General features: G+C 54.8%; 112 protein-coding genes, 2 tRNA genes and 1 other RNA gene (1 of these 115 cut by a window edge). 61 read left to right on the top strand and 54 right to left on the bottom strand.

Annotated features, from left to right (window positions below):
- From QOL67_RS05045 to QOL67_RS05010, 8 genes are all read left to right on the top strand, one after another.
- Positions 1-870, top strand: the 3' portion of a protein-coding gene (locus tag QOL67_RS05045) for a sigma-54-dependent transcriptional regulator (RefSeq protein WP_283424881.1). 465 nt of this gene lie to the left of the window's left edge; 870 of the gene's 1,335 nt are visible here — the last part of the coding sequence; its start codon lies beyond the left edge, outside the window; its stop codon occupies positions 868-870.
- A 117-nt stretch (positions 871-987) separates the two neighbouring features.
- Positions 988-1,671, top strand: coding sequence for an HAD family hydrolase (locus tag QOL67_RS05040; protein ID WP_283424880.1), 684 nt, complete (start codon positions 988-990; stop codon positions 1,669-1,671).
- 432 nt (positions 1,672-2,103) lie between these two features.
- Positions 2,104-5,394 (top strand): Rne/Rng family ribonuclease, encoded by a 3,291-nt coding sequence (locus QOL67_RS05035; RefSeq protein ID WP_283424879.1) that lies wholly within the window; start codon positions 2,104-2,106, stop codon positions 5,392-5,394.
- Between the two features lie 306 nt (positions 5,395-5,700).
- A complete protein-coding gene (locus QOL67_RS05030; protein WP_283424878.1) occupies positions 5,701-6,834 on the top strand; it encodes an ABC transporter substrate-binding protein in 1,134 nt (377 codons plus the stop codon).
- Positions 6,835-6,983: 149 nt separating this feature from the next.
- Positions 6,984-7,901 (top strand): branched-chain amino acid ABC transporter permease, encoded by a 918-nt coding sequence (locus tag QOL67_RS05025; protein WP_283424877.1) that lies wholly within the window; start codon positions 6,984-6,986, stop codon positions 7,899-7,901.
- Between the two features lies 1 nt (position 7,902).
- The gene (locus tag QOL67_RS05020; protein WP_283424876.1) at positions 7,903-8,886 is read left to right on the top strand and encodes a branched-chain amino acid ABC transporter permease; all 984 of its coding nucleotides are present in this window, start codon (positions 7,903-7,905) and stop codon (positions 8,884-8,886) included.
- Complete coding sequence (locus tag QOL67_RS05015; protein WP_283424875.1) at positions 8,879-9,634, top strand: ABC transporter ATP-binding protein; 756 nt, start codon at positions 8,879-8,881, stop codon at positions 9,632-9,634. The genes QOL67_RS05020 and QOL67_RS05015 overlap by 8 nt, the downstream gene beginning before the upstream one ends.
- The gene (locus tag QOL67_RS05010; RefSeq protein ID WP_283424874.1) at positions 9,631-10,320 is read left to right on the top strand and encodes an ABC transporter ATP-binding protein; all 690 of its coding nucleotides are present in this window, start codon (positions 9,631-9,633) and stop codon (positions 10,318-10,320) included. The genes QOL67_RS05015 and QOL67_RS05010 overlap by 4 nt, the downstream gene beginning before the upstream one ends.
- Here QOL67_RS05010 and QOL67_RS05005 read toward each other — a convergent pair.
- Together QOL67_RS05005 and QOL67_RS05000 are read right to left on the bottom strand one after the other, a co-directional pair.
- Positions 10,317-11,429: a CaiB/BaiF CoA transferase family protein gene (locus QOL67_RS05005; RefSeq protein ID WP_283424873.1), complete on the bottom strand. Its 1,113-nt coding sequence runs from the start codon at positions 11,427-11,429 to the stop codon at positions 10,317-10,319. The two genes, QOL67_RS05010 and QOL67_RS05005, sit on opposite strands and share 4 nt — an antisense overlap.
- A gap of 9 nt (positions 11,430-11,438) precedes the next feature.
- Positions 11,439-12,008 carry a cupin domain-containing protein gene (locus QOL67_RS05000; RefSeq protein ID WP_283424872.1) on the bottom strand — a complete coding sequence of 190 codons (570 nt, stop codon included), beginning with the start codon at positions 12,006-12,008 and terminating at the stop codon, positions 11,439-11,441.
- A gap of 238 nt (positions 12,009-12,246) precedes the next feature.
- Between QOL67_RS05000 and QOL67_RS04995 the strand changes: the two genes are divergently transcribed.
- A complete protein-coding gene (locus tag QOL67_RS04995) occupies positions 12,247-13,461 on the top strand; it encodes an acyl-CoA dehydrogenase (protein ID WP_283424871.1) in 1,215 nt (404 codons plus the stop codon).
- 37 nt (positions 13,462-13,498) lie between these two features.
- Here QOL67_RS04995 and QOL67_RS04990 read toward each other — a convergent pair whose 3' ends face one another.
- The 3 genes from QOL67_RS04990 to QOL67_RS04980 are packed head-to-tail and all read right to left on the bottom strand — an operon-like array spanning position 13,499 to position 18,156.
- Positions 13,499-15,250, bottom strand: a complete 1,752-nt coding sequence (locus QOL67_RS04990; RefSeq protein ID WP_283424870.1) for a hydantoinase B/oxoprolinase family protein — start codon at positions 15,248-15,250, stop codon at positions 13,499-13,501.
- Positions 15,247-17,310 (bottom strand): hydantoinase/oxoprolinase family protein, encoded by a 2,064-nt coding sequence (locus QOL67_RS04985; protein ID WP_283424869.1) that lies wholly within the window; start codon positions 17,308-17,310, stop codon positions 15,247-15,249. Before QOL67_RS04985 ends, QOL67_RS04990 begins: the two co-directional genes overlap by 4 nt.
- A gap of 60 nt (positions 17,311-17,370) precedes the next feature.
- Positions 17,371-18,156 (bottom strand): copper chaperone PCu(A)C, encoded by a 786-nt coding sequence (locus tag QOL67_RS04980; RefSeq protein WP_283424868.1) that lies wholly within the window; start codon positions 18,154-18,156, stop codon positions 17,371-17,373.
- Between the two features lie 40 nt (positions 18,157-18,196).
- On the opposite strand from QOL67_RS04980, the gene QOL67_RS04975 reads away from it, so the two are divergent.
- The 6 genes from QOL67_RS04975 to QOL67_RS04950 all read left to right on the top strand — a co-directional run bounded on the left by QOL67_RS04975 (position 18,197) and on the right by QOL67_RS04950 (position 24,355).
- Positions 18,197-19,618, top strand: coding sequence for a hypothetical protein (locus tag QOL67_RS04975; RefSeq protein WP_283424867.1), 1,422 nt, complete (start codon positions 18,197-18,199; stop codon positions 19,616-19,618).
- Positions 19,619-19,725: 107 nt separating this feature from the next.
- A complete protein-coding gene (locus tag QOL67_RS04970; RefSeq protein WP_283424866.1) occupies positions 19,726-21,030 on the top strand; it encodes an ABC transporter substrate-binding protein in 1,305 nt (434 codons plus the stop codon).
- Positions 21,031-21,083: 53 nt separating this feature from the next.
- Entirely contained in the window at positions 21,084-22,010 is a 927-nt protein-coding gene (locus QOL67_RS04965) for a branched-chain amino acid ABC transporter permease (protein ID WP_283424865.1), read from the top strand.
- A gap of 8 nt (positions 22,011-22,018) precedes the next feature.
- Positions 22,019-22,954: a branched-chain amino acid ABC transporter permease gene (locus tag QOL67_RS04960; RefSeq protein ID WP_283424864.1), complete on the top strand. Its 936-nt coding sequence runs from the start codon at positions 22,019-22,021 to the stop codon at positions 22,952-22,954.
- Positions 22,951-23,673 (top strand): ABC transporter ATP-binding protein, encoded by a 723-nt coding sequence (locus tag QOL67_RS04955; RefSeq protein WP_283424863.1) that lies wholly within the window; start codon positions 22,951-22,953, stop codon positions 23,671-23,673. Before QOL67_RS04960 ends, QOL67_RS04955 begins: the two co-directional genes overlap by 4 nt.
- Entirely contained in the window at positions 23,660-24,355 is a 696-nt protein-coding gene (locus QOL67_RS04950) for an ABC transporter ATP-binding protein (protein ID WP_283424862.1), read from the top strand. The genes QOL67_RS04955 and QOL67_RS04950 overlap by 14 nt, the downstream gene beginning before the upstream one ends.
- Positions 24,356-24,435: 80 nt before the next feature.
- Here the strand turns inward: QOL67_RS04950 and QOL67_RS04945 are convergent, their stop codons facing one another.
- Positions 24,436-24,888: a MarR family winged helix-turn-helix transcriptional regulator gene (locus tag QOL67_RS04945; RefSeq protein WP_346770598.1), complete on the bottom strand. Its 453-nt coding sequence runs from the start codon at positions 24,886-24,888 to the stop codon at positions 24,436-24,438.
- Positions 24,889-25,007: 119 nt separating this feature from the next.
- Here QOL67_RS04945 and QOL67_RS04940 point away from each other — a divergent pair, with 119 nt between their 5' ends.
- Genes QOL67_RS04940 through QOL67_RS04925 form a run of 4 tightly spaced genes read left to right on the top strand, consistent with a single transcriptional unit; the run spans position 25,008 to position 30,848 of the window.
- Positions 25,008-25,850 (top strand): FAD binding domain-containing protein, encoded by an 843-nt coding sequence (locus tag QOL67_RS04940; protein WP_283424861.1) that lies wholly within the window; start codon positions 25,008-25,010, stop codon positions 25,848-25,850.
- Positions 25,847-28,558 (top strand): molybdopterin-dependent oxidoreductase, encoded by a 2,712-nt coding sequence (locus tag QOL67_RS04935; protein WP_283424860.1) that lies wholly within the window; start codon positions 25,847-25,849, stop codon positions 28,556-28,558. Before QOL67_RS04940 ends, QOL67_RS04935 begins: the two co-directional genes overlap by 4 nt.
- Positions 28,555-30,009: a 6-hydroxynicotinate reductase gene (locus tag QOL67_RS04930; RefSeq protein WP_283424859.1), complete on the top strand. Its 1,455-nt coding sequence runs from the start codon at positions 28,555-28,557 to the stop codon at positions 30,007-30,009. Before QOL67_RS04935 ends, QOL67_RS04930 begins: the two co-directional genes overlap by 4 nt.
- Positions 30,006-30,848, top strand: a complete 843-nt coding sequence (locus tag QOL67_RS04925) for a UPF0280 family protein (RefSeq protein ID WP_283424858.1) — start codon at positions 30,006-30,008, stop codon at positions 30,846-30,848. The genes QOL67_RS04930 and QOL67_RS04925 overlap by 4 nt, the downstream gene beginning before the upstream one ends.
- Positions 30,849-30,853: 5 nt before the next feature.
- Here QOL67_RS04925 and QOL67_RS04920 read toward each other — a convergent pair whose 3' ends face one another.
- The 7 genes from QOL67_RS04920 to lptF form a co-directional block, all read right to left on the bottom strand.
- On the bottom strand, positions 30,854-31,573 hold the full coding sequence (locus tag QOL67_RS04920) for a hypothetical protein (protein WP_283424857.1): 720 nt from the start codon (positions 31,571-31,573) through the stop codon (positions 30,854-30,856).
- Positions 31,574-32,139: 566 nt separating this feature from the next.
- Complete coding sequence (gene rsmA / locus QOL67_RS04915; RefSeq protein WP_283424856.1) at positions 32,140-32,982, bottom strand: 16S rRNA (adenine(1518)-N(6)/adenine(1519)-N(6))-dimethyltransferase RsmA; 843 nt, start codon at positions 32,980-32,982, stop codon at positions 32,140-32,142.
- A gap of 76 nt (positions 32,983-33,058) precedes the next feature.
- Positions 33,059-34,027, bottom strand: coding sequence for a 4-hydroxythreonine-4-phosphate dehydrogenase PdxA (gene pdxA, locus QOL67_RS04910; protein WP_283424855.1), 969 nt, complete (start codon positions 34,025-34,027; stop codon positions 33,059-33,061).
- Positions 34,024-35,271, bottom strand: a complete 1,248-nt coding sequence (locus tag QOL67_RS04905; RefSeq protein WP_283424854.1) for a peptidylprolyl isomerase — start codon at positions 35,269-35,271, stop codon at positions 34,024-34,026. The genes pdxA and QOL67_RS04905 overlap by 4 nt, the downstream gene beginning before the upstream one ends.
- 22 nt (positions 35,272-35,293) lie before the next feature.
- Positions 35,294-37,324, bottom strand: a complete 2,031-nt coding sequence (locus QOL67_RS04900; protein ID WP_283424853.1) for an LPS-assembly protein LptD — start codon at positions 37,322-37,324, stop codon at positions 35,294-35,296.
- A 143-nt stretch (positions 37,325-37,467) separates the two neighbouring features.
- A complete protein-coding gene (gene lptG, locus QOL67_RS04895; RefSeq protein ID WP_283424852.1) occupies positions 37,468-38,565 on the bottom strand; it encodes an LPS export ABC transporter permease LptG in 1,098 nt (365 codons plus the stop codon).
- Complete coding sequence (gene lptF / locus QOL67_RS04890; RefSeq protein ID WP_283424851.1) at positions 38,562-39,680, bottom strand: LPS export ABC transporter permease LptF; 1,119 nt, start codon at positions 39,678-39,680, stop codon at positions 38,562-38,564. The genes lptG and lptF overlap by 4 nt, the downstream gene beginning before the upstream one ends.
- A gap of 144 nt (positions 39,681-39,824) precedes the next feature.
- Between lptF and QOL67_RS04885 the strand changes: the two genes are divergently transcribed.
- Together QOL67_RS04885 and QOL67_RS04880 are read left to right on the top strand one after the other, a co-directional pair.
- Positions 39,825-41,291, top strand: a complete 1,467-nt coding sequence (locus QOL67_RS04885) for a leucyl aminopeptidase (protein ID WP_283424850.1) — start codon at positions 39,825-39,827, stop codon at positions 41,289-41,291.
- 3 nt (positions 41,292-41,294) lie between these two features.
- On the top strand, positions 41,295-41,762 hold the full coding sequence (locus QOL67_RS04880) for a DNA polymerase III subunit chi (protein WP_283424849.1): 468 nt from the start codon (positions 41,295-41,297) through the stop codon (positions 41,760-41,762).
- Positions 41,763-41,771: 9 nt separating this feature from the next.
- Here QOL67_RS04880 and QOL67_RS04875 read toward each other — a convergent pair whose 3' ends face one another.
- Genes QOL67_RS04875 through QOL67_RS04865 form a run of 3 tightly spaced genes read right to left on the bottom strand, consistent with a single transcriptional unit; the run spans position 41,772 to position 44,879 of the window.
- On the bottom strand, positions 41,772-42,353 hold the full coding sequence (locus QOL67_RS04875; RefSeq protein WP_283424848.1) for a retropepsin-like aspartic protease family protein: 582 nt from the start codon (positions 42,351-42,353) through the stop codon (positions 41,772-41,774).
- Between the two features lie 4 nt (positions 42,354-42,357).
- Positions 42,358-42,981: a MarC family protein gene (locus tag QOL67_RS04870; protein WP_283424847.1), complete on the bottom strand. Its 624-nt coding sequence runs from the start codon at positions 42,979-42,981 to the stop codon at positions 42,358-42,360.
- 41 nt (positions 42,982-43,022) lie between these two features.
- Positions 43,023-44,879, bottom strand: coding sequence for an ABC-F family ATP-binding cassette domain-containing protein (locus tag QOL67_RS04865; RefSeq protein ID WP_283424846.1), 1,857 nt, complete (start codon positions 44,877-44,879; stop codon positions 43,023-43,025).
- A gap of 132 nt (positions 44,880-45,011) precedes the next feature.
- Here QOL67_RS04865 and ndk point away from each other — a divergent pair, with 132 nt between their 5' ends.
- Positions 45,012-45,434 (top strand): nucleoside-diphosphate kinase, encoded by a 423-nt coding sequence (gene ndk, locus QOL67_RS04860; protein WP_164642524.1) that lies wholly within the window; start codon positions 45,012-45,014, stop codon positions 45,432-45,434.
- Between the two features lie 72 nt (positions 45,435-45,506).
- Here ndk and QOL67_RS04855 read toward each other — a convergent pair whose 3' ends face one another.
- On the bottom strand, positions 45,507-45,842 hold the full coding sequence (locus tag QOL67_RS04855; protein WP_283424845.1) for a TfoX/Sxy family DNA transformation protein: 336 nt from the start codon (positions 45,840-45,842) through the stop codon (positions 45,507-45,509).
- A gap of 629 nt (positions 45,843-46,471) precedes the next feature.
- On the opposite strand from QOL67_RS04855, the gene QOL67_RS04850 reads away from it, so the two are divergent.
- From QOL67_RS04850 to QOL67_RS04840, 3 genes are read left to right on the top strand one after another with little or no spacing between them, the layout of a single operon-like run.
- Positions 46,472-47,620 carry an AI-2E family transporter gene (locus tag QOL67_RS04850; protein WP_283424844.1) on the top strand — a complete coding sequence of 383 codons (1,149 nt, stop codon included), beginning with the start codon at positions 46,472-46,474 and terminating at the stop codon, positions 47,618-47,620.
- The gene (locus tag QOL67_RS04845; protein ID WP_283424843.1) at positions 47,620-47,886 is read left to right on the top strand and encodes a hypothetical protein; all 267 of its coding nucleotides are present in this window, start codon (positions 47,620-47,622) and stop codon (positions 47,884-47,886) included. The genes QOL67_RS04850 and QOL67_RS04845 overlap by 1 nt, the downstream gene beginning before the upstream one ends.
- Positions 47,887-47,896: 10 nt before the next feature.
- On the top strand, positions 47,897-48,364 hold the full coding sequence (locus QOL67_RS04840) for a phage holin family protein (protein WP_283424842.1): 468 nt from the start codon (positions 47,897-47,899) through the stop codon (positions 48,362-48,364).
- Between the two features lie 10 nt (positions 48,365-48,374).
- Here the strand turns inward: QOL67_RS04840 and QOL67_RS04835 are convergent, their stop codons facing one another.
- The 5 genes from QOL67_RS04835 to QOL67_RS04815 form a co-directional block, all read right to left on the bottom strand.
- Entirely contained in the window at positions 48,375-49,484 is a 1,110-nt protein-coding gene (locus tag QOL67_RS04835; RefSeq protein WP_283424841.1) for a mechanosensitive ion channel family protein, read from the bottom strand.
- A 103-nt stretch (positions 49,485-49,587) separates the two neighbouring features.
- Positions 49,588-50,745 carry a ribonuclease D gene (gene rnd, locus QOL67_RS04830; RefSeq protein WP_283424840.1) on the bottom strand — a complete coding sequence of 386 codons (1,158 nt, stop codon included), beginning with the start codon at positions 50,743-50,745 and terminating at the stop codon, positions 49,588-49,590.
- Positions 50,746-50,830: 85 nt separating this feature from the next.
- The gene (gene purN, locus QOL67_RS04825; RefSeq protein ID WP_283424839.1) at positions 50,831-51,424 is read right to left on the bottom strand and encodes a phosphoribosylglycinamide formyltransferase; all 594 of its coding nucleotides are present in this window, start codon (positions 51,422-51,424) and stop codon (positions 50,831-50,833) included.
- Positions 51,421-52,470 carry a phosphoribosylformylglycinamidine cyclo-ligase gene (gene purM, locus QOL67_RS04820; protein ID WP_283424838.1) on the bottom strand — a complete coding sequence of 350 codons (1,050 nt, stop codon included), beginning with the start codon at positions 52,468-52,470 and terminating at the stop codon, positions 51,421-51,423. Before purM ends, purN begins: the two co-directional genes overlap by 4 nt.
- Before the next feature lie 108 nt (positions 52,471-52,578).
- A complete protein-coding gene (locus tag QOL67_RS04815) occupies positions 52,579-53,544 on the bottom strand; it encodes an MBL fold metallo-hydrolase (RefSeq protein ID WP_283424837.1) in 966 nt (321 codons plus the stop codon).
- Positions 53,545-53,668: 124 nt separating this feature from the next.
- Here QOL67_RS04815 and QOL67_RS04810 point away from each other — a divergent pair, with 124 nt between their 5' ends.
- Positions 53,669-54,601, top strand: a complete 933-nt coding sequence (locus tag QOL67_RS04810; RefSeq protein WP_283424836.1) for a LysR family transcriptional regulator — start codon at positions 53,669-53,671, stop codon at positions 54,599-54,601.
- 35 nt (positions 54,602-54,636) lie between these two features.
- Positions 54,637-54,713, top strand: a tRNA-Ile gene (locus QOL67_RS04805).
- Between the two features lie 44 nt (positions 54,714-54,757).
- Here QOL67_RS04805 and QOL67_RS04800 read toward each other — a convergent pair.
- Positions 54,758-55,264 (bottom strand): hypothetical protein, encoded by a 507-nt coding sequence (locus QOL67_RS04800; protein ID WP_283424835.1) that lies wholly within the window; start codon positions 55,262-55,264, stop codon positions 54,758-54,760.
- 147 nt (positions 55,265-55,411) lie between these two features.
- Between QOL67_RS04800 and QOL67_RS04795 the strand changes: the two genes are divergently transcribed.
- On the top strand, positions 55,412-55,822 hold the full coding sequence (locus QOL67_RS04795; protein ID WP_283424834.1) for a SufE family protein: 411 nt from the start codon (positions 55,412-55,414) through the stop codon (positions 55,820-55,822).
- On the opposite strand, the gene QOL67_RS04790 is transcribed toward QOL67_RS04795, so the two are convergent.
- The 9 genes from QOL67_RS04790 to QOL67_RS04750 form a co-directional block, all read right to left on the bottom strand.
- A complete protein-coding gene (locus QOL67_RS04790; protein ID WP_283424833.1) occupies positions 55,819-56,073 on the bottom strand; it encodes a ribbon-helix-helix domain-containing protein in 255 nt (84 codons plus the stop codon). The two genes, QOL67_RS04795 and QOL67_RS04790, sit on opposite strands and share 4 nt — an antisense overlap.
- A complete protein-coding gene (locus QOL67_RS04785) occupies positions 56,070-56,240 on the bottom strand; it encodes a DUF4169 family protein (protein ID WP_283424832.1) in 171 nt (56 codons plus the stop codon). The genes QOL67_RS04790 and QOL67_RS04785 overlap by 4 nt, the downstream gene beginning before the upstream one ends.
- Positions 56,241-56,538: 298 nt before the next feature.
- A complete protein-coding gene (fumC, locus tag QOL67_RS04780; protein ID WP_283424831.1) occupies positions 56,539-57,933 on the bottom strand; it encodes a class II fumarate hydratase in 1,395 nt (464 codons plus the stop codon).
- Between the two features lie 189 nt (positions 57,934-58,122).
- On the bottom strand, positions 58,123-58,593 hold the full coding sequence (locus QOL67_RS04775; RefSeq protein ID WP_283424830.1) for an SspB family protein: 471 nt from the start codon (positions 58,591-58,593) through the stop codon (positions 58,123-58,125).
- An 80-nt stretch (positions 58,594-58,673) separates the two neighbouring features.
- On the bottom strand, positions 58,674-59,921 hold the full coding sequence (chrA, locus tag QOL67_RS04770; RefSeq protein ID WP_283424829.1) for a chromate efflux transporter: 1,248 nt from the start codon (positions 59,919-59,921) through the stop codon (positions 58,674-58,676).
- 59 nt (positions 59,922-59,980) lie between these two features.
- Complete coding sequence (locus QOL67_RS04765) at positions 59,981-60,412, bottom strand: ester cyclase (RefSeq protein WP_283424828.1); 432 nt, start codon at positions 60,410-60,412, stop codon at positions 59,981-59,983.
- 228 nt (positions 60,413-60,640) lie between these two features.
- Positions 60,641-60,993, bottom strand: a transfer-messenger RNA (tmRNA) gene (gene ssrA, locus QOL67_RS04760).
- A 125-nt stretch (positions 60,994-61,118) separates the two neighbouring features.
- Positions 61,119-61,772 (bottom strand): TenA family protein, encoded by a 654-nt coding sequence (locus tag QOL67_RS04755; RefSeq protein ID WP_283424827.1) that lies wholly within the window; start codon positions 61,770-61,772, stop codon positions 61,119-61,121.
- A gap of 86 nt (positions 61,773-61,858) precedes the next feature.
- Positions 61,859-62,587, bottom strand: coding sequence for a FadR/GntR family transcriptional regulator (locus QOL67_RS04750; protein WP_283424826.1), 729 nt, complete (start codon positions 62,585-62,587; stop codon positions 61,859-61,861).
- 81 nt (positions 62,588-62,668) lie between these two features.
- Between QOL67_RS04750 and QOL67_RS04745 the strand changes: the two genes are divergently transcribed.
- The 13 genes from QOL67_RS04745 to QOL67_RS04685 all read left to right on the top strand — a co-directional run bounded on the left by QOL67_RS04745 (position 62,669) and on the right by QOL67_RS04685 (position 76,062).
- Positions 62,669-63,439, top strand: coding sequence for a DUF2182 domain-containing protein (locus tag QOL67_RS04745; RefSeq protein ID WP_283424825.1), 771 nt, complete (start codon positions 62,669-62,671; stop codon positions 63,437-63,439).
- A 24-nt stretch (positions 63,440-63,463) separates the two neighbouring features.
- Entirely contained in the window at positions 63,464-64,156 is a 693-nt protein-coding gene (locus QOL67_RS04740; RefSeq protein WP_283424824.1) for a DUF1326 domain-containing protein, read from the top strand.
- A 6-nt stretch (positions 64,157-64,162) separates the two neighbouring features.
- A complete protein-coding gene (locus QOL67_RS04735) occupies positions 64,163-64,684 on the top strand; it encodes a DinB family protein (RefSeq protein WP_283424823.1) in 522 nt (173 codons plus the stop codon).
- Positions 64,675-65,778: a dimethylsulfoniopropionate demethylase gene (locus QOL67_RS04730; protein WP_283424822.1), complete on the top strand. Its 1,104-nt coding sequence runs from the start codon at positions 64,675-64,677 to the stop codon at positions 65,776-65,778. Before QOL67_RS04735 ends, QOL67_RS04730 begins: the two co-directional genes overlap by 10 nt.
- A gap of 88 nt (positions 65,779-65,866) precedes the next feature.
- Entirely contained in the window at positions 65,867-66,859 is a 993-nt protein-coding gene (gene acuI / locus QOL67_RS04725; protein WP_283424821.1) for an acryloyl-CoA reductase, read from the top strand.
- A gap of 76 nt (positions 66,860-66,935) precedes the next feature.
- Positions 66,936-67,352 (top strand): HIT family protein, encoded by a 417-nt coding sequence (locus QOL67_RS04720; RefSeq protein WP_283424820.1) that lies wholly within the window; start codon positions 66,936-66,938, stop codon positions 67,350-67,352.
- A gap of 83 nt (positions 67,353-67,435) precedes the next feature.
- On the top strand, positions 67,436-68,656 hold the full coding sequence (locus tag QOL67_RS04715) for an aminotransferase class V-fold PLP-dependent enzyme (protein ID WP_283424819.1): 1,221 nt from the start codon (positions 67,436-67,438) through the stop codon (positions 68,654-68,656).
- 376 nt (positions 68,657-69,032) lie between these two features.
- Positions 69,033-70,244 carry an SAM-dependent methyltransferase gene (locus QOL67_RS04710; RefSeq protein ID WP_283424818.1) on the top strand — a complete coding sequence of 404 codons (1,212 nt, stop codon included), beginning with the start codon at positions 69,033-69,035 and terminating at the stop codon, positions 70,242-70,244.
- Complete coding sequence (locus QOL67_RS04705) at positions 70,241-70,675, top strand: TrgA family protein (protein WP_283424817.1); 435 nt, start codon at positions 70,241-70,243, stop codon at positions 70,673-70,675. Before QOL67_RS04710 ends, QOL67_RS04705 begins: the two co-directional genes overlap by 4 nt.
- 3 nt (positions 70,676-70,678) lie before the next feature.
- Positions 70,679-71,803, top strand: a complete 1,125-nt coding sequence (locus tag QOL67_RS04700) for an NUDIX domain-containing protein (protein ID WP_283424816.1) — start codon at positions 70,679-70,681, stop codon at positions 71,801-71,803.
- Between the two features lie 57 nt (positions 71,804-71,860).
- Positions 71,861-72,898 (top strand): cysteine synthase A, encoded by a 1,038-nt coding sequence (locus QOL67_RS04695; protein ID WP_283424815.1) that lies wholly within the window; start codon positions 71,861-71,863, stop codon positions 72,896-72,898.
- Between the two features lie 12 nt (positions 72,899-72,910).
- Positions 72,911-75,346 carry a DUF3772 domain-containing protein gene (locus QOL67_RS04690; protein WP_283424814.1) on the top strand — a complete coding sequence of 812 codons (2,436 nt, stop codon included), beginning with the start codon at positions 72,911-72,913 and terminating at the stop codon, positions 75,344-75,346.
- A complete protein-coding gene (locus QOL67_RS04685) occupies positions 75,343-76,062 on the top strand; it encodes an alanyl-tRNA editing protein (protein WP_283424813.1) in 720 nt (239 codons plus the stop codon). The genes QOL67_RS04690 and QOL67_RS04685 overlap by 4 nt, the downstream gene beginning before the upstream one ends.
- 146 nt (positions 76,063-76,208) lie before the next feature.
- Here the strand turns inward: QOL67_RS04685 and QOL67_RS04680 are convergent, their stop codons facing one another.
- Complete coding sequence (locus QOL67_RS04680; RefSeq protein WP_283424812.1) at positions 76,209-76,907, bottom strand: PAS domain-containing protein; 699 nt, start codon at positions 76,905-76,907, stop codon at positions 76,209-76,211.
- 241 nt (positions 76,908-77,148) lie between these two features.
- Here QOL67_RS04680 and QOL67_RS04675 point away from each other — a divergent pair, with 241 nt between their 5' ends.
- From QOL67_RS04675 to QOL67_RS04625, 11 genes are all read left to right on the top strand, one after another.
- Positions 77,149-78,039: a YicC/YloC family endoribonuclease gene (locus QOL67_RS04675; RefSeq protein WP_283424811.1), complete on the top strand. Its 891-nt coding sequence runs from the start codon at positions 77,149-77,151 to the stop codon at positions 78,037-78,039.
- A gap of 4 nt (positions 78,040-78,043) precedes the next feature.
- Positions 78,044-78,685 (top strand): guanylate kinase, encoded by a 642-nt coding sequence (gmk, locus tag QOL67_RS04670; RefSeq protein ID WP_283424810.1) that lies wholly within the window; start codon positions 78,044-78,046, stop codon positions 78,683-78,685.
- Positions 78,685-79,206 (top strand): gamma carbonic anhydrase family protein, encoded by a 522-nt coding sequence (locus QOL67_RS04665; protein ID WP_283424809.1) that lies wholly within the window; start codon positions 78,685-78,687, stop codon positions 79,204-79,206. The genes gmk and QOL67_RS04665 overlap by 1 nt, the downstream gene beginning before the upstream one ends.
- 121 nt (positions 79,207-79,327) lie before the next feature.
- A complete protein-coding gene (locus QOL67_RS04660) occupies positions 79,328-80,398 on the top strand; it encodes an ATP-binding protein (protein ID WP_283424808.1) in 1,071 nt (356 codons plus the stop codon).
- 139 nt (positions 80,399-80,537) lie between these two features.
- A complete protein-coding gene (locus tag QOL67_RS04655) occupies positions 80,538-81,590 on the top strand; it encodes a substrate-binding domain-containing protein (RefSeq protein ID WP_283424807.1) in 1,053 nt (350 codons plus the stop codon).
- Positions 81,591-81,659: 69 nt separating this feature from the next.
- Complete coding sequence (gene pstC, locus QOL67_RS04650; RefSeq protein WP_283424806.1) at positions 81,660-83,132, top strand: phosphate ABC transporter permease subunit PstC; 1,473 nt, start codon at positions 81,660-81,662, stop codon at positions 83,130-83,132.
- Positions 83,129-84,478, top strand: a complete 1,350-nt coding sequence (pstA, locus tag QOL67_RS04645; RefSeq protein WP_283424805.1) for a phosphate ABC transporter permease PstA — start codon at positions 83,129-83,131, stop codon at positions 84,476-84,478. The genes pstC and pstA overlap by 4 nt, the downstream gene beginning before the upstream one ends.
- A 16-nt stretch (positions 84,479-84,494) precedes the next feature.
- A complete protein-coding gene (gene pstB, locus QOL67_RS04640; RefSeq protein ID WP_283424804.1) occupies positions 84,495-85,292 on the top strand; it encodes a phosphate ABC transporter ATP-binding protein PstB in 798 nt (265 codons plus the stop codon).
- Between the two features lie 11 nt (positions 85,293-85,303).
- Entirely contained in the window at positions 85,304-85,999 is a 696-nt protein-coding gene (gene phoU / locus QOL67_RS04635; RefSeq protein ID WP_283424803.1) for a phosphate signaling complex protein PhoU, read from the top strand.
- 23 nt (positions 86,000-86,022) lie between these two features.
- Positions 86,023-86,712 (top strand): phosphate regulon transcriptional regulator PhoB, encoded by a 690-nt coding sequence (gene phoB / locus QOL67_RS04630; protein ID WP_283424802.1) that lies wholly within the window; start codon positions 86,023-86,025, stop codon positions 86,710-86,712.
- Between the two features lie 533 nt (positions 86,713-87,245).
- Entirely contained in the window at positions 87,246-88,010 is a 765-nt protein-coding gene (locus tag QOL67_RS04625; RefSeq protein WP_283424801.1) for a LuxR family transcriptional regulator, read from the top strand.
- A gap of 401 nt (positions 88,011-88,411) precedes the next feature.
- Here QOL67_RS04625 and tsf read toward each other — a convergent pair whose 3' ends face one another.
- From tsf to QOL67_RS04600, 5 genes are all read right to left on the bottom strand, one after another.
- Positions 88,412-89,287, bottom strand: a complete 876-nt coding sequence (tsf, locus tag QOL67_RS04620; protein ID WP_283424800.1) for a translation elongation factor Ts — start codon at positions 89,285-89,287, stop codon at positions 88,412-88,414.
- A gap of 72 nt (positions 89,288-89,359) precedes the next feature.
- A complete protein-coding gene (gene rpsB, locus QOL67_RS04615) occupies positions 89,360-90,130 on the bottom strand; it encodes a 30S ribosomal protein S2 (protein WP_283424799.1) in 771 nt (256 codons plus the stop codon).
- A gap of 189 nt (positions 90,131-90,319) precedes the next feature.
- Positions 90,320-91,147 carry a lyso-ornithine lipid O-acyltransferase gene (olsA, locus tag QOL67_RS04610; RefSeq protein ID WP_283424798.1) on the bottom strand — a complete coding sequence of 276 codons (828 nt, stop codon included), beginning with the start codon at positions 91,145-91,147 and terminating at the stop codon, positions 90,320-90,322.
- The gene (gene olsB / locus QOL67_RS04605; protein WP_283424797.1) at positions 91,144-91,923 is read right to left on the bottom strand and encodes an L-ornithine N(alpha)-acyltransferase; all 780 of its coding nucleotides are present in this window, start codon (positions 91,921-91,923) and stop codon (positions 91,144-91,146) included. The genes olsA and olsB overlap by 4 nt, the downstream gene beginning before the upstream one ends.
- Positions 91,924-92,045: 122 nt before the next feature.
- A complete protein-coding gene (locus QOL67_RS04600; RefSeq protein ID WP_283424796.1) occupies positions 92,046-92,240 on the bottom strand; it encodes a DUF3553 domain-containing protein in 195 nt (64 codons plus the stop codon).
- 29 nt (positions 92,241-92,269) lie between these two features.
- Between QOL67_RS04600 and QOL67_RS04595 the strand changes: the two genes are divergently transcribed.
- Positions 92,270-92,866, top strand: a complete 597-nt coding sequence (locus QOL67_RS04595) for a histidine phosphotransferase family protein (protein WP_283424795.1) — start codon at positions 92,270-92,272, stop codon at positions 92,864-92,866.
- Between the two features lie 50 nt (positions 92,867-92,916).
- Here QOL67_RS04595 and QOL67_RS04590 read toward each other — a convergent pair whose 3' ends face one another.
- The 8 genes from QOL67_RS04590 to QOL67_RS04555 form a co-directional block, all read right to left on the bottom strand.
- Positions 92,917-94,182, bottom strand: a complete 1,266-nt coding sequence (locus QOL67_RS04590; protein ID WP_283424794.1) for a glutamate-5-semialdehyde dehydrogenase — start codon at positions 94,180-94,182, stop codon at positions 92,917-92,919.
- A gap of 66 nt (positions 94,183-94,248) precedes the next feature.
- Positions 94,249-95,355, bottom strand: coding sequence for a glutamate 5-kinase (gene proB / locus QOL67_RS04585; RefSeq protein ID WP_283424793.1), 1,107 nt, complete (start codon positions 95,353-95,355; stop codon positions 94,249-94,251).
- Positions 95,343-96,395, bottom strand: a complete 1,053-nt coding sequence (obgE, locus tag QOL67_RS04580; protein ID WP_283424792.1) for a GTPase ObgE — start codon at positions 96,393-96,395, stop codon at positions 95,343-95,345. Before obgE ends, proB begins: the two co-directional genes overlap by 13 nt.
- A 55-nt stretch (positions 96,396-96,450) precedes the next feature.
- Positions 96,451-96,990: a GNAT family N-acetyltransferase gene (locus QOL67_RS04575; protein WP_283424791.1), complete on the bottom strand. Its 540-nt coding sequence runs from the start codon at positions 96,988-96,990 to the stop codon at positions 96,451-96,453.
- A 13-nt stretch (positions 96,991-97,003) separates the two neighbouring features.
- Positions 97,004-97,597, bottom strand: a complete 594-nt coding sequence (locus QOL67_RS04570) for a LysE family translocator (RefSeq protein ID WP_283424790.1) — start codon at positions 97,595-97,597, stop codon at positions 97,004-97,006.
- Positions 97,598-97,678: 81 nt separating this feature from the next.
- Positions 97,679-97,948 carry a 50S ribosomal protein L27 gene (gene rpmA, locus QOL67_RS04565; RefSeq protein WP_283424789.1) on the bottom strand — a complete coding sequence of 90 codons (270 nt, stop codon included), beginning with the start codon at positions 97,946-97,948 and terminating at the stop codon, positions 97,679-97,681.
- A 23-nt stretch (positions 97,949-97,971) separates the two neighbouring features.
- Entirely contained in the window at positions 97,972-98,574 is a 603-nt protein-coding gene (locus tag QOL67_RS04560) for a 50S ribosomal protein L21 (RefSeq protein WP_283424788.1), read from the bottom strand.
- 195 nt (positions 98,575-98,769) lie between these two features.
- Positions 98,770-99,639 (bottom strand): DUF2059 domain-containing protein, encoded by an 870-nt coding sequence (locus QOL67_RS04555; protein WP_283424787.1) that lies wholly within the window; start codon positions 99,637-99,639, stop codon positions 98,770-98,772.
- A gap of 105 nt (positions 99,640-99,744) precedes the next feature.
- Between QOL67_RS04555 and QOL67_RS04550 the strand changes: the two genes are divergently transcribed.
- Positions 99,745-99,834 (top strand) — tRNA-Ser (locus QOL67_RS04550).
- Positions 99,835-100,282: 448 nt separating this feature from the next.
- Positions 100,283-100,525: a hypothetical protein gene (locus tag QOL67_RS04545; protein ID WP_283424786.1), complete on the top strand. Its 243-nt coding sequence runs from the start codon at positions 100,283-100,285 to the stop codon at positions 100,523-100,525.
- Between the two features lie 47 nt (positions 100,526-100,572).
- Here QOL67_RS04545 and QOL67_RS04540 read toward each other — a convergent pair whose 3' ends face one another.
- The 4 genes from QOL67_RS04540 to QOL67_RS04525 all read right to left on the bottom strand — a co-directional run bounded on the left by QOL67_RS04540 (position 100,573) and on the right by QOL67_RS04525 (position 104,717).
- The gene (locus tag QOL67_RS04540) at positions 100,573-101,610 is read right to left on the bottom strand and encodes a hypothetical protein (protein ID WP_283424785.1); all 1,038 of its coding nucleotides are present in this window, start codon (positions 101,608-101,610) and stop codon (positions 100,573-100,575) included.
- Complete coding sequence (locus tag QOL67_RS04535; RefSeq protein WP_283424784.1) at positions 101,600-102,610, bottom strand: HupE/UreJ family protein; 1,011 nt, start codon at positions 102,608-102,610, stop codon at positions 101,600-101,602. Before QOL67_RS04535 ends, QOL67_RS04540 begins: the two co-directional genes overlap by 11 nt.
- On the bottom strand, positions 102,607-103,449 hold the full coding sequence (locus QOL67_RS04530) for a peptidylprolyl isomerase (RefSeq protein WP_283424783.1): 843 nt from the start codon (positions 103,447-103,449) through the stop codon (positions 102,607-102,609). The genes QOL67_RS04535 and QOL67_RS04530 overlap by 4 nt, the downstream gene beginning before the upstream one ends.
- A gap of 878 nt (positions 103,450-104,327) precedes the next feature.
- A complete protein-coding gene (locus tag QOL67_RS04525) occupies positions 104,328-104,717 on the bottom strand; it encodes a tautomerase family protein (protein ID WP_283424782.1) in 390 nt (129 codons plus the stop codon).
- A 110-nt stretch (positions 104,718-104,827) separates the two neighbouring features.
- Here QOL67_RS04525 and QOL67_RS04520 point away from each other — a divergent pair, with 110 nt between their 5' ends.
- Positions 104,828-105,712 (top strand): LysR family transcriptional regulator, encoded by an 885-nt coding sequence (locus QOL67_RS04520; RefSeq protein ID WP_283424781.1) that lies wholly within the window; start codon positions 104,828-104,830, stop codon positions 105,710-105,712.
- A 29-nt stretch (positions 105,713-105,741) separates the two neighbouring features.
- On the opposite strand, the gene QOL67_RS04515 is transcribed toward QOL67_RS04520, so the two are convergent.
- A complete protein-coding gene (locus tag QOL67_RS04515; protein WP_283424780.1) occupies positions 105,742-106,014 on the bottom strand; it encodes a hypothetical protein in 273 nt (90 codons plus the stop codon).
- 2 nt (positions 106,015-106,016) lie between these two features.
- On the opposite strand from QOL67_RS04515, the gene catB reads away from it, so the two are divergent.
- On the top strand, positions 106,017-106,652 hold the full coding sequence (gene catB / locus QOL67_RS04510; RefSeq protein ID WP_283424779.1) for a type B chloramphenicol O-acetyltransferase: 636 nt from the start codon (positions 106,017-106,019) through the stop codon (positions 106,650-106,652).
- Between the two features lie 498 nt (positions 106,653-107,150).
- On the opposite strand, the gene QOL67_RS04505 is transcribed toward catB, so the two are convergent.
- Positions 107,151-107,591, bottom strand: a complete 441-nt coding sequence (locus QOL67_RS04505; RefSeq protein ID WP_283424778.1) for a hypothetical protein — start codon at positions 107,589-107,591, stop codon at positions 107,151-107,153.
- A gap of 424 nt (positions 107,592-108,015) precedes the next feature.
- Positions 108,016-109,008, bottom strand: coding sequence for an AraC family transcriptional regulator (locus QOL67_RS04500; RefSeq protein WP_283424777.1), 993 nt, complete (start codon positions 109,006-109,008; stop codon positions 108,016-108,018).
- A 240-nt stretch (positions 109,009-109,248) separates the two neighbouring features.
- Here QOL67_RS04500 and QOL67_RS04495 point away from each other — a divergent pair, with 240 nt between their 5' ends.
- The 4 genes from QOL67_RS04495 to QOL67_RS04480 all read left to right on the top strand — a co-directional run bounded on the left by QOL67_RS04495 (position 109,249) and on the right by QOL67_RS04480 (position 114,000).
- Positions 109,249-110,490, top strand: a complete 1,242-nt coding sequence (locus tag QOL67_RS04495) for a dipeptidase (protein WP_283424776.1) — start codon at positions 109,249-109,251, stop codon at positions 110,488-110,490.
- Between the two features lie 92 nt (positions 110,491-110,582).
- Positions 110,583-111,764, top strand: a complete 1,182-nt coding sequence (locus tag QOL67_RS04490) for a carbohydrate porin (protein WP_283424775.1) — start codon at positions 110,583-110,585, stop codon at positions 111,762-111,764.
- 653 nt (positions 111,765-112,417) lie between these two features.
- Entirely contained in the window at positions 112,418-113,032 is a 615-nt protein-coding gene (locus QOL67_RS04485) for a LysR family transcriptional regulator (RefSeq protein ID WP_283424774.1), read from the top strand.
- Positions 113,029-114,000, top strand: a complete 972-nt coding sequence (locus QOL67_RS04480; protein WP_346770597.1) for a VOC family protein — start codon at positions 113,029-113,031, stop codon at positions 113,998-114,000. The genes QOL67_RS04485 and QOL67_RS04480 overlap by 4 nt, the downstream gene beginning before the upstream one ends.
- A 47-nt stretch (positions 114,001-114,047) precedes the next feature.
- On the opposite strand, the gene QOL67_RS04475 is transcribed toward QOL67_RS04480, so the two are convergent.
- The gene (locus QOL67_RS04475) at positions 114,048-114,338 is read right to left on the bottom strand and encodes a hypothetical protein (protein ID WP_283424773.1); all 291 of its coding nucleotides are present in this window, start codon (positions 114,336-114,338) and stop codon (positions 114,048-114,050) included.
- Positions 114,339-114,376: the final 38 nt, after the last annotated feature.

Genomic DNA, 114,376 nt, shown 5'->3' with positions numbered 1-114,376 from the left:
CTCAAAGAGGACATTCTCGATCTGGGGCAGGCTGATGGCCATGTTCTGATTGATGGCGAGACCGGCACCGGCAAGACGTTGGTGGCGCATGCGTTACACGCCGTTGGCAGCCGGGCTGGCAAGAAGTTTGTATTGGTGAGCTGTGGCGCATTTGAAGAAGACGCGCTGGCGAAACGCCTGTTTGGGCCAATGAACCCTGAGGATTCCCAACTGCCTGCTGTCGAAGAGGCGCGCGGTGGGACGTTGGTGCTTGAGGACATCGAGAGCTTGAGCGATGCGTTGCAGGCAAAACTGCTGAACGTGATCAACGAGCAAGGCACGCCGGCGGAGACGCGCATTGTGGCGATCTCCAACATGCAGGAACAAGACCGGACCTGCGAAGATGCGCTACGCGCTGATTTGTTTTATCGTTTGGCTGCTTTGCGGATCACAGTTCCGCCACTGCGCCAGCGTGGGGAAGACATACTTACACTGTTTACGCGACTGTCAGAGCAATTCAGCGAAGAATATGGGTGCGATGCCCCCAAAGTCACTGCGCAAGAAGCTGCGCAGTTGCTGCAGGCACCGTGGCCGGGCAACGTACGCCAGCTAATCAACTTGGCAGAGCGTGCTGTTTTGCAAAGCCGTCGCAGTGAGGGCACGATTGCATCGCTATTGATGAGCGACCACGAGGAGATGCAGCCAGTGGTGACCACCGAAGGCAAACCACTAAAAGAATACGTGGAAGCATTTGAGCGCATGTTGATCGACAACACCATGCGGCGGCATCGTGGGTCAATTTCTGGTGTGATGGAAGAGCTGTGCCTGCCACGTCGGACACTCAATGAGAAGATGGCCAAATACAGCTTACAGAGGGCAGACTATCTCTGATTTCTGACCGACAGACAACATAAGCGCCGTAGGCTTTCGATAGGCTTGCGGCGTTTTTTGTTTGATGGCAGGGTGTCGCTTTGTTGGCGCTAACGGAAATTTGTGGAGTACCCTGTTATGGCATTGTTAAAGAAACCGGCCGCGTATTTGTTTGATATGGATGGCTTGCTTCTGGACACGGAGCGGATGTTTTTGGAGGCGTTTTTGACGCTGACGGACGATCTGGGGATTGCAACAGAAGAGGCAAAAGCGTTTTTTGGCGGTTTGGTGGGGACGTCTAGCAAAGTCACCACTGCGCGGTTGCATGATTTTTTGCCTCACCAAACAGATGTAATGGATTTTGATCAGCGTTGGCGTTTGCTGCATCAGGACAATGTTGGACATGGCGTGCCGACAAAGCCGTATGCGCGGGACGTGTTGCAAGCGATCCGTGAAGCGGAGGTGCCTATGGCGGTTGTGACTTCCACGCATGGACCGGACGCGCAGCACCATTTGGAGAAGGCCGGCATTCTGCCTTTTTTTGAAACGGTATGCACGGGCAACGAGGTTACCGCCAATAAACCAGATCCTGAGCCATATTTGGAAGGCGCGCGTCGTTTGGGAGTGGACCCAACACAGTGTGTGGCGTTTGAGGATAGTGATTTTGGGACCACCGCAGCTGTTCGGGCGGGGTGCCTGACAGTGCAAATTCCAGACCTGCGGCCGCCAAACACGCCGTTGCCGGAGCTGGGGCAGATCGTTGCTAAGGATTTGCTCCATGGTGCTGTGCAGATTGGGCTTTTTGAGGATGCGTTAACCTAACCCACGTATCCGTCAGACGATTCCCCATTGTGTTTTCCACAGGAGTGGTTTTATGTGGGGGAACGGATGGCGCAGTGTTTGCGCACCGTATGAGTTTCGCTGAGTATTGCGTTTCAGTTGGCCCACAGGACCCCGAGGGGCAGAGGGCCGGGCGGGATGCTCAGACCGATTGGGTTCATGAAAATGAACCAGTAGAGACGCCCGCACCGCCATGGCGGAGGGCATATAACAGGCGCAGGCTCGGGACCACCGAATGCCGCGTCGGAGAAGAAACGCGATGAAGCGCGCGATTGATTTGAGAGACCGAGCAGGGGCCGCAAGCGGCCCCATCGGCGGCGCGCATCCCCTCGCTCAAACAAGACACCCCCAAAAAGTTCACCGACCCGATCCCCCGGGAGGGGCGCGGCGCTTACGCGGGTGCAAACGGATAACATGGCTAAGAAAATGCTCATCGATGCCACCCACGCGGAAGAGACCCGCGTTGTGGTGGTGGACGGAAACAAAGTTGAGGAGTTCGACTTTGAATCTGAAAACAAACGGCAACTCGCCGGCAATATTTATCTTGCAAAAGTAACACGGGTTGAGCCGTCGCTTCAGGCGGCTTTTGTGGACTATGGCGGAAACCGTCATGGTTTCCTCGCGTTCTCCGAAATCCACCCGGATTACTATCAGATCCCTGTCGCGGATCGTGAGGCGCTTCTGGAAGAGGAGCGCGCGTATGCGGAGTCTTTGAAGGCCCGTGACGAAGAAGAAGAAAAACCCAAATCCCGGTCTCGTCGGTCTCGCTCCCGTAAGAAGAAGCCTGAAGATCAGGTAGCAGCAGATGCCGCTGAAGCTGAGACATCAGAAGTTGTGACGGAAACGTCTGCGGCTGAGATTTCAGGCATGGAAACCATTGACCTGGTGGAAGATGCTGGCAGCGCGGACGAGGGTCTGTCTCCAATGGAACTGGTGGAAGAGACACCAGTTGAGGAACCTGTAGAAGGTGAAACGGCTAACGCTGATGATGCTGTTGAAGGCACGTCTGAAACTGAGGTTGTTGCCGAAGTAGAAGAGGCTGCGTCAGAGGAGGGCGTCGAGGAGACACCTGTCGCCGAAGTCGCTGCTGACGTGACAAGTGAAGAAGTCGTACCAGAAGCCGAAGTCACTCAAGATGACGATGCGGATGTGTCTGCCGACGAAGACAACAAAGACGACGGCCCCAAGACCATCGCAGCCAACACCGAAGGCGAAGATGCCGTGGTCAGCAAAGACCCGGAGACCGGCGCAGAAACCGAAACTGAGGCCAGCGCTGCACCAGAAGAAGAAACTTCTGAGGAGGCACCTGCTGCCGTCGAAGACGCTACGGTTGAGGAAGACGTTGCAGTTGAAGCTCAAGACGCGGCCGCTGAAGAAGGTTCCGTTGAAGCCAAAGACGTGACTTCTAAAGGGCAAGCTGACGCGGACGTTGCGGAAGAGGTACCAACCGAAGAGACCGTGGCAGAGACAGACGTTGCGGCTGACGAGGTTGCTACGAAAGACGATGCCGCCACAGCTGATACAAATGAGACCGAAGTAGCGGAAACTGCTGAGGCAGAATCTGGCGCTGGTGAAGATACCGCGGACAAAGAGGCCTCTGAAGCAGACGCGCAGTCTGACGATGAAGAGAATGGCAAAAAGTCGAACCGCCGCCGCTCCCGCCGTCGCGGCAAACGCTCCGATGCGACAGAAAAAGACGAAAGCATCGAATCCGTTGCAGATGACGACGACATCGAGGACATCCGTCCGCCGCGTAAACCACGGGCCCGTCGCTATAAGATCCAAGAAGTGGTGAAAGTGCGCCAAATTCTCTTGGTGCAGGTTGTTAAAGAAGAGCGCGGCAACAAAGGCGCGGCGCTCACCACGTATCTGTCTTTAGCCGGTCGCTATTGCGTGTTGATGCCAAACACCGCGCGTGGCGGTGGTATTTCCCGCAAAATCACCAATGCGGTCGATCGCAAGAAGCTTAAAGAGATTTCCAGCGAAATCGATGTACCACAGGGCGCGGGTTTGATCGTGCGTACAGCTGGCGCAAAACGCACAAAATCCGAGATCAAGCGGGACTACGAATATCTACAGCGTTTGTGGGAGCAGATCCGCGAGCTGACGCTAAAGTCGATAGCACCTGCGAAGATCTATGAAGAAGGCGATTTGATCAAACGCTCGATCCGCGATTTGTATTCACGTGAGATCGACGAAGTTTTGGTGGAAGGCGAGCGTGGATACCGCATCGCCAAGGACTTCATGAAGATGATCATGCCGTCCCACGCCAAAAACGTGAAACGCTATCAAGACACACTGCCTCTGTTTGCCCGCTACCAGGTGGAAAGCTACCTGTCCGGCATGTTCAATCCGACGGTTCAACTGAAATCCGGTGGCTACATCGTGATTGGCGTGACCGAGGCGCTGGTTGCAATTGACGTCAACTCCGGTCGGGCCACCAAAGAAGGCTCAATTGAAGAAACTGCGCTGAAGACCAACCTAGAGGCGGCTGAAGAAGTGGCGCGTCAACTGCGTCTGCGTGACCTGGCTGGTCTGATCGTGATCGATTTCATCGATATGGATGAGCGCAAGAACAACACAGCCGTTGAAAAACGGATGAAAGACAAGCTGAAGACGGATCGTGCCCGCATTCAGGTGGGTCGGATTTCCGGCTTTGGCCTGATGGAAATGAGCCGCCAGCGTTTGCGTCCGGGCATGATTGAAGCGACGACACAGCCTTGTGCGCATTGTCATGGCACAGGTCTGATCCGGTCGGACGACAACCTTGCGCTGTCAATTCTGCGCGAGATTGAAGAAGAAGGCACACGAGGTCGCTCGCGTGAGGTGCTGGTGAAGGCACCGGTTGCGATTGTGAACTATCTGATGAACCACAAACGTGAGCATGTGGCACAGATTGAAGCGCGCTATGGCCTGTCCGTTCGGATAGAAGCCGATCCACATCTGGTGTCGCCGAACTTCGAGATAGAGAAGTTCAAGACAGCAACCCGTGTGGTGCCTGAAGTTGAGGCGACTGTGGTGTCCGGCGATATCTCGATCATGGATGCAATAGACGACGCCGAAGTGGAAGACGCGGAAGTGATTTCCGAAGAAAGCGTTGTTGAAGACAAACCTGCTGAAGACGAAGGTGAGGACAAGCCTAAGAAGCGTCGTCGTCGTCGTCGCCGTCGTCGTGGTAACGGCGAAGGTGAAGACAGTGCCGACGGGGAAACAAAACCTGACAGCGAAGCTGCATCCGAGCAACCTGAAAGTGGCGACGTGTCCGAGGGGGGCTCTGAGACCTCTGTAGAAGAGACGCCCGAAGGTGAAGAGAAACCAAAGAAGCGCAGCCGTAGCCGTCGTAGCCGGTCCCGTGGCAAGAAAACAGAAGCCGCGAGTGAAGATACCGTTGCGGAGGATGTGACGCCAGAAGATGCCAGTGCCGAAGCTGAAGCTCAACCGTCTGAAGTGGTGGAACCACAGGCAACTGATGACGTGCCGGTCGAAGTGACGGCCACGCCAGAGCCCGCCAATGCCTCCGAAGAGGTGTCCACACCTGAGGCTGCCGTCGAGTCTTCTAAAACTGTTGAGGCTCCTGTCGAAGAAGCGGCCGAAGTCAGCCGCCAGCCTGAGGTGGTGGAAGTACAGCCAGAGCCGGCTATGGAGCCGGAAAAACCGGCGGCTCCGCCAAAGCCGAAGCGACGTGGCTGGTGGTCACGCGGATAGTAAGTTGAGAAACGCCGGGGCTTCCCCGGCGTTTTTTTGGCCGGTGTTCCGACTGGATCAACCTTTTATACGGTTGAGTTAGCTCGATAAATTTCCCGCCTGTGGATAGTGCGAACGCAGAAACCTCACAGATTGAGCCGATTCCACACTTCAACCACGATCAGCAATACGCTGAAAAGGTACGGAAAAATACATTTTAGGCTTGAAGATATTTTAAGCTTAAAAAAAATCGCTTCAGCTTATTGACGGACGGCCCTCAGAACGCCCAAGGTTCATATTGAAAACAGTGAACCAGGGAGCGACAAAATGAAGTTGCGGAGTGCGGCATTGGCTGCGGCGATGGCATTGGCAGGCGCAACAGCGCAGGCAGATGTGAAAGTTGGAATGATCACCACACTGTCCGGCGGCGGTGCAGGATTAGGGATTGATGTGCGGGATGGCTTTATGCTGGCTGTGCAGCAGGCCGGTCGGGATGACCTTGAAGTGGTTATCGAGGATGACCAGCGCAAACCTGACATTGCTGTGCAATTGGCAGACAAAATGATTCAGTCTGAGAAGGTTGATATTTTGACCGGCATCATCTGGTCCAACCTCGCGATGGCTGTGGTGCCTGCAGCAACTGCGCAGGGCAAATTCTACCTGTCACCAAACGCTGGTCCATCTCCATTGGCTGGCAAAGGCTGTCACAAAAACTACTTCAACGTCGCATGGCAGAACGACAATCTGCACGAGGCGGCAGGTGCGTATGCAAACGACACTGGCTTTAAGAACAGTTTCATTTTGGCACCAAACTATCCGGCCGGTAAGGACGCACTGACGGGTTACAAGCGCTTTTTCGAAGGTGAGATGGCTGGTGAGCTTTACACCAAATTGGGCCAGACGGACTACGCAGCCGAGATTGCACAGATCCGGGCGTCCGGAGCCGATAGCGTGTATTTTTTCCTGCCAGGCGGCATGGGGATTTCCTTCCTGAAACAATATGCCGCGAGCGGTGTGGAACTGCCATTGGTCGGCCCGGCGTTCAGCTTTGACCAAGGCATTCTGCAAGCGGTAGGCGACGCGGCAATGGGTGTGAAAAACACCAGCCAGTGGAACAAAGACATCGACAACGCCACCAACGCGGCGTTTGTGGAAACTTTCCAGGCCGAATATGGCCGTCTGCCGTCGCTCTACGCGAGCCAAGGGTTTGACACCGCTAACCTGCTGATTTCTGCGATGGGCAAGGCGGATGTTGCGGATGCGGATGCCTTCCGTGCGGCATTGAAAGATGCGGAGTTTGACTCCGTGCGCGGTAAGTTTGCCTTTGGCGACAACCACCATCCGGTGCAGGACATCTACGTGCGTGAAGTGATCAAAGAAGGTGACGTGTACACCAACAAGATCATTGCGACCGGCCTGTCCGACCACGCGGATGCCTATGCAGCAGATTGCAAGATGTAAGTGATTTTGGGAAGGCTTTATGGCCTTCCCCTTCCATGCATCCTGGTGGGGTAGGTGCATGATGTTCCGTCTTTAATATCCTGAATAACCGAAATTTTCTGCGCTGATCATTTGGCGGAGGGGTGCTTCTTTGGCACCGGACGAGGGCCATGACAATACTACTTTTCATAGAGCAAATGCTGAACGGGTTACAGTTTGGCGTAATGCTATTTTTGATGAGCGCTGGACTGACGCTGGTCTTTGGCGTGATGGGACTGATCAATTTGGCGCATGGGTCGCTTTACATGATTGGCGCCTTTGCAGCGGCAGCAGTGGCAGCGGCAACCGGCTCGTTTGTGCTGGCCTTGATGGCTTCTTTAGCCGCCGCAGCGCTGGCTGGCGCGTTGATTGAGTTGACCATCATCCGGCGGCTCTATGACCGGGACCATTTGGATCAGGTGCTGGCGACTTTCGCGCTGATCCTAATTTTTTCGGAGGGCACGCGCTGGATGTTTGGCTCGTTCCCGCTGTTCCTCGACGTGCCGAAGGTGTTGTCAGGGCCTGTGACCTTGCCAGGTGGCATCCAGTTTCCGGCTTACCGGTTGTCAATTATTGTGATTGGCCTGTTGGTGGCGGGGGGTATGTTTGCCCTGATCAATCGCACACGCGTGGGCATTCGCATCCGTGCGGGGGAGGCTGATCGGGAAATGATCGCTGCCCTCGGCGTGGACATTGCCAAGCTCTATACCTTTGTTTTTGCGCTTGGCGCGGCTTTGGCTGGCTTTGCAGGAGCCTTGGTAGGGGCCATTCAATCGGTTCAGGTTGGCATGGGCGAGCCTGTGCTGATTTTGGCATTTGTGGTGATTGTGATTGGTGGCATTGGCTCGATCAAAGGGGCGTTTGTTGGCGCACTTTTGGTGGGGTTCACGGATACAATGGGCCGGATTTTGTTGCCGCAGATTTTTGCACTGTTTTTGGAGCCATCCTCGGCGGTGACTGTCGGCTCTGCGTTGGCATCGATGCTGATTTATATCCTGATGGCAGGCGTTTTGGTGTTCCGCCCTCGCGGACTATATGGGGTGGCCTAAGATGACACGCGAAACTTGGATCAACGTTGCTTCATTAGCTGTGCTGCTTGGGGTGCCGCTTTGGGCGTTGATGGCGGATGAGCCATTTATCATTACCTTGGCGACACGGGCCGCGATTTTTGCATTGGCCGGCGTTGGGTTGAACCTGGCACTGGGCACAGGCGGGTTGGTGAGCTTGGGGCATGCGGCGTTTTTCGGAATTGGTGGCTACGCGATGGGAATTTTGGCGAGCCATGCACAGTCCTACGCACCAATTATGGAAGCACCGTTTCTGATCGAGGGAACCAAATCGATGCCAGTGATCTGGCTGGTGGCGATGGTGACAAGTGCGCTGGCGGCGCTGGCGATCGGGGTACTGAGCCTTCGAACCTCAGGCGTGTATTTCATTATGATCACTTTGGCCTTTGGGCAGATGGTCTACTACTTCGCGATCAGCTGGCCTGCCTATGGCGGCGAAGATGGCCTATCGATCTATGTGCGCAACGGGTTTCCGGGGTTGAACACACTGGTGCCAATCCAGTTCTTTGGCCTGTGTTTTGTGATCCTGTGTCTGGTGTTGCTGCTGATGAATGCAATTCACAAATCGGCCTTTGGTTTGGCGCTAAGCGCGGCGCGGCAGAATGAGACGCGCGTGTTGTCGGTTGGCCTGAAGCCGTACCACCTTCGGCTGGTGGCTTTTGTGATTTCCGGCGCGGTGACCGGACTGGCTGGGGCGTTGTTTGCGGACCTCAACCGGTTTGTCAGCCCCACCATGCTGAGTTGGCAGATGTCGGGTGAGATCATTATTTTCATCATCATCGGTGGGGTGGGGCGTCTGTTTGGGCCAGTGATTGGCGCGATGATCTTTATTCTTCTGGAGCATACGCTCGGGGGTCTGTCAGAGTTCTGGCATGTCTACTTAGGCGCGCTGCTGCTCGGTATCGTGCTTTTTGCGAAGGGGGGCTTGATTGGTGCCTTTGCAGGTCGGGAGAAAGCCCATGACTGATGTGGTGTTGCGCACAGATCGACTTTTCAAAAGCTTTGGTGCCCTCAAAGCGACCAACGATGTGTCATTGGATTTGCGCAAAGGGGAAATCCACGCCTTGATTGGGCCCAATGGGGCTGGGAAATCGACGTTGATCCAGCAAATCACCGGGCATTTGGCCTCCGATAGTGGTGCAGTCAGCCTGATGGATGAGCATCTGACCGACGTTGGACCAGCAGAGCGTGCACGCAAAGGGTTGGGGAGAACATTTCAGATTTCGTCGCTCGCCATGGAGCACACCGTGTTGCAAAACGCGGTGCTTGGAGCACTGGGGCAACGCGGCAATGTGATGGCGTTCTTTAAGCCGGTCATGAAAGATGTGCGGCTTGTATCTGCCGCTAAGGCGGCACTGGCGCAGGTTGGCCTGGCTGAGTTTGCAACGACACGGACTGCTGATTTGAGTCATGGTCAACGACGGCAGCTTGAGGTGGCAGTTGCCCTGACCCTTAAACCCAAAGCTTTCCTGATGGATGAGCCGATGGCAGGACTGGGCTTGGAAGGGGCGCAACAAATGATTGGGCTTTTGACGGAGTTGCGGAAAGAAGCACCAATTCTGTTGATCGAGCACGATATGGATGCGGTTTTTGCGTTGGCGGATCGGATTAGTGTGTTGGTTTATGGCGAGGTGATCGCAACTGGCACGCCAGAGGAAATCAAAGTGAACCCGGAAATTCGGCGGGCCTATCTGGGCGACGAGGTGCCAGCATGAGTTTGATCGAGCTAAAAAATGTCGCGGCGTTTTATGGTCCAAGTCAGGCGCTGTTTGATGTGTCGTTGAGCGTTGGTGAAGGCGAAGTTTTGGCGCTGATGGGACGCAACGGTATGGGCAAGACCACCACCGTGAAAGTCATGTGCCGGATGCTCAAGAACTCGGATGGCGCGGTGCAATTTGGCGGGCAGGATATCGGGGCGTTGCCGTCCTATAAGGCTGCTCGATTGGGCATTGGTTTGGTGCCGGAGGGGCGCCGATGTTTCGCAAATCTGTCGGTGCACGAGAACTTGATTGCGGCCGCCCGCAAAGGGGCTTGGGACTTTGAGGCGGTGTGTCGCCTGTTTCCGCGCTTGGAAGAGCGGCGTGATCAGTCAGCAGCTTCGCTCTCCGGTGGGGAGCAACAGATGTTGGCGATTGGTCGCGCGCTGATGACCAATCCAAAGTTACTTATTCTGGATGAGGCCACCGAGGGGTTGGCACCGGTGATCCGGCAGGAAATCTGGGAAGCTGTGGCCAAGCTGAAAGCGGAGACTGGTATGGCGATCATTGCGATCGACAAGTCGCTAAAAGAATTGGGGCAGGTGGCTGACTGTGCGGTTATCCTTGAAAAGGGACGCACGGTCTGGGCCGGAGCGTTTGGTGATTTGGGGCCAGAAGAGACCGATAGGTACCTTGGGGTTTAAGTCTCAGGTTTTGGCAGAACAGGCGCGGTGCGGTTTATCGCCAGCTCTGCGTCCGAGAACACCCAAGGACCGCGCAAGCCCCGCACGCCTTCGGCCTCAACCACCATACCGCGGGCTTCGACTTGGGGATCGGTGAGCGCTTGCTCAATGGAGTTGATCGGGCCAGCAGGGACTGTGGCTGCTTCCAAAGCGGACAGCAGATTTTCCGATGTCCACTTACTGGTTTCCAGCTCGATCTGTTTGGTCAGCGCTTCGCGATTGGCGACGCGCAATTGGTTGGTTGCATAGTCCGGTGCATCCCCTAAGTCGCCACGCGAAAGAACGCCACAAAGACGTTGGAATTGACCGTCATTGCCCACCGCAATGATGATGTGGCCGTCCGATGTGGGCACCACTTGATATGGTGCAATGTTGGGATGTGCGTTGCCTTTGCGATTTGGGCTGTCGCCGGTGGCCAGGTAGTTCATTGCCTGATTGGCGAGCATGGCCGTGGCACAATCCAACAAAGACATGTCGATGTGTTGGCCTTTGCCAGTGGCATGGCGTTGCTCCACAGCGGCAAGAATACCGATGGTGCCATAGAGACCCGTGACCACGTCCGTGACCGCGACACCAACCTTTTGTGGTTGGCGTTCTGGCTCGCCGGTGATCGACATCAGGCCAGACATGCCCTGCAACAGGAAATCATAGCCAGCGCGGGAGGCATAAGGGCCAGTTTGGCCAAAGCCGGTGATCGAGCAGTAGATCAGGCGCGGATTGACTTGGGATAGCGTGTCGTAGTCCAAACCGTATTTCTTCAACCCGCCAACTTTGAAGTTCTCGATTAGAATATCGGCGTCTTTGATCAGTTCCAGCACCTGGGCGCGGCCTTTCTCAGTTCGGAAATCCGCGACCACGGAGGTCTTGCCGCGATTTGCTGCGTAGAAATAGGCTGCGGTTTTGTCGCCGTCGCGCTCGATAAAGGGCGGGCCCCAGGTTCGGGTGTCATCACCTTGCGGAGCTTCCACTTTGATAACTTCAGCACCAAGGTCGGCCAGCGATTGGCCAATCCAGGGGCCAGCCAAAATGCGGGCGAGTTCTACAACTTTAAGACCTTTGAGTGGGGTCATGGGGAGCCTTCAGAGGTATGGCGGCGTACAGGCGGAAACCACCTCGGCCGGTTTGTCAGAGATGTTGCGGAAGCGGTGTGGTTGTCGGCTGTCAAACAGATAGCTGTCCCCGGCACGCAGGGTTTGGGTTTGGGGGCCCACGGTCACTTCGAGTTCGCCTGAGAGCACAATGCCGCCTTCGTTTGCGGGGTGGGATAGCATGGTTTCACCGGTGTCAGCTCCTGGGGCGTAGTGTTCACGCAGGATCTGCAAGCCGTGGTCTTTGGCGTTTCCTACCTGTTTGAGGGTCAGTTTCGAAGCCTCGGCGCCCAGTTGTGACGTAAGGTCAGAGAGAGCCTCTGGACCAAAGAAAACTTGCCCTGGAGCATGGGTTTCCGGTTCAAAGAACTCTCCCATAGACATACCCATGCCGCCCAATATCTTGCGCAAGCTGGCAACAGAGGGACTGGAGCGATTGGTTTCGATCATCGAGATCTGACCATGGGGCACGCCAGCGTATTGCGCCAGTTGACGCTGACTCAATCCTGCGGAAAGGCGCAGTTTTTTAAGGCGGTCGCCTACGTCAAACGGATCGCTCATCGGGTCCTCCGTGTTGCGCCTGTTGATGTGATACACTGTGCCAACAGGACGCAACGAAACTTTGATCAATTGGGTCTAGCAATGCTCAATATTCTGCGCAATAGAAGGCAAGAAAGTTTTCGCGACGTAGCGGCGTTTGATACGGGTTGCCTTGACGTAGAGGCAGGGACGGACATTTTGGGCTACAACGGAAATTGATGTTTTGCGCCTCTATGTGAGGCGGACGGAAGGAGAGACCATGGCCAAGGATCTGGCACCACAGTCCAAACCGGAATTGGGTTCGTTCAACTGGGAAGACCCGTTTCTGATTGAAAGCCAGCTTGAAGAAGATGAGCGTATGATCCGGGATGCCGCACGCGCTTATTGTGACGAAAAGCTGGCGCCACGGGTTACCGCTGCGTTTGAGCAGGAAGAGACCGATCCGGCGATTTTTGCCGAGATGGGCGAGATGGGCCTGTTGGGCACCACCATCCCAGAAGAATACGGCGGTATTGGTGCTGGCTACGTTACCTACGGTCTTGTGGCGCGCGAAGTGGAGCGTGTGGACAGCGGCTATCGTTCGATGATGTCGGTGCAGAGCTCACTGGTGATGTATCCGATCTACGCCTATGGCTCTGAAGAGCAGCGCAAGAAGTACCTGCCAAAACTGGCGTCTGGCGAATGGATTGGCTGCTTTGGACTGACCGAGCCGGATGCGGGATCTGATCCGGGCAGCATGAAAACCACTGCCAAAAAGGTGGACGGTGGCTATGTGCTGAATGGTGCAAAAATGTGGATTTCCAACTCGCCAATTGCAGATGTGTTTGTGGTGTGGGCCAAGTCAGACGCACATGGTGGCAAGATCCGCGGCTTTGTTTTGGATAAAGGCACCAAGGGACTTTCAGCTCCAAAGATCATGCACAAGGCCTCGTTGCGCGCGTCGATCACCGGTGAGATTGTGCTCGAGAATGTGGAAGTGTCCGAAGATGCTCTGCTGCCAAATGTCGAAGGCCTGAAAGGTCCATTCGGCTGTCTGAACCGTGCGCGGTATGGCATTGCATGGGGTGCGATGGGGGCAGCGGAGTTCTGCTGGCACGCGGCGCGTCAGTATGGCCTGGACCGCAAACAGTTTGGCAAGCCACTGGCGCAAACGCAGCTGTTCCAGCTGAAGTTGGCAAACATGCAGACCGAGATCTCTCTGGGTCTTCAAGCCGCGCTGAGGGTTGGCCGTCTGATGGATGAGGCAAAAGCCGCGCCGGAAATGGTGTCGATCATCAAGCGCAACAACTGTGGCAAGGCACTAGATATTGCGCGCATGTCACGCGATATGCATGGCGGCAACGGCATTAGCCTTGAGTTTGGCGTGATCCGTCACATGGTGAACCTGGAAACTGTAAACACCTATGAAGGCACGCATGATGTGCATGCATTGATCTTGGGTCGTGCTCAAACAGGACTGCAATCCTTCTTTTAAATCACAGTGTTAATAGGTCACGTTAAAGCGCGCCATATTAGATGGCGCGCTTTTTCGCGCGTAGCAGCTGCGTGGCATTTGTGTCAACAATTGGAGGCGTGCCGGTGAACACAACACCAAAAAAGTCTTTGGCCTGTTGTTCGGAATATCGCCCCAAGCGTACATCTTCGAGCACAAGGCTTGGCTTGCGATCAAGGGGCGATCCATAACCTCCACCGCCGGGCGTTTGGACATGTACGTGATCCCCTGCGCATAGAGGGATGTCTTGTTCTTTGGAAAGATGCTCAGGTGTGTAGGCCATACCGTTTCGATGGACCGTCACTTTGTTAAGACCGCCGTCTGCGCCGCCCAATGCGCCTTGTGGCCCAAATCGCCCGTGGTCCATGACAAAGCTGGCCTTCGCCTGACCTCGGCGCAGCTCTACTTCATAATCTAGACCAAACCCTCCACGGTGTTTGCCTGCGCCACCGGAGCCTTCGTGCAACGCATAGTGGTGGTAGAGTACTGGATAAGCCTGTTCCATGATTTCAATGGGAGGGGCTTTGGAGATGCCGATGGTTGAACAGCCATTGGTGAGACCGTCATGATCGGCATTCCCTCCATAACCGCCACCGGAAATTTGGTACATGACATAGTCGCGATTGCGGTCGGGATCGAAACCGCCAAGCGCGAAGTTGCCGCTGGTTCCAGCTGGGGCGGCGGTGACCTTGTCTGGTAATGCGTCGACCAAAGCTGCAAACACGGCCTCAGCTATGCGTTGGGAGACTTCGGCTGCACATCCGGAGACAGGGCGGGGATATTGGGCGTCCAGAAAAGTGTTTTCAATTCCGGTGATGTCGAATGGCCTAAATGCGCCGGCGTTCATAGGAACATGCGGGAAGATATGGCGCATCGCGAGGTAGACGGCGCTGTAGGTGGTGGCGCGGACGGAATTCATAGGCCCCAGACAAGGCGGGCTGCTGCCGCTGAAGTCAAAAACAAGGTTGTGGCCAGATTTGACCACAGACAATTCAATGGTCAGTGGTTTGTTGACCACGCCGTCGCTATCTACAAAAGCCTTTGCAACATAGGTGCCGACCGGAATGTCATGAAGACAATTCTGCATTTGTTGCGTGGCGCGTTGGTTTAACTCATCGATCGCATCACAAACTGAATGGTCGCCATAGCGGTCCAAGAGGGCAGCCAATCGAGTTTCGCCGACGAGTAGAGCCGCGGCCTGAGCTTGCACATCGCCAATACGTTGCTCTGCGACGCGAATATTGGACCGAATGATGAAAAAAATCTCTTTGTCCAGAAGGCCTTGCTTGAACAGTTTGACGGGAGGTAAGCGCAAACCTTCTTGTTCCACAGCTGTGGCAGAGGCCGAGAAGCCGCCCGGTACAGCACCGCCTGTATCCGGCCAATGGCCAGTGTTGGAAAGCCAACAGAAGATTTTGCCGTCGCGATAAAATGGCTTGGCAAAGCGCACGTCCATAAGGTGGGTACCACCCAGATACGGATCGTTCACAATGTAGATGTCGCCGGGACTTGGCGCCGCGACGTCACCCGAGACAATCATTTCAATGAGCGTGCGTGTCGAATACTGCATTGTCCCGACAAAGACAGGCAGGCCGGCGGATCCCTGGGCGATCAATGCCCCATCAGCCGCAGCATAAATGCCGTCAGAACGGTCATTGGCTTCGGCTATGACCGGAGAGAACGCGGCACGAGAAAAGGCAAGATCCATTTCATCACACACCTGCTGCAGGCCAGCTTGTATCACCGTGAGGGTGATTGGGTCCAAAGTCATAAAGCCCCTCCCACGTGTAGGATCAGATTTCCAACCTTGTCTGACGTCACTCGATCTCCGGGTGGGACAACAATTGTCGTGTCCATTTGCTCGAGAATGGCGGGGCCATAAAACGAAACGTGCGCGGGCATGGCATCGCGCGAAAAGACAGGCGTTTCAATCCAAGTGGTGTCGAAAAAGACGGGTCTGGTGCTGGTTTGTGCCTCCCGTAGATTGACGGCGCGCGCCTTTCGATCAAGCAGCTGTGAGAGGTCGAGTGGTGGGCGGTGGCCGACTATCGAGCAGTTCACATTTACCACGGTTGCCTGAATGTTGGGGAGTTCAACGTGAAAGCGCTCAAAGTAAATCCGTTCAAATAAGCTCTGCAATTCGGCATTTGTTATGGCAGGGTTGTCGATCGGCACCCGCAGAAGGTGGGTTTGGCCAGTGAATTGCATATCAAGAGACAGGATACTCTCAATACGATCCAAAGTGACGGTTTCTTTGGAAACCATGGATTTGCCCTGTTCGATTTGAGCCGAGAATACCGAGGCGATCTGATTGGGGCCAAGAGTGCTCAATGGAATGTTGAGGGTGCGAACAAAGTCATATCGAAGATCAGCGACCACACATCCTAACGCATTGGTGAGGCCTGGACGGGCGGGAATGACGACTCTCGGGATATCAAGTTCTCTTGCCAAATCTGCTGCGTGCAGGGGGCCGGCTCCTCCGAAGGCAAACAGTGCAAAATCACGTGGATCTGCGCCCAAAGACAAAGACACCATTCGGATTGCTCCGGCCATTTTTGCATTTGCGATGCGAACAACAGCTGCGGCGGCCTCCACTGCAGAGCAGTTTAGAGCGGAAGCCAGTTGACCCGTCATAACGCCACGCACATTACGCGAAATTTTGCTTTCGTCGGTCCCGGAGAAATTGGGTGGTCGTAACCTGCCGAGCAGAAAGTTGGCGTCTGAGATTGTTGGTTCTGTGCCGCCGCGTCCATAACATATCGGGCCTGGGGATGCACCGGCGCTTTCTGGTCCCACTTCAAGCAGACCTCCCGAGTTGATCCGCGCAATCGAGCCGCCTCCAGCACCCACTGTGCGCACGTCAACCATAGGGACGTGAATTGGCAAACCGTATTCCACTTCGATCTCATTTGAGACCGAAGGTGTGGCGTCACGGATCAAGGCAACATCTGTTGAGGTGCCGCCCATGTCGTAGGTGATCAGGTTTGGCTCGCTGCACATGCGTCCGGTGAAAGCGGCAGCCATAACGCCGGATGCAGGTCCAGACATCACGGTTTTTGCCGCCTCCTTGGCCACGTGTTGGGCGCGGACCATGCCACCGTTACCGTTCATGATCAGAAGGTCGCGTGTGTATCCCTTGTCGGTTAGGGCCCGAACCAACCGATCCACGTATTTGCTCAGAACAGGCTGGACAGAGGCGTTTACTGCCGCCGTGACACCCCGCTCATACTCGCGGTTTTCCGAAAGCAAGGCGTGCCCTGCGGTTATGTAGTTATTTGGCCAAAGGGATTGAATGACTTCTACAGCCTGTTGTTCGTGGGTTGGATTGGCGTAGGCGTGCAGGAAATGCACCACTACGGCTTCACATCCCCGATCCAGTAGAGATCTGGCTGCGTTCGCTACCGCGTTATTGTCGAGAGGTGTTATTATGTTTCCATCGCAGTCCATCCTTTCAGGCACTTCAAGACGGAGATCCCGGGGAATGAGTGGTTTGAACTCACCAAACATGCCGTAGGCCTGTGGTCGCGTTCGCCGGCCAAGTTCCAAAATGTCACGAAAGCCTTGGGTGGTGATCAGCCCAGTGCGCGCAAGTTTGCGTTCCAAGACGGCATTGGTGGTGGTGGTTGTGCCATGCACGATAAGGTCCAACGCGGCAATGTCACAGTCGGCTGCCTTAAGCGCACTCAAGACACCTTTGGATTGGTTGTCGATTGTGCTGGGTACTTTGGCGAGACGAAGCCCGCTTGGGCTCAGAGCCACCAAATCGGTGAATGTGCCGCCAACATCAACACCCACAATGGTGTTGCCTTGCGCGTCTTCTGAGTCGGCCACCAACGATCCTCCGTGCAAATCTATTTGCACGCAAATGATGGAGGCACGAGTATTTGTCTGTCAATCGCTGTGAATTTGAATCGAAGCGGTGACTGGGCTGTCGCCTACAACGTATGCACGGTGGTCATTGGTCGACAAAGTTACGCGAATCTCGTGCTGACCGACTGGTAAGTGCCCGATCGAGGTGGACGCAGAATAGAGCCGACCAAGTTTCAATCCGTTGACATAAATATGGCCGTGGCCAGTGCCTGGAACATGAGGGCCATCGGCAAGCTCCGGTGTGAACTCGAAGTCATCGGACAGAATGTCGATTGTCCAACCTGTTTCGATTTTGGAGGCTTCGAGTTCAATGTGCGGGGCGGGTTCTCCGTCGCCCACGCGGCAAATATCACCAATGCCAAAAAGACCATAGTTGGCCGCATTGCCTTGATTGCGAAATGCAACAATGCGGGCACGTGTTGTGAGTGTTCCTGCTTTTGCAAAGGTCAGTGAAATTGGGAGGGTACGACCGTGATCCAAGGGACCTCTAACGTCATTTAGTTTGAGAAATACCCCGTCAGCGGCAAGCGCCGATGTACTACCTGACGGGAGCGCTAGAGGGCCGAAGGTTTGACTAAATGCTGCAGATTTCGCGTCTGGCGCGCTTGCGAAGAGAAGCGTGTCCGATGGGCCAGAGTTTTCAATTGACACAAAAACAGCCAGTTGGCTTGCCCCCATTTCGAGGGGGGCAGCCTTGGCATTGGTCAGCAAAATTGGAGGCGGTTGCTTGGGCTTCAAAAGCGTGTATCCACCCGCTGCAACCACACCAACAAGTAGCAAAAATCCCAAAACCTTTCGCGCTTTCATCTCTTTAACCCGTCGTTATAGTCGCCGCATGATCACCACGATGTCTCACTCACACCACACCTTCAAGCACCGGTTCTTTGCCGTCGCCTCTGTGTTTGCTGGTGTTACAATGGTTTCAGGGCAGGCGCAGGCGCACACGTCCGAAGGCGGATTTGTGTTGCTTTTGCCTACAGACATTTACATTGCATCAGGCGTCTTGGCGGTGGCTTTGACTGTTGCGATGTTGGCATTGGTGCCCGACACAGTGGTTGGAGATCTGTTCCGCCCGGTGACGTTATGGCGCCGCCACGGTTGGGTTCTCCCAAAGATAACCAGCCTGCTATCCAGCATGTTCCTATTTTGGCTGATCTACATTGGGCTGGAGGGACCACGCGATCCACTTGCCAATCCCATGCCGCTGGTGATTTGGACTGTTTGGTGGGTTGGGTTGGTGTTTTTGCAAGGGTTACTTGGAGACCTTTGGAGGTGGATCAATCCATGGTCAGGACTGATTTGGCTGTTGCGCGCGATCTTGGGTCAACAGCCTCTGTTTCGGTTTCCACGTCAGTTTGGGCATGTTTTGGGCGTCTTCTCGTTTCTTGCGTTTGTCGCTTTTCTGCTTGCTGACACAGCTCCCTCGGACCCGGCACGATTGGCGCGTGCGGTGGCGATTTACTGGGGCATACACTTCACCGGTATAGTCCTATTTGGACCACGTTGGGAACGTCGCGCAGAGGGCATTGGCATGGTCATGCGCCTCTATGCTCAGTTGGCTCCATTTGGGCGCGTGTCCCAACGTAATGCCGCTGGGCTTTGGGGTTGGCAGATTTTGCACGGGCGTGTCATGCCGTTTGGCATGGCTCTTTTGAGCCTCTTGGTGCTTGCCAGCGGAAGCTTTGATGGGGTGAATGAAACGTTCTGGTGGTTGGCACAACTGGGTCTTAACCCACTGGAGTTCCCTGGTCGTTCTGCTGTTGTGTGGCAAACTCTGGGGGGGGTGGCTGTTAGCAACGTTTTGCTTGTAGCGGTCTTTACAGGAACTCTTTGGCTGGGGCTAAGGATTGGTCGGATCAAGGAAGTTGGGCTGGGCCGTGCGTTTTGCCTGTTTGCGCCAACTGTGCTGCCCATCGCGCTTGGCTATCATTTTGCACATTACTTCTCGAGCTTCCTTGTTGAGGCGCAATATGCGTTAATCGCTGCAACCGATCCCTGGGCAACGGGACAGGACTTTCTTGGTCTTGGGCAGGTCTATGTGACCACCGGATTTTTTAATTCGCAGGACAGCGTGCGTGTGCTGTGGCTGTGCCAGGCGGGTGGCGTAGTGATTGGCCATATTGTAGCGGTTTTACTCGCACACGCGGTGGCCGTGCAGCACTTTGGATCTGGGCGCGCCGCGTTACTGTCTCAAGTGCCTATTGCTATCTTTATGATTTGCTACACCTTTTTTGGGCTTTGGCTGCTTGCATCTCCGCGCGGCTTCTGACACAACACGCGCCCTCTAGACAGAACCGTCATTCATTCGCACTCTAACAAGTGTGAAGAGTAACGGAATTTTCGGTCACAGACCATGTGAACACAGGGGGTAAAGTGATGACCAAATCCAAGACCGTACCAGCAACAGGGGCGCGACCTACGCGCCGTGACGCGCTCAAAACTCTGGCGCTTGGCGGGGCCGCTGCCGCGACAGTGCCGCTTTGGGCCAGATACGCCGGCGCGCAAACATCTGAACCAATTAAAGTGGGTTTTCAGGTGCACCGGACTGGCATCGGCGCGGCCTATGGCCGGTGGTATGATCGCACAACGTCAGCAGCCGCAGCTTTGATCAATGAGCAAGGCGGCATCAATGGGCGACCCTTGGAAATTGTCTCTGAGGATGACGGGACCGATCCAAAGCGTGGCGCCGAAGTTGTCGAAAAATTTGCGACACAGCACAATTGTGACATCGGATTTGGTACACTGTTTTCCCACGTGGTGATTGGATCTGCGCCGCGCGCGGGCGAATTGAAATTGCCATATTTTGTGGTTTCTGAAGGGCACCATGTCGCAAGCGGCATGTTGAACCGCTACACACTGCAGCCTGGCATCACAGATGTGAAAAGTCAGGTGCAGGCCATGGCGCCGTTTGTGGCGGACAACCTTGGCAAGAAAGTCACGATGATCTTCCCAGACTTTGCGTTTGGTCATGATCACCGGGATTATTTCACAGCCGCGATCGAGGCACAGGGCGGCGAAGTTCTGGAGCACATTGCAATCCCGCCAACCGAAACGTCGTTCACCAAATATTTCCCCAAAATTCCTCGGGACACCGAAGTGATTTATCACGTGATGGTTGGGCCGGCTGTGCTGACCTTTGTGAAGGAATTGGGTGAGTTCTTTGGGCCACAACGTCCTGAGATGTTTGGATTTATCGACAGCCTGGAAGCTGTGGACATTGGCAGTCCGGGGCTCGAGTTCCTTGACGGCACCTACTTCTGGGAGGGCAACCCACGATATGCGCAGGACGATCAGTCCGACTATGACGCATTCTTCCGGGAGCGGGTTGGCGTTGACGCAAACGGGGCCTCAATCAGTGATCCCAAAGATGTGTCGACCTATGCCCACATGTTTGGCTGTTGGGAAACCTTACATGTGGTGAAAGCCGGGATGGAAAGTGCTGGATACCAGGGGCCAAAGGATCGCGCGGCGCTAATTGAAGCGGTTGAGGCAATGACTGACCTGCCACACTCCAACGCACATCCGCAGGGGGCGAAGATCTTCAACGGCAAGACGCACCAAGTCTTTGGGCACCAGTACATCACCAAAGTCGTCGATGGAAAATTGCTCTTGGTACACACCACGTCGATTGAAGACACGTTCTATCCCGATGAGGTGGATTACACCACACAAACGCTCTGATGAGAGCTTGGGCGCGGCGGGTATGTCGCGCCCACTTTGAGGTAGGGGGATAGATGGATTTCGGGCCATATTTGATGCTCGCCACCTTGGAAGGTGCGGTCACAGCGGCGGTATTGGCGTTAACCGCCTCCGGCTTGGCGTTGGTGTTTGGCGTCATGCGTGTTGTGAACGTGGCGCACGGCGAATTTTTTATGCTTGGTTCGGTTTTGGCGTGGTGGGTGACACAAATGGTGGGCGACACTGCGGCCGTCGGATTTGCCGTAGCCCTAATTGTTGTGCCCGTTCTGGTTGGCGTGTTGGCCGCGGTCACGGATATGACAGTTCTCAAACGGATTGACTATGATCCAGAGCGAACAATTGTCGCGACCATCGGTATTTTATATATTTTACAGCAGGTTACGCTGATGACGTATGGGCCAGATGCGCGACCGGTTTCACCTCCGTTCAACACACGCATCGCCCTGCCGTGGTTTGAATTTGTTGACGGTAAGATTGGCCTCTATTGGCCCTGGGGATTGTCGATCACCAGTTACAAGCTGGCTGTAATCGGCGCTGCGGGTGTGATCTTGATCGCACTTTGGCTGGTGATGACGCGCAGCAAGCTCGGCCTTTTGATGCGTGCCACAGAACAGGACCGTGACATGGCGCTGGCTTTTGGGATTCCCGTGGAGCGGATCTATGCCATGGTATTTGGGCTTGGGGCAGCCATGGCCGCGCTGGCGGCAGTGTTGATTGTGCCGATCCAGCAAGCCCACTATCTGATGGGTGCAGACCCGTTGTTGCTGAGCTTCATTGTGGTGATCATTGGTGGTTTGGGCAGTTTTCCGGGCACCGTATTGGCGGCGCTTCTCATTGGGTTATCTGATGGAATAATTTCGGTTTTCTTTTCCCCAACCTTGGCCAAAATTCTCGCCACGTTGGTGGTCGCGATGGTGTTGGTGTTCCGTCCGCAAGGTCTATTTGGAGCCAAGCGAACATGAGCGGTGACATGAGAAAATCGCTGCTGCTTCACGGTGGCGTGTTGGTTGCACTGTTCACTTTGCAATTTGTGCTGCCGGCCTATCACCACGGCAATCTGGCACGCATCATGGTTTTGGCAAGCTATGCCGCTGGATACAATTTGTTGTTTGGATACACGGGTCTACTAAGCTTGGGTCATGCTCTGTTTTTTGCGGCTGGCCTATACGGGATGGGCCTTGCTATGTCGCAGTTTGGTGCTGGCACTGGGCTTGCCTTGGGGGGCGGTGTCTTTCTTGGCGCTCTGATTGGCGGTCTGGTTGCGGTCTTGGCGCTGCGTACGGAAGGGGTGGCGTTTATGATCGTCACCCTGATGTTTGCCCAAGCCGGGTATCTGACTATTTTGTATTTTGGCGCCTACACACGTGGAGACGAGGGGTTTGTTATTGCGCAGGCGGATCGCGTGTTTCTTGGCCAAGATCTTTCGGATCCCCGAAATAGATATTTCTTCGCGTTTACAATTTGTTGCGTGTCATTTGTGATGTGTCTTTCCGTGGTTAAGTCCCAGTTTGGGAAAGTGCTTGTCGCCATTCGTGAAAATGAAGAACGGGCGCGGATGCTCGGCTATGACGTGGCGAAGTATAAGCTTGTGGCGGTTGTTTTATCTGCCACGTTGTCCGCTTTGTCAGGCGCCGCCTATGGGCTGCTGTTTGGTTATGTAGGGGCGTCATTTGCATCGGTCCAGTATTCGATATTCCCCCTGCTTTGGGTGCTTTTGGGTGGAGCGGGTACTGTCCTTGGCCCTTTGGTTGGCACAGCATTCATGTTCTACCTTATTGATCTCAGTTCTGGCCTAACCACCGCCTATATGCTGATTGCTGGGGTTGTATTGGTTTGCCTCACGCTTTTTGCGCCTCAGGGGCTTTTGGGCGAGCTGCGACGCCGCTTCTGGAGGTGGCTGCCGTGAGTTTGTTATCTGCTCAGGGACTAACCAAAGAATTCAACGGCTTGATGGCTGTAGAGGACGTGACGCTTGAAATTCCTGAAGGGCAAGTTCGTGCATTGATTGGCCCCAACGGCGCTGGCAAAACCACACTTGTTGGTATGTTAAGTGGGCGTACTGCACCTTCGGCAGGCACTGTAATCTTCGATGATCGCGATGTGACCGCGTGGCCTGCCCATAAACGTATTGCGGCGGGTATGGGCTATACCTTTCAAATCACATCGATTTTTTCGAACTTGAGCGTTTGGGAAAATGTGGCTTTGGCTGCACGCCGGACAGTGTCGGGGAGGTCCGATGTGGAGAACGCAGTAAACTCATCACTGGAGCGCGTGGGCCTTATTGATCACCGCTCCGAAGAGGCTGGAGATTTGAGCTATGGGCATCAGCGGTTGTTGGAAATTGCAATGGGGCTGGCGCAGGCGCCAAAGCTGTTGATTTTGGACGAACCGACGCAAGGATTGGCGGACGGTGAAGTTGCGGCATTCAATCAGCTGATCCTGGAACTGGCTGGAACAACTACAGTTCTGTTGATCGAACACAATATGGATGTGGTCATGCAAGTGTCTGATTTTGTGACTGTTTTGGACGCGGGTAAGATCTTGTTTGAAGGCATTCCAGACGACGTCAAAGCCAATGTTGCTGTACAGGCGGCGTACCTTGGGGGTGGCCATGCTGCGGCTTGAAGGGGTGTCTGCAGGTTATGGGCGCGCACAAGTGTTGCGCGAGGTGTCATTTGTTGCCACGGCAGGTGAAATTCTCTGCCTTACGGGACGCAATGGGGCCGGGAAAACCACCACTGTAAAATCCATCATGGGGCTGTTGCCGTTGATGGCTGGTCAAGTCACATGGCAAGGCGCTGTTTTATCAGATCTTCCACCACACGAGGTGCCGCGTGCGGGGATTGGTTACGTGCCACAAGGGCGCCGTTTGTTTGGAGAGATGACGGTCGCGGAAAACCTAGAAGTCGGACGGTTGACGAACGGTAAGGATGCCCGGGTATTGGAGGAAGTTTTGACGCTTTTTCCGAGGCTTAACGAGCGATACAGACAACGTGCAAAAACGTTGAGCGGTGGTGAGCAACAGATGTTGGCGATGGGCCGCGCCATGTGTTTGCGGCCAAAAGTCTTGCTGCTTGACGAGCCGACAGAGGGGCTTCAACCGTCGATGATAACGTCCATCCGCGATGCCACGGAGCAGATGCGTGATAAGGGCGTGGCCGTGGTATTGGTGGAGCAGAGACTGGACGCCATAACGGAGTTGGGAGATCAAGTGGTGTTGTTGGAAAATGGGCGGATGCGCGGTGTCTTGACCCGTGCCGAGGTGGCGTCAGAGCCGACAAAACTGGCACGGCATCTTGGCGTTTGAAGCCGCAAAAAATCACGTCGGTATTGCGTCTGTATCGCGACTGCATTGCGGAGGTGCAAAATTGGCGACGGAAACGCAGGTTAGGTCAGCTTTTGAAGCAGCAAAAGGAAGATGGTTTGCTCTGCGTCATTCAGGGGGGCAAGCGTGTCTTGGGTGATCTGATGTGCCGTCGGTGCGACCGCTTCAAACAGATCCCAGCCGGCGGCAGTTGGCTTGAGCAAGATGCGACGCTGATCGTCTGGGTCCGGAGTGCTCGCGACCAGGTCTTTGAGGCGCAGCCTATCGACCACGCCTTTGATCGTGGCGCCGTCCATGGACGTCGCACGCCCCAAGGCGTTTTGAGAAACTGCGCCCAATTCACAGAGTTTGGCAAGAGCTGCAAACTGTGTGGGGGTCAGGTCCGAAATACCTTCCGAAAAAATTGCCAGATGCCTTTGGTTCGCACGGCGCATGAGAAAACCAACCTGATCGTCCAATACATATGCATCAGCAGCGGCGGTCGCGGACAAAGGGGGCGTTTTGGAGGTCATCATATGTGGCCTTATTGCGGGCAATCGATGCGGTTTGTTGACAGACACGTAAAAGCTGCCGCAAAATCCATTGGTATACACACAAGTTATTGTGCCGCGCCCTGACGATTTGAGAGGTCACCATGGGGATTTACCATCGCCCCGGCAAGTTGAAAGACGCGCTCGCTGTTTTGGCGAGGTCAGACGTGCAACTTGTGGCGGGATGCACTGATGTGTTTGCGGCCTCTGAAGCGCAAGAGCTGTGCGGAAGTGTTTTGGATATTACGCAGATTGCCGAGCTTCGCGGGATCTCAAAGACTGGCACCGGTTGGCGAATTGGGGCCGCAACAACCTGGCGGGATGTGTGTGACGCACCGCTGCCAGCCGCGTTTGACATGCTCAAACAAGCCGCGCGTGAGGTTGGCGGCATTCAGGTTCAAAATGCCGGGACGGTTGCGGGGAACATCTGCAATGCATCCCCTGCGGCGGATGGGATGCCGCCATTGTTAGCATTAGATGCGCAGGTGGAATTGGTGTCCGAACGTGGGGTTCGTCAGGTGCCATTGGCGCAGTTTGTGACCGGCCCGAGAGAAATTTCACGCGAGAAAGACGAAGTGGTGACGTCTGTTTTGATCCCGGAGGCAAGTGCAGTTGGACGCAGCCGATTCTTAAAATTGGGGGCACGCAAACATTTGGTGATTTCCATTGCAATGACCGCCGTGCTTCTTGAGGTCGAGGCCAAAGTGATCAAAGCCGCGGCTGTGTCTGTCGGCGCTTGTGGACCGGTCGCCTGTCGCGTGTCAGCGTTGGAAAATGTGCTGGTTGGGTGTGAACTTTCGAGTGCTGTCCAATTGGTACAATCAGATAAGTTTGGGGACGTTTTGTCGCCCATCTCGGATGTCCGTGGCGACGCGGATTATCGACGTGACGCGGCCGTAGAATTGGTGCGTCGCGCGGTGCACGATGTGATTGAGGAGATCCCATGATTTCCTTTGAGGTCAACGGTGAACCCCAATCTATAGACGTGCCAATGGGGCGCCGTTTGTCCGATGTCTTGCGGGATAACTTACAATTGCGCGGGACAAAAGTAGGCTGTGACGCCGGGGATTGCGGCGCGTGTACTGTGTTGGTGGATGGCAAGGCAACCTGTGCCTGTTTAACCCCTGTGGCGCAGATCTCCGGGCGCTCGGTTGAGACCATCGAGGGTGTTGGACGCGCTGGCCCAAACGCGTTGCAGCGCGCGTTTTTGCGCCATGGTGCCGCACAATGTGGGATTTGCACGCCCGGCATGGTGATGGCAGCGGAGGCATTGATACGACAGAATGTGTCGCCAGATAGAGCGGCAGTGGAAGCGGCACTGAGCGGGGTGCTGTGTCGCTGCACGGGATATACAAAAATCATTGATGCGGTTCTGGATGCGGCGGGCAGTGGTGCTGGACCAGAACCGGATGCGGGCAAAGCTGTTGGCGCGCGTGTCGAGCGGCTGGACGGAGCTGCAAAAGTTATGGGAACCGAGGCGTTTGGTGCAGATATTGTTCCTGACGGGGCGCTTTGGGTGCGGGCTCTACGCAGTCCGCATGCCGCCGCAGGTTTTGCCTTTGGCGATATTGAGGGCTGGGCCAAGACGCATGACGTGCGTGTATTTACCGCTAAGAACATTCCTGGTGAAAATTGCTTCGGCGTGATTGAACGGTTTTCGGACCAGCCGGTGTTGGCTGAGGCTGAGGTCCGTATGGTCGGCGAGGCGGTGGCTTTGGTCGCCGGAGGCAAAGATGTGGTGTCCAATTTGGATTTGGGCAGCTTTCCTGTGTGTTGGGAACCATCTTATTCTTTTGAGACAGCAACAGAAGCACGTGATGAAAGCGCCCGCCAACTTCATTTGGACCGTGCTGGAAACCAATTGATTGCAGGCGTCGTCCGTCGAGGGGACGCAGAGGCTTCGCTGGGAAATGCTGCGCATGTTGTGCAAGGCACATTGCGAACAGGGCATGTGGAACATGCCTATATTGAACCGGAAGCGGGTCTGGCTTGGATGGACGGCGGTGTGCTCAACATTCGAGCCTGTACGCAGGCGCCGGTTTTGGACCAACAAACGACGGCCAAGGTTTTGGGGCTACCGACGCAAAAAGTGCGCATTCGACCTGCGGCCACGGGCGGTGGTTTTGGCGCCAAACTGGATGTGACGGTGCAGCCTTTGGTCGGTTTGGTGACGTTGCTAACCGGGCGCCCAAGTGCGATGGTTTATTCTCGCGGCGAAAGCATGATGGCGAGTACCAAACGCCATCCGGCAGAGATGCAGGCCAGGATTGGCGCGGACATCGACGGACGGCTGGTCGGGATGACGTTTGACGGGGATTTTGACACCGGCGCTTATGCCAGTTGGGGGCCAACCGTTGCGGTGCGGGTGCCGGTGCATGCCAGCGGACCCTATATTGTGCCAAACTATGAGGCCGAGGCGCGCGCAATCCACACAAATGGGCCTGTTTCCGGCGCGTTTCGGGGTTTTGGCGTGCCACAAGCAGCAGCGCTTCAGGAGCAGCTGTTGGATCAGTTGGCAGATCAAGTGGGCATGGACAGTTTGGCGTTCCGGCGGTTGAACGCACTGTCGGATGGTGTGCCCACGGTTTGCGGCCAAGAGCTATCTGGAGTGGGAATTGGGGCTTGTTTGGACGCATTGCAGTCGCGGTGGGATGCCGCTCTGATTGCGGTGGCGGGCTTTAACGCGGCGACGAAAGAGAAAGCACGCGGAATAGGCGTTGCAAGCTGTTGGTACGGTTGCGGGAATACAGCCTTGCCAAACCCGTCCACCATGCGCATCGGGATCACAGCAGACGGCAAGATTTGTTTGCATCAAGGGGCGATGGATATTGGCCAGGGGGCCAACACGGTGATTGCGCAGTTGGCGGCGGATGCGCTTGGGGTTCCGGTACATCATGTCACGCTGATCGATGCAGATACGGCCGTGACGCCGGATTGCGGCAAAACGTCGGCCAGCCGCCAAACCGTGGTGAGCGGCAAAGCAGCTGTGTTGGCAGCCGAGGCGTTGCGATCTAAGGCTTTGCAACTCGCAAACGTTGGTCCGCACTCTCAGATGTCCCTATCGGGGGCCGTGCTGACCTTGATTGACGGCACGGTGCGGCGAGACGTATCGCTGCAAGAACTGCCAGAGGACGCGCATGGCTATGTGCTTTGGGCTGAGGCGCGCTACGATCCGCCAACCGAAGCGCTGGATAAAGACGGGCAGGGCGCGCCTTATGCAGTTTACGGCTACGGGGCGCAATTGGCTGAGGTGGAAGTGGATTTGGCGCTTGGGACCGTGCAGGTCTTAAAAGTCACAGCGGCACATGATGTGGGCAAAGTGATCAACCCATTGCTTGCGGAAGGTCAGATCGAAGGTGGAATAGCCCAGGGGCTTGGCATGGCGTTGATGGAAGAGTTTCACCCAGGCATCACGGAGAACCTGCATGATTACCTGATCCCCACGATCGGGGATGTGCCGGAGGTGGTGTCGCATTTGATTGAGGTGCCTGATCCGGAAGGACCGATGGGCGCCAAAGGGTTGGGGGAACATGTGCTGATCCCGACAGCACCGGCAATACTCAACGCGATACGCCATGCTACGGGGGCTGTTCTGACACAATTGCCTGCCCGACCGGATCGGGTGTTGGCAGCGTTAAAGGCCGCCAAGCCATGAGCCCGTCACCGAGACAGCGCGAGGAGAAGATCCGATGTGATGCCTGTCCGGTGATGTGTTTTATTGCGGAGGGTCGAATTGGCGCATGTGACCGCTACGCCAATGTGAATGGAGAAATCATACGGTGTGATCCGCTGACGGTTTTGGACCGGGCCATCGAGGCTGGCACGGACGTGCGCCCGTTTTTGGGGCGCGATTGGCACGATGGGTTGTCGACCGATGATCTGTTTGTCACCGCAGTGGGGGCGGGCACCACCTATCCGGATTTTAAGCCAGCACCGTTTTTGGTGAGCCGGGAAATTGACGGTGTCGATTGTGTGACCGTCGTGACCGAGGCTATTTTTTCCTATTGTGGTGTGAAAGTGAAGATCGACACGGATCGGCATTTGGGTGTGGAGGGGGCGGTGGTGCGCCATCAAGGTGAGGCCGTAGGGCTGATGGTGACCAGCGAGTATGGCAGCCAAATGATGAGCCTAGGCGGAGTGGATCACTTGACTGGAGGCAGCAAAGCAGAAGGGCGCGCGACCTGTGACGTATTGCTGGACCTGTTGAACCGCTCCCCCGTGGACTTGACCGTCGAAAATGGTGCAGAGGTGGTGGTGCAAGCCGGGGCGGCGCCGATTGTTGACGGACACAAAGAAGCTCGTATGCGTGTTGGGTGCGGGTCTGCCACGATTGGTATGTTTGCAAGCCAGTGGAAAGGGTTGGTCGACGAAGTTGTTGTTGTGGATGACCACATCACTGGCGTTGTCAGTGAGCACCAAGCAGGCAAGGTCATCGACTGGCCAAGCACCGGCATTCGCATCAAAGGCCGCCGCAGCACACCCGGACGATATTTTCAGGTGGCGGACCCTGGCTTGGGCTGGGGCGGCACAGATATTGTGGATCCACTGGATATTCTTGGACCATGGCGAGCGGAGAAAGGCGCGCGTGACGGGCTGACGCTGTTTATGGTGAGCACAACCGGCGAACACGCTGCCTATTACAAATTGGATGCCAACCTTGTTCCTCAAAAATGTGAAATGCCGGATGCTTTAAAACCGTCTGTCGCGTTGATTGCAGAAAACTGTGAACCGGCAATGTGCACAGTGATGTTCATGGGGGGGGCAGGTGGATCACTGCGCTCTGGCGTGACGCAAAATCCTGTAAAGCTCACTCGCGCGGTGCAAAGCGGGCAGGCCGAAGTCACTGTTGGAGGCACACACGCATATGTCTGGCCAGGGGGCGGGATCACGCTGATGGCCGATGTGACCAAGATGCCCGAAGGTGCGTTTGGAATGGTGCCGACGCCCGCCATTGTGGCACCGTTGGAATTCACCGTGCCACGTGGCGTATATGAAGAACTGGGGGGACATATAACGCACATCCGAGACATCCAGGATATTTTGACCACCGGTGGTGAATATGCGAAGGCGACACATATTGTCCCAACCAAATTGCCCAAGCCATGAAAAATGGCGCTCAGATTTCCTGGTTACCGGATGGTAAGCGCATGCATCTGCACCATGGGCCCATTGATTTGGTTATAGAAATATGGGGGTCTGGCAAGGCGGAAGCCTATCAAAGAGCGGCGACGCGATTTCAGTCCGTGCTTCAGGAATTGGTGGACGAACTACCTGACCTTCGCCAACCGGCCTCAAACAACACATGTTTTCGAGGCGATATTGCAAGGGTAATGAATGAAGCGGTAACGCGGTACTTGCCCAGTTTCGTGACACCGATGGCGGCGGTTGCTGGAGCGGTTGCTGATGAAATTGCACAGGTCATTTCCGAGACTCCCAACGTGACCAAGGCATACGTCAATAACGGTGGCGATATTGCCTTGGTGCTTGAAGGTGAGGCCGTCATGGTGACCGACATCGGTGGGGGGATCGCCCGCGCAACGTTACACGGGCGCGGGAGTGTTCGTGGGGTGGCGACCTCTGGATGGCGGGGGCGCAGCCTGTCCTTTGGCATCGCGGATGCCGTCTCAGTGTTGGCAGGTTCCGCGGCTTTGGCCGATGTGGCGGCAACGGTGATTGCCAATGCGGTTGATCTGCCAAGCCATCATGGCATTGTACGTGCGACGGCAGAGAGCCAGCAATTGGACAGTGATTTGGGCACCAGGTTGGTGACCATTGCTGTGACGAAGTTGCATCAAGACGAGGTGTCTGCCGCCTTGGATCGGGGACTGCGCGTCGCCCAGAGCCTTGGCAAAAAGGAAGGCGTCTTGGGCGGCTTACTTGCGCTTCAAGGGCAAGTAAGGTCCTTCGGAAACCCAAGTTTTTCCAAAAGGCCAATAGACGTATAGGCCAGCTAGCGGCGCACTTCCCTATCGGGAAGCCAGTCAAGCCAACTGTTCACCCAATTCCCAGCAAAGCCAATTTCAGGCGGTGTTTGCGCACCTTTCTCAACAGCCGAATACGTAGTACGGACAAACCAGTGTTTGTCGTTCACAACAAACAGATCAATGGGGTTGCCCGTCAGTCGTTTGAACAAGGGGTGGTATCTGGAATTTACATCAATATCACCCCCTATCACACTGACTTTTTTGGGTAATGAAGGAGTTCGAAATCTCGGAGCTCGTCCTTGAACTTCAAGGGTCGGCCGGAAAAAACTCAGGCTGGAAAAGGAGTTCGCATTTGGCATTCCTCGTGGGTCTGCGGCGGCGCGCAACATAAGAAGAGCGCCAGCTCCGAGAGTGAGTAGGTTGGGCGGGCCAGATATTTTCGCAAGATGTTGCGCACTTTCATGCATCTCTCGCATCATGGGAGCAAATCTAAATTGGCCGTGCTCGGGCCAGAAGCTGTTCCATTGAAGAAGGTAGATTGGCGGCCCAGACTGAGATCGGACGGTCAAGAGCTCTTGGACCAGGTATTTGGCTTGTTCAAAATCCACATGTGTCGGCCCGGGGATCAGCAAGATTGGATTTTGCGCCAATTCTGTGTTGCTGCTCTCCAAAACCAACTTTGCCGACCGTGTGCTGTACACGAGCGTTTCATCAGGCGGTTGAAGTGGGAGCATATCTTTGGCCAATGGGTCCTCGCATTCTGCGTAAAGACCAATCCAGTTATGGCCTTCAAATTTGTTTCAAAGGTGCCCGCGACTTGCAGCGCCGGGCAGGGGGAAAGTTGAGAAAGTCACCACTCAGCCAGACGTTGTATCCACAGAAGGCTTGCGACCTGTGGCGCAACACGCTTGGCCTGATAAGTGGCAAGTCAGGGGTGTTCCAAGTGGCTGGTTGCAGCGTAATTGAAATGAGACCGAACCAGTTTCACCTGAAATCTAGCCTCCCTCAAACGGCCTCAAGCCTTTGTGAATTATAGAAAACTTATCTCAATTGAGATGGGGAAATCCTTGACAAGTTGCCAGGGTTCGACATTTCGGAATACGCCCGCACCCAACTGGAGGAAGAGGGAATTGGGGTGCAGGCGTCAGGGCTCGCACAACTTACAGCGGTGTCACATCAAGGAGGGTTGCTAATGGACAGTCGTAGTTTGTTGCGTGGTACAGATATGGGGAGTCAATGAGCGGCCAGCTTGAGAGAACCCGCCAAGGTTTGGCGATTCTACGACATCTGTCTGTGGCGTGCTTGGTTGGCTTTAGCTGTTCTTCATCAAACGCGCCAAAGCGCAGAATTGTTCCAAGCTGACCACTTCGGCCCGGTCCGTGGGTTTGATGCCAGCAGCAATCAGACGGTCTTCGATATCAGGTGCTTGGCCCTTAAGTGCTGCGCGCAACATTTTACGGCGCTGATTAAACGCAGCAGCTACGATACGAGACAGTGTTGCCGCATCGGCCGGGTAGCGCGGCTCCGACAAAGCCGTAAGGTGCACCACAGAAGAATGCACTTTGGGAGGTGGCGAAAACGCACCGGGCGGCAGAGACATCACGATGTTGGCGTTAGCGCGCCATTGAGACAAGATTGCGAGACGCCCGTAAGCCTTTGAACCGGGTTGAGCGGTGATGCGCTCAGCCACTTCACGCTGGAACATCAAGGTCAAGCTTTGCCAAAATGGCGGCCACTCTTTGGGTGTGAGCCACCGTACCAACAGCTCGGTGCCCACGTTGTAAGGCAGGTTCGCGGCAACACGGATAGGCGGGGTGAGGTGGGCCAACGGGTTCACTTCCAGAGCGTCGCCGTTGATCACTTCGAGCTGTCCCGGATAGGCGGCTGCGATCTCGGCCAAAGCGGGCATGCAACGCTCATCTTTTTCAATCGCAAGAACTTTGCGCGCACCTTCCGCCAGCAAGCCGCGGGTCAGACCACCGGGACCTGGGCCGATTTCCAGAACATCACAATCGGTGAGATCACCTGCGCGGCGGGCAATTTTGGCGGTGAGGTTGAGATCCAGAAGAAAGTTTTGACCCAATGACTTTCGCGCGGACAGGCCGTGCGTGTCGATCACCTGACGAAGAGTGGGAAGATCATCAATGGCGCTCATGGGATTAGCCTTGGGTTTTGGCGGCTGAGCCGCAGATGTGTGCCTTTGGCGGAGATATTTCCGGCCAAATGAAGGGTCAAGCGCTTTGTGCCATCTGTGCCGCCATACGCAGCGCGGCAATGGTGCTGGACGGATTGGCCTGGCCAGTGCCGGCAATGTCAAACGCGGTGCCGTGATCTGGAGAAGTGCGAATAAAAGGCAATCCAAGGGTGACGTTTACGCCGCCGTCAAAATCCAGCGTTTTGATCGGTATCAGCGCCTGATCATGATAGGCGCAGACAGCCACGTCGTAGCGCGCGCGGGCGGCGGCGTGGAACATGGTGTCGGCGGGCAAGGGGCCTGTGATGTCAAAACCTTCACGACGCAGGCTCTCAAGCACCGGCGCAATGACGCTGGCATCCTCGTGACCCATCGCGCCACCTTCGCCGGCGTGAGGATTAAGGCCGGCAACCGCGATGCGGGGGACAGCAATGCCAAACTGGGTTTGCAGACCTTTGGCAGTGATGCGAAGGGTCTCTTCCAGCAACGCCGGTGTGAGCGCGGCAGGCACCTCGGACAACGGGATGTGGATGGTGGTGGGCACCACGCGCAACATATCAGACGCCAACATCATGACAGCATTGTCGACGCCGCCCAATGCAGCGAGATACTCGGTGTGGCCCGGATATGGGAACTCCGCGCCGTCTTTGAGAGCTTTTTTGTGAATTGGCAGCGTACAGATGGCGCTGGCTTCGCCCTCCATGGCCAGGTCAACAGCCTGAGCGATCACGTCCACCACACCATCCGCGTTTTCCGGCAGCGCTGTGCCTGGTGTGCGGGCTGCGGCAAAGGGATGTGGCAACACAGGCAGCGCATCAGCCATGACCTTGGCCGCCTCTTGCGGGCTTTGTAGCAGTTTATGCGGCACTGTGCCGGGCAGGTGGGTCGGGTCTGCAATCAAAAAGAAGGGCAGCTCATCTTTGAGTGCCAACCAAGCCTTTTCGGCAATCTCCAGCCCAACACCAGCCGGTTCCCCACAGGTCAGCGCAATGGGCGCGCCGGTCATTTTTCTGTGATCCGGGCTTGGGCGCGCAGCTGGCTGAGATAGCTGTTGGCGTAGCTTTCCAAACGCAGGTTTCGCAGGGATTGCGCGACGTCCTCGCGAGATAGTTCTTCGGAGCCAATTTCAGCAGTCCGTCCGCAGAGCATCAAAACGATGAGATTTTGACCGTCTGCGGTGGTCAGGTTGGTCGAGATTTCATTGTCGTCCAACTTTGCCAATTCGATGGCCACATCTCGGGGGATTTCGTTGGGTTTTTGGGTCTCTCGGAATAGGCGCTCTGCTGGCAACCCAAAGCCCACGCCGTAAAGGTCATCACATTTATCGACAGATGCGCGCACTTTTGCGGCCTCTGCCAAAGCATCGGCTGTGCGACCGCCTGGAACATAGAACTTTGCGTAATCCACTGCAGAGTAGCGTGGCGCACTGCGGCCGGTTTCGGCAATGCCGCGCAGCTGAAACAATGCCACGGCGTTGGGCAGTTGCAGAGGAGGGGAAACCTCACCCTTGCGCAGGGCAGTGACCACCGGACGCAGCGGCGCTGGCAGGTTGGTGACATTCATCCAATCCACGTGACCGCCCTGATCTTTGGTACCGGAAGCGGAATAAATGCGAGCGGCGGATTCAAATTCGGAAAAGCTCTTGAGCTCCGAAATTTGTGCAGCGAGGCTGTCGACTTGTGCGCGGGTTTGCGGGGTCACAGGAATGATGATTTCAGACAAAAGTACCCGCACACCACCTTGGCCGCTGCTTTGCGCTATGGCCCGGTCGATCTCTTCTTCGCTGACCTCCGCGTTGGCCCCAAATCGGGATTGCACCACGCCGCCCCAAGCGATTTGCGAAATGATGAAATCACGCAGAGCCTCTTCAGAGATGCCTTCGGCGGCAAGCGCCTTGAGCATGTCAGCGGGTTTCATGTTCACCCGTTTGGCGAAGTTTTCCAAACCTGCGTTGACGCCTTCTTCGGACGGCGCGATGCCGGTTTGTCGGGCGGCTTGGAGCTTCAGTCGATCCTCAACCAGTTGTTCTCGGGCCAACTCCAAAGGGTCTCCGGGTGCACTCATAACCACCAACAAGCGCGCACGTTGTTCGATTTCGTAATGCGTGACAACGGAGTCGTTGACGACAAAAGCGGGGCTAAAAGCATTTTGCGCCTGTGTTGGAAGCGCAAACAGGCCCATCATGGTGCAGGCGGCCGTGGTGCTGGCGAGTGCGCGGAGCGCTGAGCGTATCATGGTGCGTGGCGTCATTTTTACGTTGTCTTCCTGTCAGTCAGCCGCATTTGCGGTCATAGCTCTTGTCGTTCGAATTGACCGAAAATCCAAGCAAGGCCACGTTAAAGCCCACCCGGGTGCTCGATTGCACGGTAGAGGATGTTGAGAAGCGGCGCGAGAGAGAAAGTTCCATACGCAGGCACTCGTTTCGATACTCCAAGCCAACACCAGCTTCGGAGGTTTTGCCGCTGACCGCGTCAAACTGCCAATCCATCATCCCGGTCCAGTGGCGGTTGAGGCGGTAGCTGCCGTCAAATTTCATCTCAGAGATATCGTTTGGGCGGGATTCAACGAGATCTTTTTCCAGCCAGATGTAGCTGGCGTCCAGCCATAGCCGGTCGTTGGACCACCCCAGCCGTGCACCAGCCTTGTTTAGGTCACCCTTGGTGTCCAGCAGCGCGCGCCCTGTGAACAACAAACCACTTTGGTTTCTGAGTTGACCCGCGACCAAAAGGTCTGACGACGTTCCGGACAGTCCGGAGCTTTTGGAAAAATCTGGTTGCGCATCTTGGCGAATCACTTGACCAAATGTCAGGCTGCCCTGCCAGCCCTTGCTGCTGATGCGGGACCAATTCATACCAACCGCGGATGAAAGGCCGCGTTCTCGTCGGTCGTATGACGGAAAGCGCGACAGAGACAAAAGGTTGCCTTCGTCAAATTCAACCTGGGTGCTTTCGTCATTGGCCACTTCAAGAGTGTCCCCGCCGGTCCAGGCCACTTGGGCCAAAGGTTCCAAGATGTACGTTGCGCCATCGGTACCGGTTTTGGACATCGGGTAACGCAGATAAGCAGCCACGGAAGGCGCCAGCCCGCTGTCAAAGGTGCTAACGGAACTGTCGTTTTCGGTGCGATACGCGTCAAACGCCAATGCTCCAGTCACACCAGTTCGGAGGCCGTTGCCCAGGGTCCAGTCGCCAAGCCATTGAACATTGGCGTTTGCACGCCCGACGTCGCGACCGGCATCGCCATCTTTGGTGGAGCGTCGCTGATGCCCGTGGGCTTCGACGCTGGTGCGCAACTCGCCCCCCCACATGTTGAGATATCGCCGTTCTGTTTCTGCTTTGAGCACCAGAAACGGGATTTCGTCATTGTCTTCGTCTTCGCGCAAAGTCTGATAGTGGTAAGCCGCAAAGCGCGTGTTCTCGGTTCGGCTTGCGCGCGCGATTGTGATGTCGCTGTTGAGGCGATCGTAGTCCGCATAGTCGTAGTCTGTCAGGTAGGTGTCGTCGGACACAGCCTTCAGATCAAAGGTCAGCTTGTAGTCCTGGCCCAACTGAAACAGACCCTCGGCAAAAAGGAAGCCGCGAATGATATCAGACCGAATTGTATCATCAGAAATGGCTCCTTCCAGTTGGATACCGCCCTTTTCAAATGCCTGACGGTAGCGGAACTCCATTGTTCGGGTTTCAGACGACAAATAGGGCGACAACACCAAGTCGCGCTCTGTTCCCCAAGGTATAAAGTAAGGGACTTTGACACCGTAGTTGAGCAGGGAGGAATGATTGAACTCCGGTATCAAAAAGCCCTGTGCGCGATCCAAAGTTGGATCCGGCATGCGCAGATGTGGGAAGTAAAAGACCGGAACGTCACGGACCAACACGCTGGCGTGGTCAAAGTAGAGTTGTTTTTCTAACTGGTCGTGCACCACACGTTGAGCCCGGATCTGCCAAAGGGGTGGTTCTCCAGTTTCGCAAACATGGCATGAGCTGACTGTGGTTTTGTCCAACACGCTATAGCGACCATCGAGCCTCGTCATCCGAGCGGAAGCCAATTGCACTTGATCTGCCAACACCAGACGGGCGCTATGAATCAGGCCATTTCGCAGGTCAGATTGCAATTCGGCTGCATCCGCGACAATTGTGGCTTCATCTCCTTGGGTGATCCGGATCGGACCTTTAAGGACAATCTCGCCTGTGGTGTCGTTGTAAATAATTTCCCGCGCGGTCAGGCGAACATCATCAGATAGCGCTTCAACGTTGCCGCGGGCAATCAGCAAGCCGTCTGCAGTCACGTTTACTGAATCTGCCACAAGGACTACGTTACGTGGCTCGGATGGCGCGCTCTGCGAAGGCTGTGTGCCAGATGACGCAGATTGGGATAATCCTTCTGAGGGCGATCCCAAGGTGAGAGCGGCGACCGCAACCAGGGGACATAAGAAGCGCGGAGAAGTCGTCATCCGTCCTCCATATGCAACAACAGTCCAAGTGCCAACAGCACACTTGCGGTTGGGGGTGCCCATGCAGCAAGCAACACCGGGATTTGACCATTTTCTCCAAGGATCTGGGCAAAGTTGCGCACGAAATGCAGGCTAAATCCGATGAGCACCGAGGTTAAAACAGCAACGCCGGTGTTGCCAAAGCGGGTGTGGCGCATGGTGAAAGCGGAGGCCACAAGGACCATGGCCATTAGGAACAGAGGCTGCGCCAACTCCATTTGCAACCAAACTTGATGCCGACGTGCGGAAAAGCCGGACTCGTTTAACTCGGCAATAAACGCTGGCAGTTTCCAAATCGAGATTGAAGAGGGCGTGCCAAAACGCTCACGGATACGATCCGCTGTGAGGCTGCTGGGAAACGTAACAGAGGCTTCACTTAAGGGCTTGGCGCCTTCAATCAGGCCAGCATTTAGGTTCCATGTTCGGACGTTGGAGAGTTCCCAACCGCCATCCACCAAACGAGCAGAATTTGCTTCAATCCGCTTTTGCGGGCCACCCTCGTGGGCATACGTTACAATGGTGATCTCGTGGAAAACCGATGCATCGGTGTTGGCGCTGCCAGCATGGATTACCGCGTGTCCCTCTTCGCCGCCTTGTCGAAGCCAAATACCTTCTTTGGACAACGACAGCGCACTGCGGCCACCGGAGCGCAGCATGTCGCTTTGCGTTTCGTATTGGACTGAGGTCGCGGCAACAATGGGGTTGAGGGTGCTGACCGACAGCAAGCCGATGACCAGGGCCATCGTCGCTGGAGACAGAACAGACACGATGCCAGACCGGCCAGCGGCGCGCACAACAACCAGTTCAGAGCTGCGCGACAGGCTGATGAACAGGGCAATGGTCGCAAGAATTATGATCAGCGGCATGAGCTGGTAGAGACTTTCAGGAGTGCGCAGCAAAGTGAGACCAACCACTTTTTCAAACCCAACAGCTTCTACGTCGTAGCGGCGGAGTTGTTCCATCATGTCGACCAAAACAGTCAGCACAAAGAACACCATGGCTATGCCCAGGAAGATCCAAAGAAACTTACGCGCAAAATAGAAATGAACCGTCATGTCGTCACCCTCCGGTGCCACCGGACCGGGTTAGCGGAGAAATAAAGCAGACCGCATGCAATCAGGAAGCCCAACGCGCTTGGCAAATACATGATTGGCCAAAGGTCAGGATTGGAACGCACAGGATCTGCGATCGCATTTTTGAGCGCTTCGAGAACAACCAAAATCATAAACGCAGCGATGATTTGGCGCCAAACGCCAAAGCGGCTGAACCCGCCAGTCAACAGCATGGCAAAACCAATCAGGGCAAAGCTAATGGTGGACAGTGGCATCGCAAAACGGTCGTGAAGATCTTCAGTGATGCTGCCAATACTCTCTCCGGTTTGTTCCGAAATGGCGTCCATGTTGCCGATGATATCCCATGACGGGAAGTGTTTTGCTGAAGCGCGCGGTGCGGTTTCGGGATCAATTAGCGAGCTGATATCATAGGAAAAATCGGCGAAATTTGTGGTCATCAAAGTGTCGGTGTCATGGCGGTGAAGTTGGGCCAATCCATCGACCATCACAAGTTTTGGGCCGGTTTCATCCTGTACCAGATAGGCGTCCGATGCGGTGTAGGAGGTTGAGCGTCCTTCAGAGCGATGATCCGCCAAAAAGACGTCTTTTAACACGCCGTTCGGTGTGATTTCGCGAATATAGAAAGTAATGCCGTCTGCCGGATGCAGAAAGGTGCCTTCGGTCAACAAGCGTGCCGTCACGTTCTCGGTGATCTCTTTTTGTCGCTTGCTGAGTTCTGAGTTGCTGGTCGGAACGAGAAAATGTGTGAGTGCGGACAACATCAGCGCCGTGATCATGCCAAAAATCGCCACAGGTCGGGCGAGACGCCAAGGGCTGAACCCGGTGGCTTGCATCACGGTCAGCTCACTTTCGGAGGAGAGCCGATTGGTCACGTAGACCGTGCCTGCAAACACGGCAATAGGCAGCACCAAACGGATCACGTTGGGCAATGTCAGGACCGACAATTCCAGAAAGACGGAGACATTTTGGCCGCTGGCAATCAGCTGATCAAACAGCGACACCGCGCGATTGACCCAGTAGACGGATACAAGGATCAGCGCAAAAAAACCGAACAGAGTCAGGAATTGCGACAGGATATATCTGTCGAATCTGCTCACCTGCCAAGAATCCCCCGAACCTTATTATTGAGCGGCACTTTAGGGGAAATGTTTGGGTGGCGAAACTGCTATCTGGCGATGCGCTCTGGTCAAGCGAGAAGGCGCGCGTTAGGTGTTTCAAAACGATAATTAGGAGGTTATGTGATGCGCCCTGTGACGATTTCTTTTGAAGAAACTCAGTTGGATGAAATTGGCACAGTGGAAGGGCGCATTGCCGTTTTTGTGCCGGCCGAGGGCAATTTAGATCAAGGCGCACGCCGTCTGAACCGGCTGACCCGAGGAGCGGTGGAACGGGTTCGCGAAAACAAAGTAGAAGATGCAAGCCTTGGGACTGTGTTTAGCTTGTCCTATCCCGCAGGTGTGGCCGCCGAAGCTGTGGATGTGGTGATCCTGCCGCGCCGCTGTTCGGTTGAAGATGCTCGCAAAGCGGGAGCTGGCCTTGGCAAAGCACGTGGCAATGCGGCGTTGACCGTTTTGGCAGGGACCAATCCAAAAGCTGCGCATATCGCCTATGGCATTGCGATGCGCGATTACGGCTTTGACGATCACAAAACGGCCGAGGCCAAAGAAGATGGCCGCGCCGTGACTATGATGGTGAGCAAACCGGACGAAGTGGAAGAGGCCGCAGCCCCTTTGTTGGCCGTGGCGGAGGGCACATTCTTCACCCGCGATCTGATCAATGAACCTGCAAACGTTTTGACCACAACTGAGTTTGCCAACCGTTTGGTGGCGCTCAAAGACCTCGGCCTTGAGGTGGAGGTACTGGAGGAAGACAAACTCAATGAGCTTGGCATGGGTGCGTTGCTGTCCGTGGGCGAAGGTTCTGACAGCCCTTCCAAAGTGGCGGTGATGCAGTGGAACGGCGGCGAAAAAGAGGACGCGCCATTGGCCTTGGTCGGCAAAGGTGTGGTGTTTGACACTGGCGGCATTTCCTTGAAGCCAGCCGCAGGCATGGAAGAAATGACCATGGACATGGGCGGTGCTGGTGTTGTGGCGGGTGCCATGAAAGCACTGGCACTGCGCAAGGCGAAGGCCAATGTGGTAGGTCTTGTTGGTTTGGTGGAAAACATGCCGTCCGGCCGTGCCACACGTCCGGGTGATGTTGTGACCTCTATGAAAGGTGACACCATCGAAGTCATCAACACCGATGCGGAAGGCCGTTTGGTGCTGTGTGACGTGATGCATTATGCTCAGGAGCGCTTCAAACCAGCGGCTATGATTGATCTGGCGACGTTGACGGGAGCGATAATCATTGGCCTTGGCCATGAGAATGCAGGTGTGTTTTCCAACGATGACGCGCTTTGCAACGGGTTTCTCAAAGCCGCGGAAGCTGAAGGCGAGGGCGCTTGGCGGATGCCACTGGGGAAGGGGTATGCCAAGCAATTGAAGTCCCGGATTTCCGATGTGAAAAACGTGGGTGGCCGTCCGGCGGGATCGATCACGGCAGCGGAATTTTTGCAGCGCTTTGTGCAAGAAGGCACACCGTGGATTCACCTTGATATCGCTGGTGTTGCCAGCGTGAAATCCGAGACGGCGCTGGCACCTGCGGGGGCGACCGGTTGGGGCGTCAGCGCTCTCAGCCGCTTGGTTGCGGATAAGTTTGAGGGTTAAGCCTTGGGCGCCGCATATTTCTACCATCTGACCCAGAATTCCATGGAGGTCACCCTGCCGCGTCTATTGGAAAAGGCGCGCGGGGCCGGGTGGAAGATTGTCGTGCGGGGTCGCGAACAAAGTCGCATGGAATGGCTTGATCAAAAACTGTGGATGCTGGGTGACGTAAGTTTCCTGGCCCATGGTCTGGCCGGTGGTCCGCATGATGCGATGCAGCCGGTTCTACTCACCACAACAACCGAATTGCCCAATGAAGCTGCCTGCGTGATGAGCGTGGATGGAGCTGATGTGAGTGCCGAAGAGGTCAACACAGTAGAGCGGGTCTGCATCTTGTTTGATGGGCACGACCAAGAAGCGGTGCAACATGCGCGGGGACAGTGGAAAACCCTGACCGATGCGGGCTGTGCAGCGCAGTATTGGTCTGAAGAATCCGGAAACTGGCAGAAAAAAGCTGACTCCGAAAGTACTTAAGAAGTCGAGTTAACGTGTCAGGATCAGCTTGCTGCCTGCAATTGTGATCTGATCAAAGAGCTGTAGATAGCTCATGCCAAGTAAGGACTGGCTCATTTCACCTTCGTTGACACTGGCGCGCACATTGCGATCAACGTAGCCGCCAAGCGCCACTTCCTTCAGGCGAACCGGCGCGATGCGCACTTCGCCGTTGGCCGTCATCGCGCGTCCAAAGTAGGGCAGGTTGTCCGGATCCAAACCCGCGCGACTGGCATCCGCTTGGCTCAGAACAACGTCAGTAGCCCCCGTATCAACAACAAATAACACGTCGGCGCCGTTCACTGACAAGGTGGCGTAATAATGGCCGTCATTGCTGCGAGGGATTTCAATACGACCTTCATCTGCCAACACCACTTGCGTGGGCTTCACGGTGCTGCGGATGTCTTCCCACATGCCGACAACCGCGATCGCACCGAGAAAGATCAGTGCCCAGATTGCACCGTAGCGCAGGGTTTGGCCCAGATTGATGCGGCCGGAGCCGATGGTCCAGATCAACACCATGACCAACAGCAAGAGGAGGTAGGCAAGGTTGCCAAAGGAGATTTGTTCCATGTGTTTAGCCTGCGAATCCAAAGTCCTTGAGACCATCCAGAATAAACTGAACCGATAGCGCGGCCAGCAACATGCCAAGGAGGCGTGTGATCACCGTAATTCCAGTGCGGCCAAGCAGGCGTTCGAAAAACCCGGAGGTCAAGAACAGGCAGAACACAATTGCGAGCACCAAAGCTGCAACGCCCAACACAGCCAAAGTGGCTTGTACACCGGAATCCTGGCCAGCCAAGAGGATCACCGAGGTGATGGCACCGGGGCCTGCAAGCAAAGGAATGGACAGCGGGAAAATAGAGGGGTCGGGATAGTCTTCTTCGGCCTCTTCCGCCTGATCCTCACGGCGCTTGGTGCGGCGCTCAAACAGCATGTCAAACGCCGTTACGAAAAGCAGTATGCCGCCTGCAATGCGGAAGGCTGGCATAGAGATGCCAATGCCACCGAGAACAGCTTCACCAAGGAACCCAAAGATCGATAGGATCACAAAAGAGGTCACGCACGCGCGGATCGCTATTTTACGCCGTGCGCTGGCAGGAACGCCGTGGGTTAGCGAGATGAAGATCGGAAATAGCCCAATGGGATCGATGATCACAAAGAGCGTTACAAAAGCCGTGATGAAGGCGGCGCTGTCCATGTGCGTGGGTGCTCCCGTCAGTGTTGGATCAAACGCTACGCTTAGCCTTCGGCTTTTTCCAGTTTTTCCAACGCCTTCATCCAAAGTTCTTCGGCGCGGTCCTGTGCATCACGCACTTCGGCATACTTCTTTTGCCAAACGGCCATTTCCCCAAGCTTTTCATCTTCATAGAGAGTTGGGTCTGCGAGCTTCTTGGCCAATTTGTCAGCCATCTCGTTGATCTTCACAACCCGCTGCTCGGATTTTCTCGCCTCAGAGCGCAACGCTTGGATGTCGTCGCGGCTGGCTTTTTTGGCGGCCGGTTTTGGCTTGGACTTCGATTTGGATCCAGCAGGTTTGTCAGAGGTCAACAACAGCTTGCGGTAAGCCTGAAGGTCTTCCTCATATGGCTTGACGGTGCCGTCTTTCACCAGCCACAGACGGTCTGCAACCAGGGTCAACAGATGCATGTCGTGGCTGACCAAGATGACCGCGCCGGTGTAGGCTGTCAGCGCCTCAACCAATGCCTCGCGGCTTTCGATGTCGAGGTGGTTGGTCGGTTCATCGAGGATCAACAGATGTGGCGCATCCAGCGTGGCAAGCAACAACGACAAACGCGCTTTCTGCCCACCAGACAGGCGGCCAACTTCGGTTTCGGCCTGTGCGGCGCCAAGGCCAAAGCCTGCGAGACGGGCACGTAGGCGGGCCTGACCTTCAGCGGGACGCTCGCGCATCAAGTGTTGGATTGGCGTTTCATCAACATAAAGCTCATCAACTTGGTGTTGGGCAAAGAACCCAATACGCAGCTTGGTTGAGGTGGTGAATTTGCCGCCCATCGGCTCAAGCCGACTGGACAACAGTTTGGCCAAAGTAGATTTACCCTGACCGTTTTTGCCCAAAAGCGCGATACGGTCGTCTTGATCGATGCGCAGGTTCAGGTTTTTGAGAACCACAGTGTCGTCATAGCCAGTAGAGCCACCTTCGATGGCAATGATTGGCGGGGAGAGTTCTTCCGGCTTGGGGAAAGTGAACACCACACGTGCCGCATCTTCGGGCGCCGTGATCGGGGTCATCTTCTCCAGCATTTTCACGCGGCTTTGCGCCTGTTTTGCTTTAGAGGCTTTGGCTTTGAAGCGGTCTACAAAGGCTTGCAAGTGCTCTCGGTGGGCCTGTTGTTTCTTGGCTGCTGCGGCCTGAACCGCACGTTGTTCAGCACGTTGTTTGGCAAACTGATCATAGGTGCCTGTGTAGTAGGCGAGTTTGCGTTCATCCAAATGCAGGATCGCGCCCACCGACCGGTTCAGAAGCTCGCGATCGTGGGAAATGATCAGCACTGTGTGCGGATACTTGACCAGATAGTTCTCCAGCCACAGCGCACCTTCGAGGTCCAGGTAGTTGGTAGGTTCATCAAGCAGCAGGTAGTCGGGCTGCGAGAACAACACGGCCGCCAAAGCCACACGCATGCGCCAGCCGCCGGAGTAGGCGGAGCAGGGTTGTAGTTGGTCCTCGTGATCAAAGCCCAGACCTTTGAGGATCGAGGCGGCGCGCGCTTCGGCGCTCCATGCGTCGATGTCAGTCAGCCGGGTTTGAATTTCGGCAATCCGGTTGGAATCCGTGGCTGTCTCGGATTCTGCCAACAAGGAGGCGCGCTCTGTGTCGGCGGCCAGAACCGTGTTGATCAGAGAGACCTCGTTTGAGGGCACCTCCTGCGCGACACCACCAATGCGGGCGCGATTGGGCAGGGTGATGCTGCCCCCTTCAAGCGACAATTCTCCGCGGATCAGGCGGAACAGGGTGGTTTTACCAGCCCCGTTGCGTCCAATCAGACCCACTTTGTGGCCGGTGGGAATGGTGGCGGAGGCCTCTTCAAACAGAGGGCGGCCTTCAACGGAATAGGAGATGTCTGAAATCTTTAGCATGGGGCGGGTTTGGCGCACTATTGCAGCGGCGTCAATCACCGCTTTTCAAGTGCGCCAACGCGTGGTATCGCAGCGCCAATTCGAATTTCGGCCGGACGAGGTGTCTGGCCCTCACTTTATGGAGATACAGACATGGCTCTGGAACGCACTTTCTCGATCATCAAGCCTGATGCCACACGCCGCAACCTGACTGGCGCGATCAACGCCAAGTTTGAAGAAGCTGGCCTGCGCGTTGTTGCACAGAAGCGTATTCACCTGACCAAAGCGCAAGCTGGCGTGTTCTACGCTGTGCACGCTGAGCGTCCGTTCTACGACGAACTGTGCGAATTCATGGCGTCTGAGCCAATTGTTGCGCAGGTTCTGGAAGGTGAAGGCGCCATCGCGAAAAACCGCGAAGTTATGGGCGCAACCAATCCAGCAGACGCAGCAGCCGGCACCATCCGCGCCGAGTTTGCAGAATCTGTTGGCGAAAACTCTGTACACGGTTCCGACGCTCCTGAAACCGCAGCGGTAGAAATCGCATACTTCTTCTCCGGTCTGGAACTGGTGGGTTAAGCCCAACCGTTTCACGGAAGATGACATTGAGACGCGGGAGGGAAACCTCTCGCGTTTTTCTTTGCGCGGGGTTCAGGCTTTGCGCTTTTCGATCACGCCGATCATGTTCAGCGCGGCTTCGAGATCGGAGCGGCCTTTGTCATGTGAGCTGGCTTTAAGCGCGTCAAATCGTTTGCGCAGCGCGTCTTTTTCTTTGCCTTTGCAATCGTTCCACGGTCGGCCCTGAAGGCCCATCACCAGAACATAGTAGCCAATAAAATGAGGTTTGGTGCCGGTCTTGAGCAGACGGGCATAAGTCTCATCGGCGCCCAGCATACGGACTTCTTCCGCAGTATGGATACCGGCGCGACCGCAGGCCTCTTCATAGGCGGGCCCCAAGTTGCGAATGCTGGAAATTGGCTCTGACATGGCGGCACATTAGACCGCACATCAAAGCGGTGGCAAGCGGTGCCCGCAGCATTTTCCCGCAGTCGTCAGCGGAATTAGATCATTGCCCAATCACTGAAGATAGGCGGGTTGGTTGGCGCCGGTTTCGACTGTTTTTCCGGTTGGCGTGGCAGGTCTTTTGTGGACTGTGACATGGTGTGCCTCCTTTTATGTCATGCCAGCACAACTCCCTTTCCCAAATGTGGAGACGGCCAGCGGGTGTAGAGATGATTTTACGTATCACATTGCGGAGGTGATGCCGGAAATGGGGCGATTTTGTGTGGTTCAGTTAAGACTTGAGGCAAAGATGCCTAGGTTTGCAATCGGTCATCGGCATCACTTTTTTTGTGGTGGTTCCGAAAAAACCTTCAAAATTCAGTTGATTGCTCCGATGGACCTGCGACAGTTACAGCGAAGGTACTGGCTTTTCTGACGGTGTTTGAGGGATTGCGCGGTGGAATTGGATGTAGATTGCGTTGTCAAACGAGGTGGCGTTTGACGCTTAATTTTAGTCCAGCGAATTTGAGAATGATTTTGTGGAATGTGCTCAAGAAGATCACGAAAGGTTATTCTGGTTCGGTAAATACACGTTTTAAGTGAGGGTCGTGGGTATGAATAGAAGTGACGAAAAACTGGTTGGTCGCGGCATGACGCTCGTAACGCAAGTGGTTTTGTGTCTATTTTTTGGTGTTGCGGGTTTGAAGTTTGGTGCCTCGGTACTTGTGCCGTTGTCTTTGGCAGTTTTGCTGTTTGTGCTCATATCGGCGATTATCGATCGGTTCAAAGGGGCAACGCTGTTTGGCATGAGAACGCCTGATTGGATCGCGCATGTTTTGGCGTTTGGTTCCGTGGTCATTGGCGTTGCGATCATCTTGTCTATCCTGACCAGCCAAGCTGGCGCTGTAAGTGAAGCCTTCCCGCGATATGAGGCGCGGTTCGCCCATATTGTCAGCCAGTTTGCGTCATTGATTGGGGACGAAGCATTTTCTGCGGCAAAGGCCGGTGTCGCGGAGATGAACCTGTCGAACCTTGCCTCTGGCGCCTTGTCCTCTGCGAGCGGCTTCTTGAGTGCCCTGTTTTTGGTGATCTTGTATGTTGCGTTTTTGATGGGGGAACGCGCCCCAATGCGGCAAAAATTGGCGCTCGCCATTCCGGATGCGCACACACATGAGAAAGTGCTGGCTATCGCGGACAGCATGTCCAACAGCCTGCAGAGGTACGTCAGCATCAAGACATTTGTCAGCATTCTCACCGCTGTCGGGTGCTACATTTTTATGAAGCCTGTTGGTTTGGACTTTGCTGAGACCTGGGCGGTTTTGGCATTTATGCTGAACTTCATCCCCACCATTGGATCTATTCTTGGCGTGGTGTTGCCAACCATCGTTGCACTGGTTCAGTTTGATAGCACATTGCCGATTTTGGTGGTGGTGCTTGGCTGTGGCTCTGTGCAGTTTACGATTGGCAATGTTTTGGAGCCCAAAATGACCGGACGCTCCTTAAACCTATCCCCCTTTCTTGTCATCCTTTCCTTGACCTTCTGGACCGCGGTTTGGGGTATTCCAGGCGCATTGATGAGCGTTCCGTTGACCGTGTGTATCATGATTGTGCTGAGTCATATCCCCGCAACAAGACCGTTGGCCGTGCTGATGTCTGGGGATGGGTATATTGATGGAGATCCCTCTAAGGGGCAGGAGGTTTATGAAGAAACTTCCAAATTGAAGGGAAACGACGATGTGTTCTTGCAAGGAAAGGCAGACTGATGGCAACCAAAGCGGAATTGGAAGCTGAGCTTGCACAGTTGCGTGCAGAGTTGGCGAGGCGCGATGCAGACGTGAAATCGGAAAGTCCCGTGGAGGAGATCACAACCGCGCGCCAGGCACTTGATGCAGAAGGTGAAGACAGTACAAGTTTTGAGAACGATATCAAAGAAATCCTGGCGGATCTTGAAGAGTTACCACACAAGCAACCGCTGTTGTTTGCACTTGGTGCATTGACCGTTGGCTACCTCATTGGCCGGATGAAATAGGACCACGATTATGAGCAACCGAATTTCAAGAAACATTTCAATTATTCTGCGTTCCGAACGTTTGATTGCGCAGCGTCATCTGGCGGTTTTGCGGCGCCAAACTGGCTTAATGGCAATGGCGTTGGTGGTTTCCGCAGTTGGATTGGTGATGCTGAACGTAGCTGCGTTTTTTGCCCTGCAAGAAGTCATGACCGCCGCTGCGGCAGCGCTGATTGTGGGGGTTGTGAACTTTCTTTTGGCGGGCCTGTTTGTGTTACTGGCCTCCTCAAAGTCCAGCATCGAGGAAGACATAAACGCCGTCTCCGAAGTGCGTGATATGGCGATTGAGGATTTGGAAGCAGAAGTGCGTCAAGCAGCGGATGAGGCGAAGTCCGCGGTTGACGCAGTGAAGTCAATGGCGGCCAATCCACTGGGCGGTATTGCGCCAGGTGTGGCGGCCAGTATCGCAAAAGCAATTGTGAAAGCCATGAAGACCTAAACGAGGCCGGTTAGTTGCTCGTCACCGACGTCTTTGACGTGCTGACAATTGTCTGTGTTGGATAGGCCAACTCCGTTCCTGCTGTTTCAACCAATTGCAGTAGGCGTAATGTCAGGCGTTCTTTAGCCTCTAACCAACCACCATAGTCCGGCGCGTTGGTGCGAGCGTAGAATTGAATATCAACAGAGTGATCGGACACACCTTCAACGGCAACATAAACGGGCGCGTCCTCGCTTACATCAAAATCGCCGCTTTCATTCAAATGATCCCGCAACCCATCGCGAACCTGAAGAATTTGGGCTTGGCTTGCAGAGAGAACCAAGTTCACGGACAGAAAAATGAGCCTGTTTTTGACTTGTCCGTAGTTTTTGACCACCGCATTTGAGAGCTCCGAATTCGGCACATATCGTGGAATTTGGTCAAATCCGCGAATGGTGGTTGACCGCAAGTCAATTTGCTCAACTGTTCCTTTTAGAACGCCCTCGATTTCAATGGCATCGCCAACGGAAAAGCGTTTTTCGCTGATGTTGTTCATACCTGCAACAAGATTTCGAACCAAGTCTTGCGCCGCGATGGCGATGGCTGCCCCAAGCACGCCAACTCCGGTCAAGGCACCACTCACATCAACCTCCCAGACCTTCAACAACGCTGCAATCCCGACAAGGATTACCGCAAATTCGGCGACCCGTTCCATCCAGCGTCTATCAGTTTGAACGCCGGCAATGCTCTGTCCCTGTAACAAGGCCACAAACGTCCCGCACAGGCTGTGCCAGGTCGCAAATACAGCAATAATCGCAACCGATGCACAGAGTTGACGTACCAATTGGTCAATCAATTGCGGCAGAGAGGTGGCTTCCAAACCTATGTAGATCGACAAAACGGCCAGAAGAATAATTGTGGCACTTGTGAACTGTTCGCGCACCGCATCCGACAAGGTAACGTCCAGTCTCGCCATAAGGCGGGAAAGACGTTTAAGCAGGAATGTCGCCAAGGGTTTGCGAAACGTGAGCACAATAAGCGCCAGGAGCACAGCCGCGGCAAATTCAATCCGATTGGAGGTGTTGAACCACTGTCCAAGTTCGGAGGCGACTTCTGAAAGGAAAACTGAGTTAATAATCATCACCTGTCATGTAAACCGAAACAGGAGAATGATTTCAGACAAACCTCACTCAAGCAAGCGTCTCGAGACGTCTGCTTTCATTAGGAGAGATTATGCACCGTGGTTAGAGCGAAACAATTTTGATATTGTTGCCTTTGGCCGCAAGCGCAACTTTGCCTTCGCACAGCCGCAGCGCATCTTGACCGAACACTTCGTGACGCCAACCGTGCAGGGCCTGAACATCGCGACCTCCAGAGGCAAGCGTATCCAGATCTGCGGAGGAGGCGATCAACTTGGGCGCCACACTGGAGCTTTCTGTTTTGGCTTTCAACAGTACCCGAAGAAGGTCGGCAAGAGCCGGATTGACTTGCAGTTTATCATCCCGTTTGGGCAGGCGCGGCATGTTATCCTGAGGGCACTCTTTGCCAGCCTTGATCGCAGCCAGAATACCGTCTGCAATCTCGCCTTTGCGAGCTTCACGCAGCAGCAAGCGGGAACGGCTGAGGTCATTCATGTTGGCTGGTTTGGTAGACGCCAGTTCCACCAATGCGTCGTCCTTGAACACGCGGTTGCGTGGGATGTTGCGGCTTTGCGCATGGTTTTCACGGAACCTGGCCAATTCGCGAACGATGGCGAGAAACTTCGGGGATGTGGTGCGGGTTTTCACGCGCTTCCAGGCGTTCTCTGGATCAATGATGTAAGTTTCCGGGCGAGTGAGCATTTGCAGCTCTTCTTCCACCCAGTGGGCCCGTTTGGTCTCGGCCAGTTTGGCAGACAAGAACTCATAGATTTTACGCAGGTGCGTCACGTCGCCGATGGCGTAGGTCTTCTGGGCATCGGTCAACGGGCGACGAGACCAATCTGTGAAACGGGAGCTTTTATCAAGACTTTGCTTGGCTATTTTGCGCACCAAAGTCTCGTAACCCGCCTGTTCGCCAAAGCCACAGACCATGGCGGCAACTTGCGTGTCAAACAACGGATCCGGGAAAACGCCAGCCTCAACAAAGAAGATTTCCAAATCCTGACGCGCAGCATGAAATACTTTGACAACACTCGTGTCGCGGAACAGCTCGTACATTGGCTCCAGCGACAGGCCATCCACCAAAGGGTCCACAAGAACCGCATTATCGTCGCTGTCGCCTGGCATAGCCATCTGAACCAAACAGAGCTTGGAGTAGTAGGTACGCTCGCGCAGGAATTCCGTGTCGATGGTCACATAAGGCTCTTTGCGCGCCATTTCACAAAATTGCGCGAGCTCTTCGGTCGTCGTGAGGGTTTTCATATGCAGCGTGTCTTCTTGGTGAGTTCTATGGAGCTGTGGATAACAGCACTAAGCACAATCTTAGGAGAAAGCAATTCACCAACCCTTAAAGAGTGACGGGTGTTGTATTTCCTACCGCAAATTGGCGCAAAACAGCTGGGTAGAGCTTGTGTTCTTGCACCAAGACGCGTGACGCAAGGCTGTCTGGCGTGTCGCCAGGTTCAACTGCGATACGGGCTTGGCCAAGGATTGGACCATCGTCCAACGCCGGTGTCACGAGGTGAACCGTGCAGCCATGCTCTTTGTCACCGGCTTCGAGTGCGCGCGCGTGAGTGTGCAGGCCCTTGTATTTTGGCAGCAGAGACGGGTGAATGTTGAGCATCCGACCTTCCCACGGGGCCACAAAGCCTTCAGTCAGAACACGCATAAAACCAGCGAGGCAGAGAATATCGGGTTGAACCTGATCCAGTTCTGCCTGCAAGGCAGCCTCAAATGCAGGGCGATCACCTTTGAAAGGGCGGTGATCCACGGAAACGGCTTTGACGCCCATGGCTTCAGCTTTGGCCAAGCCAGCCGCATCAGCACTGTTGGCCAGCACCAATACCGGTTCGGCCGCATGTCCGGGCAGTGCCATGTCTTCGAGCAGGCGGACCATGTTGGACCCGCCGCCCGAAATGAAGATCGCAACCCGTTTTTTCACAGGAGAGAGCCTGTGTAGGAGACACCCTCACCATTAGCAACAGAGCCCAGTTGGTACACAGTTTCACCTTGCTCTTGCAGTAAAGCAGTAAGGGCCTCAGCTTGGTTCGCTTCAACAGACAGGATCATACCGACGCCGCAGTTGAAGGTTTTGAGCAGTTCTGCTTCATCCATGTGGCCGGTTTTGGCCAGCCATTGGAACACTGGAGGCAGATCCCAGCTGTTCAGATCAATGGCGCCAGACAGGCCCTCAGGCAATACGCGCGGCAGGTTTTCGGTGAGACCGCCGCCAGTGATATGGGCGAGCGCGTGCACGCCTTCGGCACGTACGGCAGCGAGACATTGCTTCACATAGAGACGTGTTGGAGCGAGCAGGGCGGCGCCTAGAGTTTGGCTGTCATCCCATGGGCAGGTGTCGTCCCAGTTGAGGCCGGAGACTTCGACCAGCTTGCGCACAAGGCTGTAGCCGTTGGAGTGCACACCGTTGGAGGCAAGACCAAGCAGCACGTCGCCAGCTTTTACGCCTGCGGGCAGGTCGGCTCCGCGCTCCATAGCGCCAACTGAGAAGCCTGCGAGGTCAAAATCACCCGCTTCATACATGCCGGGCATTTCAGCGGTCTCGCCACCGATCAGAGCACAGCCAGACTGAACACAGCCTTCCGCGATGCCTTCGATGATGCGTGCGGCGGTTTCTGTTTCCAGTTTGCCGGTGGCAAAGTAGTCGAGGAAAAACAGCGGCTCTGCACCTTGGCAGACCAGGTCGTTCACGCACATGGCAACAAGATCGATGCCGACGCCGTCAACATTGCCGGTATCGATGGCAATGCGCAGCTTGGTCCCCACGCCGTCGGTCGCGCCGACGAGGATTGGATCGGTGTAGCCCGCATCCTTGAGGTCAAACAGAGCGCCAAAGCCGCCCAGACCTGCCATCACGCCGGAGCGTTTTGTGCGTTTGGCGGCGGGCTTGATGCGCTCCACCAGTGCGTTGCCTGCGTCAATGTCCACACCTGCATCTGCGTAGGTGATGCCGTTTTTGCCGTCGCTCATGGGGTATGTCCTTACAATCCGATGCTTGGCGAGGTCCTTACTGCATCAATTGCCCAAAGGGAACCGGGGAATGCACCGCCTGCGTCATCAGGCGGTGCATCTGTGATTTTAGGCGCCGTATTGCCAGGGTGCCGGCTGGTAGGCGTAACCGTCAGCTGCTTTGCGCACTTTACCAAGCCCCGGGAAATCAAGGTGCGCGCCGGTGACAAGCAGGTTGTCGGCAACTGCCCGATCAAACATGCCAAGACGTGTTGCAACTGTTTGTTTGGCATCGGTGTCAAAGGCGATGGTCAAGTTTGGATTGTCGAACTGCAACGCGGTCATGTGCACAAGGTCGCCCCAGAACAGGAGCTGCTCTTGTGCAGATTGCAAAAGATATCCAGCATGACCCGGTGTGTGGCCGGGCAGAGGGAGGCTGGTCAGACCGGGAAGAACATCCTGCTCACCGCTGTGCATAATCATGCGATCCGCATAAGGCGCGACAGTGTTGCGGGCGATTTGGAAGAAGCCGCGGGAGCTCTCTGGAACACTCGCCATGATCCCGTCGTCATGCCAAAAACTATATTCGGTTTGACCTACAGCAATCTGAGCATTTGCAAATACAGCTTGTCCGTTTGCGTCAATCAAGCCGCCGGAATGGTCCGGGTGAATATGTGTGAGGGCAATCACATCAATCGTGTCAGCTGATACGTTGATGGCGGCGAGTGCCTTGTTCAAGTCACCCAGTGTATCCCCCAAGAATGACGAAGTGCCTGCATCGATCAAAATGCGTTGACCGTTGTGCTCCACAAGGAAGGCATTGACGGGGATGCGCACGCCGCCGGGATAAAGCTTTTGTTGGGCTTTCTCCAAAGCTGGGAGAATTGTAGCTTCGTCAAAGCCCGGGATCATTTGCGGTGCCGCATCAAGGTAACCATCCAAAAGCGCGGTCACTGTCGCGTCACCCACTGTAAACCGGTACGTGCCCTGAAAGGAATTTTTGGCCGGGGATGAGGCCAATACCGGCTTCGGGGCAGTGGCCAAAGCGGGGGTGGCGGCGGCGGCAAAAAGGAAGTTTCTGCGGTTCATCGACATAAGGGTCTCCAATATCCCTGAAGCATTTTGTTTCCAGCACTTGCTGGTAATGGCTATCTAGGCTTGATATTTTTCGGATTGTACCGATGTGGTGATGATACGGGGCATAAGGAGAGCTTATATCATGGACAGGCTTGGGTTGATGGAGACCTTTGTAAGCGCCCTCAATGAGGGAAGCCTCTCGGGCGCAGGGCAGCAGCGCGGCATTTCTCAATCGGCCGTCAGTCAACAAATCAGGCAGCTGGAGACACACATTGGCCGGCAGCTTTTACATCGCTCACCACAAGGCGTGTCCGCCACCCGGGCAGGGGTACTAGTACAGGAACATGCCCAGAAGATTCTGGAACGTTATGAGTTGATGCTTGCAGAACTTGAGGTGCTGGACACGGACATGTCTGGCACGGTTCGCATCAACACAGGTAATTTTCTTGGCCGTGTGGTGTTTGGCCCGGTACTTATTGAGATGGGCAAGGCGCATCCAGACCTTGATATTGTTCTGCGAATGGAGGATCGACTGGTGGATGTTGTGCGGGAAGGGTTTGATTTGGCCATTCGCGCAGGCCGCCTCGGGGACACCTCGGGATACGGTCGCAAGATTGCCTCATTAGAGACCGTGTTTTTTGCGACCCCCGAGTATCTGGACAAGCAGGGACGCCCGCAAACTCCGGACGACATGAAGCGGTTGAAATTTATTCAGCACCACGAAGACAAGACCGCAGGGTTCTTTGACGTGCAAAAAGACGGGCTGTCCTATCAGGCACCTATTCGGGTGGGTTTTACAGCGGATGACCCAGAAATCATCCTCAAAGCCGTGAGTACCGGCATGGGGTACACCCGTGCGGCGCGCATGTTGATCCAGAAAGAATTGGATGAAGGGATCTATGAAGTGGTGTTGCCAGGTTATGAAGCGCCCAGCAAAGATGTCTTTGCGGTCTCGCCAACAAAAACCGTAGCCGGGTCAAAAATTGACTTGGTGATCAACGCTTTCGTCGACAAATTGGTGGATCTGCGCCGGCAAGCTGAATTCAAAGTGGTGGCAGGTAAACTGACCGCTTGACGGCGCTGGCGGCATTTCATAACCAAGCACATGGCGGGCCTGTAGCTCAATTGGTTAGAGCAGAGCGCTCATAACGCTTTGGTTGCGGGTTCAAGTCCTGCCGGGCCTACCAAATCCGCCTTTAACCTCATCAATGCCGATCATTGCTTAGGCCGCTCAGCGGGCGCGACGGTCAATGCTGTTGGTTAACGCTTTTACGCGGATCGTGCGCACACCAGCCATTTCCTGTTCGGTCAAGACCACGGCTGTGGTGACTTCCCGGGATTGGTCAGAGCCGCCGATGACAGGTTCAATAGGAGGGCGTCCCATCAAATCCAACGTCAAGACGCCACCCTCAAAAGCGTTTTCCTTTGGCACAATCAATCGGATATCCGATGTCCCGTGCACGGAAGACACGCCCACAGCCATTATCAAGCGGCCTTCGGTCACTTTGTGCACTTCCACCGACGTCACTTTGTCGATCGGGAGCCCTCTGTATTCAGCGGTTTCCTGGCTTTGAAAGAACGACCGGCCATCTTCCGTTTTCTCCGGAATCAATGCGTTTGTTTCGGTTTGCACCTGACTTTCACGATCCTTGCCCCACCAGTTTGATGGATTCCATCGCGATTGGCAGGCCGACAAAGCGAGTGTCGTTGTCAACAATAGTAAGACAGGGGTGCGCATCGATAGGCCTCATTCTTTGGTCCATGAGTTAACCTATTCGTATCCCCTTGAAAAGCACCAGATGCGGATGTGGTGCGAGGGGTGGACCTTTGTGATCGCGCACCATAAGTGAGATACCGCAGTTTCAAGTCACAGGAGTGCTCCCCCATGGCCGCCCAAGCCTTTGAAGACATCGTTGAAGACTTTGAGTTCATCGAAGATTGGGAAGATCGGTATCGCTATGTGATTGAACAAGGCAAGGACATGCCGGCACTTGATGAGGCATTGTGCGTTCCGGCCACCAAAGTGGACGGCTGCGCCAGCCAAGTGTGGTTGCACCCCACAATCGAAGGCGGAGTGTTCCGCTTTGATGGCGCGAGTGACGCAATGATTGTGAGCGGGTTGATCGCGGTTTTGCGAAAACTTTACAATGGGTTGAGCCTTGCTGAAGTTATGTCAGTGGATGCCCGTGCAGAGCTGGAACGGCTTGGATTAAATGAACATCTGTCATCGCAACGATCCAATGGGTTGCGTGCGATGATTGAGCGGATTCGTCTTGTGGTCAGCGAAGCAGCTTAAAGGCGTTGACCAGAGCGGTCATCCGCCACCCCACAAGCTTGGTCACGGTAGTGGGCTAAAACATAAAGGCGGATAGCTGTAGCAAGGCCCGCCTCCAGGTCTCTTTCCGCATCAATTTCGGCTGCAAGTGCATTGATTGGCAACGATTTTTCGTTAGCAATATCTCGAAAAGCCCGCCAGAAATCATCTTCCAAGGACACGCTTGTTCGATGTCCCCGCAAGGTCAGAGAGCGTTTGATTGGGCGACTCATTCGCGCTCTTTTCCGTCGAGCTCTTGACGCGCCTTGTCCGCTTGAGCAGCTTCGAGCTTCTTCTGGGCTTTGGTACGACCAAATTTAACGGCGTTATTGTCAGCTTCGACCCGCTTGTCTGCACGGCCTTTGGCTTTGCGGAATTTGTTGAGGTTCACAACTGTCATAGTGCGAGACTACCTCTATTGAAGGTCTTTGCCCAGAAACTGTTGCCTCACAGCTCTTCGACTTTTTCGCAGGCAGTAATCTCTTCAATCACCATGGCGAAAACTGGTGACGACGCGAGAGATAGGCCGCCAAGACAGAGAATAAGAACCAGGTGAAGTGGGTGTATGCGTTGCTTTTTCATTGGATTTACCTAGGGTTGATGCCTTCAAATTTCAAATGTAAAAATGCGGTTTTTCCGTCGAAAAAGAAAAGGCGGCCCGCAATGAACCGCCTTTTCAACCTGTTGAAGTGCCGAGATTACGCCTTTGGACCAATCATCTGCTCTGGACGCACTACGGCGTCAAACGTGTCTTCATCCACAAAACCAAGTGCGACCGCTTCCTCTTTCAAAGTGGTGCCGTTTTTGTGGGCTGTCTTGGCCACTTTGGTCGCGTTATCGTACCCGATAGTGGGTGCCAAAGCTGTGACCAGCATCAGGCTTTCTTTCATCAACTTATCGATGCGCGGCTCATTGGCTTTGATGCCGTTCAACATACGCTCGGTGAAGCTGTCTGCGACGTCGCCCAGTAGCTGCATGGACTGCAGCAGGTTGTAAGACATCATCGGGTTGTAGACGTTCAGCTCAAAGTGGCCTTGGGAACCGGCAAATGTCATGGCGGCGTTGTTGCCCATAACGTGCGCCGCGACCTGGGTCATGGCTTCGGCTTGAGTTGGGTTCACCTTGCCTGGCATAATTGACGAGCCTGGTTCGTTTTCCGGCAAGATAAGCTCGCCAAGGCCGGAGCGCGGACCAGATCCCAAGAAGCGAATGTCGTTGGCCACTTTGTACATGGCGCCAGCTACAGTCGCGAGGGCGCCGGACATGAAGACCATCGCGTCATGTGCCGCAAGTGCTTCGAACTTGTTGGGCGCGGTTACGAAGGGCAGGCCGGTGATGTCTGCCATATGGCCTGCCACTGCTTCGCCCCAACCAGGTTGGGTATTCAGACCGGTGCCGACGGCAGTGCCGCCTTGCGCCAATTCATAAATGCCGGGCAGGGCGGCCTCAACACGGGCGATGCCCTGGCGAATCTGGTGCGCATAGCCGCCAAATTCTTGCCCAAGGGTCAATGGCGTGGCGTCTTGCGTATGGGTCCGACCGATCTTGATGATGTCCTTGAACTCTTCAGACTTCGCTTCCAAACCTTCAGCAAGTTTGGTCAGGCCAGGCAGCAGCACATCCCGCACGGTCATTGCAGCGCCAATGTGCATGGCGGTCGGGAAAGTGTCGTTTGAAGACTGCCCCATGTTGCAGTGGTCGTTCGGATGCACAGGGTCCTTGGAGCCAATCACGCCGCCAAGGATTTCGATCGCGCGGTTCGCAATCACCTCATTGGAGTTCATGTTGGACTGGGTGCCCGATCCGGTCTGCCACACAACCAATGGGAAGTTGTCGTCAAATTTACCGGCGACCACTTCTGAGGCGGCTTCGATCACTGCGTCAGCGATTTTGGCGTCCATGTTGCCGGTGGCTTTGTTCTGAATGGCACAGGCTTGCTTGATCACGCCAAGGGCGCGCACGATGGCCACAGGCTGTTTTTCCCAGCCGATCGGGAAGTTCATGATCGAGCGCTGGGTCTGTGCGCCCCAATACTTGTCGGAAGGGACCTCAAGCGGGCCAAAGCTATCGGTTTCTGTACGGGTATCTGCCATGACGACCTCCGGTAAAATATGTCAGGAGTGTCATAGCGCACGTGGGCCAAAGTGCAATACTGTATACCGTGGGATACCGCTAACAAGGCGCGGCAAATGGCCCTGAAATATCTCAAGTCTTACGAGACAGACACCTCCGGAGCCGACATCAAGCAAGAAGACAAGTGGCGATCGAACGGTAGCGACCAGTTACTTACGAAAGCTGTCCAGAGACACCACTTCGGCATCTTTGCGCGGCTCTTCGACTATCTCTTCGAGATTAATTTCATCCGGCAATTCGTCGAGAACCTCGTCTTCTTCCTCTTCGTCCTGCGTTTCAAAACGAAGGCCAAATTCCACCGAAGGGTCCACGAAGGTTTTGATCGAATTGTAAGGGATATAAAGAGGTTCCGGGGCATCCCCAAAATTCAGAGTAACCGCAAAACCCTCATCCGTGACCGTCAGATTGTCGTACCAATGCTGCATGACAACGGTCATTTCACCGGGGTAACGATCCGCCAGCCATTCCGCGATTTCGACATCTGGGTGTTGTGTATCAAAAGTGATGAAGAAATGATGCTCACCCGGCAAGCCGTCCTTTTGAACATCGGTCAAAACCGTCTGAATCAGGCTGCGCATCGCGCGATGCATGAGATTTCCGTAGTCGATGGTCCCGGACATATAAGTGCTCCGATAGTCTGTTGTTTCAACAATAGACCATTGCGCGGGAAACGAAAGATGATCCAGCGCAAAAAGTTAGGCTAAAGCAGACCAATTGCCATCGAACCCATTGCAGACAGTGCTAACACGCCAAGTAGGGGTGCGCGAAACCTTAGCATCGCGAGGAGTGCCGCCGCCGTGAGAAGGCCTGCGATGGCGTCAAAGGTGTGGAGAATTGGGAGGCTGCCAAATGAACTTGCCGATGTTTCCGAAAACAACAAGTTGATGGTGAACCACAGGCTGAGGTTGGCAATCACGCCCAGGACAGCCGCAGAAATCAAATTGAGCGCGGCGTTAAGGCGTGGGTTTGCAAGGATTCGAGAGACATGAGGGGCGCCTGCGAAAATCCAAAGAAAACAGGGAATAAACGTGCACCATAAGGCAAGCAGCCCGGCAGTGATTGCAAGCGATGCACCGCCTTGAATGTGCCCCGCCAATGTGGCGACAAACTGCGTCACAAGAATCAGCGGGCCGGGCGTGGTTTCAGCAAGCCCCAAGGCGTCCATCATTTGATCGGTGGTGAGCCAGCCAAAGTCATGCACCACGGCCTGCACCATATAGGCAAGCACGGCATAAGCACCGCCAAAGGTGACGACAGCCAATTGCGAAAAGAACAGAGCAACGTCTTTGAGAAAGCCGCCTGCCAAAACTGCAAAAGACACAGGAACCAGCCAAAGAGTCCCCCAGATCAAAGTGGACTTGAACGTTTGCTTCCATGCGTTTGCACTCTGCACACGTTTGACGTCTGGCTTACTTTCATCCGGTGATGGCGAGCACACAAAACCAAATACGCCAGCGATAACGATCACTGCAGGGAACGGCATTAACCCAGTGTACAAAGCGATAAAACTCAGGAGGGAAACAAGAATATTTGACCTTGTTGTCAATACTTTGCGGGAAAGACCTAGCAACGCTTGTACGATTATTGCGACAACGGCCGCTTTTACACCCAGGAAGGCCGAGGCGACCAATGGGAGATCGCCAAAAGCGGCATAACCAGCGACGAGACAGAATATGAGTGCGGCACCGGGCAACACAAAGAGTGCCCCTGCGAGAACCCCGCCAAGTGTACCGCGCAGCTTCCAGCCACAAAACGTAGCAAGTTGCATCGCTTCGGGGCCGGGTAACAGCATACAAAAGGAGAGGGCGCCGAGAAATTCTTTCTCTTTCAGCCAACCCGTGCGGTTGACAAGCTCTTGGTGCATCAATCCAATTTGTGCAGCGGGTCCGCCAAAAGACATGAGACCAATACGCCCGAAGACGCGCAGCAATTCGGATAGGGTGGGCATCTGCGTCATAGCTCAATGGCTAGCGCACGACGCCCCGGATGCAAGGTGTTTTACGCGGTTTAGGCGACCTTTTGCCCAGTCAGACACATGGCCATGGTCTGCTCCGGCAAGAAGCCCATTTTTTCAAAAAATGCAACCAAATCAAAGTTGTTATAGGCTTCAACCATGATTGATCCTTCGAAACGGACAAAAAGCTGACCAAAACCTGTGATGCGTTCACCACTGACCGGATTAAGAATGCTCATGGTCCAGAGTGCAGCGGCCCAATCCCCGTCAACCATCACCTTCTCGACGCAGACAATTGGATCTTCGACCAAGGCCAAGTACATGCTTGCCATTTCACGGAAATCGTCCGGTCCAACATCAAAGCCAGGCAATACACCTTCAGCCTTACTGTCTTGACGGAACATCTCGTCAATCGCATCCATATCGGCTTCTACCCAAACACGCCGGAACCAATCTTCGATTACTTGTTGTTTATCTACAGACATTTTGAGTGCCTTCCAGTTGTATCCCCAAAGCAGACGCTACGGTCCAAAGAGTAAGTGAAAGGTTAAAAAAAAAGGTCAAATCGTGGCGAAATTGGGATTTTTAACAAATAAAGCAATTTTGGACCTGAAGTATTAATGCCGAGTCTCAAATTAACCACTTTTCGCAGAAAAATTAACACCTTCAGCGACATCTGCGCGACTCGGTTAATTTAGGAAATGGGAGTGGAAAGTGCAGGATTCTGTTGCCAGGTTCCTGCGGACCCCGCCTTAGGTCGCTAAACCCAAGGAGTTAGTTTCGGCGACATTTACAGCTTACGCTGCAACTGCCATTGCCGGAGCACGATTGTCATTTGCAATTGTACAGTTTTCGCCGATAACGGTGGCAGACAGCCGAAACAAAGCTAACTTCTTTAGACGTCCGTCGATCCTGTTTCGTCCCCATGATCCCCAAATGAAGGATGTTTGGTGGAGACGCCGGGTACCGCCCCCGGGTCCGATCCGTTTATTGCAAGCGCGTTTATGTCCATAGTCCCCGAAGGAACACACTATAGATAAGCTTGTTGCGGGGGAGGTGCAAGCGGCGTTAATCAAATTTTGGCGCGTCGGTAACACGTCTGTATCACGGCTGTTTTGCAGCGGTGCGGTGTGTGGCGGTCCGAAACAGATTATCAGACCGCGCGTTGCGCCGAAAAACCGTTAATCCTCGTTAGGCATGATCTGCGTATGAAGCGTCCCAGAAATCACGTTCCAACTTCACGGCTCGCAAGAAGAGAGCCTCAACCTCGCCTTGGGCATCTGCCCTTAAAGTTGGCCAAACAGCATCCAGCTGACCGCGCAGATACGCAACCACGCCTTCAAAGCCGTCCCCCGCGTGCAGGGTGATCCATTCGGCAAAATAGAACGGCAGGTCGTCTTTGGGTGGGTTCACGGGGGTGGCCCAGCTCAGATAGACCCATTCCGCGACAACCAGCACTGCCAGCATCAATTCATAGCGACCGGAGGCGGCGGCTTCAGCCATAAGGGCGTTGAACCCTTCGGTGGGCGGGGCAGGTGGCGCGTTTTGCTCTGCCGCACTCATGTCGAGCGCCTCAAAGGAGCGCAGGAAGTAGGTGTTTTCCGGGCCGGTGACCAAAGCGAGGAACTGTGCTGCTGGGACTGAGTCGGCCAATGTCGGCGCGTGCGCGATGGCGCTTGCGAGCAGACGCACGAAGTTGCCGACAAATTGGTAATCTTGCGCCAGATACCAACGCATTTTGCTTAACGGCAGGGTGCCCTCCGCCAGCTCGGTGCAAAACGGATGCGTGGTCGCAGCAATCCAGTCGTCACCCGCAAGGGTGCGCAGATGATCAGTGGGGCGCATGTGAGTCTCCTGTTGCACGGCTCTTAAGGCCGGTTTGCGCGGAGAAAACGCAGATTGCGCAGGAGGTGCAAGGCGATTGTTGGCTTTTATCGCCGTGCGCGGGCCTCCATGGCCTCTTCGCCCAATGTGAGCGTGTAGGCTGTTAGCTCCGCCAAGGCAGTGTCCGCATCGGCGCTGTTTTGCATTTCCAGCGCGTCAGCAATGCGGGTGTGCAGGCCGATGATCACGTCGCGGTTGCGCTGCGTGAAGGTGATCATGTTCATCAGGGGCTGCATGGCCTCCACGGCGCCTGCGAGCTGATAAGACAGCACCGGATTGCCTGCGCCATCAACCAATGCACGGTGGAAGGCCACGTCACTGTCACAGAAGCGCTCGTCCGAGAGACCTGGCTGGGCTTGGCGGTGAATTTCAGCCCGCATGGTGGCGAGATGATCTGGGGTCCGCCGGGCGGACGACAAGGGTGCACAGGCGCGTTCCAAAGCAAAGCGGGCTTCACAGGCAGTTTCAAAGTCCACCGCATTCATCGACAGCAAGAGCGTGCTGGTGGTGATATGTTGCGCGTAGGCCTCGTCATACGACAGGCGCCGCACAAAGGCGCCGCCAGTTGCGCCGCGTTGGGTGCGGATCAAGTTTTGTGCCGCCAAACGCTTGAGCGCCTCGCGTACTGTGGAACGCGACACCTCAAATTGATCTGCCAACTCCGATTCAGATGGCAGGCGTTCGTCGACGTTCATGTCACCGGAAATGATCGCATCGCGGATGGCTTTGGCGATTTGCGCCGAAAGGTCGGCTTTGTTTTTGGGGTCTATTTTCAATTGTCTGACATTTAGTGTTTGCTGCGCGTTTAATTGTCTGACATTTTAGACAGCAAGTTGTGAGTCGTGGCAAGAGGAGGAATGTCGACGATGATCGCCGATCGCATTCGTTCTATGTCGGGGTTCCATTGGCTGGCGCTGTTTTGTGGCATCTTGGCTGCATGGACCATTCTGTTTTTGATGGCCATTCCGGCGGAGATGCGGGAGCTGAATGCGATCTACGGCGCGGACTTTTGGGTTTCGCTGTGCACCATCACACCAGACGCGAGTGGCTTTGCGCGCGTGCTTTTGATGTGGGTTGTGATGAGCGCGGCAATGATGGCGCCCACGGCCTTGCCCGCCTTTGCCACCTATGATGATCTGGCGCGACAGGCGCCGGGCGCGAAGTTTTCCGCGCTGGTCAGCGGCTACCTCGCGGTGTGGATCGGGTTTTCCATACTGGCCGCAGCGCTTCAGATGGTGTTGTTTCAAGTGGGGCTACTGGGCGCCTTGGGTGACAGCCGCTCCGGCTTTTTCTCTGCGTTTCTTTTGGTGGTGGCGGGGCTGTATCAGTTCTCCCCGATGAAAGAGGCCTGCCTGTCCAAGTGCCGCATGCCGATGACGTTTTTTATGCAGCATTGGGACGAAGGGCCGTGGAGAAACGGGTTGCGTCTCGGGCTGACCTGTCTGGGCTGCTGCTGGGCGTTGATGCTTTTGGCTTTTGTGGGCGGCGTGATGAACATCGCCTTTATGGGGCTGGCCACGCTGATCATGATTTTTGAGAAACTGCCCGATATCGGGCGTTGGGTGACAAAACCGCTGGGGCTCGTGCTGTTGTGTAGTGCGGCCTTTATGGCGGCGTATGCCCTGTGACGAACACTTAAGGAGGAACACACCATGGCATCGGACAACATCGCGGCACCGGCCAAGATCGACAATCGCCACCCGGAGGCGGCAAAATCAGGGTTGGGCACCATTCCTTGGACCATCAAAGGCGAGTTGATCCTCAACTGTAACTGTACAGTGTTCTGCCCCTGTGTGGTCAGCCTCGGCCTGCATCCGCCAACCGAAGGCCACTGTCAGACATGGGGAGGCGTGCGCATTGATGAAGGTCAGTATGGCGACGTCGACCTGTCCGGTCTGAACATTGGCCTGCTGATCGAAATTCCGGGCATGATGAGCCGCGGCAACTGGAAAGTGGCGCTGTTCATTGATGATCGCGCCAGCCCTGAGGCCTATAATGCACTGATCGATATCTTCAGCGGCAAGGCAAAAGGCACCACAGGTCTGTTCAAGGTTTTGGTGGGCGAGATCATTGGCGTGGAGCGTCAGCCGGTGGGGTATGAAACCTCCGAGGACGGCAAAACCCGTCACATTACCGTGGGTCGCAAGATTGAAGGTGTGGTTTATCCAGTCGAGGGCAAGGACAAAGACGAAGAGATCGTGATCAAAAACACCAAATACTGGATGGGGCCGGACATCACAGTGGCGACGGCCTCCAAGGGTCGTGTGCGGGCCTTTGGCCGGGTGTGGGATTTTGACGGACGCTCCGCTGAAATTTGTCAGATCGACTGGCACGGGCCACGGTAAGCGGCCATGTCGATGATCACGCCCGAGTATTGTCAGATGATGGCGCGGTATAATGCCTGGCAGAACAGGCAGATGCATGGGGCGTGTGAAACCTTGACCGAGGCGGAGTTGCGGGCCGATCGTGGTGCGTTCTTTGGCTCGGTTATGGCGACGATCAACCACATCCTTTGGGGGGATTTCCTTTGGATGAGTCGTTTGGACGGCGGGGATGGGCCGTCCAAACCAGCGAAGGAGCACAGTGAACTGTGCGCAACCTTTGCGATTTGGTCGCAGGAGCGCCAGCGCATGGATCATCGGATTGTGCAGTGGGCAGAAAGCATTACAGTTGGGAGCTTAAGTGGATATCTGAGCTGGCATGCACAGATGCTGGACAAAGATATGCGGAAACCGATGGCGCAATGTGTCGTGGGTTTGTTCAATCACCAGACCCATCATCGCGGGCAGGTGCATGCCATGCTGACCGGGTTTGGACGTAAAACGGACAATACGGATTTGGTATTGATGCCGGAGGAGACATCATGGCTGTAATTTCTACCTCGCGGCGGGTTCGGCGAACTCCGTTTTCAGCCGGCGTCGAAGCCGCAGGCGTAAAAGGTTACACGGTTTATAACCGAATGCTTTTGCCAACAGTGTTTCGGTCCGTCGAAGAGGACTACCATCACCTAAAAAGGGCAGTGCAGATCTGGGATGTGTCCGTGGAGCGTCAGGTTGAGGTGCGCGGGCCGGATGCCAGCAAGCTGATGCAGATGCTCACGCCTCGAGACCTGCGCGGTATGTTACCAGGACAGTGTTACTACGTGCCCATTGTCGATGAAACGGGCGGTATGTTGAACGATCCGGTTGCGGTGAAATTGGCCGAAGACCGGTGGTGGATTTCGATCGCTGACAGTGATTTGCTGTTGTGGGTCAAGGGCATTGCCTACGGCTATCGACTGGATGTGTTGGTGGATGAACCTGATGTGAGCCCTTTGGCGGTGCAGGGCCCGAAATCTGATGAGTTGATGGTACGCGTGTTTGGCGAGCAAGTACGCGATATCCGGTTTTTCCGATTTGGTTGGTTTGAATTTCAGGGACGTAGTCTTGTTGTGGCGCGGTCTGGATACTCCAAGCAAGGCGGGTTCGAAATCTATGTGGAGGGCGGCGACCTCGGCATGCCGCTTTGGAACGTGCTGATGGAGGCAGGCAAAGATTTGGATGTTCACGCAGGCTGTCCAAACCTGATCGAGCGCATCGAGGGAGGGTTGTTGAGCTATGGCAATGACATGACTGACGACAACACGCCTCACGAGTGCGGACTGGGCCGGTTTTGCAATACGAACACGGCCATAGGCTGCGTTGGTCGGGATGCACTTTTGCGCGTCGCTCAAGAAGGACCTGTACGGCAGATTCGCCCTGTAGAAATTCACGGCGGCACAGTGCCGCCCTGCGACCAGCTGTGGCCGATTATGGATGGCGAAGACCATGTGGGCAACATCAGTAGCGCAGCCTGGTCACCGGATTTCAACACCAATGTGGCGATAGGCATGGTGCGGATGACACATTGGAAATCGGGGTCAGAGCTGGATGTGGTGACGCCTGAAGGCGTGCGGCCTGCCACGGTCTATGAAGCCTTTTGGCAATAGCGAATGCGGTTGAGGGCGGTAGCCTTCGGCGAGGATATTTTGGGAATGCGAATGCTGGGCGGCAGCCTGGCGCGAGAGGAGAGATGAGATGTTCAAAGCACTGGTGATGGACCAAAACAACGACGGTCTGGCAAGCGCGTCAATTAAAGATTTGACGCTGGACGATCTGCCCAACGCTGAGGTCACTGTGGCGGTGGAATACTCTACGGTGAACTACAAAGACGGATTGTGCCTGTCCGCCAAAGGCGGCGGGCTTGTGCGCAAATACCCACATATCCCGGGCATCGATTTTGCCGGCACGGTCGAGGCGTCTGACGATGACCGGTACAAGCCGGGCGACAAGGTTGTGCTGACTGGCTGGCGTGTGGGGGAAGCACATTGGGGCGGATATGGCCAGAAGGCACGGGTAAAGGCCGATTGGCTGGTGCCATTGCCTGAGGGCCTGACACCGCAGCAGGCAATGGCTGTTGGCACTGCTGGATTTACGTCGATGCTGTCAGTGATGGCGTTGGAAGATCATGGATTGAAGCCCGGCAACGGGCCTGTGCTGGTGACCGGTGCTGCTGGTGGTGTGGGTTCGGTGGCGGTCGCAATCCTGGCAAACCTTGGCTACGAAGTGGCCGGTGTAACCGGACGGCCGGAGAGCGGGGACTACCTGAAATCGCTCGGCGCGACGCAGATTGTGGCGCGTGAAGAGCTCAACGAGACGGTCAAACGCCCGCTGGAAAGCGAAAACTGGGCAGGGTGCGTTGATGCGGTTGGCGGCGCGATGCTGGCGCGTGTTCTGGGGCAGATGAAATATGGTGGTTCCGTTGCTGCGGTAGGTCTGGCTGGAGGTGCTGCGTTGCCAGCCACCGTGATCCCGTTCCTGCTGCGTGGTGTGAACCTCTTGGGCATCGATTCCGTGATGCAACCCTATGACAACCGTCTGCGCGCATGGCAGCGGATTGCCAAAGACCTGCCGATGGACAAGCTGGAAGCTATGGTGAAACCAGCCACGCTTTCTGATCTGCCGCAATTGGGAGCAGACATCCTACAAGGCCAAGTCCAGGGGCGCGTTGTGGTTGACGTGAACGCTTAAGAGAGCGAAAACACGGTGAAACAGGCGGGTGAGGCAACTTGCCCGCCTGTTGCATGTCTAAAGGAGCTAATCCGCCGTGGCGTATGACACCGACAATATTTTCGCAAAAATCCTGCGGGGCGAGATCCCGAGCGAGAAGCTCTATGAGGATGAAGACACCTACGTATTTATGGACATCATGCCTCGCGCGGATGGCCATTGTCTGATCATTCCCAAGACGCAATGCCGTAATATGCTGGACGCGACGCCGGAACAGCTGACCGCGTGTCTGAAGACGGTTCAGAAAATGGGACATGCGGTTATGCAGGCATTTGGCGCTGACGGCGTGACAGTACAGCAGTTCAACGAAGCAGCTGGCGGACAGGAAGTTTTTCACCTGCATTACCACGTGTTGCCGCGCCATGATGGCGTGAAGTTGCGCCCGCCGGGCACCATGGCGGACTTTGCTGTGCTCAAGGAACTGGCAGATAAAATCCGCGCTGTGATGGTGTAAACGTCGCGTTTTGGTGTTGTTTCCCGACTTGACCCTGCCCGAAAACGGCGGTTTTGTGCGAGGCAACTAAGGGGAGGTATCCAATGCTTGATGTAGATTTTGTCCGCAGCCAATTTCCAGCGTTCTCAGAACAATCGCTTGAGGGACAAGCGTTCTTTGAAAATGCAGGCGGCAGCTATACCTCCGCGCAGGTGATTGACCGGCTGACCCGATTTTATCGCGAACGCAAAGTGCAACCGTATGCGCCGTATCGGGCCTCGGAGCTGGCTGGGGCGGAGATGGATGAGGCGCGAGCCCGGTTGGCAGGCTTGTTGGGCGTGGGCAGCGATGAGGTGTCTTTCGGCCCCTCAACCACGCAAAACACCTATGTATTGGCGCAAGCGTTTCGTCAGTGGATGGATCCAGGTGATGCCATTATTGTGACCAATCAGGATCACGAGGCCAATTCAGGCCCGTGGCGCCGATTGGCCGACGAAGGCATCGAAGTGCGCGAGTGGACAATTGATCCCGACACTGGACACCTGGACCCCGAGAAGCTTATGGAGCTGCTCGACGATCGCGTGCGGTTGGTATGTTTTCCCCATTGTTCCAACGTGGTGGGTGAAATCAATCCGGTGGCCAAAATCACTGCGCTGGCACATGCCGCAGGAGCCTTTGTCTGTGTGGATGGCGTGAGCTATGCGCCACATGGGTTGCCGGATGTTGGTGGGATGGGAGCGGACATTTACATGTTCTCCGCCTATAAAACATACGGTCCACACCAAGGCATCATGGTTGTCCGACGCAATATTGGGGAAATGCTGCCCAACCAAGGGCATTATTTCAACGGTGACAGTCTGTATAAACGGTTCACGCCAGCCGGACCGGACCACGCACAAGTTGCGGCCAGTGCCGGCATGGTGGACTATATCGAGGCTCTGGCGGCGCATCATGGACTCCTTGGGGAGACACCCGTGGCGACGGGCGCGGCAGTGCATGATTTGATGCGCGACCACGAAGAAAAGCTGCTTCAGCCCTTGTTGGATTATGCGACGTCAAAGAACTCCGTGCGGCTGATTGGACCTACAGAGGCGGCAAAACGAGCGCCAACAGTAGCGTTGGTGACCAACACGCCTGGGGAAACACTGGCTGCGCAATTGGCCCCCCACGGGGTGATGGCCGGTGGGGGTGACTTTTATGCGCTACGGGCGCTGGAGGGCATGAATGTAGACGCCACTCACGGTGTTTTGAGGGTCAGCTTTGTGCATTACACCACCGAGTCTGAAGTGCAAAAATTGATTTCGGCGCTCGACTCGGTTTTGTAATCCAAGAGATCAGCACCTCTGTAAGTGTTTGAAAGGACACTATGGGCGGACGGAGGCCAAAGACATTACAGAGTCAGCACAGTTCATATTGAGACCACACTTAGACGCTTCGCCGGTTAATTCTTCAAGATAGACGTCGGCGACAAAGAGTGACGTCGACTTGCCGCGGTGCGCGCGCATCCCCATATGTGAAACCCTCAGAGCAGCGACAATTCGTGTTGATCGCTGCTACTGGGAGCCTTGTCGCAGGATCGTGAGGTGCAGGGGATGCACCCGATTCTGTGACAAGGTGCCTCTTTGGACCACAATTATTACTTGCCGTAAGACACTGGTCCCGCCTAGCATTTGGATCACACAAGGAAGAGGGGGGACCTGGATGTACCTGACGTCGACCAAAGGTGAAGCAAACCTGCCGCGCTATTTTTCTGCGGTGTTTGACACGGCGCAAAAGATCAACAACGGACAGATTGATTTTGTCCTGCAAGACGGGCGCAGGTTTCGGGCACAAGGCGCAGAGGCAGGGCCGGTCTGTGAGATGCACGTGCACAAAGGAAACACCTTCGCGCGATTGATGCGTGAAGGGGAATTGGGGTTTTGTGAAGCCTACCTCGAAGGGTGGTGGAGCAGTCCAGACTTACAGGCGTTTTGTGATTTCCTGCGCCACGACAATGACGCGCTGTATGACGGGTTTCCGGGCATGTATTTTATCCGCGCGTTTGAACGGCTGCGCCATTGGATGAACACCAATACCAAAACCCAGGCTAAGAAAAACATCAGTTACCATTATGACTTAGGCAATGCGTTTTACAGACTGTGGCTGGATGACACGATGACTTATTCGTCCGCCATTTTTGAAACCGGCCAAGAGAGCATGGAAGACGCTCAAATCGCCAAATACGCCAGTATGGTTGATCAGATGGGCGTGAAATCTGGCGACCATGTGTTGGAGATTGGCTGTGGGTGGGGGGGCTTTGCAGAATATGCTGCCAAAGAGCGTGGTCTAAAGGTTACCGGCCTCACCATCTCAGAAGAACAGTTGAAGTTTGCCAAGGAACGCATTGAGAATGCAGGGCTTTCTCACATGGTGAACTTCAAGTTGCAAGACTATCGCGAAGAAACTGCGATTTATGACGGGATCGCCAGTATCGAGATGTTTGAGGCGGTAGGCGAGAAATATTGGCCCGTGTATTTTGAAGCGGTTCGGGATCGCTTGAAACCTGGTGGCAAGGCCACATTGCAGATTATCACTCTGACGGATGCCCGGTTTGAACAATATCGTAAGGGCGTTGATTTCATACAAAAATACATCTTCCCCGGTGGGATGTTGCCCAGCCCAACCGCCCTGCGCGAAGAGGTCAATAAGGTTGGGTTGACGGTGGCTGGGTCAATTGAATTTGGCGACAGCTACAGCCAGACGTTGCGCCGATGGCACGAAACATTCAACGCCCACTGGGATCGTATCCAGGGCATGGGTTTTGATGAACGGTTTCGCCGTATGTGGAATTTTTATCTGACCTCTTGTGCTGCGGCGTTTCGCAGTGGAAGCTGCGACGTGACTCAAATCACGATCGAAAAGCCCGGTATATGATTTCATCCAATAAGTTAGTTGCCGCCATCTGCCTTGCCATCTCAGGCGGTTTGGTGGCGGAATTTGTGAAACCGCAAATGCCAGAGGGATCCAATCCTGGCCAGATGACAATGATCAGTGCCGGGATCGGGCTGGTTGTTGGCTGGCGCGTGATGGGACGTCGCGCGGGGCGCAGTGGTGCGGTCGAACTGGGGCTTGTTGGTGTGGTCTCGATGGTGTTTTGGGGATTGTTGATGTTTGGCCTCATAGAGATGTTGCGCCTGGCGATGCGGCGACGCTTGGACGAGCCGGTGGAAGCTTTGGAGCGTGCAATCACTGTTTCAATGGAATATGGGCTGTATCTGCTGCACCCTACCGTCCTGGTGACACTTGCGGTGAGCGCCGTGGTGAGCGGCCATTTTACAAATTTTGCAGCGAGACGCTGGGGCTAAATCATGAAAAATGTATTTGTGTATGGCACGTTGCGGCACGTGCCGCTGCTAGAAGCTGTGCTTGGGAAAGCAGCCAGTGAGCTGAACTTGAGACCAGCGGAATTGCCTGACCACGCGGTGTTTGCGGTGCAGGGGCAGGACTTTCCAATCCTAAAGCCGTCTGACAACCAAGCATACGGCTTGTTCATTGGTGGGTTAAGTGAGGATGGCGTTGAGCGCCTTCGGTATTATGAAGGCAGCTACGACTATGATTTGACAGACGTTTCTGTGGAAGTTGATGGTCAGTCACACCCGGCGCAGGTTTTCAAAAGTGACAACTCTGGCTGGGTTCCTGATGGTGCATGGTCACTTGACAGCTGGGCGCAGCGGTTTGGCGAGGTCACTGTCCTCAGAGCTGTGGAAGAAATGACATATTTTGGTCACCGGAGTCGGGCTGTGGTGGACCGCATGTTGCCCATGATTAAGGCACGCGCCACCGCCAAAATGCAGGCACAGCGGCGCAATGATGCGGTGAGTCCAAGTGGAATGACACGTGCAGATGTGAGTGATGTCACTTTGACGCGACCATATGCCGATTTTTTCACTATGGAAGAATATGATCTGACGTTTCGCCGCTATGACGGCGCGCGAAGCGATATGGTCAAACGTGCGGTGTTTGTGGCCACAGATGCCGTGATTGTGCTGCCGTATGATCCGGTGCGGGATCGCGTTTTATTGATCGAACAATTCCGACCCGGACCTTTGGCGCGTGGTGATGAATTGCCTTGGCAACTGGAGCCAATCGCTGGACGCTTAGATGCTGACGAGTCGCCGGAAACCTGTGCTCGTCGCGAGGCTCAGGAGGAGGCAGGGCTTGATTTGGCAACTCTTCATGAGGTGGCAAATTGCTACGCATCGCCGGGATGCAGTACGGAATTTTACAACATTTACCTAGGCTTGGCTGACCTTCCTGATGAGGTGGTTGGCGTGTCTGGATTGGCGCATGAGGCGGAAGACATTTGTTCTTATGTCTACAGCTATGATCAGCTGATGCAGATGGTCGACAACAAGCAAGTGGTGAATGCGCCGCTAGTTTTGGCGGCACTTTGGTTGGCACGACATCGCGACCGCCTGCGCGGGACCGCTTGAGTTTGCTTGACGGCTTGCCTACACAGGATTTCAGACATCTATAAAGGACCGCGCAACATGCATATCGCCCGTGATCTGGCCCAAGCGATTGGCAACACCCCTTTGATCCGCCTGAACAAAGTCAGCGATGAAACGGGGTGTGAGATTTTTGGCAAGGCGGAGTTTATGAACCCCGGACAATCCGTCAAAGATCGGGCCGCGTTGTATATCATCAAAGATGCCATTGCGCGGGGTGAGTTGAAACCTGGTGGCACCATCGTTGAAGGCACCGCAGGCAACACCGGTATTGGTCTGGCGCTTGTGGGTGCCTCCATGGGTTTCAAAACTGTGATTGTGATCCCTGAGACGCAGTCTCAGGAAAAGAAAGACATGCTGCGGCTTGCCGGCGCCGAGTTGGTTCAGGTGCCAGCCGCGCCGTACAAAAACCCAAACAACTATGTGCGCTACTCAGGCCGTCTCGCCGCCGAGCTGGCGAAGACAGAGCCAAACGGTGCGATCTGGGCCAACCAGTTTGACAACGTAGCCAACCGACAGAGCCACGTGGAAACCACAGGTCCTGAAATCTGGGAACAGACCGGTGGCAAAGTGGACGCCTTCACCTGTGCCGTTGGATCGGGCGGTACTTTGGCGGGCGTTGCCGAAGCTTTGCAGCCAAAAGGCGTGAAAATTGGCCTCGCGGATCCGATGGGCGCTGCGCTGCATAGCTTTTACACCAGCGGCGAATTGAAATCCGAGGGTGGCTCCATCACCGAAGGCATCGGGCAGGGGCGTATCACCGCAAACCTCGAAGGCTTCACCCCGGACATGAGCTACCAAATTTCAGACGAAGAGGCGCTGCCGTATGTGTTTGACCTGCTGGAGAACGAAGGCCTTTGCCTTGGTGGGTCGTCCGGCGTAAACGTGGCCGGTGCGGTGCGCATGGCAAAAGAAATGGGGCCTGGAAATACAATTGTCACGATCCTTTGTGACTACGGCACGCGCTATCAATCCAAGCTGTTCAACCCGGAATTCCTAAAGGAAAAAGGCCTGCCAACCCCTGCGTGGCTGGGCAACAAGGGCCCAAGCAGCATTCCAGGTGTCTTCGAAGACGTATAAGGCAGTCCCATAATGCGCCCACTGGCCAAGTTTCTGAGTGTAGCGGTCACGGTCCTGACCGTTTGGGTAACGGCGGCCTGGGCGCAGGGCACATTGCCACCGGACTACGGAGAATGGCGGCGGGTTGCGGACCGCGCCGCCGAAGCCATCGACAATGATCGCGCTTCTGAAGCGGCCATGGACACGCTGCGTGATCAGTTGTCGCTGTGGAGCGAAGATTTTTCCTCAGAAAGTTCTCGGTCGCGGATTTCCGTCATTACGCTGGAAGCTCAGCTGGAGCGGCTGGGACCGGTCCCAGAGGGCGGCGAGGCGGAGGATGTTGCCAATGAGCGACGGCAGTTGGAACTGTCGTTGTCAGAGGCAACTGCGCCGGTACGGCGGGCAGACTTGGCTCTAACCGAAGCAGGGGAGTTGATCCGGTCTATCGACGTGTTGTTACGCGAGCGGCAGACACAGATCTTGTTGGAACCGGGGCCTTTCCCTCTCAAGCCGGAGCTTTGGGGACCAGCACTGCGGGAATTGACTGAGACATTCCGGCTTGTTGCTTTGGAGTTCCAAACCGGTTGGGTGCACGAAAAGCAGCGCAATGAATTGCGGTCCTCGTTGCCGCGGATGCTATTTTTCCTCGCGATTGCACTCATTTTACTAACACGCGGGATGCGGTGGACGGACCGTGTTTTGCAGGGCATGATCCGAGATCGCCACCATTTATCCGCAACACGCTGGATTGCAGTTTTCTTGCTGTCTTACGGGCAGGTCGTGCTGCCAATGTTGGGGGTGCTTGCTTTCTCCAAGGCGGTTTATGCCACCGATTTGCCAGGGCTGCGCGGCGACGTGGTGTTGTCCATTTTACCTTTGATGACGTTTGAGCTTTTGACCGCACGCTGGTTGGGCGAGCGGGTGTTCTCACGCAATGACCGACCTTTGCTGCTGGTGAACCTAACCGAAACGGAAAAACGCAAGGGGCGACGGGCCAGTACCGTGCTGGGCGCAATGCTGGCGTTGAGTTCTCTGTTTGTAGAACTGGCCCGCTATGAAAGCTGGACGCTGGGCACTGAATCGGTGGTGTTCTTTGTTATCACAGTGACTGCCGCCTATTTCCTTGGACTGCTTGGTCGCCTTGTCACGCGCCATGCTGGTTCGATGCGTGCCGAAGAGGAAGGACCTCTAACCGCAGTTGGGCAGTTGGTTTCGCTGCTGGGTCGCTACACGGTTGTTGTCTCGGTGATTGGCAGCGTGCTTGCCACCATCGGCCTAACACGAGGCGCGAGCTATCTAGTCTTTTCCAGCACACGTACCGTTTTCCTTGTGGCTTTCTTGCTGGTGGCGCAGCGGGTTATTCAGAAAATATTCTCGGCCCTAAGTGGGCGGGATGACGAAGATAGCCCTCTGGCGGCTGTTTTGGCAGGAATTGGCATTGTAATCCTGTCGCTGCCGGTCTTCTTGATGAGCTGGGGCGCACAGGTGTCCGACCTGCACCAAATCTGGCGCAACATTGCCGACGGCTTGACGTTTGGCGACCTGGTTCTGTCTCCGGAAACCATTTTGTTGTTGGTGGTCGTTTACGCGTTTGGACATGGGGTGACACGCCTGTCGCAAAGTTTCCTGCGTGACAATATCTTGCCAAAGACAAGCTTGGATTCTGGCGGTCAGACTGCGGTTGTGTCCGGTGCGGGATATATCGGGATTTTTCTGGCAGCCCTCATCGCTTTGAGTGTGGCCGGGATCAATCTTGGCAACATCGCGCTGTTTGCTGGTGCGTTGTCGGTTGGCATTGGTTTTGGCCTACAGAACATTGTGTCAAACTTTGTCAGTGGCATCATTCTTTTGATCGAACGACCGGTGAGCGAAGGTGATTGGATCGATGTGAATGGCCAAATGGGCTATGTACGCGATATTTCAGTTCGCTCCACCCGTATCGAAACGTTTGATCGCACGGATGTGGTCATCCCAAACAGTGATCTTATTGCTGGTACGGTGACCAACTACACGCGTGGCAACACTGTGGGTCGGGTGATTGTGCCTGTGGGGGTGGCCTATGGCACGGATACGCGATGGGTTGAGGGCATCTTGCGCGAAATTGCAGAATCTCATCCGATGGTTTTGGCCAACCCAGCTCCATCGGTGGTGTTTCAGGGGTTCGGCGCAGACTCGCTCGATTTCGAAATCCGCGCCATTTTGCGCGATGTAAACTGGATGTTGACGGTGAAAAGTGACCTGAACCACGAAATCGCGCGGCGGTTTGTGGCAGAAGGCATCGAAATTCCGTTTGCACAGCGCGACCTGTGGTTGCGCAACCCCGAAGCCTTGCGCGGGGAGGCACCCGCAGCCAAAGCCTCTGTACCTCCGGTTTCTCAAGCATTCGCGCCTGCGAGCGGCACACCAACACCACCGGACATCGACGATATGGACGGATCAGATTCAGATGGGGACGGAGACGGACGATGAGCAAGCTGCTGTTTTTGGAAGACGCCTATCAAAAAGAAGCGATCGGCGTGGTGATTGGACACACACCCGAAGGCGGGATCGTGCTGGATGCACCCTTATTTTACGCCACCAGCGGGGGACAACCGGGGGACAGCGGCCATTTGGAGTGGGACGACCATCGGACAGAGATCGCGACAACGGTGAAAACGTTGGACGGTGGGATTGCTTTGGTACCCTCTGCGCCGGAAGAATTGCCGCCGATTGGCACCGACGTGACACAGGTTTTGGATTGGAGCAGGCGGCATCGCCATATGCGCGTACACACAGCGCTGCATCTGTTGTCTGTGGTTATTCCTTTGCCGGTAACCGGCGGATCAATAGGCGCAGAAAAAGGCCGGTTGGATTTTGACATGCCCTCAGCACCTGAGGACAAACAGGCCTTGAGTGATGCTCTGAATGCGTTGATTGACCGCGATTTGGCTGTCACGGAGGACTGGATCACCGATGCGGAATTGGCCGACAATCCGGGGTTGGTGAAAACCATGTCGGTGGCACCACCGAAAGGCGCAGGCAAGGTGCGGCTCGTGCGGATTGGCACTGAGGACGAGCAGGTTGATCTGCAACCGTGCGGCGGTACTCATGTGGCCAGCACACGCGAGATTGGCCACGTACGGATTGGCAAGATAGAGAAAAAAGGAAAGCAAAACCGGCGGGTGTATCTGCACTTAGACGGCTAGAGACTTCTCGTCTTGAAGTTGCAAAACATTTAAAGGCTGACGTCGTTCACCTGCGGCCTTTTTGTATTTGATGTGTGGGCACAAAAAAAGGCGGGGTGCCATGTCCAGTAGACCCCGCCTTCATTGTAAGACCAGAATGAACTCTTCTAGTCGTCCGACACGACCAACCGCAGATGCGAGTGCTTTGTGGGTACAGTGCGCGACGTGGCCGGTGTTTTGGCGCGGTCCTGCACAGGCTGAAACCCAGCCGGTGTGGTGATTTCAACTTTCTGAAGTTGCGGTACAGCCATGGTTTCAGAAAGCGCATTTGTGCTTGGCATATCGATCCGGCGCAAGAAGCTGCCTTCCAGGTCAAATCGCTGTGGCGCACGCCCCAGATCGCCGTCTACGGTGATCGCTCCGAGAATTCGGTTCACTTCGCCACTGTCAGAACGCAGCGGCAGCAACATCATTTCGGCGTTTAGACCACTGCGGCGGAAACCACGGTTTGTGGTCATCTCAAGTCGACCAATGGCTGGTGCCGCAAAAACCTTTTCTAAAGCCTGGCCAAAGCTGTCACGCGACGCTTCGTTGATCAGCGCAGACATCGGCATGCCGCGCATGTCCATACCCATCACGTCGGTGAGTGTGTTGCAGGACACCCGAAGGCGTGCCATTCCCGGCGCGATGCGTTCAAGAATGAACGCGTGCTTGAGCACCTTTTGAATTTGGCGTGGATCCACGTCGCTGCGATAGGGCACCGGGTGACCGTCACGCAGACCGTCCCAGTAAGCTTTTACATCCTGCATCACGGCGATGCTGTGCACCTTAGCCGCGCTGGATTTTCCGTCACCAAAAATTCTCATGCTCTTCCCCCCAAGGAAAAAACTCTATGTCTGAACTTCGTACCCACACCCGCAACTCAGAGCCTTATTTTTTTGTGCGTTGGCTCAAAGTCGTAAATAACTTATGAATCAGTTATCTCACATTTTATCGGATTTGCGATAAAAAATGATTTCAATGGTTAACCGGTTGCGCCGTTAACATTGCTCTTCGCGCAGGAATAGATTTAGCTGTTACGCAATTGGAATTGCAGGAGGACGTCCCGTGCTGGAGTCGATGACCGGATATGCAAGCCTTAAGGGCGAGGGGCAGGGACACAGCTGGACGTGGGATCTGCGCAGTGTGAATGCCAAGGGGCTGGATTTACGCCTGCGGGTGCCGGACTGGATCGAAGGACTGGAACCTGCGGTGCGCGGGGCTTTGGCCAAAGGCATGGCGCGCGGATCGGTGAACCTGTCCTTGCGCGTGAGCCGCGATGATGAAACCGGGGCCTTAGCGGTGAATGTAGCGCAGGTGGAAGCTGTGCTGGCGGCATTGCATGCCGTGGAAGAGCTTGCGATGCACAAAGGCATTTCGCTAGCGCCGTCCAAGGCCAGCGATTTATTGACCCACCGAGGCGTGATGGAACAGGCGGTTGATGAGACCGACAGCAAGGCGCTTTTGGCGGCGATCACGGCGCAACTGCCGGAGCTCCTGGCCAGTTTCAAAGACATGCGCATCACAGAGGGTACGGCGCTGGAAGCCGTGATGAGCGACCAATTGGAACAGGTGTCAGACCTGACGCAACAGGCAGCGGAAGCGGCTGAGGCGCGGCGAGAGGAAGTAGCTGACACCTTGAAATCCAACCTCGCGCGCGTTTTAGAGAACACAGACGGGGTGGATGAAGGACGCGTAGCACAGGAGCTGGCAATGTTGGCGGTAAAAGCTGACGTGATGGAGGAATTGGACCGGCTGCGGGCGCATGTCTCGGCTGCGCGAGAGTTAATTGCCAAAGGAAGCCCTGTTGGACGCAAGCTTGATTTCCTGATGCAGGAGTTCAATCGCGAGGCCAACACGCTGTGCTCCAAGGCACAGTCGGTGGATTTGACTAGGATAGGACTGGACCTCAAGGCTGTGATCGACCAGATGAGAGAGCAAGTTCAAAACGTGGAATAATCACATGACTCAGCGACGTGGCCTGCTCATCATTTTGTCTTCTCCTTCCGGCGCGGGGAAATCGACTCTCGCGCGGCGGTTGATGGAATGGGATCCGGGTTTGAGTTTTTCCGTTTCGGCCACCACACGGTCTCCACGTCTTGGCGAAGAACACGGACGCGAGTATTACTTTCTCTCTGAGGACGCGTTCAAAGGGCAAGTGATCGACGGAGAAATGCTTGAGCACGCGCACGTGTTTGGCAACTTCTACGGCTCCCCAGCCGGGCCAGTGCGCGAAACCATTGAGAACGGCAATGACGTTTTGTTTGATGTGGATTGGCAAGGCGAAGCACAAATCCGCAACTCAGATCTGGGCAAACATGCGCTGTCGATCTTCATTTTGCCGCCGTCGATCAAAGAGCTACACCGCCGCTTGGTGAGCCGCGCGCAGGACAGCGATGATGTGATTGATAAGCGGATGCAGAAAAGCTGGGATGAGATCAGCCACTGGCATTCCTATGATTATGTGCTGGTGAATGATGATCTGGACGCCACTGAAGCGCAGCTTAAGACCATTATTGCCGCCGAACGCATGCGCCGCGAGCAGCAACCGGCCCTGCAGGGGCATGTGAATGGGCTGCAAAGTGAATTTCAGGAGATGTCGTAATGCCGATGTACGAGTTGGACGGTGTTGCGCCAAAGCAGGACGACAGCAGCTGGGTGGCGCCGGATACCAATGTGATTGGCAATGTGGTGCTTGAGGCGGATACCTCGGTATGGTTTGGCTGCACCCTGCGTGGCGACAATGAGACCATCACCGTGGGCGCGGGTTCCAACGTGCAAGAGAACACAGTGATGCACACCGATCCGGGTTACGCACTGACCATCGGGAAAAATTGTACCATTGGTCATAAGGCGATGCTGCATGGCTGCACCATTGGAGACAACAGCCTGATTGGCATGGGCGCGACGGTGCTAAACGGAGCCAAGATTGGCAAAAACTGCCTGATTGGGGCAGGGGCGTTGATCACTGAAGGCAAGGAAATCCCAGATGGCAGTCTGGTGATGGGCGCGCCGGGTAAGGTGGTGCGTCAGTTGGATGAGGCGGCGATCACTGGTTTGACGATGTCAGCGAAGCACTATCAAGAGAACGCCAAACGCTTCAAAGCGGGCCTGCGCGAAGTTTGACACTGGTTTTGCGCGGCTTGGCGTCCTCCGTCATAAAACCGTTACAATAAAGCGGTTTGAGCCGTGGGGTTAAAGTGCGCTCTAACGGGCTGCGCAGAACGGAACGGACAGGAGCAGGGCGATGCCGAAGGGGTTTTACAAAAGCTATCTAGAGGCGGTGCCGCTGCCAGCGGTGCTGGTGGATGCGGAAGCGCGCATTCTGGCAGGCAATGAGGCTGCGGTAAAACTCAACCCGCATGCGGACAATGACCGGCCTTTGATCCTGGTGTTTCGCCAGCCTAGCCTGAACAGCGCGGTGGACGATTGTTTGCGTGACGGCAAAAGCCACAAGGCGATCTATGCACACAGTGACGGGCCACAAGAGCACCGGTTTGATGCCACAGTGTCACCGGTTGACTTGGCATCGGTGTCACGCGGGCAGGCGGCACCAGCGGCCTCTAAAGGGGTGATGATCTGTTTTCAGGACGTTACTGAGGTGCAACAACTGGATCAAATGCGGCGTGAGTTTGTGTCCAACGTGAGCCATGAGTTACGCACGCCCCTAACTGCCATCTTGGGGTTTGTGGAAACGCTTCAAGGCCCCGCTCGAAACGATCCGAAAGCCAGTGAGCGCTTTTTGGGTATCATGTCAGATGAAGCCAATCGCATGAACCGGCTGGTGGGCGATTTGCTTTCTTTAAGCCGGGTAGAAGAAGTCTCTCGAATGCGGCCAACTGATCCTGTGGATTTGGACCAAATCATTCGTGCCGTGATCCGCAATCTCTCTTCAGTAAGTGAAGCAAGTGCGAGCACTGTGTCCTACGCCGAACAACTAAGCACGGCCACAGTTTCAGGGGACGCGGATCAACTTTTGCAGGTTGTCACAAACCTTGTCGAAAACGCTTTGAAGTATGGCGGCGAGAACACGCATGTGGAAATTTCGTTGGAATGTGTAAGTGGACGGGGTGGTCTCAAGGGTGACGGGTATAAAATCGCGGTCAAAGACAACGGCCCTGGCATTGATCACATACATATCGCCCGCCTGACGGAACGGTTTTACAGAATCGATTCTCACAGATCGCGAGAAATGGGGGGCACTGGGCTTGGCCTGGCCATTGTGAAACACATCATCAATCGCCATCGCGGACGGCTCAAAATTGAAAGCGCCTTGGGAAAAGGTAGTGTTTTCAGCGTGATATTGCCCGTAGTCTGAACGCACTTTATAAAACTGCCACAAAAGAGAGGACATGTCACACGGCTGTTACATACGTGTCACAAAAGCTTTGATCAGACGCCTTAGACAGCGGCTCAAGACTGAGACAACACAGTCTGGATCAAATGGAGTTACACTTATGTCCGTCAAACTGACTGCCTCTGCTCTGGCCATCACGGCCGTTGCCGCCACTTCCGCCGCCGCACGTGACCAAGTACAGGTCGCCGGTTCTTCCACCGTTCTGCCCTATGCCTCCATCGTGGCAGAAGCTTTTGGTGAAAACTTTGACTTCCCAACCCCGGTTGTTGAGTCCGGTGGCTCTTCTGCAGGTCTGAAGCGGTTCTGTGAAGGTGTTGGCGAAAACACCATCGATGTGGCCAACGCATCGCGCAAGATCAAAGACAAAGAGATCAAAGCCTGTGCTGAGGCTGGTGTGACCGACATCATCGAAGTGCGCATTGGCTATGATGGCATCGTGTTTGCCTCTGACATCAACGGCAGCGGTTTTGAATACACTCCAACCGATTGGTTCTTGGCGCTGTCCAACGAAATTCTGGTTGATGGCAAAATGGTTGCCAACCCAAACAAAACCTGGGCGGACGTGAACGCAAACTTCCCGGCGCAGGCGCTGCAGGCGTTTATCCCAGGCACCAAGCACGGCACCCGTGAAGTGTTTGAAGACAAGGTGATCCTGGCGGGCTGTGAAGCCACCGGGGCATTTGACGTGCTGCTGGCGGCGGCCGAAGGCGCCACCGACAAAGCCAAGCACAAAGCCGCGGAAAAGGCTTGTATCTCCCTGCGCACCGATGGTGTGTCCGTGGACATTGACGGCGACTACACCGAGACCCTGGCGCGCATTGAAAGCAACAAAGACGGCATCGGCGTCTTTGGTCTGGCGTTCTATGAGAACAACACCGACAAGCTCCAGGTTGCGACCATGTCCGGCATCGTACCGTCCACCGAGAGCATCGCAACCGGTGAGTACCCAGTGTCTCGTCCGCTGTTCTTCTACGTGAAGAAGGCGCACATCGGCGTGATCCCAGGCCTGAAAGAATACGCAGAATTCTTCATCGCGGACGAAATTGCCGGTGAAGATGGTCCTCTGGCGGAATACGGCCTCGTGTCTGACCCAGAGCTGGCCGACACCCAGACCGCAGTGGCAGACGAAGCCGTGCTCGGCTCCAACATGTAATCACTCCCTTGATCGGGCGGCACGATGGTACGTGCCGCCCGGTTGTTTCCTGAACAAAGGCGCCCACAGATGCCACTTTCCTGGCTAGTCCTATTGGTCCTCGCCCTCGCAACAGCGGGGTATTTTGTTGGACGGATACGTGTTTTGAAATTGGCGGGGGGCGATGTACGCGCTCTGCACAGCTTGCCGATCTACTACGGCACCAATGTCGCGCTGAGCACGGCGGTACCTGCACTGGTAGTGGTAATGGTGTGGCTGTTGGTCCAACCAACACTGATTGAGCGGTCTGTGTCCGGCATGATTGCGCCGGAGATGATTCCGGAAGGCTCCAACCTGAACCTGGTGATGTCAGACGTGCGCCGCGTCGCCGACGGCCTGAACACAGCGATTGCCGGTGGCGCGATGAGCTTGGCCGAAGTCGAAGCCATGGACGCCACCGTTGTGGATGTGCGTGCGCGTCTGGGTGAGCTGGGCGTGGCTTTGGGACAAAATGTGCGCCCCGAAGTTCTGGCAGCCGCGAAGTCCTATCGCAGCGCCGCAGTGACCGGCAACACGTTGCGCACTTTGATTGTTCTGGCACTGGCCGTGGTTGGCTTTGGCATTTCCTTCAGCAAAACCAAGCCTGACTATCGTGCCCGGAACGTGGTGGAACGCGCGGTGCTGGCCTTGCTCATGGCGGCGGCCTCGCTGGCGATCCTCACCACCGTGGGCATTGTGCTGTCGATGCTGTTTGAGACCATCAACTTCTTTGGCCTGCACAACTGGCGCGACTTCTTCTTTGGCACCACTTGGGCGCCAAACTTCCGCGGCGACAGTGAGCTTTCGATCCTGCCACTGTTGTGGGGCACGCTTTACATCTCTTTCATCGCGCTTTTGGTGGCGGTACCAATTGGCTTGTTTGCGGCGATTTACCTCTCTGAATACGCTGGGCCAAAGACACGCGCTATCGCCAAGCCGCTTTTGGAAATTCTCGCTGGGATCCCAACCATTGTTTACGGTCTGTTTGCGCTGCTGACAGTGGGGCCTTTGCTGGTGAATATGTTTGGCCAAAGCGGCTCGCTGGGCCTTGGCTGGATGAGCGGGGCCACCTCTGTTTTAACCGCAGGCATTGTGATGGGCATCATGCTCATTCCCTTTGTCAGCTCCCTGTCAGACGACATAATAAACGCGGTGCCACAGACGATGCGCGACGGCTCACTTGGCCTTGGCGCGACCCCCAGCGAAACCATCCGTCAGGTTGTGATCCCGGCGGCTTTGCCTGGCATCGTGGGAGCCATCCTGTTGGCCGCTTCGCGCGCAATTGGCGAGACCATGATTGTGGTGATGGGGGCAGGGGCGATTGCCAAGTTTTCGGCCAACCCGTTTGAAAGCATGACCACAATCACCACCCGGATTGTGAGCCAATTGACCGGAGACGGCGATTTTGCCAGCCCGGAAACGCTGGTGGCCTTTGCCCTTGGCCTCTCCCTCTTTGTTCTGACCCTCGGCCTCAATGTGCTGGCGCTCTACATCGTGCGCAAATATCGGGAGCAATACGAATGACCGACGCGACGCAAAATACAGGCGCCGTTGCGCCCAAAAGCTCGCTGCACACGCTGGATGCGCGCACCAAGCGCCGCAATGCCGCTGAAAGCCGCTTCAAGTTCTATGGCATGGTTGCGATTGGCATTGGCCTACTGATGCTGGTGACGCTTCTCACCACCATCCTGTCCAAAGGCACCGGTGCGTTTACGCAGACCTTTGTGACAATGGAAGTTGAGCTGCTGGAGACCAAGCTGGACAAAACCGGCGCGCGTGATCTGGAGAAGATCAAGAAAGTCACCACCTTCGGTTACGCTCCGCTGATCAAAACGGCGTTTGAAAAAACCGTGGAAGCCCATGGTATAGAGACCGACCTTAAGTCCAAAGCCATGGCAAAGATCCTGTCAAAATCGGCTGCAAGCCAACTGCGCAACTATGTGATCGCCAATCCAGATCAGATTGGTCAGACCATCGAGTTCCGCTTTCTCGCCAATAGCCGTGTGGACGGCTACATGAAGGGGCGCGTGACGCGGGACAGCATTGCCAATGACAAGAACATCACGCCGGCACAGCTCGATTTTGTGGATCAGTTGATCGCGGTTGGCGCGCTCAAGAAGACCTTCAACATTGATTTCATCATTGGCGCCGATGCGTCAGATCAGCGTCCGGAAGCCGCCGGGATTGGCGTCGCTATGATGGGCTCACTGTTCATGATGCTTGTGGTGTTGGCGTTGGCTTTGCCTATTGGTGTCGCGGCCTCGATCTATCTTGAGGAATTTGCACCAAAGAACTGGATCACCGACATTATTGAGGTGAATATCTCCAACCTCGCCGCGGTGCCGTCGATTGTGTTTGGTATTCTGGGCTTGGCGGTTTTCATCAACTACATGCACCTGCCGCAATCTGCGCCGCTGGTTGGTGGTCTGGTGCTAACCCTGATGACCTTACCAACCATCATCATCTCTACCCGGGCTGCGCTCAAAGCGGTGCCGCCAAGCATCCGCGATGCGGCGCTGGGGGTAGGGGCCTCCAAAATGCAGGCGGTGTTCCATCACGTGTTGCCACTGGCCGCACCTGGCATCCTGACCGGCACCATCATTGGCCTCGCGCAAGCGCTTGGGGAAACCGCGCCACTTCTGTTGATCGGGATGATCGGCTTTATTGCCTCCAACATGCCCGAAACCGTTGGCGAGGGGCTGCTGTCGCCAAACTCCGCCATGCCAGCCCAGATCTACGAATGGGCCAAACGGGCCGATCCGGCCTTTTACGAACGCGCTTGGGGCGGGATCATCATTCTCTTGATCTTCCTCATCTCTATGAACACTCTTGCAGTACTCCTGCGCCGCCGGTTTGAACGCCGTTGGTAAGCGAAGGAACTCTCTCATGTATGACACTGAAAAACTGGCGACAGACGTGAACCAGACTGAAACCAAAATTTCCGCCCGCAATGTTCAGGTGTACTATGGTGACACCCACGCGATCAAAGATGTGAACGTGGATATCGATGCCAAAGCCGTCACGGCCTTCATTGGCCCTTCAGGATGCGGCAAATCCACTTTCTTACGCTGTATCAATCGGATGAACGACACAATTGATGTGTGTCGCGTTGAAGGTGACATCAAAATCGACGGCGAAGACATCTATGACAAACGCGTCGATCCCGTGCAGCTCCGCGCCAAAGTGGGTATGGTGTTTCAAAAGCCAAACCCGTTCCCGAAGTCGATCTACGACAATATTGCCTATGGGCCACGTATCCATGGTTTGGCAAAGAACAAAGCCGATTTGGATGAGATCGTAGAGAAATCCCTGCGACGTGGGGCGATCTGGAACGAAGTGAAGGACCGTTTGCACGCGCCTGGCACCGGGCTGTCTGGTGGTCAGCAGCAACGTCTGTGCATCGCCCGCGCTGTGGCAACCGAGCCTGAAGTGCTGCTGATGGACGAGCCGTGCTCCGCGCTGGACCCGATTGCCACAGCACAAGTCGAGGAGCTGATCGACGAGCTGCGCGACCAATATTCCGTGGTGATTGTGACCCACTCGATGCAGCAGGCCGCGCGAGTGAGCCAAAAAACTGCCTTCTTCCACCTCGGCAATTTGGTGGAATACGGCGACACGTCCCAGATTTTTACCACCCCACAAGATGAGCGCACCGAAAGCTACATCACTGGCCGGATCGGCTGAGGAGAGAGACTATGAACGACCAGCATATTGTGTCCGCCTTTGACCGTGACCTGGAAGGCATTCAAGCCCATGTGATGAAAATGGGTGGGCTTGTAGAAGCCGCTATTGGCGAGGCTGCGAATGCGATGGTGGCCCGAGATCAAGAGCTAGCAGAGCAGGTGAGGGCGGCAGACAAAGCCATCGATGCGCTCGAAGAATTGATCAATGAGCGTTGCGCAAATTTGATTGCTCTGCGGGCGCCGGCCGCAGTGGACTTGCGTGTGGTGCTGTCGGTGATGAAGATCGCCGGCAACCTGGAACGTATTGGCGACTATGCAAAAAACATGGCCAAGAGAACTTCGGTACTGGTGCATATGGAGCAAGTTGAAGGCGCACATGCGTCGCTCAAACGTATGGCGCATGAAGTTCAGTTGATGCTGAAAGATGTACTGGATGCATTTATTCAACGCGACGTGGATGTGGCGCGGGACGTGCTGGAGCGCGACGAAGGCGTGGATCAGATGTATAATGCCTTGTTCCGCGAATTCCTAACCTTCATGATGGAAGATCCACGCTACATCACGCCCTGTATGCACCTGCATTTTATGGCCAAAAACACTGAACGGATGGGCGACCATGTCACCGCAATTGCCGAACAGGTGGTCTATGTGGTGACCGGAAACGTGCCCGAAGAAGCCCGCCCCAAAGCAACGCGGCTTGACGTTTAACGGCGCAGATTAAGGAGTAAACAATGGCAAAAGATCACCCCACCGTTCTTGTCGTTGAAGACGAACCGGCGCAGCGCGAGGTTCTCATCTACAACCTGCAGGCCGAAGGCATTGATGTGGAATCTGCAGCAGACGGCGACACTGCATTGATGATGGTACAAGAAGTGCAACCAGACATTATTGTGCTCGACTGGATGCTACCCGGAACGTCCGGCATTGAAATCTGCCGGCGCCTTAAGACCCGCACCGAGACACAAAACATTCCGGTGATTATGTTGTCCGCGCGCTCTGAAGAAGTGGACCGCGTCCGGGGCCTGGAAACCGGGGCGGACGACTATGTTGTGAAACCGTATTCTGTGATGGAAATGATGGCGCGGGTGCGCAACCAGCTGCGACGTGTCCGTCCGTCGTCAGTTGGTCAGACGTTGACCTATGAGGATATCGTGCTGGACGCGGAGACACACCGCGTAGCGCGAGGTGAAAACGCATTAAAGCTTGGGCCTACTGAATTCCGTCTGTTGACTACTTTTATGGAGAAGCCAGGCCGCGTTTGGAGCCGGGAGCAGTTGCTAGACCGTGTATGGGGCAGGGATATTTACGTCGACAGTCGTACGGTAGACGTGCACATCGGGCGTTTGCGGAAAGCGTTGTGCGTGCATGGCGGTGACGATCCATTGAGGACAGTGCGTGGCGCAGGATATGCTCTGGGTTAGTTCTTTCACCACAACGGCTTAGGAGTCATTTCTCAACTCCTTTTCACTCTCGAGATTGGACATGGTCTACAAGGCCTTGTCCAATATCACCCGACGGGAACGTCAAATCCATTTCAAGTGGGTTCACATAGAAGCGTAAAACCTTCCAACAGATTGTCCGTGTTTGTCAAAATTCTTGTGCGTGGGATACGAAATCTCACCAAATACAACGCGCATAATAAGTATTATGTTGTTTTATTGCGGCATATAGAAGCGATTTTGACCCAACCCAGTAAACCACACTGAGGGCATATGACTCAAACCGCAAAAATGCGGAGATTTTCGTGCACACAATCAGGCAAAGCCCCAAATTTTGTGCGTCTTCTACCGGATAGAGACAGTGCCCACACCTATAGACATCTCCCACGTGTTTACGGTAACGTCAGAGGCAGTTCATGGGGATGAGCTGAATGTTAAGATACCCCAAAATGTTCTGTTTCGGATCTGCCACTTCTGGCTGAGCAGGTCAGTGTTATGTTTAAAAGAAGGTCACGATGGACGACACGATCGACTACATCGAAGAAGTCATGAACCAAACAAGCCTTGAGGCGCTTTGGGATTTGCATTGTGCCAAATTGAGCACCCTTGGCTTTGATAAAATTATTTACGGCTATACAAATTATCGCAGCGGCATGTCGCTGGGAGATGTGGCGGATTTCTTTATTCTTTCGACCTATGACCGTGACTACATAGACCAGTTTATTGGCGGCGGCCTGTACTTTAACGGCCCCATGATGAAGTGGACTCTGGAAAACACAGGCGCACAAAGCTGGCGACTTGCACGCGAAGCCTATGAGGCGGACGAGTTGACCGAGAAACAACGTGCGGTGTTTGAGTTTAACCAGGCATATGGCCTTGTGGCCGGTTATACCGTGAGCTTTCCAACTGTGTCTTCGCGCACCAAAGGCGCAATCTCTTTGGGCGCTCGCGAAGGAGTGACGCAAGAAGCCCTTGATGCGCTTTGGGAAAAACGTGGGCGAGAAATCACCATGATCAACAATGTGGCGCACCTAAAAATTCAATCCCTGCCCTACGCCAACCCAGAGCGCGAATTGACCAATCGCCAGCGCGAGGTGTTGGAATGGGTTGGAGACGGGAAGACAATTCAGGATATTGCGCTCCTAATTGGGCGGACGCCAGCCACTGTTGAGAAACATTTGCGCCTTGCGCGGGATGCGATGAACGTGGAGACAACCGCGCAAGCGTTGCTCAAGGCGTCCTTCATGAAGCAAATTTACTTGCTAGAAGGCCCGAACTGACGCATAATAGCGTCACTAGTATGGTATCCCTGACTTGTTGGTTAAGTGTCAGAATGTCAAAATGGCATTGTTCCGTGAGTGGTGGCTTTGGCCTTTGGAACATATCGACTTTGACCTTCGCAATATCGAAGCTCTCGGGGTCGTCCGGTAATCAGCCCGGTGTCGGTGATCGGTTTATTTGGGCCGGGAACTGACATTTTTCGGTGGTCTCCCCATCCCCATGTTTTGGAGACCTGAAAAAAGGACGACGTCATCTTCGGGTGGCGTCGTTTTTTCGTGAAATTGCAACCGCCTTCACGGTGCCCTTATTGTGATGGGCACCGCAATCATTGGCACAGCGGCACAAAAAACGCCGCCCAATCAAATGACTGAGCGGCGTTCCAATTTGTCAGCGATTGGGCTTAGCCCTGAGCGGCTTTGGCCACTTCTGCTGCGAAGTCTTCTTCTTTCTTCTCGATGCCTTCGCCCACTTCCATGCGGACGTATGCAACGATCTCGGCACCGGCTTCTTTTGCTGCAGCTGCAACTGTCAGATCCGGGTTGATCACGAAGTTCTGACCCAGCAGGGTTACTTCGGCCAAGAATTTCTTCATACGACCAACGATCATCTTCTCGATCACCTGCTCCGGCTTGCCGGATTCACGTGCGATTTCGATCTGAACGTTGCGCTCTTTCTCAACAACGGCCGCGTCCAGGTCAGCTTCAGACAGGGACTGTGGGTTGGCTGCTGCGATGTGCATCGCAACCTGCTTGGCAAAGCCTTCGTCGCCGCCTTTCAGCGCCACAAGAACACCGATTTTGCCCATGCCATCGGTCGCCGGGTTGTGCACGTAAGACGTGACAACGTCGCCTTCAACAGAGGCCATGCGACGCACAGACATGTTTTCGCCGATCGTGGCCACGGCTGCAGTCACGGTTTCTTCAACGGTCTTGCCGCCCAGATCCGCGGCTTTCAGCGCGTCGACATCGGACACGGTCAGTGCCGCGCCTGCGATGGAAGACACCATTGCCTGGAAGTCAGCGTTTTTGCCAACAAAGTCGGTTTCGGAGTTCACCTCAACGGCAACACCTTTGCCACCGTCAACCTTTACGGCCACCAGGCCTTCGGCTGCGGTACGGCCAGATTTTTTCGCCGCTTTGGCGAGACCTTTGGTGCGCAGCCAATCGATTGCTGCGTCTGCGTCGCCATTGGTTTCGGTCAACGCTTTTTTTGCGTCCATCATGCCTGCGCCAGTCATTTCGCGCAGTTCTTTAACCATTGCTGCTGTGATCGCCATCTTAGGCTCTCCTCGTCAGAATTGGGAATGTGGGGGCGGGCCTACCCTGCCCCCAAGTCAGTCTTGAAACGCTTACGCGCCTGCAGCGGCTTCTTCGGCAACGGCTTCTTCAACCGGTGCTTCAAATTCGCCCAGATCCACGCCTGCGGCGCCAAGCTGTGCGGTCATGCCGTCCAGAGCGGCGCGGGACGCCAGATCACAGTACAGAGCGATGGCGCGGGATGCGTCGTCGTTGCCTGGGATGATGTAGTCAACGCCGTCTGGGGAGCAGTTGGTGTCAACGATCGCCACAACTGGGATACCCAGTTTGTTGGCTTCGGCGATGGCCAGTGCTTCTTTTTTCACGTCGATGACGAACAGCAGGTCAGGAACGCCGCCCATGTCACGGATACCGCCGAGAGACGCTTGCAGCTTCTCCTGGTCACGCTCGATGCCCAGACGCTCTTTCTTGGTCAGGCCTTCGGCACCAGTTGCCAGCTTCTCGTCGATCTCTTTCAGACGGTTGATGGACTGGGACACAGTTTTCCAGTTGGTCAGCGTGCCGCCGAGCCAGCGGTGGTTCATGTAGTACTGCGCGGATTTCTCTGCGGCGTCTGCGATCGGCGCAGCGGCCTGACGCTTGGTGCCAACGAAGAGAACGCGGCCGCCTTTTGCAACGGTGTCACGCACTGCGTTCAGAGCTGCGTCCAGCATTGGAACAGTCTGGGTCAGGTCCATGATGTGGATGCCGTTGCGGGAACCGTAGATGAACGGGCCCATGCGTGGATTCCAGCGCTGTGTTTGGTGACCAAAGTGAACACCAGCTTCAAGCAGCTGACGCATGGAGAACTCAGGAAGAGCCATGTTGTATTTCCTTTTCCGGTTTACGCCTTGGCGGGGTGAAGTGAGAGCGGATGCTCCAACCGGCGGATTGACAGGGATGTCTCCCCTGCCCGACCCAAACCCCGCCTGCGGGTTTGAATGTCGCGCGTCTACAGTAGGAAATACTGGTGCGCAAGGGGGGAGAGCCTACAAAACGCAGCGCAGAGACATTTAGTCTAACCGGGCTTTCAGGCTGGCGCGGATTTGGTCTTCGGCGGATTTGGCCAAAACCTTGCGATTTGTGAATTCTGCCACCTTCAAAGGCGGATGGTAAACAACTTCTACCCGGCCCTGGCGCGGTGCGGCCAAAGTGGTCAGAAGGTGAGGACCAAACTCCATATCCCCCCACCACCCATAAAAGCGGGCTTCTGCGCCCTTGGGAGCTTGATAATGGACCGTGACGGGCTGAATCAGCATATAGTCCTTCAGTCGAGGATCAAAAAACGCCTCAAAAAGCGTTGTTTTGAACGGCAAAACCCGCAAACTGTCACTGCTTGTGCCTTCTGGAAAGAACAACAACTGGTGGCCCGCGAGAAGCCGATCTTCGAAAATCTTTTTCTGCGCGAGGGCTTCACGACGGTCACGACGGATAAACACCGTGCCGGTAGCCTTGGCCAACCAGCCGATGCCGGGCCATTTGGCCACTTCCGCCTTGGACACGAAGTAGACTTGCTGTGCCGCATTGAGAGAAAAGATGTCCAGCCAGGAAGAGTGGTTCGCAACCACGGCGCCGCGATCACGAATTGGCGTGCCCTGCACAACAAAGCGGACTCCCATCAGACGGAAAGCGGTACGGCAAACAAACTGTGTGATGTAAGGCGTCCACGGGCGACGTAGGCCAAAGATCGGCTTTTCAACGAGACGCAGTATCAGCAAAAGCATCAAGCATCCAAACACCAGTACGGCCAAAGGCAAACCTCGCAGAATGATCCGCACAATGCCACCGACGCCTAGTTTCAGCGGTTGAGGATAGCCATCTTCACTTTCCCAGACACTCACAGGCTGCGCTCCTTTGTGTAGAGGGCGCGGTTTTTCTCATTCATCCGGGCGGTGTCAAGTATCAGACAAACGTCAGTGGTGTTAAACGCATGATCCAAGTACGCCCCCTCGCCCACAAAACCGCCGAGACGCAGGTAAGCTTTGATCAGTGGTGGTACGGCCAACATGGCAGCACGACGGTCAATTTTATCCTTGGAGATCAAGTTCATGGGTTGGAACACATCCGGCTGTGCACAGGTTCGGATGTCTGCGGGGGCAAGGTGGCGGTTGTGCAGCAGCGACAGGGGTTGCGCCAGGGCGTCTACATCAGTGCCGTGGAAGCTGGCGACGCCAAACAGGACCTCAATCTCATGTTCAGCCACATAGTTCGCCAACGCGTTCCAAAGGTGGAACATGGCCGCGCCGCCGCGGTACTCTTTGTGCAGGCACGATCGGCCCAATTCCAACAACTTGCGGCCAGAGGCTTTCAACACTCTGAGGTCATACTCATCTTCCGAGTAAAATCGCCCGATCTTGGCCGCCGCATCGTCCCGCAGCACACGGTAGACCCCGACAACCTGATCCACCGGCATGGCGTCGAGCGCGGAATCAATCAGAATAAGGTGGTCGAAATGTGGATCAAACTGATCTTTCTCCAGCCGCGCATCGTGATCCACCAAGGGGCCCGAGCCGCCCAATTCTTCGACAAACACGCGATACCTTAAGCGTTGAGCCGCCTGCAGCTCTTCTGCACTTGCAGCAAGCTTAACTTTAAATTTTGGGGTATGCGCGCTCATTCGGAGGTCGGTTCCTCTTTGTTTGCTGGCGTTTTAGGCGGCGCATCAGCGAAAATCAACCACTTGCCAAGCAACTGATCTGTTGACGATTTCCAACACTCGTGCACTATTTGTTAATCAAATTACGTCTCAGTGGCGGGCATCAACAGGACACGTGATCCATCAATCACAACTTTGCCGGTCTCTCGGAAGTTCACGGTTATTTTGCCGCGGATGTTGGACTGAACCTGACCAAGCCCCCAATCGGGTTGCGTGGGATGGGTTACCAACATACCAGGTTCGAGGAAGGCGTTGAGGTCAAAATTTGGATCGCTCATCAGGCGCTCATGCAGTAAAGGAAAGTTGCATGTCACATAATACGGATTTCGCAGCATTGGTAGGGTCTCGGATCTGCCACGACTTGATCAGCCCAGTTGGCGCCATTGGCAACGGGTTGGAATTGATTGGGTTGACCGGCGACGCAAAAGGTCCGGAGATGGAAATGATCTCCGACAGTGTGAACAACGCTAATGCGCGTATTCGCCTGTTCCGCGTGGCCTTTGGCCAACCCAGCGACGCACAGATGGTTGGAGAAGCGGAAATTCAATCCATCATTCAAGGTCTAGCCCCAAGCTCGCGGGTATCGACTTATTGGGAAGTCGAAGGTGCTGTGTCTCGCTCAGAGCTGCGCCTCGCATTTTTGGCCATGATGTGCTTTGACACGTCGATGCCATTTGGCGGTACTGTGACCGTGACCAAAGAGGGCGACAAATGGCTTCTTCTGGCGGAAACGGAAAAACTGCGCGCGGATACCGCTCTTTGGGACCCTGTCTCCAAAGGCGACATTCCGGCCGACCTTGCCCCGGCACAGGTGCAGTTCGGCCTGTTGCCGCAGGGCGCAGGGTTGCTGGAGCGTGACTTGTCAGTACAGATCACTGATGTCAGTTTGGAAGTGACTTTCTAAACAAAAAGGCGCCTTAGCAGGCGCCTTTCTTCATTACGGAATGGGTTGCCCTAAGTGCGCGTGACGCCGTTACCTTCAACCAGGTATTTAAAGCTGGTCAGCTGAGCGGCCCCTACTGGTCCGCGTGCGTGCATCTTACCCGTCGCAATGCCAATTTCGGCCCCCATACCAAACTCGCCGCCGTCGGCAAACTGCGTAGAAGCGTTGCGCATTAGAATGGCGCTGTCGAGGCGTTCAAAGAAACGTGCAGCAGTGCCATCATCTTCGGTCAGAATGCAATCAGTGTGGTTGGAGCCGTATTGACGGATGTGAGCAATGGCGGCATCGACGTCTGGCACCACTTTAGCCGCAATATCCATGTCGAGATACTCCTTGCCCCAATCCTCAGCAGTGGCGGCAGTGGTCCCAGCGATTTTGGCCAGCGTTTCATCCGCATGCACACGCACACCTGCGTCGAGCAACATCTGGACCAGCGCTGTTCCCAAGCTCTCGACCAGGCTTTCGTGGATCAGCAAACACTCCGCCGCGCCACAAATCCCGGTCCGTCGGGTTTTGGCATTCATTACCACATCCATGGCTTTCTGGGGATCAGCAGCGGCATCCACATAGACATGCACAATGCCCTCAAGATGGGCAAAAACCGGCACACGGGCTTCGCGCTGAACAAGCCCAACAAGGCCTTTTCCACCGCGTGGCACAATCACATCCACGGTATCAATCATGGTTAGCAGTTCTTGCACGGCTGCACGATCTCGGGTGGGAACCAGTTGGATTGCTGCTTCGGGCAGGCCGACAGATTTCAAACCGTCTACCAAACATGCATGGATCGCAGATGAACTGTGGAAGCTCTCGGAGCCGCCGCGGAGGATCACCGCATTGCCGGACTTTAGACAAAGCGCGCCAGCGTCGGCTGTCACATTTGGTCGGCTTTCGTAAATCACGCCAACCACACCCAAAGGTGTGCGCACCCGGCGGATGTTGAGACCCGAAGGCATGTCCCATTCAGTGAGCACTTCGCCAACGGGATCATCCTGCGCAGCCACAGTGCGCAGACCAGTGACAATGCTCTGGATGCGGTCTTCGTCCAGCATCAGGCGGTCCATCATGGCGTCCGACAGGCTTTTGTTGCGGCCAAAGTCGAGGTCCTTTTTATTGGCCTCGACGATCTCCGTGCGGCGCGCCCAGACCGCGTCTGCAGCGGCCTCTAGCGCGGCGCGTTTGATATCCGGTGGAGCAAAGGCCAGCTCTGCGCTTGCAGCTTTGGCCTGTGTGCCAATCTGCGCCATCAGGGCGGGGATGTCTGCGATGTCTTTCATCGGTTCAGTCCTTTGCTAAGGTTGGAAAATGTCGCCTTCGGCGAGGGTATTTTAGTCAGAAGAAACTTAAAGGGCCAAATCGTCCCGGTGAATGAGCGCGGCGCGGCCCGGATAGCCCAAGATCGGCTCAATCTCGCGGCTGTGGCGCCCTTTGATCTGATCCGCTTCAAGACTGGAGTAGGCGGCAAGCCCCTGCCCCAAACGATGGCCAGAGGCATCACGGATTTCGATCGGATCGCCTCGGCTGAAATCGCCATTCACAATTGTCACACCGGCAGGCAGGAGGCTTTTCCCGGAGGTCAAGGCGTTGGCCGCCCCGGCGTCCACCACCAAGGCGCCTTGCGGTTTCATCGATGTAATCCAACGTTTGCGAGCCAGTTGTGGGGTGCCATGCGCCAGAAACCACGTCGCATTGGCGCCATTTTCCAGAGCTTGAATTGGCCGCAGGGCTGAGCCTTCGGTGATGGCCATCGCACAACCGCCAGCCGTCGCGGTTTTGGCAGCCATGAGTTTGGTGATCATGCCGCCTTTAGAAAGACCAGTCACGCCTTCCCCCGCCATGCCCTCAATCTCTGCAGTTATCTCTTCGACCACCTCAAAGCGTTGGGCAGCCGGGTCAGTCATGGGATTTGACGAATAAAAGCCATCCACGTCTGAAAGCAGAATTAAAGTGTCGGCACCCGTGGTCAGCGAAATTTGAGCCGCCAGTCGGTCATTATCGCCATAGCGGATCTCATCTGTGGCGACCGTGTCATTTTCATTCACAATAGGCACAACACCCAGAGTGAGCAGTTGATCCAACGTCGCGCGGGAATTGAGGTATCTCCGACGGTTAGCGCTGTCTTCCAAGGTAACAAGAACCTGCGCCGTGGTGATCTCATACGGTGCAAGAGCCTCCTCATAAGCCCGTGCAAGACGAATTTGGCCAACGGCAGCCGCCGCTTGAGACTGATCCAAAGACAAGTCTGCATTGGGAAGTTGCAACGCGCGACGGCCCAAAGCGATTGAGCCTGAAGAAACCAAGACAACATCAGTGCCACGTGCCTTCAGCATGGCGACATCTTCAGCCAAAGCTTTGAGCCAGTCCACTTTCAACAGCCCAGAGGCCCGGTCGACAAGCAGCGCCGACCCGATTTTAATCACAACCCGTTTTGCGTCTTTTAGGGTCGCCACGGTGCCTCTTCCTCATCAGACTCGGCCGCCTCTTCGATCTTTTGGCGCAGCCTGTCATCATCAATTTGTGCCCGCAGTGCCCGCAAGACTTCCGTGGTGCCTTCATGGCTTGCGCCCGACATCAGCAGTACTTCGCCGCCCACCACTGCCTCAAGTTCTTCTTTGAGAAACGTGCGTTCTTCGGCGTCCAGACTGTCGATTTTGTTCAGAACGGTCACGCGCGGCTTGTCGGCCAGAATGTCGGCGTAGTTGGTGATTTCTTTCACAATGGTTTTGTAGTCTTCCAGCAACGTACCGGAAGTGCCGTCCACCAGATGCAACAACACAGCACAGCGCTCGACGTGACCCAAGAACAAATCGCCAAGACCCCTGCCCTCGCTGGCACCTTCGATCAGCCCAGGAATATCCGCCACCACAAATTCCACACCGTCAACACCGACAACCCCCAAATTGGGATGCAGGGTGGTGAATGGATAATCTGCAATTTTCGGGCGCGCGTTGGAGGTTGCTGCCAGGAACGTTGACTTCCCCGCGTTCGGCAGGCCCAACAATCCAACATCCGCGATCAGCTTCAATCGCAGCCAGATGGTGCGCTCTACACCAGCTTGCCCAGGGTTGGCGCGACGTGGTGCTTGGTTTGTGGAGGACTTGAAGTGCAAGTTGCCGAAGCCGCCGTTGCCGCCTTTGGCAAGCAACACGCGCTGACCCACTTCGGTCAAATCAGCAACCACTGTTTCCTGGTCTTCGTCCAGAATCTCTGTGCCCACTGGGACACGCAAGATGATGTCATCCCCAGTCTTACCGGTGCGCTGATTGCCCATGCCAGGTTGGCCAGACTTGGCAAAGAAATGTTGCTGGTAGCGGAAATCAATCAGCGTGTTCAGACCGTCAACCGCTTCAGCCCAAACATAGCCGCCGTTGCCGCCGTCGCCGCCATCGGGGCCGCCATATTCGATATATTTTTCGCGCCGGAAAGAGACACAACCGCCCCCACCACCGCCGGAACGGATGTAGACTTTGGCAAGGTCGAGGAATTTCATGTCATTTGTCCTTTTGCGGCGCGTGATGCGCTCTTACCTTGCCAGACGGCAAGGCTCAATCCAGTTTCAAACTATATGTCCATGTGGGCACTGCGGCGTCGCGGGCCACCGAGAAGCTTTCCGCATCCCCAAGATACTGAAACCCACAATTTGTCAGCACACGAGCCGAGGCCGGGTTATCCTGAAACACCGAGGCAAAGATGGTGCTGCTGACAAGCGGGTTGGCTGCGATCAGCGCGCGCACGGCCTCGGAAGCCAGGCCTGTGTTGCGAAAAGCTTTGCCAATCCAGTAGCCGACCTCAACCTGGCCTTCGTCAATACGGGTCAGCCCGATGATACCCATAACTTCCGGCTGGCCCTGTGCGCTGCCGTCAAAAGACCAAACATCTTCAACACGATCGCTCGATTGTGCACGATTGATAAAGGCTTCAATCGAACCCGGTGGCACCGGGTGTGGAATACGCGTGGTCATTCGCGCCAATTCCCGATCTGCAGTGTGCATCTCGATAAGCCCTTGGTCAGACCGACGCAACGGACGCAAAACAAAACGCTCTGCTTCAATCACAGGCTGATTAACGATGGTGTCCAATTTCATCGCGGTCTCCTCCTCAAAGAACCACATAAAGCACCGAGGCCACCGTCAAAGCGGCCAAAGTGCGCATCAAATATTTTTCCGCGGGCTTGCCAGCAACAGTGCGGGCGATCCGGTCTCCGGCGAGGGTCCAGATCGGATGGAAAACAGCCTGTGCGGCCAGTAGGCAGATGGCGATGGTCGCTGTTGCTTGCAAGGCGGCTGTCCCAGGTGTGACAAAATTTGTAAAGCCAGCAACAATCATCGCCCAGGCCTTTGGGTTGAGCGGATGCACCAGCAGTCCGGCGGCAAATCCAGGGGGAGCGTCGCCTTCCTTGCTGTCAGGTGAGAGCCGCAAATTGGCAACTTTCCAGGCCAGCCAGCAAATGTAGGCTGCGCTGATCCATTTCAACGCAACAAACACCGATGGCACCGTCTCCGCCACCCCCATCAAGCCAAACCCAATCGGCCAGATGATCAGCTGTTTGCCCAGGGCCACGCCCGCCACAAAAGGCAGCGCCGCCCGAAATCCAAAGCGAGCTCCAGTGGCCAATAGCGCCATGTTCGCAGGACCAGGTGTGCCCACCTGACTTGCGGCAAAGATGCTAAAACTGATCATGGCGACGCTCATGGCGTGTCTCAACTCTCAAAAATGAAAAAGGGCCGGCTGTGTCAGCCGGCCCCCTAAATGTGTCATTACCTTAAGGTCGGCTTACTCTGCGGCCTCCGCCACTGGCAGGACCGAAATAAAGGTGCGGCCCTTGAGGCCTTTGTGGAACTTCACGTTGCCTTCGACGGTTGCAAAGATTGTGTGATCTTTGCCCATGCCGACGCCTTCACCTGGCCACATCTTTGTGCCGCGCTGACGCAGGATGATGTTGCCAGAAATGACGTTTTCGCCACCGTATTTTTTCACGCCTAGACGACGACCCGCGGAGTCGCGACCGTTACGGGAACTACCACCAGCTTTTTTATGTGCCATATCGTTGCTCTCCTATACTTCGCTTACTTCGCGAGTTCGGCTGCTTGCGCAACCCACTCAGGCTTCACTTTAACCGCATCAAAGCTTTCTACGTCAACTGCTGCCAGCTGAGCGTAAGAAGTGATGCCTGCGTCTGCCAGCTTTTTCGCTGCGGCCGGACCAACACCAGTGATGGCGGTCAGGTCGTCAGCTGCGGCTGCGGCAGGTGCTTCGGCTTTCTTGGCTGCTTTGGCAGGTTTCGCCGGAGCTGCGGCCGCAGGTGCGGATACGGAACCCGAACCAATGGCAGCTTTAACGCCGGATTTGTCTGCGCCAGTGGCCAGAATGTCGGTGATGCGAACCAGAGTCAGTTTCTGACGGTGGCCCACGGTGCGCTTGGAGCTGTGCTTACGACGACGCTTCACAAATTTGATCAGCTTTTCGCCTTTGATCTGGTCGATCACGTCGGCTTGTACAGCGGCACCTTCAACGAAAGGCGCGCCAACAACGGTGGTGTCACCGCCAACCATAAGCACGTCGTTGAATTGAATCTTTTCGCCAGCGTCTGCAGCCAGTTTTTCGACACGCAGGACGTCGCCTGCCTGTACTTTATACTGTTTGCCGCCGGTCTTCAGGACTGCGAACATGTCCTATTCCTTCGATCTTATCGCGTCCTTTGGTCCCGCAGCCCGAGAGCTTTGGCGTTTTTGGCGAATGCCACCTCAAACAGCGCGCCCTGGTATGGGCTGTGTTACAAAAAATCAGGCGCAAAGTGCATACTTCACGCCAGATGGGCGCTTATCCTGTGGAAAACTGTTCAAGTCAAGCCGTTTTTAAAGGGCTTACAGGTCCTGAACCGGCTGGATGTCGCCCATGCGCAGCGCCAGAGCTTCAAAGCGGTTCGACATCACCTCAAAGTGCACCGCATTCATTAGCTCATAGACCGTCATCATATCGGGATGTTCCAGAGCTTCGGTGTATGCCACCAACTCCTCAAGCGAGAAGTCGCGATAAGTATAGGCTGCATTGGCCAGCGAAGACGTCTCAATTGCATCGGCCATTTCTTCAGCGTTCTCATTCAAAAGCGCACGCAGCCCATCCTCGTCGGTACGCAGGTCAATCACCCCTGCGTAAGACGCCGCAAGAATAAAGCGCACCTGTATTTCCGTCATCGCCTGCGGACCAATATCATTTGGATCAATCGCCACACTCATGCGGCGAAACAGGTCAATGCGTGGATCTTCGCTCTCCTGCATGTCCGAAAGCATGGCATTGCCCACGAGATTTTTTTCGTCGTCATCTGCCATGTGGCTGTCGTTTTCAACTTGAACCAACCGCTGTCCCAAGTCTGACGCGTAAAACGAAGCAGCATGGGCCAATAACTCGTCGTCAAGCGTGGCTTCCAAAATATTGAGTGCACGGTTTTGCATCAGTTCGGTGTCAAAAACGTCCTCTGCCACAGCAGTCCACTGTGCACCAAAATCTCCTTGGTTCATCCCAAGCAGATCCGGCGCGGAGGTCGCCGACAGCGCAATGGAATCGATCGCCACATCAAAGCCTGTGATACTTAGAAACGCAGCGACATTGTCCCGGTCTGCAGCCTGTGCCCATGACACAACGGCAACCAAGCCAGTCAATACGGACAGCACCAAGACAAGAAGTTGGTTTTTGATGTGGGCAAACGGGGCCACGCGGGCAGAAGTCTTTTGCATAGGGCTAAGCTAAATCATTTGTTGCACAAAACAATGCAAATCCCACTTGCGCCACATCACAATCCCGATTAAACGACGCCCCACAAAGACCACGGTCTATCGGACGGAGAGGTGCCGGAGTGGTCGAACGGGGCGGTCTCGAAAACCGTTGTCCCTTCACGGGGACCCAGGGTTCGAATCCCTGTCTCTCCGCCATATACCCTTGATCCCGAAATGTTGCTTTGATCCGTCGTCAGGAATGCGCTGCGTCTTTGGATGGTGGTACACCAAGCTCCCAGCCTCTGTGGTACGGATTCTCGTGGACATACTCCGCTCAACTTGTTCAGATAAATTACGTCGTAGCAGCGCAATTTTCTGCCACGAACAAATGGTCGCCTTTCACTTTCGTGAAGCACATTTTGAATGGATTGGACATCATAGCCTGGGTGGTTTTGATCGTGCTTGTGATCACCGCCATAACGGTCTTTCTCATTCTAGAGAAGTAGCCCCGCAAAATTGCGAAACAGCGTCAGCATCCTTATGAAAAAGCCATCACAGAAGACGGAACAAAAGCCAAAGTCGCGGAACCAGAGGTGGCCAACCCGTTGAAATAGCGATCATAACCATGCCGGGTCAAATTTTGACGAGCACTGTAGATTGCTTGATGGACCTCTCGTCACAAGGCCAGGCGGACGTGTCTGGAAACGTGCTTGCAAGCGGACAAACCCGTGCCGATCCATTTCTCATTCGAGTTCGCTTGGACAATCCCGACACGGCCGCAAAACTGCCACCGGGTGCCGCAGGCACTTTTGCCATTTATACCAACAACGTTCAGGCCACACATGTCATTCGCAAGGTCATGATCCGCATGACGTCAATCATGAGCTACATTAACCCGTCACTCTAAGGGGTTCTAAGTAGAGTTAAATTCCACTGCAAGAACAAGCGCTTCACTTAGTCTGTTTGGGCGCCCACCGCCAACAAACGCAACGCCGCCAAAGTGTCATCTTCGCCCGCTTCATCAATTTCATCGTTGGCGCCCACTGGTGCCAAAGCCCCAAATTGCAGTGTCACGATGTAAGCCAAATCAACATCGAACAGCACAAGCGCGGACAGAGTTTGGGAGATCAGTTCCCGTGTTGCGACGTCGCCAGTTTGGAAATGCATGGCAAAGGCCTGCACCAGCGCGCTGCGAGTGTTGTAGGCATAGGCTTGATTTCTCAGATGGACCTCCGCCAACCATTTCACGCCCGCCTGCCCGTCTAGCTCAACCAGGCTCAGCGCATAGGCCCCCAGCATATCACCATCGTTCTTTACGCTTTGAGAGAGTCTGTGACGTAAAAACTTGCTGAGCTCCGGATCTTGCGCACTGAACCCCAAAAGTAGGATACGGATCGCACGTAGATCCATTTGGGTCAGCACATCTAGTTTGGCTCGCAATCGCGGTGAATTTACCTGTAGATTAAGCGCTTGAAGCGTCGCGTAGGATGCCAAATCCAGTTCGCGTAGAGCAAGCTCACGGACACCCGGTGTTGTATGCCCCAGGAAATTGGCAAAAAACTCTGCCCGGGACGAGGGACTGTCTCGCCACTCTGACAAAGACTCCAAAATGTCCCGCAAGATCGGATCAAACTCTGAGTCCACAGTGACCAACCGATGCCAATCTCCAGTCTCGGCGTTACGCGCAAACAAGACTTGATTTCGAGGTGCAAGCTGCATCAACCGCCGGGTGGTACTGTCGACCAGAAAGGGTGGACCGACGACGTTCTGATTGCCCTTCAGGTGCTGGGTGACTTCAAAATGAAACGGATCAGCCGCGCTGGGGCGCACCAAAACAATACTGTCTGCCTCCAAAAGTCGCTCCACCATTGTGGGCTTTGGCTGATACCCGTGAAAGGCGCACGGCACCGCAGGTGTTGCCACAAACAACAGGCACACGCTCGCCCATAACACCCGCCGAAACCCCAAAAATTGCGGCAGCTCAGAACCCATAAATTCGCTCCGCCACCCAAAATGTCGCAACAGTTCCAATGAGGTAACCCGCAACCAGATTAGCATTACTCAACAACCTAACGGACAACATATTCAGCCAGGACAGCCCTCCCTTAAGAACATACCCCGCCGCCAAAACCACGCCGACAAAGGCCAGCTGTCCGGCCTCTACGCCCAGATTAAATGCCAAGAGCGCCATCGCAATGTCAACTTCGGGAAGACCGATGTCCTGCAATGCTCCAGCAAATCCAAGCCCATGCAACAGCCCAAAGGCAAAAGCCACCATCCAGGGTGCGCGTTCAGACAGCCGCAACTTCGCCTCTTCCCGCTTAAGAATTTCGATTGCCAGGAACACAACAGATAGGGCAATGATCGCCTCAACCGGTGGACCGGGGATCGATACGTGCCCCAAAGCCGCAAGCGCCAACGTGATGCTATGGGCCACAGTGAAGGCTGTGATCGCACCGATAAGGCGCCGTTTGCTGCGGATCAAGAGAACCAGAGCAAACACAAAGAGAAGATGATCCCATCCTTCCAAAATATGCTCAAATCCCAGAACTGCATAAGTCCACCCGACTTGCAGTAAGCTTTGCTTTTCCGGTATCAGCAGCGTCGTCTGGGTTGAGGTTAACCGTTTGGTCACGGGCGACGCATCCAACGCCTGTAAGCGTATCAGAACATCCGTTTTCTGATACGCCAACCCATCCACAGACAGGTACCGTCCGGACAACCCATGATCACAAATTGCGACCCAATGTGATTGCCAAGCAGTGCCGTCCGACACTGAATCCGGGCCGGACTGTGGCGTGCAATTCTCCGGTAGACGAACCTCAATTGGCATCGGCCTGCCACGCACATCAGGCTTGCGCCAAAACACTTGATACGTATTGGTTTCGATCTCCCGAATATCTAGATACCCGGGATCAAGCTCATGGGCAGCCGCCGAAAACGCCATAAAAATCGCACAACAGCCTAATAATATCCCCCGCAGCCAACTCATTGGCCAATCCAGCTTTTAAGCGTGTCTTGGGTTGGTTGCGACACCTGATAGGCCTGCAACAACGCCGCTTCTTGCGCTGTCCTTAGGTCATCTGCCAGACTGCTACGCCAATCAGCTAAAACCCGTTCGCGCACCATATCCAAACTTGGCAACTCAGAGGCTTGATATTCCAGGACCCGAACAGCGTGCAGGCCATAGCCAGACGTAACCGGCCCACTCCACTGACCAACAGGTAAGGTTTCCAACTGGGCAAAGGTCCCGCGCCCAAAATTGCCATCCACTTGCACCCAAGTTGCCTTGGACATGGACCTGTGCAGCAACGACGACGACATCTCGTCCTGGGTAGCGTTTCCGGCGTTCAGATCTGACAGCACATGTTCGATCTGCGCCGCATCTGTTCCAGGCGCCAACCCTATCTGTTCAAAGCTGATCAATGCAGGTGTTTTGAAAGTCTCCGGGTTCTCCTGCAAATGCTGGTCCAGCACCGCGTCGTCCGGCATGGCTGACTGCGCGGCGGATGCAATTAGAAAGGCCATTTTCTGCACCAGGCGATTGCGCACAACGCCGTCGCCCTGATCTAATCCAAGCGACTGCGCTTCACGCACAAGAACTTCATCTCTGACAAATTGATCCACCATAACCTGCGCTTCTTCAGGTGTGGGAACCCGCTTCATTTGGGCAAAAAAACGAGCCGATAACCCTTCAAAAACCCGCTCCGACACCACAATTTCATCTACTTCAGGTCGACCACCCGCATCAGGGTTCAGAACAAAAAACCAACCGAATATTGCGGCACCCAACAATGCAAAATGCAAAAATGGTTCTTTCCAGATCGACATAATCAATTCACTTTCATTGTGGTTTTCTGGGAAATACCCAATCGTCTTGATTGGGGACGTACAATTAATTTTCGTTGTGTTCTCTGGCGGTGTTCTGTGCGCATCAATTGAGAGGTTCAGACATCTGCGGCTGAGAATACAGCGCAAATAGTTGGACTGTATAGAGTTTTGTGGAGGTCAAAGGCCCGCACTCCGTTCGCCATGCCCGTGCCAAAAACCACTCACGGCCGGCTCCACAGAGAACATTTTCGACCACGGCAAATGCTGCCTACCTACCTGGTTCTGATCATTCGATTGTGAGGCAATAGATTCGCTTTCCAAAAGCAAAAAAGCCCCCAACCCGTTAAGGTTAGAGGCTTTTTATGGCTCCGGCGGTAGGGATAAACCGAACATTTACTCAACCAAAATTTGCACCTAAATTAATATATAACAATGACTTAAACTATTTTTCGAAAATCCATTAGGGACCCTGTAACCCAGTTTGTAACCCAATTTGTAACCCAAAAAGCGCGACCTCTGCCACGCCGACTCCGCCACCTCAGCCCGCGCCAGAACCTAAATCTAGCGACGATTTCGTCGCTCCAATACTTTGGCCTGTATATTTCACAGGCCAAATCGGAAACAAAAAGGGAAAGCGTGAAAAGGCACTTTGGCTCATTAACCGGCACGCAAGGACCAAGACCACAAGTCAAAATAGATCGCTATGCGAAGATAGCGACATTTCAAAGTCACGAGATCTGAGGGATTGATGGAACACTTATGCGGCGTGCGTACTAGCAAAAGACGCCTTTCGCCGCAAATGCATCAACTGGGCGCGCCGGCACGGAAGGAGCGCGGACAAGGTCACCTTTCTCCGCTTTTTCGCCAATGTCCGCTCGCTAAAAACCAAGAACTTTTTTCACAGAGCCTTGCTCACTGAAAGACCAGTCGACCGGGCCATTTTCCGTCAAATAGATGATTGAATTACCAGGCGGGAAACCTATTGCGTCCAGCCGCTTTCTGACATCAACGTATAGGGCTTCTTTCTGTTCATCTGTGCGTCCCGCCAACAAGGTGATGTCTATGATGATAGTCGCAGCAACATCACGTATCCCCAAGTAGGTTGGATGCAGGATCATGTCGCCCTGCCCGTAACGGGCAACAATGCAGAAGTAGTCCTTTGGATTAACGGCGCAGGTTTCCACAAGGCTATCATGGAGCAAGTCGTTTATTTGATGGCATGTTGCGACAGGCAAGTTTTGCGGCACATGCAGCTTGTTAAGTGGCATAATCTCGATCCTTTGATCTAGTGGTAGCGACTTCAGCGACCCTATTGTTGATCTAAAGGCAGAAAAAGGTGACCTTTTGCACATCTGTCTTGATTCTGAGTCTCTAATAAATGTCGCACCTTGCCCCTGAGATCGCAGCTTTTATCCGTGTGGTGGAACGCGGCACGTTCGTTTCGGTGGCAACCGATACTGGATACACGTCGTCTGGCATTTCCCGTATGATAACGAGATTGGAAGAAAATCTCGGAACGAAACTTTTCTTTCGATCAACACGGCGACTGTCTCTCACTCCAGAAGGAGAGGCGTTCCTGCCTCGAGCACGGTCCATTCTGGAGACTATCGAGATTGCCAGTGCTGAGTTTTCCGATGCCTCGGCGAACCCTCACGGACATATACGTCTGAATTGTGGTTCTGCTTTCGCCAATCACAAACTTGCACCTCAATTGACAAAATTTAGTGAGTTGTATCCGCATATCTCGCTCGACATTTCTGTCACGGATCAACGCGTCGATCCGGTCTCTGACCAAGCGGACGTTACAGTCCGTGTGGGTGATCTCGATGACAGCAGCCTTATAGCCATCCCTATGGGAACAGTGTCGCGCGTCATCGCCGCGAGTCCGGGTTACTTGGCACAGTATGGAGAACCGCAAACAGCCCAAGATCTACGGAATCATAATTGCCTTCTGTTAAATGGCTTTCCACATCAGGCAGCTTGGCCGTTTCACGAAAATGGTCAAGCGATGAGAGTGCAAGTGAAAGGCAGGCTGACATCCGACAACGTCGAGACGCTTTTGCACGCTGCGGTATCCGGTGCAGGCATAATTCGACTTGGTGATTTCCTCGGTGCCAGTTCATTGGCTTCAGGTCAGCTTGTTCCAATCTTGACCAAGGTCCATGATACGACGGAGCAACCTTTAACAGCCTTGATACAACCTGGCCGGCAATTAGTATCGAGAGTCCGAGCCCTTTTGGAGTTCCTGAAGTCGATCGACTGACTAGGTATTCACGACCAGAAAACGGACATTCATTCAATCGCAGATTCTCCGAACCGGCCATTCGCTGCGCCTGCAACATCGACGCCTTGACAGAGGTCCGCAATGCGGATGAAGCTGCCATGCAAATGGCCCACGCCAAGATCAGCTTTGTTTGCTTCGCGGCGAAAAAGAAGCGCATTGCATTTGAGAAACGAAAGAATGTTGCTGTATCTTTTAGATGGCTGACAATTAATGAATTCATCGCCCCATGTTACCATGCCTGACGCGCGCCCAAAAATAAGGTGAGAGGCATCAAGGAACATCAATGGATAACTACTTTGAAAGCCCATTTCGGGGTATTCCGCTGGACCAGCAAGTCACCAACCCCAACATCATCGTTGGACGTTACAGCTACTATTCTGGCTTTTATCATCGTCATAAGTTCGATGAATGTGCGCGGTTTCTCAGTTCCGATGCCGGAGCCGACAGGCTGATTATCGGCAGCTTTTGTTCCATTGGGACTGGGGCAGCCTTCATTATGGCGGGAAACCAAGGACATCGTACCGATTGGATCAGTACATTTCCGTTTCACTACTGGCCGGATGGGCCAGGCTTTGCCGATGCTCCCGACGCGTTTCATCCAGCGGGTGATACCGTCATTGGAAGCGACGTGTGGATCGGGTCAGAAGCGATGATCATGGCCGGTGTTTCCGTCGGACATGGTGCCGTGATCGCGGCGCGTTCGGTCGTGACGAAAGACGTGGACCCCTATACCATCGTTGGTGGAAACCCAGCGCGTACCATTCGCAGCAGGTTCTCAGACAAGGAAATCTCATTGCTTCTCGAGATTTCCTGGTGGGATTGGGCGGACACGCAATTTCCGGCAGCCATTCACGTTCTGACAAGTGGGGACGTGCAAGGGCTCTATCATTACTGGAACGATCACGTCAGACCGAAATGACCCTTGTAACCGCCTGAAAAACCTAAACAGCTGTGCAGACACAGGTCAGATGTCGGCTTTTGTTCGCGCTTCGCCGTCATTCGTGCGTGGTGCAGCATGTGGCGTTTTCCATGCGGCGTTGCAACGTCACTGTCCTACATCTGGCTGGCGATCGACGCGGTTGCCGGCGGCGGCAGTCAGCCCAAAGCGGACAAGACGTTCTAGCACTTCGGGCGGACAACGGTCATTCGCCGCGGTATGAACCAATGGCAGCGATGCGCAGATTGCGACCTTTGCAAAGTCCGCCCTTCGGCCAGGGAACATAGCTCTCGATAGCTGCGTTGCCGCATGAAAAGCGGTCATTGATGAGAGTTGCAGCGAAATTCGGGGGTTGAGTGCAGCTGTGCTGGACAAACTCGCCTTTTAAAGCGTCGCATTGAAGGTCTGCTTCCGGGACGACCGCGCCATTCATCAGCGCGTGGTCAAAACGCCGTGAATTGAACTTCTGTCAAATTTGGATCAATTCGCCAATGTTGCCAGCAGAACATCAAGTGTTTCTTCTGGCTGCCCCAAAAGCGCGAGCCCCTCGGATTCAGAATCTTGGACCAGCGGTACAACAGAACCTATGTCAATCCAGGACCGTACGAACATAGCACTCAAGTCTCGACTTATGTTCGTAGGTGCGATGTATACGACAAGCGATTGCAAATCAGATCGAACAAGCCGTTCTGTTAATCGGGCCTGCATACCCATAAACTGAACATAGTCTTTTTCGAAACCAGTGACCTCGGTCATATTGACCAGTTGTTTTTGGCCCGCAACATAGTCTGGATGCGAAACATAGGCTTCTGTTGCATTTAACGTTTCGTTGACAGTGGCGTAGCCAGAGTATCGAACTACAACAAGGCCGCGTTTTGGGAAGATTTTAAATTCTACAGGCATAACTTTTTCTAGATCCATTTGGCTGGCGCCAATGTACGCGCCACCCATCGCTGTTCACTAAAGCAGACATTAAAACTTGTTGGAGACCTTCATTCGTAGCGCAGCATCCATTGTTTTGGACTCAATCCGGACATCAGGCAATCCCTGACCGCCAAACTCGCTGCTGTCAGGTCCCAAGGACGGCTGAGCGGACGAAGCTGCCGTAAGTCGTTCAGCGGCTAACGGCGGCTATCCAGCCCAAAGCCGACATGACCTTTCTACAGTGAGGGCAGGAAACGGTCTTTCGCTGCACAGTCCCTACCAAAGGCAGTATTGCGCTTGCGGCGGCCTTTGCCGATCTTAAATTGTGATTGATAAAAGCCACTCCAGACCGACAGGAAAATGGCATCTGTTTTGATCGGTCAGATTACGTTCGATAGGTGAGAAAATGCACCGCGGCCTTTTAGCAAGTTTTCCGGTAATCCCTTGGTGCTTTTCCAGTCCATCCTCGAAACGCCCGCGTAAAATTTGAACTGTTAGTGTATCCTAAACTTGAAGCGATTGAGGCGACGGAGGCCTTAGTGCGTCCAACTTCCTCCAATGCCAACCTTTGACGTACCTCTTCTTTGATGTCCGAAAAGGTCCATCCTTCCTCCTTGAGCAAAGACTGCAGTTTCCAACGGGACATAGTCAAATCACGCGCAATGTCGTCAACGCAAAGACCGGGTTCCGCGATCCGGTGTTCAATCAGTCGGCGGACTATCTCAGAAAGCGGTGTATCCAGTTCGTTCGGCACTTTTAGCTTCAGCAGATCAGGGGGTGGCGACATGCTCGGCATATTCAATGTAAGATAAGCAGTGGGGAATCTGAGGATCAGACCGTCCTGACCGGATAGGACGGAAGAGGATGGCAGCATGCCCTGTGGAACTATCGAGGTATCGGGTAGGGCAGCGATGACTTTTGACGGCTCCCAGTCCGTTCCCGCCGCAGACTTCAGAATTCCGACAAAGAACCCAACCGCAACTGCATCAGCATAACAGGCGTCATTGCTCGCTCCATCCGCGCGTTGCAGGCGCCACAAACTTACCTGGCCTTCGGTTTCCAGCTTGTAGGTAGCAGCGCGGCTTGTTTCCGAGGACATCATGCTAAACTTGAAGAAGAAATCGCCGACAGATGTTGCCGAGACCATGAGTGGCAGCAAAGGCGCCCACGCACCGCTCGCCATGCGTTGACCGATGCAGGCGCAGATCAGCGGATCATTGGTGCTGCGTGCGACCCATGCCAATAACGCGTAGACAGTATTCGCAGGCAAGGAAATCGCCGGGTCAAACAATGCCTCTTCTTTCAAATTGACGCGCGCAGCCAACTTGGTTTTGCTGACGCCGCGCCTGAGCAGTTCTTCAAAGAACGGCTGGAGAAACGCGACACTCATCGCTGGAACCAAAGGATTTTTCATTGGACACCACCAAGGACAGAAAACATCAATTTCTGTCATTATAGAAGAACAATCGTGATTCAACTATCCAAATGAATGGAAAATTCAGAATTTCGAGGTGCGATCTCCCTTAACGTGATCCACAGGGCGCGGAGTGGCTCTTAGAAACCTCATTTGGGTTGTCAGGTTATCTGCTTGGAGCACTGCTCGAATTTGTCCGGTGGGACCGCTATGCGGTGAAAGCACGTATTGGAGTTTGTGATGAAGAAAACATTATTGGCACTGGCCTTGTCTGCGGGTTTTGCAGGGTCCGCCTACAGCAGCGACAACTCAAAAACTTGGCCCGCCTCAGATGAGGCCAAGCAGTTTGTGAAAGACACAATCGTCATTGGAATGCTGGCGAGCCCCTACGGCACAGGCTGGACGGAAAACGAACAGCTTCTGGATTATTTTGCCCTTGCCCGTGAGAACGGTATCACCGGCCACGAGATGACGTTAACTGCGGCCAGCATGACCTTCAACGACTTGATCACTCAGCACTACCACTACAGATCTGCAATGGCCGAACAGCCGGAGAACTATCAGTTCGTCAACAGCATCAGCGACATCGAGTCTGCGCATTTGCACGGCAAGACAGCGGTGATCTGGAATAGCCAGACTGCAACGATTTTGGATGGTGATCTGCGCAAGATGGCAATTATCGCCGACATGGGCATCAAGAGCATGATCCTTGCCTACAACGATGTGTTTCGGACCGGGTCTGGGGGATTGGCCGAGTTTAATGGAACGGTGCTTGGCCTGACGCCTTGGGGTGAGGATGTAATTGATGAAATGGTGCGCTATGGCATCATGCTTGATCTCAGTCACACCGGATACCAAACAGCCTCAGACGCAATGGACTACATGGAAGGGAATTATCCGGGCGTTCCGTTCGGTTATACCCATTCGATTCCGGCCGGTCTCTATAAAGACGAGCCGAACGCGACGCCAAAAGGCTGTTATCGCAACATCACCGATGAAGAGGCAATCCGTGCCGCCCAGTCAGGCGGGTATGTGTCGCCGACGTTCACTGAATGGATGATGGATGGCATTTGGCCCGATGATATTAGCCCCAAACAGGCCGCCGATATGATCGACTACTATGTCAAACTGGTAGGCGTTGATCATGTCGCTATCGCCACCGACGATATGTTCAGCGAGGAATTGATCGTCGCTTTTGCAACTGCCAATGCAGATGTTTATGCCGATGACGGCTACATGACGAATGCTTTCGACAAAGGTGCAACTGGCGCAGGTGAGCTCTCCAAGATCCTGGCCGCAATCACCGATGATCTTTGGGCTCGCGGCTACACCAATGAAGATTTGGCCAAGGTTTATGGTGGCAACAAAATGCGGGTATGGTCGCAACTTTGGGAAGGGGTTTCGTCTGAACAGTTTGCCGAAGACTTGCCTAAGCGAAAAGCTATGCGCAAGGAGCTGCGAGAGTATTTCTATTCTCGGTAAGTGACCCGTCTTAAGCCTCTGTGCTGCCCGCACGAACATTCAGACGGGCAGCAATGCATTCCAGTAGTTGAGTGTACGTCATGGAAATTGGCATGAAGCCTTTGATTTTGAGTTGCGTGTTGGCAATTGGTCTTGTCGGCAACGCAGCCGCACAGGGACTGTCTGGCCCGTCGTCGGTGGAAGGTGATCTGTCACCCGGAGATGGGTTAACAGACCCTCAACTACGCTCGGACTTCCCGCGCAACATCGCTCCGGGTTGGTTTTCATGGAAAGATGGACTTGCCGAGAAGGGCTTTCGGTTCAATCTGGACTATCTGACGCTTGGACAATCCTCCAATGCAAATCTTGGCGAAGGCAACGCAGCCAGTGGTATTTTCCGGGTCTATGGCAACTGGCAGCCAACCGAACATGGTTCACTGACCTTCAAGCTGGAACACCGCCATGCTTATACGGCCGTTGCGCCCCAGTTTCTGGGGCTCGACGGTGGCGCTTTGGCGATCACTGGCACAGCCTTTAACGACAATGGCGCGATGCTTACGAACCTGTTCTGGAGCCAGCGGGCGCCGGATGCTTCATGGACGTTGCAATTCGGGCAGATCGACGTCACAGATTTTCTCGATATCTACGGCGCGGTCAGCCCGTATTCGGCGTTTCAGAATCTGGCATTTAACACCAACCCAACAATCAACACCCCAAATCCGGGGTTGGGACTTGCAGGTGGTGTGAAGCTGGGTGAAAACTTCTATGCGATTGGCAGCATTGCTGATGCCAATGCCGATCCAACGTCACCTGACTTGAACGTTTTTTCCGACGGTAATCTCTTCAAAAGTTTGGAACTTGGTTACACCAGCGGTTTGGACCGTATCTATTTTGACAACATACACCTGACCCTCTGGCATGCAGACGCCGCAAATGACGGCAGCCGCGCGGAGGATTATGGTGCATCGTTCTCAGCGGCCTGGTTTGTGGACAATAAATGGATTCCATTTGTCCGCGCTGGCGTGAGTGAAGGCACCGCCGCCCTCTATGACAAATCGCTCTCTGCCGGGATTGCCTACTACGGGCGCAACACTGACGCCGCCGGTCTTGGATTGAACTGGGCGCAGGCCAATGGCAATGACGCCACACAATTCACCGCAGAAGCGTTCTACAGGTTTTCTATTTCGCCCGGCCTGCATATCACCCCTTCGATCCAATATATTTCCAATCCTCTGCTCACGGTGGGGCAAGACGATATCTTCTTGATCGGGCTGCGAACTCGCATCGTGTTTTGAGCTGGCTTGGCGGATGATTCTAAGTTCCGAAGACTGACCCCAATCAATGCTTAAAGCTGCCGTTCACTTGAAGGGCTTGAATGTCCGCTGTGGGCCGTTCACGAAACTTTGCAAAGTCCAGTACCTGCGTATTGCTGCCGTTCGAGCCAGGAGCAGCATCAGTCAGTTTGGGCTCAATCCGGTCATTGATCGCAAAAATCGGCTGTAGGCCTCTGGAACGTCTGTTTTAAGGAACGTGAGATTCATAGATTGCAGTTGCAGCATGCTCGCTCCAAGTCAATTCTAGTTGGCCGCTTCGGGCTGAGAGCCGACCTCCGTATGCACCGCCAGGCTCCAGTGGATTCCAGGACACGCGGCTAAGATAGGTTTCTATGGTGATGAACAACGTCCCTTGCTTCACTAATTTGGATTGGCTTGGCCTAGGCTTAGCGTTCTTCATTGGCGAATTTACGAGTGTTTGTGCTTCGAAAACCGGATGATCCTTCTAGTACGTTCAGTGTTGTTACTGGTTACATTCAGCCTCTCACGCTACGCCTCTAGCACCATGCAAACTAATAGTAATAGGTAACGAAGTCCCCCCATCGAGGCGACTGAGAAAATCTATCTCAGCCCACGAGGCATCCTGTGCGATCAGTACCCAAAAGGAAGTTTGCATGACATATCGCCTACCACCACTAAATAGCCTTAAGGCCTTCGAAGCCGCCGCTCGCAACAGAAGTTTCAAGGCTGCTGCGAGTGAACTTGGGGTTACCTCTGGTGCCGTCAGTCAACTCGTGAAGAAGTTGGAGCTGGCTCTCTCTATCGAGTTGTTCACGAGGTTTACTAATGGCCTAATTTTGACACCAGACGGCGAAAAGTATTTCCATCGCATTGCCGGAATCTTCGAACTCCTCACAGATGCGACAGATGAAGTTGCCCCTGATCACAACGGGCGTAAATTTAGCGTTGGTCTGTGCTCTGAGTTGTATGATCTGCTTCCAAAAGGATGGGCCCGGTCCACAAATGGCCTCCGGCACGCGGTAAGGGACGTGGTACACGATGCGGATCCAGCGCTCGTTTGGAATGGGGAGCTGGATTGCATTGTTAGGATCAATGGCGATAGCGTCGATGACTTGTGCTCGCGGGAGATACTGGAAAGACATAAGGAACCATCTGGTCGAAAAGTAGTTCTGCAATCGAAACCTGCGTTAGTTAACTGCCACCAGACCAACGAAATCGCAGCTTCAATTCGAGAGTTGCTGATTAATTCACAACAGGAAGTTGGATGATCATGGGTACTAGATCATTGGACCACGCCGTTTTCGCCGTAGACGACTTGGAGACCGCGCATAGCACTTTCGAAAGGCTTGGGTTTTCCGTTGCGCCAAGGGGAGTGCATCCCTTCGGTACGCACAACGCAAACATCTATTTTAGGAATGGGCTTATGATTGAGTTGCTCGCCGTCGATGACCCAAGTCTCTACCGCCTATCTGCAAACGAACAGAACACATTTACGAAAAATGACGCCGAGTTTCGCGCATTTGTCTGGCAACAAGGTATCTCCCAGATTGTCGTCAACACAACGGACGCATCAGCTGATCACCAGGCGTTCTTAGACGCAGGCATTTCAGGTGGCTCTGTTGTCGCGTTCAGTCGTGATTTTACTCACCCAGACAACAGAACAGAGAAGATTTCGGCAAAACTTGCGTTCGCAACACCAAAGAACTCAAAAGGCGCCTATTGGTCTTCTTGCGAAGACAAAGAAGCCCCCAACTCAATAGCTTCGGAGATTTTGGACCACTCGAACGGGGCACTACACCTGGTTGAAGTTGTCACAGTTGCATCTGACCCGGCCGATCTGACTTCTTTTCTTGAAACGGTTTATCGGGTGCAGGCTGGTAGAAGCTTGCCAGGTTCACTTGCAGTGTTGCTAAGCAACGCGCGACACACGGTAATGCAGCCACATGTTGTTGTTGAGCGGTTTGGCGTTCATGTCTCTCCATTGGAAACCGTGTGCAGGCACGTTGGGCTGGTTTTTGAGGTTGCGGATATTGCTGCAACGGTGTGCTGTCTGAAAAATTCAGGAATTGAAGTTCAGGACCATCAGAGCCAGGCGATTGTTTTTCCTTTCTCATGTTCGCACCCCTTTCTGGTGTTCAAACAGCATCACGCCCGCTCAGCACCTCAACTTTGCCAGCACAATCCAGCAGCTCACGCCGGTCCCGAGACCAAAGCACCTCGATCTGCCGGTCACTGATCCAACCCGAAGGGATTTGCACCGGACGAGTGCAAGGATCAGCGCTCTTAACGTAGGGCGTTGAGCCGCTGCACGCGGTTAGGGCCAAGACAGCGCTCAACAACAACAGGTTCTGCATAGGCAGCAGCCTCCAACTCTTCGGCCATGCGGGCGCGCTCTTGCTCCGCGGCACGGCGTTTCTGATCGGCCTCCTGGCCTTTGGCGATCTGGTCGAGCAGTTCTTGATTGTGGGCGGCCTCAGCCTTGGCGATGCCTTTGGTGTAGCCAACCCAACCAGCCCCACCGCTCGCGATCAGAACAAGGGCCACCACCGCCAGCAGGAACCGCGCGCTTGGCATCAGGTCAGCCCCTTCATGCACAATCGGTATTCATGCGC

It is taken from the genome of Shimia sagamensis (assembly GCF_900182745.1).
Taxonomy (GTDB): domain Bacteria; phylum Pseudomonadota; class Alphaproteobacteria; order Rhodobacterales; family Rhodobacteraceae; genus Shimia; species Shimia sagamensis.
The sequence above is the reverse complement of the archived record's forward strand: the minus strand, read 5'-3'. Positions and strand labels throughout refer to the sequence as shown.

Coding starts and splice junctions, on each gene's coding strand:
- QOL67_RS05040 (WP_283424880.1), top strand. CDS start 988: ATGGCATTGTTAAAGAAACCGGCCGCGTATTTGTTTGATATGGATGGC.
- QOL67_RS05035 (WP_283424879.1), top strand. CDS start 2,104: ATGGCTAAGAAAATGCTCATCGATGCCACCCACGCGGAAGAGACCCGC.
- QOL67_RS05030 (WP_283424878.1), top strand. CDS start 5,701: ATGAAGTTGCGGAGTGCGGCATTGGCTGCGGCGATGGCATTGGCAGGC.
- QOL67_RS05025 (WP_283424877.1), top strand. CDS start 6,984: ATGACAATACTACTTTTCATAGAGCAAATGCTGAACGGGTTACAGTTT.
- QOL67_RS05020 (WP_283424876.1), top strand. CDS start 7,903: ATGACACGCGAAACTTGGATCAACGTTGCTTCATTAGCTGTGCTGCTT.
- QOL67_RS05015 (WP_283424875.1), top strand. CDS start 8,879: ATGACTGATGTGGTGTTGCGCACAGATCGACTTTTCAAAAGCTTTGGT.
- QOL67_RS05010 (WP_283424874.1), top strand. CDS start 9,631: ATGAGTTTGATCGAGCTAAAAAATGTCGCGGCGTTTTATGGTCCAAGT.
- QOL67_RS05005 (WP_283424873.1), bottom strand. CDS start 11,429: ATGACCCCACTCAAAGGTCTTAAAGTTGTAGAACTCGCCCGCATTTTG.
- QOL67_RS05000 (WP_283424872.1), bottom strand. CDS start 12,008: ATGAGCGATCCGTTTGACGTAGGCGACCGCCTTAAAAAACTGCGCCTT.
- QOL67_RS04995 (WP_283424871.1), top strand. CDS start 12,247: ATGGCCAAGGATCTGGCACCACAGTCCAAACCGGAATTGGGTTCGTTC.
- QOL67_RS04990 (WP_283424870.1), bottom strand. CDS start 15,250: ATGACTTTGGACCCAATCACCCTCACGGTGATACAAGCTGGCCTGCAG.
- QOL67_RS04980 (WP_283424868.1), bottom strand. CDS start 18,156: ATGAAAGCGCGAAAGGTTTTGGGATTTTTGCTACTTGTTGGTGTGGTT.
- QOL67_RS04975 (WP_283424867.1), top strand. CDS start 18,197: ATGTCTCACTCACACCACACCTTCAAGCACCGGTTCTTTGCCGTCGCC.
- QOL67_RS04970 (WP_283424866.1), top strand. CDS start 19,726: ATGACCAAATCCAAGACCGTACCAGCAACAGGGGCGCGACCTACGCGC.
- QOL67_RS04965 (WP_283424865.1), top strand. CDS start 21,084: ATGGATTTCGGGCCATATTTGATGCTCGCCACCTTGGAAGGTGCGGTC.
- QOL67_RS04960 (WP_283424864.1), top strand. CDS start 22,019: ATGAGAAAATCGCTGCTGCTTCACGGTGGCGTGTTGGTTGCACTGTTC.
- QOL67_RS04950 (WP_283424862.1), top strand. CDS start 23,660: ATGCTGCGGCTTGAAGGGGTGTCTGCAGGTTATGGGCGCGCACAAGTG.
- QOL67_RS04945 (WP_346770598.1), bottom strand. CDS start 24,888: ATGATGACCTCCAAAACGCCCCCTTTGTCCGCGACCGCCGCTGCTGAT.
- QOL67_RS04940 (WP_283424861.1), top strand. CDS start 25,008: ATGGGGATTTACCATCGCCCCGGCAAGTTGAAAGACGCGCTCGCTGTT.
- QOL67_RS04935 (WP_283424860.1), top strand. CDS start 25,847: ATGATTTCCTTTGAGGTCAACGGTGAACCCCAATCTATAGACGTGCCA.
- QOL67_RS04930 (WP_283424859.1), top strand. CDS start 28,555: ATGAGCCCGTCACCGAGACAGCGCGAGGAGAAGATCCGATGTGATGCC.
- QOL67_RS04925 (WP_283424858.1), top strand. CDS start 30,006: ATGAAAAATGGCGCTCAGATTTCCTGGTTACCGGATGGTAAGCGCATG.
- rsmA (WP_283424856.1), bottom strand. CDS start 32,982: ATGAGCGCCATTGATGATCTTCCCACTCTTCGTCAGGTGATCGACACG.
- pdxA (WP_283424855.1), bottom strand. CDS start 34,027: ATGACCGGCGCGCCCATTGCGCTGACCTGTGGGGAACCGGCTGGTGTT.
- QOL67_RS04905 (WP_283424854.1), bottom strand. CDS start 35,271: ATGACGCCACGCACCATGATACGCTCAGCGCTCCGCGCACTCGCCAGC.
- lptG (WP_283424852.1), bottom strand. CDS start 38,565: ATGACGGTTCATTTCTATTTTGCGCGTAAGTTTCTTTGGATCTTCCTG.
- QOL67_RS04885 (WP_283424850.1), top strand. CDS start 39,825: ATGCGCCCTGTGACGATTTCTTTTGAAGAAACTCAGTTGGATGAAATT.
- QOL67_RS04875 (WP_283424848.1), bottom strand. CDS start 42,353: ATGGAACAAATCTCCTTTGGCAACCTTGCCTACCTCCTCTTGCTGTTG.
- QOL67_RS04870 (WP_283424847.1), bottom strand. CDS start 42,981: ATGGACAGCGCCGCCTTCATCACGGCTTTTGTAACGCTCTTTGTGATC.
- QOL67_RS04865 (WP_283424846.1), bottom strand. CDS start 44,879: ATGCTAAAGATTTCAGACATCTCCTATTCCGTTGAAGGCCGCCCTCTG.
- ndk (WP_164642524.1), top strand. CDS start 45,012: ATGGCTCTGGAACGCACTTTCTCGATCATCAAGCCTGATGCCACACGC.
- QOL67_RS04855 (WP_283424845.1), bottom strand. CDS start 45,842: ATGTCAGAGCCAATTTCCAGCATTCGCAACTTGGGGCCCGCCTATGAA.
- QOL67_RS04850 (WP_283424844.1), top strand. CDS start 46,472: ATGAATAGAAGTGACGAAAAACTGGTTGGTCGCGGCATGACGCTCGTA.
- QOL67_RS04845 (WP_283424843.1), top strand. CDS start 47,620: ATGGCAACCAAAGCGGAATTGGAAGCTGAGCTTGCACAGTTGCGTGCA.
- QOL67_RS04840 (WP_283424842.1), top strand. CDS start 47,897: ATGAGCAACCGAATTTCAAGAAACATTTCAATTATTCTGCGTTCCGAA.
- QOL67_RS04835 (WP_283424841.1), bottom strand. CDS start 49,484: ATGATTATTAACTCAGTTTTCCTTTCAGAAGTCGCCTCCGAACTTGGA.
- rnd (WP_283424840.1), bottom strand. CDS start 50,745: ATGAAAACCCTCACGACGACCGAAGAGCTCGCGCAATTTTGTGAAATG.
- purM (WP_283424838.1), bottom strand. CDS start 52,470: ATGAGCGACGGCAAAAACGGCATCACCTACGCAGATGCAGGTGTGGAC.
- QOL67_RS04815 (WP_283424837.1), bottom strand. CDS start 53,544: ATGTCGATGAACCGCAGAAACTTCCTTTTTGCCGCCGCCGCCACCCCC.
- QOL67_RS04810 (WP_283424836.1), top strand. CDS start 53,669: ATGGACAGGCTTGGGTTGATGGAGACCTTTGTAAGCGCCCTCAATGAG.
- QOL67_RS04800 (WP_283424835.1), bottom strand. CDS start 55,264: ATGCGCACCCCTGTCTTACTATTGTTGACAACGACACTCGCTTTGTCG.
- QOL67_RS04795 (WP_283424834.1), top strand. CDS start 55,412: ATGGCCGCCCAAGCCTTTGAAGACATCGTTGAAGACTTTGAGTTCATC.
- QOL67_RS04790 (WP_283424833.1), bottom strand. CDS start 56,073: ATGAGTCGCCCAATCAAACGCTCTCTGACCTTGCGGGGACATCGAACA.
- QOL67_RS04785 (WP_283424832.1), bottom strand. CDS start 56,240: ATGACAGTTGTGAACCTCAACAAATTCCGCAAAGCCAAAGGCCGTGCA.
- fumC (WP_283424831.1), bottom strand. CDS start 57,933: ATGGCAGATACCCGTACAGAAACCGATAGCTTTGGCCCGCTTGAGGTC.
- QOL67_RS04775 (WP_283424830.1), bottom strand. CDS start 58,593: ATGTCCGGGACCATCGACTACGGAAATCTCATGCATCGCGCGATGCGC.
- chrA (WP_283424829.1), bottom strand. CDS start 59,921: ATGCCCACCCTATCCGAATTGCTGCGCGTCTTCGGGCGTATTGGTCTC.
- QOL67_RS04765 (WP_283424828.1), bottom strand. CDS start 60,412: ATGTCTGTAGATAAACAACAAGTAATCGAAGATTGGTTCCGGCGTGTT.
- QOL67_RS04755 (WP_283424827.1), bottom strand. CDS start 61,772: ATGCGCCCCACTGATCATCTGCGCACCCTTGCGGGTGACGACTGGATT.
- QOL67_RS04745 (WP_283424825.1), top strand. CDS start 62,669: ATGTCGACGATGATCGCCGATCGCATTCGTTCTATGTCGGGGTTCCAT.
- QOL67_RS04740 (WP_283424824.1), top strand. CDS start 63,464: ATGGCATCGGACAACATCGCGGCACCGGCCAAGATCGACAATCGCCAC.
- QOL67_RS04735 (WP_283424823.1), top strand. CDS start 64,163: ATGTCGATGATCACGCCCGAGTATTGTCAGATGATGGCGCGGTATAAT.
- QOL67_RS04730 (WP_283424822.1), top strand. CDS start 64,675: ATGGCTGTAATTTCTACCTCGCGGCGGGTTCGGCGAACTCCGTTTTCA.
- acuI (WP_283424821.1), top strand. CDS start 65,867: ATGTTCAAAGCACTGGTGATGGACCAAAACAACGACGGTCTGGCAAGC.
- QOL67_RS04715 (WP_283424819.1), top strand. CDS start 67,436: ATGCTTGATGTAGATTTTGTCCGCAGCCAATTTCCAGCGTTCTCAGAA.
- QOL67_RS04710 (WP_283424818.1), top strand. CDS start 69,033: ATGTACCTGACGTCGACCAAAGGTGAAGCAAACCTGCCGCGCTATTTT.
- QOL67_RS04705 (WP_283424817.1), top strand. CDS start 70,241: ATGATTTCATCCAATAAGTTAGTTGCCGCCATCTGCCTTGCCATCTCA.
- QOL67_RS04700 (WP_283424816.1), top strand. CDS start 70,679: ATGAAAAATGTATTTGTGTATGGCACGTTGCGGCACGTGCCGCTGCTA.
- QOL67_RS04695 (WP_283424815.1), top strand. CDS start 71,861: ATGCATATCGCCCGTGATCTGGCCCAAGCGATTGGCAACACCCCTTTG.
- QOL67_RS04690 (WP_283424814.1), top strand. CDS start 72,911: ATGCGCCCACTGGCCAAGTTTCTGAGTGTAGCGGTCACGGTCCTGACC.
- QOL67_RS04685 (WP_283424813.1), top strand. CDS start 75,343: ATGAGCAAGCTGCTGTTTTTGGAAGACGCCTATCAAAAAGAAGCGATC.
- QOL67_RS04680 (WP_283424812.1), bottom strand. CDS start 76,907: ATGAGAATTTTTGGTGACGGAAAATCCAGCGCGGCTAAGGTGCACAGC.
- gmk (WP_283424810.1), top strand. CDS start 78,044: ATGACTCAGCGACGTGGCCTGCTCATCATTTTGTCTTCTCCTTCCGGC.
- QOL67_RS04665 (WP_283424809.1), top strand. CDS start 78,685: ATGCCGATGTACGAGTTGGACGGTGTTGCGCCAAAGCAGGACGACAGC.
- QOL67_RS04660 (WP_283424808.1), top strand. CDS start 79,328: ATGCCGAAGGGGTTTTACAAAAGCTATCTAGAGGCGGTGCCGCTGCCA.
- QOL67_RS04655 (WP_283424807.1), top strand. CDS start 80,538: ATGTCCGTCAAACTGACTGCCTCTGCTCTGGCCATCACGGCCGTTGCC.
- pstC (WP_283424806.1), top strand. CDS start 81,660: ATGCCACTTTCCTGGCTAGTCCTATTGGTCCTCGCCCTCGCAACAGCG.
- pstA (WP_283424805.1), top strand. CDS start 83,129: ATGACCGACGCGACGCAAAATACAGGCGCCGTTGCGCCCAAAAGCTCG.
- pstB (WP_283424804.1), top strand. CDS start 84,495: ATGTATGACACTGAAAAACTGGCGACAGACGTGAACCAGACTGAAACC.
- phoU (WP_283424803.1), top strand. CDS start 85,304: ATGAACGACCAGCATATTGTGTCCGCCTTTGACCGTGACCTGGAAGGC.
- phoB (WP_283424802.1), top strand. CDS start 86,023: ATGGCAAAAGATCACCCCACCGTTCTTGTCGTTGAAGACGAACCGGCG.
- QOL67_RS04625 (WP_283424801.1), top strand. CDS start 87,246: ATGGACGACACGATCGACTACATCGAAGAAGTCATGAACCAAACAAGC.
- tsf (WP_283424800.1), bottom strand. CDS start 89,287: ATGGCGATCACAGCAGCAATGGTTAAAGAACTGCGCGAAATGACTGGC.
- rpsB (WP_283424799.1), bottom strand. CDS start 90,130: ATGGCTCTTCCTGAGTTCTCCATGCGTCAGCTGCTTGAAGCTGGTGTT.
- olsB (WP_283424797.1), bottom strand. CDS start 91,923: ATGAGCGCGCATACCCCAAAATTTAAAGTTAAGCTTGCTGCAAGTGCA.
- QOL67_RS04600 (WP_283424796.1), bottom strand. CDS start 92,240: ATGAGCGATCCAAATTTTGACCTCAACGCCTTCCTCGAACCTGGTATG.
- QOL67_RS04595 (WP_283424795.1), top strand. CDS start 92,270: ATGTCACATAATACGGATTTCGCAGCATTGGTAGGGTCTCGGATCTGC.
- QOL67_RS04590 (WP_283424794.1), bottom strand. CDS start 94,182: ATGAAAGACATCGCAGACATCCCCGCCCTGATGGCGCAGATTGGCACA.
- obgE (WP_283424792.1), bottom strand. CDS start 96,395: ATGAAATTCCTCGACCTTGCCAAAGTCTACATCCGTTCCGGCGGTGGT.
- QOL67_RS04575 (WP_283424791.1), bottom strand. CDS start 96,990: ATGAAATTGGACACCATCGTTAATCAGCCTGTGATTGAAGCAGAGCGT.
- QOL67_RS04570 (WP_283424790.1), bottom strand. CDS start 97,597: ATGAGCGTCGCCATGATCAGTTTTAGCATCTTTGCCGCAAGTCAGGTG.
- rpmA (WP_283424789.1), bottom strand. CDS start 97,948: ATGGCACATAAAAAAGCTGGTGGTAGTTCCCGTAACGGTCGCGACTCC.
- QOL67_RS04560 (WP_283424788.1), bottom strand. CDS start 98,574: ATGTTCGCAGTCCTGAAGACCGGCGGCAAACAGTATAAAGTACAGGCA.
- QOL67_RS04555 (WP_283424787.1), bottom strand. CDS start 99,639: ATGCAAAAGACTTCTGCCCGCGTGGCCCCGTTTGCCCACATCAAAAAC.
- QOL67_RS04545 (WP_283424786.1), top strand. CDS start 100,283: ATGGACCTCTCGTCACAAGGCCAGGCGGACGTGTCTGGAAACGTGCTT.
- QOL67_RS04540 (WP_283424785.1), bottom strand. CDS start 101,610: ATGGGTTCTGAGCTGCCGCAATTTTTGGGGTTTCGGCGGGTGTTATGG.
- QOL67_RS04535 (WP_283424784.1), bottom strand. CDS start 102,610: ATGAGTTGGCTGCGGGGGATATTATTAGGCTGTTGTGCGATTTTTATG.
- QOL67_RS04530 (WP_283424783.1), bottom strand. CDS start 103,449: ATGTCGATCTGGAAAGAACCATTTTTGCATTTTGCATTGTTGGGTGCC.
- QOL67_RS04525 (WP_283424782.1), bottom strand. CDS start 104,717: ATGCCACTTAACAAGCTGCATGTGCCGCAAAACTTGCCTGTCGCAACA.
- QOL67_RS04520 (WP_283424781.1), top strand. CDS start 104,828: ATGTCGCACCTTGCCCCTGAGATCGCAGCTTTTATCCGTGTGGTGGAA.
- QOL67_RS04515 (WP_283424780.1), bottom strand. CDS start 106,014: ATGTTCCTTGATGCCTCTCACCTTATTTTTGGGCGCGCGTCAGGCATG.
- catB (WP_283424779.1), top strand. CDS start 106,017: ATGGATAACTACTTTGAAAGCCCATTTCGGGGTATTCCGCTGGACCAG.
- QOL67_RS04505 (WP_283424778.1), bottom strand. CDS start 107,591: ATGGATCTAGAAAAAGTTATGCCTGTAGAATTTAAAATCTTCCCAAAA.
- QOL67_RS04500 (WP_283424777.1), bottom strand. CDS start 109,008: ATGAAAAATCCTTTGGTTCCAGCGATGAGTGTCGCGTTTCTCCAGCCG.
- QOL67_RS04495 (WP_283424776.1), top strand. CDS start 109,249: ATGAAGAAAACATTATTGGCACTGGCCTTGTCTGCGGGTTTTGCAGGG.
- QOL67_RS04490 (WP_283424775.1), top strand. CDS start 110,583: ATGAAGCCTTTGATTTTGAGTTGCGTGTTGGCAATTGGTCTTGTCGGC.
- QOL67_RS04485 (WP_283424774.1), top strand. CDS start 112,418: ATGACATATCGCCTACCACCACTAAATAGCCTTAAGGCCTTCGAAGCC.
- QOL67_RS04480 (WP_346770597.1), top strand. CDS start 113,029: ATGATCATGGGTACTAGATCATTGGACCACGCCGTTTTCGCCGTAGAC.
- QOL67_RS04475 (WP_283424773.1), bottom strand. CDS start 114,338: ATGCCAAGCGCGCGGTTCCTGCTGGCGGTGGTGGCCCTTGTTCTGATC.